Origin of the sequence: Burkholderia ubonensis (genome assembly GCF_902833085.1) — a bacterium.
GTDB classification, from domain to species: domain Bacteria; phylum Pseudomonadota; class Gammaproteobacteria; order Burkholderiales; family Burkholderiaceae; genus Burkholderia; species Burkholderia ubonensis.
This window is the reverse complement of sequence record NZ_CADFEB010000013.1, coordinates 173,014-257,155: the sequence shown is the minus strand read 5'-3', so window position 1 is coordinate 257,155 and position 84,142 is coordinate 173,014. Positions and strand designations below refer to the sequence as shown.

Sequence of the window (84,142 nt, the reverse complement as noted above, 5' to 3'; positions counted from 1 at the left end):
CGCCCGCGAGCGTGCGCAGCACGACGTAGAACACCGGCGTCAGCATCAGGCCGAACAGCGTCACGCCCAGCATCCCGAAGAACACCGCGACGCCCATCGCGTGGCGCATCTCCGCGCCCGCGCCGGTCGACGTGACGAGCGGCACGACGCCCATGATGAACGCGATCGACGTCATCAGGATCGGCCGCAGCCGCAGCCGGCTCGCCTCGATCGCCGCCTCGAGCGGCGTCCTGCCGTCGTGCTCCAGCTCGCGTGCGAACTCGACGATCAGGATCGCGTTCTTCGCCGACAGCCCGACCAGCACCATCAGGCCGATCTGCGTGAAGATGTTGTTGTCGCCCTGCGTGAGCCACACGCCGGTAAGCGCCGACAGGATGCTCATCGGCACGATCAGGATCACCGCGAGCGGCAGCGTCAGGCTTTCATACAGCGCGGCGAGCACGAGGAACACGAGCAGCACGCTGATCGGGAACACCCAGATCGCCGAATCGCCCGCGAGGATCTGCTGGTACGTGAGGTCGGTCCACTCGAAGCGCACGCCGCGCGGCAGCGTCTCGTGCGCGATCCGCTCGATCGCCGCCTGCGCCTGCCCCGACGAGAAGCCCGGGGCCGGGCCGCCGTTGATGTCTGCCGCCGTGTAGCCGTTGTAGCGCACCACCATCTCGGGGCCGAACGTCGGCGTCACGTTGACGAGCGACGACAGCGGCACCATCTCGCCCGCGGCGTTGCGCGTCTTCAGCTGCCCGATATCCTCGGCATAGGCCCGGAACGGCGCATCCGCCTGTACGCGCACCTGGTATACGCGGCCGAAGCGGTTGAAGTCGTTCACGTACAGCGAGCCGAGATAGATCTGCATCGTGTCGAATACGTCGGTGACCGACACGCCGAGCTGCTTCGCCTTCACGCGGTCGAGATCGACGTTGAGCTGCGGCACGTTGATCTGGTAGCTCGTAAACAGTGGGCCCAGCTCCGGCGCCTGCTGCGCGCGCTTGATGAAGTCGTTGGTCGCATCGGCGAGCTTCGCGTAGCCGACCGCGCCGCGATCCTCGATCTGCAGCTTGAAGCCGCCGAGCGTGCCGAACCCGAGAATGGGCGGCGGCGGAAAGATCGCCACGAAGGACTCCTTGATGCCCGCGTACTGGCGATTCAACGCTTCGGCAATCGCCTGCGCGGACAGCGCCTTGTCGCCGCGCTTGTCGAACGGCTTCAGCGTGATGAACACCGTGCCCGCGCTCGACGAGTTCATCAGGCCGTTCACCGACATGCCGGGAAACTCGAGGATGCTCTCCACCCCGGGCTGCTTCATCGCAATGTCGGCCATCGTATTGACCACCTTTTCGGTGCGGTCGAGCGACGCGCCGTTCGGCAGTTGCGCGAAACCCACCAGATACTCCTTGTCCTGCGCGGGCACGAAGCCGGTCGGAACGATCTTGCCCACGAGGATGGTGATGCCGATCAGCACGGCATAAAGGCCCATGACCAGCGCCTTGTGGCCGATCAGTCCGTCGAGCCCCGTTCCGTACGCCGTCGAGCCGCGCTTGAAGAACCGGTTGAACGCGTCGAAGAATCCGCCCAGGTAACGCCGGATGAAACGGGTCGCGCCGTCCTCCGGATCGCCGTGACCCTTCAACAGCAGCGCGGACAGCGCGGGCGACAGCGTGAGGGAATTGAACGCGGAGATGATCGTCGAGATCGCGATGGTCAGCGCGAATTGCCGGTAGAACTCGCCGGACAGGCCCGGCATGAACGCGAGCGGGATGAACACGCTGGAAAGCGTCAGCGCGATCGCGATGATCGGCGTGCTCACTTCCTTCATCGCGAGATAGGTCGCATCCTTCGGCGACAGCCCCCTGGCGATATTGCGCTCGACGTTTTCCACCACCACGATCGCGTCGTCGACGACGATCCCGATCGCCAGCACCATCCCGAACAACGACAGCGCGTTGATCGAGAATCCGAACATGAGCAGCAGCGTGAAGGTGCCGACAATCGAAACGGGCACCGCCAGCAACGGAATGATGGAGGCGCGCCAGGTCTGCAGAAACAGGATGACGACGACCACGACCAGCGCGATCGCTTCGAGCAGCGTGGAAACCACGGCGGCGATGCTGGAGCGCACGAACTTGGTCGGATCGAAAACGATCCGGTAATCGACGCCGGCGGGCATGTCCGCCTTGATTTCCGCCATCGCCTCCCGGACCTTGTCCGAAATCGTCAACGCGTTTCCGCCGGGCGCCTGAAAGATGCCGAACCCCACTGCGGGTTTGCCGTCGACCATCGATCTCAGGCCGTAGTCCGATGCGCCGAGCTCGATGTGCGCGACGTCGCGCAGATAGGTCACGCCTCCGGCTTGTGCCGTCTTGATCACGATGGCGCCGAATTCATCTTCCGATTGCAGTCGTCCTCGCGTATTGACGGACAGCTGCAACGGCACGTTGCCGCGCATCGGTTGCGAACCGATCACCCCGGCCGCGACCTGCACGTTCTGCTCGCGAATCGCGTTGACCACATCGGTCGCGGTCAGCCCGCGTGCCGCGATCTTCTGCGGATCGAGCCAGATCCGCATCGAATAGTCTCCTCCGCCCCAGATTCTGACTTCGCCGACGCCGGGAATACGCTCGAGCCGGCTCTTTATGTTCAGTATCCCGTAGTTGCGAAGATAGTTGACGTCGTAGCGATTGTTCGGCGAAACCAGATGCACGGCGATGGTCTGCGTGGTGGACGATTTGACGGTCGTCACGCCGAGCCTCTGCACATCGGCGGGAAGCTTCGGGAATGCCTGCGAGACCCGGTTTTGCACCAGTTGCTGCGCCTTGTCCGGATCGGTGCCGACCTTGAAGGTGACCGTGAGCGTCAAATTGCCGTCGCCGTTCGCCTGCGACTGCATATAGAGCATGCCCTCGACGCCGTTGATCTGCTCTTCGAGCGGCGAAGCGACGGTCTCGGCGATCACCTTCGGGTTCGCGCCCGGGTATTGCGCATTGACGGCAATCACCGGCGGCACCACCTCGGGGTACTCCGCGATCGGCAGGAAATACAGCGATATGACGCCTGCCAGCAGGATCAGTGTCGACAGGACGCCGGCGAAAATCGGCCGGTCCACGAAAAACCGCGAAACGTTCATGATCAGGTTTCCATCATTCTGGATTGGCTCCCGCGACGACGCGCCGCCGGAGTCGAAGCATGCCGGCGGGACGACCGGCTTTCCTCACCTCGCCTCGATGCAGCGCGCCGTCGTTCGAAGGCTGGCTAGACTTCGGCGCCCATCAGCGCGGACTTCCGGGGCGCGGCCTTCCCCCACCGGCGCATCACCGGGCGCTCGATGCAGACGAAGAGCAGCCAGCCGCCGAGCACCGACGCGCCGAAGGCCGCCAGCACGAGGACCGTTGCCGCCGGCGTACCCAGCAGGCGGCCGTTCAGCCAGTTCGTCACCAGCGTCAGAATCACCAGATGGATCATGTACATCCCGAACGAGATGTCGCCCAGCCAGTTCATCGTCCGCCCGGCGAATCCGGTTCTGCGCCCGGCCACGTCGGCTGCCGCCACCGACGTAATCAGGAATGCGATCGGAACGACCGTTGCCACGTTGAAGCTGAACTGGAACGGCACGAACATCGCAAAGATGTAGCCGGCGGCCAGCAGTCCGAATGCGGGTACGAGCCCCAGGCCGATCCAGCGGCCCGTCATCAGGATGCGCGCCATCAGCATGCCCAGCACGAACTCGAACAGCCGAAACGGCGGGAAGAAATAGGACAACCACCAGCGCTCCACCGAAATCGGCCAGGCAGTCACCCAGGGCGTGCCTCGCACCAGCAGGTTGATGGCCGATTGGCATGCGAACAGCCCAATCACCGTGGCCGCCGCCCACATCCACAATCTATTCTCAGGAATCCTCTTTATATAGATCAAAAGAAAAGGGAAAAGTACGTAGAAGAACAGTTCGCAGCAGAGCGACCATGATGGACCGTTTACGCCGAGATAGACCTCGTCTTTCGGAATCCATGCGTGGACCAGCAGCAGGTTCGGCAGCCAGATGGAAGCCGGCGTGACGGCGGCGCCGAACAGAATCATCGTCAACGCCCAGGTCGCGAAGTGATTCGGATAGATTTTCAGCACGCGCCTGAAGATGAAGCTGCCGACCGTGTCGTCCGGCCTGGCCGACCACGTGATCACGAACCCGCTGAGCACGAAGAAAAACGACACGCCCATCCACCCGCCTTCGCTGAACAGCACCTTGAATGCATGCGAAGCCTGGTGGTCCGCGTACGGGTTGAATCCGATGATCTTTGTCAACGATGCATGAAAGCCGAAGACGAGCGCGGCCGCAACGAAACGCAACCCGGTCAGCGACGGCAATTTCCTCGGATGGTAATGCGGTAGCGCGGACGAGGTCCTGATTGCGTCATTCATGAAGCACTCCTTATGGAAAATGGCTTAACCACGACAGATCGATGCAATATTCGGTGGCGCATGTTTTCGGCGAATGGACGATCTCGGCCGGGGCAGTCGTTGCCGCGATCCAGGGCGACACGGCGCCGCCCTCTTGCCTGACTTGCCGAGGGACGATCTCGTCGCGCGACGATCACCGCGATGTCGCGATCCGCGCGCCGGATCCTGCGGTGGTTGCGATTGGTGCTTCGCTAGCCGCTGACGCTGTCGGCGGCCATCGGAATCAGGTTCGGCTTCACGCTGGCGCCGGGACGAATGCGCTGCAAGCCGTTGACGACGATGCGTTCGCCGGGCTGCAAGCCGCGGGAGACGATGCGCAGCCCATCCTGCAGGTGCCCCGGCAGGATCTCGCGATACTGCACGCGGTTCTGTGCATCGACCACCAGGACGAACTTCTTTTCCTGGTCGGTGCCGATCGCACCGTCGCTGATCAGCACCGCGGGATGCGGCTCGCTGCCGCTGATTTTCACGCGGGCGTACAACCCCGGCAGCAGCATGCCGTCAGGGTTGTTGAAGATCGCCCGCACACGAACCGTGCCCGACCCGCTGTCGATGCGGTTGTCGATGGACGACACCGAACCCGGATGGGAATAACCGCTTTCGTCGGCCAGGCCCAGCATGACGGGCATGGCGCCTTTGCCGTTTCGGCTCAGGTAGGTCAGGTAGGTCTGCTCGTCGACATCGAACGACGCGTAGATCGGCGAAAGCGACACCAATGTAGTCAACGGCGGCGAGGACGCGCCGGGAAACACGATATTGCCCACGGTCATTTCGGCGCGGGACACCCGTCCCCCGACGGGGGCAACGATCCGCGTGTAGCCCAGATTGAGCTTGGCCGCCTCCAGCGCGGCCTGCGCGGCCTTCAGATCCGCATCCGCCTCTCGCGACGCATTCTGCTTTTCGTCGAAATCCCGTTTGGCGATCGCATTGTCGACGATCAGGCGTCGCGCGCGCGCCAGATCCGCGTCCGTGAAACTGCGCCGGGCCTGCGCCGACGCCAGTCGCGCTTCGGCGCGATCGACCTCGACGGCATACGGCCGCGGGTCGATGGTAAAGAGCGGATCGCCCTTTTTGACCAGCGCGCCGTCCTTGAAATGGACCGCGACGATCGTCCCCGACACCAGCGGCCGCACCTCGACCTTGTCGATGGCTTCCAGCCGGCCGGAATAGCTTTGCCAATCCACGATATGCTTTTCCACCGCAGCCGCGACATCGACCTCGGCCGCGGCGGGCTGCGCTTGCGCATGGACCGGGGTGATCGCGCCGCCGCGGCCGAGCACGGCGGTCACCGCGCCGGCAGCCGCGACGATCAGCAAGACGGCAATCGCAATCGGATATTTTCGTTTGGGCGGCATGTCCGTCCCTTCTTTGAGTACGGCAGATCATGTCGAACCGCTCGGCGCTGGTGCGCGATCGAACGCGCACGCTGCTGTTGCGGTGCTGGACGCAGCACACGCTCGCTCCCCATCGCGAACGAACGGCCCCCCGGCCCTCGGGGTGCCGCTTCGGCGATGCGATCGATGCGTCGCGCGAGCCGCTTCATTCGACCGCGCTGAACTCCGGCACGTAGACGGCTTCGCACAGTTCGCCGACGAAGGCGCCGGACATCCCTTCCAGGGCGGTGTTCGTGAACGCGACCACGCTCAGCTGCCGTACCGGGTCGACGAACCACGAATGGCCGTAGGTGCCGCCCATGCGCCAGGTTCCGGCGGATTCGGGCGTCTGCGCCGCGACGGGATCCTTCAGCACCGTGATGCCGAGGCCGAAGCCGCGGCCCGGCCAGAACGCCATCGGCAAATCGCCGATCTGGTTGGTGGTGAACTGCCGGACCACGGATTCGGGCAGCAGCGGCGCACCGCCGGTGCGCAGCGTTTCCAGCAGACGCAGGAAGTCCCCCGCGGAGCCGACCATGCCGGCACCGCCGGACGGAAAGGCGCCGGCATTCAACGCGCGATTCGGCGACAACACGAACCCGGCCGTGCCTTCGATGAACGGCACGAAATCAGGTTCGCCCAAGCGCCGGGGTGCCGAAGGACAATCGGCGTATGCGACGGCAAGCCGGTGTTCGTCCACCGCCGCGAAGGCCGTATCGCGCATGCCCAGCGGCCCGGTCACCAGTTCGGCGACGGCCTTGTCGAGGGGCAATTGCGTGATCTGCTCGATGACGGCACCCAGGACATCGGTCGCGATCGAGTACTTCCACTCGCTTCCCGGCCGATACAGCAACGGCGCGGAGGCGATGCGGCGCACGTTCTCCTGCAGGCTCACGTCGCTGTCGTCCATCCCGTCGGATACGCCGGCAAGCGCGTACGAACCGTTCTCCTCCTGGAAGAACTTGTAGGACAGGCCCGCGGTGTGCGTCATGAGGTGACGAATCGTGATGCGGGGCTGCGTGCCGTCGGGCAGCCGCGGCGTGAATTCCGGCAACCACCGCGTCACGTCCTCGTCGAGTTGCAGCCGCCCCTGGGCGATCAATACCAGCGCCGCGACCGACACGATCGGCTTCGATACGGAAGCCAGCCTGAAGAGCGCGTCTTCCTGCATCGGCTTGCCGGCTTCACGATCCGCCATGCCGGCGGCCCGCCGATAAATCACTTGCCCGGCCTGCGCAATCAGAATGACGGCGCCGACGAGGCGCTGCTCCGACAACGTGCGCTCGAGCACGCTGTCGACGCGCTGCGTTAATGCCGATGCAAACGAATGACCAGCCGGTTGATTCGGCGAAGTATTTTGAAAGGCCATAGCAGTTACCTTTAAGTGAAAATTATTTTTGCAGTCATGGTAAGTCAATGGCCAAACAAATTAAAAGCCGTCCAGCCGTAATTTCATAGCGGACGAAAATGTCTCGAATCGAGCCGCACGCGCCAAGCGGCGCCCCGCCTCGGTGCCGCGGTGCCACGGCCCGAGCGCGCTATCGGCGGGTCAATTGATTGAAGTGCTCCGCGCGCAGAAACGCAAGTGCTTCACGGTGATGCGAATTAGCATCGCGTGAAATGCGCGTAAGCGGATATGCCGGCTACGGAACAGATTCTCCGTTTTGGATATCGAAGCAATTTCGCTTTCTCCGGAAGATGGCGTATGCGGAATTGCAGATAGATCCGGTCCGACGGACCGGGCGGCTTCGCGGAGCAAATGCGCAATTGGAAAGGATGATCGCAAGCCGATGCTGAACGAGGTCATGCTGACGGATGGCGCTGCTGCTTACGCCACCGCTACCGCAAGATTCCCGCGCCGCTGGAGCGCGAGGGACAGCGCGTCGGACTATCGAACGCCGACTGACAAAGCTTGAGCTGTGGAGCGCCGACCGTTAGACGCGGCGGGCTGCAGAAATGGCACGCCGCCGGCGTGCGTCATGAACAAGGGACAGCGCCATCGGCGCCACGGCAACCGTACCGCGCACATCGGTTCGCCCATGCGGGCCAGCCGGAAAAAGAAAAGCCCCGCAAGTCCGAGAACTTGCGGGGCTTGTTCCGCCACTTCTGGCGGAGACGGAGGGATTCGAACCCTCGATCCAGGTTTTGGCCCAGATGCTCCCTTAGCAGGGGAGTGCCTTCGACCTCTCGGCCACGTCTCCCAAACTTTCGCTCGCACCAGGGAGGCAGTGCGACGAGAAGAAGATAATATAGGGTTTCGAGCCGCAGGTCAATTTCTTTGATGCATTTTCTTCAATGCATCACGAAAATTTCATTACGCCTGTTCGAGTTCGAATGCTTTGTGCAGCGCGCGGACGGCCAGCTCCATGTACTTCTCGTCGATCAGCACCGAAATCTTGATCTCGGACGTCGAGATCATCTGGATGTTGATGCCCTCTTCCGACAGCGTGCGGAACATCTTGCTCGCGACGCCCACGTGCGAACGCATGCCGACGCCGACGACCGACACCTTCGACACCTTCGGGTCGCCCTGCACCTGTTCGGCGCTCACGTGGCCCTTCACCTGGTTGGTCAGGATGTCCATCGCCTTCTGGTAGTCGCCGCGGCCGACCGTGAACGTGAAGTCCGTCTTGCCCTCGACGCTCTGGTTCTGGATGATCATGTCGACGTCGATGTTCGCGTCCGCGACCGGGCCGAGGATCTGATACGCGATGCCCGGCTTGTCGGGCACGCCCATCACCGCAATGCGTGCTTCGTCGCGCTGGAACGCGATGCCGGAAATGACTGCCTTTTCCATGGTCTCGTCTTCTTCAAAAGTAATCAGGGTGCCCGAGCGCATTTCCACGTCGAGCGCAATCAGCGGATCGGTCAGGCTCGACAGCACACGCGTCTTCACCTGGTATTTGCCGGCGAATTCGACCGAGCGGATCTGCAGGACCTTCGAGCCGAGGCTCGCCATTTCCAGCATTTCCTCGAACGTCACGCGATCGAGGCGGCGCGCCTCTTCGACGACGCGCGGATCGGTCGTGTAGACGCCGTCGACGTCCGTATAGATCAGGCACTCCTCGGCATCGAGCGCGGCCGCGACCGCCACCGCCGACGTATCCGAGCCGCCGCGGCCGAGCGTCGTGATGTGGCCGTCCGGATCGACGCCCTGGAAGCCCGTGATGATCACGACCTTGCCGGCGTTCAGGTCGGCCTTCACGCGCTCGTCGTCGATCGAGTGGATGCGCGCCTTCGTGTATGCGCTGTCGGTCTTGATCGGCACTTGCCAGCCGGCATAGCTCACGGCCTCGACGCCGATCTCCTGCAGCGCGATCGACAGCAGGCCGACGCTGACCTGCTCGCCGGTCGACGCGATCATGTCGAGCTCACGCGGGCTCGGCTGACTCGAAATCTCTTTCGCGAGACCGAGCAGACGGTTGGTTTCGCCGGACATCGCCGACGGCACGACCACCATCTGGTGCCCGGCCTGATGCCATTTTGCGACGCGTTTCGCGACGTTCTTGATGCGCTCGACCGAGCCCATCGAAGTGCCGCCGTATTTGTGTACGATGAGTGCCATTGTCGTTCTGAACTGGAAGAGAAGCCGCACGGGCGCGCTGGACAGACCGCGTTGCCGTTCGGTCACGCGGCTTGTGGCTGTGGACGGACGACGAGGAAGACGGCTGGGACGCAACACGCAAGCGTGACGGATTTTGCCCGGAAGGCCGATCAGGCCGCGCAAACCGGGTACGTCACGCGGAAAACCTGCACAAAACGCTCAAAAATCGAGCCGAGCAAACAACCGAGCGTACCCGATCGATGTCCGCTTGACAAGCCGGACGCCGTACCGGCGGCCGCTCCGGCGCTGTTTACCAAATAGTGAAAATCGGCGCGGCATCGCCCCGCGCTCCGGCGCCCGTCACGCGATCAGCAGGTCGGGCCGCCATTCGATCCGGCGCCATGCGCCGCCGTCGTCGACGTCCCCGCCATCGCGGTTCACGCCGAGCCGCGGCACGAAGAGCAGCCGGTCGCCCGCGAACAGCAGCGGCACGTCGCGCTGCCACGAAGGCACGCCGCGCTCCTGGAACAGGTTCTTCAGCGTGCGGCCCGGCCCGCCGGGCGCCGCGCGCATCCGCTCGCCGCCCGCACGGGCGCGCGCGGCGAGCGGTGCGGCGCGCAGCAGCGCGTCGGGCACCGCGTCCGCGTCGCCGGCCGCGGCCGGCGCGAACACGAACGTGCCGCGCCACGCCGGCAGATGCCAGGCCTCCTGCCCGCTCCACGTGCACGTGCATTCGGGGCGCGGCGCGGCACTGCCGTCGTCGGCCGGGTCGCCGCTGTCGCCCGCTTCCCAGGAGACGGCATCGCGATACAGCCGCAGGCACTGCCCCGCGTGATCGACGCGCAGCGCGTGCGCGTCGTGCGCGTCGCGCAACTGCCGCATCATGTCGGCGAGTCGCGCAGCTGACGCGCCCGGCAGGCCGAGCCTGCGCATCCAGAAACGCAGCAGGTTCGCGCCGCGCGCATCGTCGAGCGCGACCAGCGCGCTGCGCGACAGCGCGCGTCCGTCGTCGCGCACGGCGCCGGCGAAATCCAGTTCCGCCAGATCGTCGAGCAGGCGCTGCGCCGACGCCGCATGTTGTGCGGCCCGGCCGAGCGCATCACGAAAGCCCGGAAAGTGCACGGCGAGCGCCGGCAGTACGTCGATCCGCAGCGCATTGCGCGCAAAGCGCGTGTCCAGGTTCGATTCGTCGTCGATCCACGCGAGCTCGCGCTGCGCCGCATAGCGCTCGAGCTGCGCGCGCAGCAGCCGCAGCAGCGGACGCACGCGCTCGACGCGTGCCGCCGCCGGACGGTAGCGCGGCGCCATCGCGGCGATCCCGGCGATACCCGCGCCGCGCAGCAGCTGCAGCAGCACCGTCTCGGCCTGATCGTCGGCGTGCTGCGCCAGCCACAGCACGGCCGCGCCATGCCGCTCGCACATCGCGTCGAGCGCCGCGTAGCGGCTCTCCCGCGCACTCGCCTCGATCCCGGCGCCGCTGTTGCGCGGCACGTCGACGCGCATCGAATCGAATGCGACGCCGAACTTCGCGGCGCTCGCCTTCGCGTGCGCGGCCCACGCGTCGGCGTTCGCGCTCAGCCCGTGGTGGACATGCAGCGCGATGCAGCGCGACGCGCCCGCGACGCGTACGGCCGCGTCGAGCAGCACCGACGAGTCGAGCCCGCCGCTGTACGCGATCGCGATGCGTGCGCCGGACGGCGCGTCGGCAAGCGCAACGCCGACCGCATCGAGGACGACGCGGTCGGCGGAAAATTCGCTCGGTGGGATCACGATGGAAAAGCGCGCACGCGGGCGCGCTGCGATGGACGCACGCGGCGGGTCATGCGCCCGGCGTGGTTTCCTTGAACTTGCCGTAGGCCATCAGGCGTTCGAAGCGGCGCTCGCGCAGCGCATCGATGCTCATGCCCTGGAACTGGCGCAGCGAATCGGCGAGCGCACGGCGCAGCAGCGCGGCCATGCCCTTCGGATCGCGATGCGCGCCGCCGAGCGGCTCGTTGATGATCTTGTCGATCAGGCCGAGCGCCTTCAGGCGGTGCGCGGTCAGGCCAAGCGCTTCGGCCGCCTCGGGCGCCTTCGCGGCGCTCTTCCACAGGATCGACGCGCAGCCCTCCGGCGAGATCACCGAATAGGTCGAGAACTGCAGCATCATCACGGTGTCGGCCACGGCGATCGCGAGCGCGCCGCCCGAGCCGCCCTCGCCGATCACGGTCGTGATGATCGGCGTCTTCAGCTCGGCCATCACGTACAGGTTGCGGCCGATCGCTTCCGACTGGCCGCGCTCTTCCGCGCCGATGCCCGGATACGCGCCCGGCGTATCGACGAACGTGAAGATCGGCAGCCCGAATTTCTCGGCGAGCCGCATCAGGCGCTCGGCCTTGCGATAGCCTTCCGGACGCGGCATCCCGAAGTTGCGCGCCGCGCGCTCCTTCGTGTCGCGCCCCTTCTGGTGGCCGATCACCATGCACGGATGGCCGCCGAAGCGCGCGAGGCCGCCGACGATCGACAGGTCGTCCGCGAACGCGCGGTCGCCGTGCAGCTCGTGAAAATCGGTAAACAGCTCCGCGACGTAGTCGAGCGTGTACGGGCGCTGCGGATGCCGCGCGATCTGCGACACCTGCCACGGCGACAGGTTCGCGTACAGGTCCTTCGTCAGTTGCTGGCTCTTCTTCGACAGCCGCTCGATTTCTTCCGAAATATCGACAGCCGAATCGTCCTGCACAAAGCGCAGCTCTTCGATCTTGGCCTCGAGTTCGGCGATCGGCTGTTCGAAATCCAGAAACGTGGTTTTCATGTGTTCGAATCCTTGGGTCTTGCGGCAGCGCGTATTCTACCCGCGCGCGCGACGCTCAAAACCGGTTCTCAACTATTGATGTTTAAAACCCGATAGCCCTGATCAGGCCCCGGTGTCCAGCGAGTCCAGGCTGCGCCACATGTACCAGGTCGCGACGGTGCGCCACGGCTCCCAGTTGGCCGCCACTTCCCGCGCCTCGCTGCGCGTGACCGGCTCCCCGCTGAAATAATTGACGCTGATCGCGCGGATCAGGCCGGGATCGTCGAGCGGCAGCACGTCCGGACGCGACAGGTTGAAGATCAGGAACATCTCCGCCGTCCAGCGGCTGATGCCGCGGATCTGCGTGAGTTCCGCGATCACGTCCTCGTCTTCCATCGACGTCCACTTGTCGACGTGCAGCGCGCCCGACACGAAGTGCTGCGCGACGTCGAGAATGTATTCCGTCTTGCGCTTCGACAACCCGCACGCGATCAGCTTGTCCGGACCGAGCTTGATCACCTGCTGCGGCGCGAGCTTCGGGCTGGCCGCCTCGATGCTCGCCCACACCGACTGCGCGGACGCCACCGAGATCTGCTGGCCGACCACCGAGCGCGCGAGCGTGACGAACGGGTCGCCGCGCTTGACGAGATGCGCGGGGCCGAACTTCGGGATCAGCTTCTTCATGATGCGGTCGCGCTTGACGAGATCCGCGCATGCCTTGTCCCAGTATGCGGGACGCACGACGACGTCGACGCCGTCGACCTCCGCCGGCGCGACTGCGTCGGATGCGCGCGCCGGCTTCGCCGCCGGCGGCTGCGCGTGACCGTTGAGCGCGGCGCCGTTCGGCGCGACGCGCTTCGCGTCCGCCTTCGCCGCCGGCGCACGCTTGGCTGCCGGACGCGCAGCGACAGGCGTCGCGCGCTTGACCGGCGCTTTTCTGGCCGTTGCCATCTTGCCTCCTACCTGACGAATCGGTCAGTGGAACGCTGCGCGCTCATACGCGGCGCCATTCGGTCGACCCGCCCGGTTTGTCTTCAAGCGCGACACCGGCTTCGAGCAGTTCCGCCCGGATCCGGTCCGCTTCGGCATAGTCCTTCGCACGTTTCGCCGCGCCGCGCGCGGCGATCCTCGCTTCGATCTCGTCGGCCGCCAGCGCGCCTTCCTGCGCGGCGCCAGCCGCCTGCTGCAGGAACGCGCGCGGCTCGCGGCCGAGCAATCCCAATAGTCCCGCCAGCTGCTTCAGCTGGCGCGCCAGCGCCGCATCGCGCGCGCGGTTCACTTCGCCCGCCAGCTCGAACAGCACGGACACCGCGAGCGACGTGTTGAAATCGTCGTTCATCGCGGCCGCGAAGCGCTGCGCGTGCGGCTCGTTCCAGTCGAGCGCGGCCGCATCCGGCGCGATGTCCTTCAAGGCGGTGTAGAGCCGCGTCAGCGCCGCGCGCGCATCGTCGAGATGCACGTCGCTGTAGTTGAGCGGCGAACGGTAATGCGTGCGCACGATGAAGAAGCGCACGACCTCGGCATCGTACTGCTCCAGCACGTCGCGAATCGTGAAGAAGTTGCCGAGCGACTTCGACATCTTCTCGTTGTCGACCTGCACGAAGCCGTTGTGAATCCAGTAATTGACGAACGTCTGGCCGGTCGCGCCCTCGCTCTGCGCAATCTCGTTCTCGTGGTGCGGGAACTGCAGGTCCTGCCCGCCGCCGTGGATGTCGAAATGGTCGCCGAGCAGCGTGCAGCCCATCGCCGAGCACTCGATGTGCCAGCCGGGCCGGCCCGCGCCGTACTTCGAATCCCACGACGCGCCTTCCGGATCCTCCGCCTTCGCGCGCTTCCACAGCACGAAATCGAGCGGATCTTCCTTCGCATCGTTCGCGGCGACGCGCTCGCCCGCGCGCAGGTCGTCGAGCGACTTGCCCGACAGCTTCCCGTAGTTCGCGAACTTGCGCACCGAATAGTTGACGTCGCCGTCATTCGCCTGGTACGCGTAGCCGTTCGCCTCGAGCGTCTCGATCATCCCGAGCATCTGCGGAATGAAGTGCGTCGCGCGCGGCTCGATGTCCGGGCGCTGGATGCCGAGCGCATCCTCGTCCTCGTGCATCGCGGCGATGAAACGGTCGGTCAGCGACTTGATCGTCTCGCCGTTCTCGACCGCGCGGCGGATGATCTTGTCGTCGATGTCGGTGATGTTGCGCACGTACGTGACCCGGTAGCCGATCGCACGCAGCCAGCGCTGCACGAGGTCGAACACGACCAGCATGCGCGCGTGGCCCACGTGACAATAGTCGTAGACGGTGATTCCGCATACGTACATCCGCACCTCGCCGGGCTGGCGCGGCACGAAAACTTGCTTGTCACGCGCGAGCGTGTTGTAGATGCGCAGTGATTCCATAGAGATGAACCGTGAGCCGAAGAAAACCGCCATGGCGATACTCGCCCTGCATGCGAAACGATCGAGCCGCCGCCGCGGCATCGTGCCGCGCGTCCTCGATATCACATGGAGCGGTCAGGCTGCAAGCACAGCGGTGACGGCCACGAGAGGCAAAAGAAAGACTGCCTGCGGCTCGCCGGAACGCGCAGACGTTTTGTTAGAATGGCTCGGAGTATAACATTCCGATTTACGCCTATGAAATCTCCCCGCGGCCGCGCGCAGAGCGCTGCGACCCTCGTTGCGACCGCCGTCATGGGCGTCGCGCTGACGTTCCTGCCTGCCGCCGCGGCCCACGCGCAGAAGGGCCAGCCCACGGCCGACGGCACCCCCGAGATCGACTCGTCGATCGCCGGCAAGCAGTGGAAACAGGCGCTCGCGCAGCTCGACGCGCGCATCGCCGCGAACCCGCACGACGTGCAGGCCCAGTTCAAGCGCGGCACCGTGCTCGCGCGCCTGAACCGCGACGACGACGCGATCCAGCAATTCGTCGCGATCACCCAGGCCTATCCCGAACTGCCCGAGCCGTACAACAATCTCGCGGCGCTCTATGCGAAGCACGGCCGCTATGACGAAGCGCGCTCGGCGCTCGTCACCGCGACCCAGACCAACCCGAGCTACACGCTCGCGTACGAGAATCTCGGCGACCTGTACCTGCGCCTCGCGGCCGAATCGTACAAGCGCGCGCAATCGCTCGGCCGCACGAGCGGCCCGACCGCGCAGCGCCTCGCCGACCTGCAGAAGATCATCACGCCGCCGAAGGCCGCCGCGGGCGCGCGCGCCGCCGCACCGTCGACGCGCGCGTACTCGGACCGCGCGGCCGCGAACGTGACCACCACCACGTTGCCGCTGTCGCCGACGTTCCAGTTCGGCGGCCCGTCCGGCGCAATGACGGCACCGTACGTCGCGCCGTCGCAGTAAGCGGCGCGCGACACTCCACCCACCCTGGCACTCCACCCATCCAACCAGAGGATCGCAATGAAACGTCTGTTGCTGGCGCTTGGCGGCGCCGCCCTCCTCGCGACCGCACCCGCGTTCGCGCAAACGGCCACTGCGCACCCCGTCGTGCAGTTGAAGACCTCGCAGGGCGACATCCGCGTCGAGCTGTACCCGGAGAAGGCGCCGAAAACGGTCGCCAACTTCCTCGATTACGTGAAGGCCGGCCAGTACAACGGCACGATCTTCCATCGCGTGATCAAGGGCTTCATGATCCAGGGCGGCGGCTACAAGGCCAACTTCGACGAGAAGCCGACGCGCGCGCCGATTCCGCTCGAGAGCCGCAATGGTCTGAAGAACACGCTGGGCACGATCGCGATGGCGCGCACGAGCGACCCGAATTCGGCGACTGCGCAGTTCTTCATCAATACGGTGGACAACGGCGGCCTCGACTACCCGAACCCGGACGGCAACGGCTACGCGGTGTTCGGCAAGGTCGTGTCGGGCCTCGACGTCGTGAAGAAGATCGAAGCGGTGCCGACGACGGTGCGCGGCCCGATGCGCGACGTGCCGGATCAGGCCGTCCTGATCGAATCGGCGAGCGTCGTCTCGAAGTAAATCCGGCCGGACCCCGTTCCGGCGACTCACGCGGCCGCGTCGCACGACCGGCCGCGTGCCATTTAAACCGCCCTATCGAAGGAATTCATCATGGTTGAACTGCACACGAACCACGGCGTGATCAAGCTCGAACTCGACGCCGAAAAAGCGCCGAAGACGGTCGAGAACTTCCTGAACTACGTGAAGAAGGGCCACTATGACGGCACGGTGTTCCATCGCGTGATCAACGGCTTCATGATCCAGGGCGGCGGCTTCGAGCCGGGCCTGAAGCAGAAGCCGACGGACGCGCCGATCGACAACGAGGCGAACAACGGCCTGAAGAACGACACGTACACGGTCGCGATGGCGCGCACCAACGATCCGCACTCGGCAACCGCCCAGTTCTTCATCAACGTGAACGACAACGATTTCCTGAACCACTCGTCGCCGACGCCGCAAGGCTGGGGCTACGCGGTGTTCGGCAAGGTCGTCGAAGGCCAGGACGTGGTCGACAAGATCAAGGCCGTGAAGACGGGCAACGCAGGCTTCCATCAGGACGTCCCGACCGACGACGTCGTGATCGAGAAGGCCGTCGTCGTCTGACGAGCCGATACGGAGGCACTTCGATGTTGCAGGAGACTCCGCCGCGAAGCGTCTCCGCGGGCGTGCCGGGCGAGCGCGAATACGCGCAGGCCGCACGCCCGTTTCTGTTCCTGTCCGATCTGCATCTGAGCGATGCGATCCCGAAGACGGTCGCCGCGTTCGAGCATTTCGTGACATACACCGCGGACAGCGCCGACTCGGTCTTCATTCTCGGCGACCTGTTCGAATACTGGATCGGCGACGACATGCTCGACGACGATCCGTTCGTCAAGCACATGGCCGCGCTGCTGCATACGCTCTCCGAGCGCGGCATCGCGCTCTACGTGATGCACGGCAACCGCGACTTCCTGCTCGGCAAGCGCTTCATGAAGGCGGCCGGCGCGATGCTGCTGCCCGATCCGGCGCTGATCATGGCGTTCGGCCAGCGCATCGTGCTCGCGCACGGCGACGCGCAGTGCACCGCCGACGTCGGCTATCAGGTGTTCCGGCGCTTCGCGCGCAACCGCCTCGCGCAGTGGCTGTTTCTCGTGTGGCCGTTTCGCTGGCGCCACGCGCTCGCGGAACGCATGCGCGCAAAGAGCGAAGCCGGCCGGATGCGCCCCGCCTCGCCGATCTACGACGTCACGCGCGAAGGTGTGGCCGCGCTGTTCAGGCAGAGCCGCGCGAGCGTCATGATCCACGGCCATACGCATCGCCCCGCGCGCCATCTCGAACCCAACGGCGTGCGCTGGGTGCTGCCGGACTGGGATCTCGATCACGGAATGCCGCGCGGCGGCTATCTGCGCGTCGACGCCGAAGGCATCCACGCGATGCCGCTCGACTGACGGCCGCAGGCCCGGCAGGCCACGGCCGAACGGCTGCCGCCCGCGGCAACGCCCCGCCGCTCAGGACTCGCGCTCGACCGCCTTGCCTTCCAGCACCGCCGACAGGCGGCGCAGGTCGAGGCGCGCCGCATCGGCGCCCTGCAGCGTTTCCAGATGCGTGCCGAGCCGCTCGAGCGCCGCGACGATTTCGTCGACGCGCCGGCTTTCCTTCGCCGCGTGATCGATCAGCCCGTGTATCGCGAGCGACATCGGATCGTCCGCATTCGGCGTGATGCCGTACGCACAGAACGCCGCGCGCTCGGGTTGCGGCTTCGGCTGCGCCGGCATCACGACGCGCGCCGGGTTGCCGACCGCCGTGCCGCCCGCCGGCACCGGCTTCACGACCACCGCATTCGAGCCGATCTTCGCGCCCGCGCCGATCGTGAAACCGCCGAGCACTTTCGCGCCCGCGCCGACGATCACGCCGGCCTCGAGCGTCGGGTGACGCTTCGCGCCGCGCGTGAGCGACGTGCCGCCCAGTGTCACGCCCTGGTAGATCGTGCAGTCGTCGCCGACGATCGCCGTCTCGCCGATCACGACGCCCATCCCGTGATCGATGAACACGCGCCGGCCGATCGTCGCGCCGGGGTGGATCTCGATGCCGGTCAGGAACCGGCCGACCTGCGACGCGAAACGCGCGAGCCAGTAGCGCCTCGCGCGCCAGCACGCGTGCGCGAAGCGGTGCAGCATCAGCGCATGCAGCCCCGGATAACAGGTCAGCACTTCCCAGGCACTGCGAGCGGCGGGATCCCGCTCGCGAATCGTCGCAACGTCTTCGCGCAGTCTCGTGAACATGGTCTGATCTGGGGAAAAGGCCGGCGCGCACCGCCGGCAATGGCCGGCTTTATCGCGCCGGCTGCTTTGTATATGACGTTCGGCGATTTTAGGGCGAGTCGCGCACGCTCGCACGACGTCGCGCATTTCTCCCCGGCGCCGGCGCGGGTATTCGCGCGGCGGCCCCGCGGTGCGTCAGGCGTCGCGGTCCGGCGTGCGAGATTTCAGCAGGATGTGCTTCGCGATGCCGCGCAGGATGTTCAGCTCCTCCCGCTCCAGCCCGGTGCGCGCGAACAGGCGCCGCAGCCTCGGCATCAGCTTCTTCGGATTGCGCGGGTCGAGAAAATCGAGCGCGATCAGCGCGTTCTCGAGGTGCACGTACATCCGCTCGATCTCGTCGCTCTGCGCGAGCGTGCCGGCTTCCGGCCGCGGCAACGACGCGTTCGCGCGTTCGAGGAACGCGATCCGCAGCTCATAGGCCAGCACCTGCACCGCCTGCGCGAGGTTGAGCGAGCTGTACGCCGGGTTCGCCGGAATATGCGCGAGCGCGCTGCACTGGTCGACGTGCTCGTTCGCGAGGCCGGTGCGCTCGTTGCCGAACACGATCGCGATGTCGCCCGTGCCGACCTGCGCGCAGGCCTGCTCGGCGGCCGCGCGCGGCGCGAGCCGCGGCGGGCCGTACTCGCGCGTGCGCGCGGTCAGCGCGATCGACCAGTGGACGCCGGACAGCGCGTCGCCGAGCGTCGGCACGACGTGCGCGGACGCGAGCACGTCGTCCGCACCGCTCGCCATCGCGATCGCCTCGGGGTCGCTCTGCACGTGCGGCACCCGCGGCGCGACCAGCACGAGCCGCGAGAAGCCCATTGTCTTCAGCGCGCGCGCGGCGGCGCCGACGTTGCCGGGATGGCTCGGCTCGACGAGCACGAAGCGGGTTGACGTAAAGCCGCCGCGCAGCGGCTCCGACGGCTGTGCCGCGCCCGATGCGGACGGCGCGGTGTTCTCCATGGTTTCCAACACGGTACGACTCGATAATCAGAATGGCCGTATGGTATCGCCAACGCGGGGCCAAACCCACCTGTCCGGACGGCCAGTGGGGTTTCCCCGCACTCCCGTCGCCTAAACGGGCCGAAAGTCGGGTAAAATCATGCCTTTACGCGCCGCCCAGGCGGCGCGGGTCGTGCCCGCTCTTTGTCAATTCGCGTCTCACCTCGCCCACGCGCGCCTGCGCCGTTGCGGGCGAGTTGTTCCACTTTCGTGGCGGCCACCTGCCGCCGGCTACAGGATCCAGGCTCATGCATCCCATGCTCAACATCGCTGTCAAGGCTGCGCGCCGCGCCGGACAGATCATCAATCGCGCCTCCCTCGATCTCGACCTGATCGAGATCCGCAAGAAGCAGCATAACGACTTCGTCACCGAAGTGGACAAGGCCGCCGAAGACGCGATCATCGAGACGCTGAAGACCGCCTACCCCGATCACGCGATCCTCGCGGAAGAATCGGGCGAATCCGACAACGAATCCGAATTCCAGTGGATCATCGATCCGCTCGACGGCACGACCAACTTCATCCACGGCTTCCCGTACTACTGCGTGTCGATCGCGCTCGCGCACAAGGGCGTCGTCACGCAGGCCGTCGTCTACGACCCCAATAAAAACGACCTGTTCACCGCCACGCGCGGCCGCGGCGCGTACCTGAACGACCGCCGCATCCGCGTCGGCCGCCGCGACCGTCTGTCGGAATCGCTGATCGGCACCGGCTTCCCGTTCCGCGAGAAGGACGGCCTCGACGCGTACGCGCGCCTGTTCACCGAGATGACGCAGGCCTGCACGGGCCTGCGCCGCCCGGGCGCAGCTGCGCTCGACCTCGCGAACGTCGCCGCCGGCCGCCTCGACGGCTTCTTCGAGCAGGGCATCAACGTGTGGGACATGGCGGCCGGCAGCCTGCTGATCACCGAAGCCGGCGGTCTCGTCGGCAACTACATGGGTGAAGCCGACTTCCTGCATCGTCACGAGATCGTCGCGGCGAACCCGAAGGTCTACGCGCAGATGATCCCGATCCTGAACCGCTACAGCCGCCTGCAGCCGGCCGCGGAATAACGGCGCCCATGCGCCGCAGACGGCCCGGGTCCGCCTTGCGCGGACCCGGGCCGTTTTCCTTTCCGGGCCGCCCGAAACGCTACGCGAGCGAGCGAATGAAGCCCGCCGCGAGCACGCAGTAGAACAGTCCGCAGAACAAGCCGAACGGCTTGCGCGTGCGCGCGAAGAACGGCCCCGCCGAATGCGACGAGAACGCGAGCGCATACGTCGTGAACACGATGAAGCCGAGCGTCGCACAGCCGGCGACGAGCACGAAGCTCGTCCACGCCGACGCGTTCGCCGACAGCCCCAGCGTCGTCACGGTCAGCCACGACAGGATCGCCTTCGGGTTGGTCAGGTGGATGCCGAGCCCCTGCAGATAGAACCTCGCCAGGCTGCCGCGCCGCACCGGCGCATCGGCCTTCAGCGGATCGCGCGTCGAGTACGCGGCGCGCACCGCCTTGTACGCGAGCCACAGCAGGTAGCCCGCGCCGAGAATCTTGAGCCACATGAGCAGCGCCCCGGACGACAGCAGCATCGCGGACACGCCGGCCGCCGCCGTCACGCCCCAGCACAGCGAGCCGGACATCACGCCGGCGGCCATCGCGAGGCCGGGCGTGCGCCCGTGGTTGAGCGACGCGTTCGCGATCGACAGGTTGGCGGGCCCCGGCGTTGCCGTGCCGATCAGGTAGACGGCGAACGCGACGCCGAAGCCGGAGAAGTGGGCGAGGCTCATATCAGCGAGAACCCGCATCTGGACGGCGCCGATGCTCCGATCGTGTTTGCCGAACAGTCGATCGAGACGGATGAAACATCGCCGCGAAGATTCCCGTCGTCATGTCGACGCCCTGATCAGGAACATCGTCCGATCGCGGCCGGCAATCCACCGAGGTTCCCGTCCACGCCCGCTCCAGACGGCGCCGGATGCCGGGTCGCGATACTTTGCAATCACAGGGGCACGACGCCTGATTCGACGTGACCGACGCTGAATGCCGTCGAACAGGTCCTCGGGCTTCAGGTCGAACTCGGCGATCGCTTTCTGAATTTCCTCGAGGGCATGCCCCACTTCCCTCTCGCGGGCAAGCGCCGCCTGGGCCTGTAGCGTTTGAATCCTGGCTTTCAGATCGTCATAGGTCGGCATGTGGTTTCCTCCGGATCAAAGTGCCTTCGCTACCGTCCTGCGTCATTCAATGCACTTGCCGCTCGCCTCGACCATCGCATTTCCGAAAGACGGTGGCCCCGATTATTCGACTAGAATGCGTGCGAGGGAATGAACAGAACCGAACAATCACCTCCAAAGTGTTCAGCCGTTTTTACTGAACACTTTGGCCGAAGTCCTTGACGGTGGCGTCCGATGAAACTCGCGCTCGACACGACGACCGGCGTTCCGCTGACCGAACAGCTGGTCGACCAGATCGAACGGATGATCCGTTCGCAGCAATTGCGCGGCGGCGTGAAACTGCCGTCGATCCGCAAGATGGCGGCCGATCAGCAGATCAGCCGCTTCCCGGTCATCGAGGCATACGATCTGCTCGCTGCCCGCGGCCTGATCCGGCCGCGCCACGGCTCCGGCTTCTACGTGACCGACCGGCTCGACGCCGGCGCGCTCCCGGGCGGCACGGACCCGCGCGTCGCCGAGGAGGAAACGAGCCACATCCTCAGGCAGTTCGCGTCGCTGGACGATCGCGTGAAACTGTCGAGCGGCTTCGTGCCGGCCGCGTGGCGCGACGTCGACGGCATCGCGCAGGCGGTGCGGCACGTCGTGCGCGGCGACACGGCGAACCTCGTCGACTACGCGCAGCCGCAGGGCGATCCGCTGTTGCGCCAGCAGCTGTGCCGGCACCTCGCGCCGCTCGGCATCGACACCCAGCCGCAGCAGATCCTCGTCACGCACAGTGCGAGCCAGGCGCTCGATCTTGTCGTGCGCCTGATGCTGAAGCCGGGCGACACGGTGTTCGTCGAGGATCCCAGCTACTTCAACCTGTTCGGTTTGCTGAAGCTGCACGGCGTGAAGCCCGTCGGCGTGCCGCGCCGCGCGACGGGGCCGGACATCGAGGCGGCCGAGGCGCTGCTGCGCGAACACCGCCCGAAGCTGTTCTTCGTCTCGACCGTGCTCCATAACCCGACTGCAACGAACATTGCCCCGCCGATCATGTTCCGGCTGCTGCAGCTCGCGCATCAGCATGGCTTCACGATCGTCGAGGACGATGTCTACGGCGATTTCGAGGCGACGCCGTCGCAGCGGCTCGCGACGCTCGACCAGCTCGAACGCGTGATCTATGTCGGCGGGTTCTCGAAGACGCTGTCGTCGTCGCTGCGGGTCGGCTACCTGGCCGCGCGCTCCGACCTGATCAAGCATCTCATCGACCTGAAGGCCCTCACCAGCATGGGCGGCGCGCGGATCGTGGAAAGCATCGTCGCGCTGCTGCTCGAGCGCGGCACGCACCGCAAGCACCTGGAGCGGCTGCGCCGGCTCCTTGCGCAGGCGTCGGCGCACACGGTCGCGCGATTGCGGCAGGCGGGCTGGCAGGTGTACGCGCAACCGAACGGCGGGATGTTCGTGTGGGCATGCGTGCCGGGCGTCGACGATTCCGCGCGGCTCGTCGAACTCGCGCGCACGCTCGGGCTCGATCTCGCGCCGGGGCGCGACTACCGGCCGAACGGCGACGCGACGCCGTGGGTCCGGCTCAACGTGGCGGCGGCGAGCGATCCGCAGGCGGCGCCGTTCATCGACGCGGCGGGGCAGTTCGGGCGGGGGAGCTGACGGACACGAACCCTGCTGCCCCGACTGGTGCTCGCCGCGCTCGATCGGGCGAACGCACTGGATACCCGCGATCGATGTCGACGTCGCACTGCTGACGCTGCGCCTGAGGCGAACGGGCCCTCGGCAACCCGGCCGTGTCATGGCCACCTCGATAACCCGGATGAACCCTGGACATGCGCGGGACGCACATTAACCCGCCCAAGACCAACCGATTACGCTCATTTTTGACGGAATGCACGTCCGTCAGTACCGAAACCTCAACGGACGCGAAATTGCTCAAAGGCACGCCCGCCGCGGCCTCGAGCGACACGCAGTCGGCGGCGGCCCGAACCGTCGCCGGCCGTCAATCGGGTCCCGTCATCGAGCAAGACAAAACCTGTCTTTCTGGCCGGGATGAGTTGCGCCAATCGGGCAGCGCCCTTTTTTCGAATGCCTCGAATGATGGATATCCGCTCACGTTCCAGTTGTACCGGCTCGCCTGCTCGACCTCTACGACTTCAAACCGGCATCGGCTGCTGCGCTGCTTGAGCCGGTAGACGATACGCCGGCGATCACCGTCCACACCGCGCTCGAGCACGTCGTAGCGCGACGGCCCGCAGATGCTGTACGTCGAATTCCATTCGATTGTCCGACTGCGTATGAATAGCCCGCCCGAGCACGCGCGCCCGGTCCCGGCGAACTCGCCGACAAGTGGTCTGTCCGCAGCGACGGCAAAACCCGAAAGGATGGCCACGGTGAGCGCGACGTATCTTATTGCGGACATATGGCGACCTCCCCCTTTCCGATGACCGTCAGCGCATAGTCGAGCTTCTTTGCATACATCGGATCACCGACGTTGTAATACGCCGCAATGCTCGACGTCGTCACCGCCCTCCATCCCACGATGGCCTTTTTCATCGCAGCCTTCCTGTATTTCACGACCTGGCCAGGCCGCAGCACACCCACGGTCGGATTGAGAAGCCTGATCGACTCAATCGTGCTGCCATTGTCCCGCGCTATCTTATAAATACTGTCTCCCGCCTGTACCGTCACCTCATACACTGTCGCATCCGTATCCGGAACACTCTTGATTGAATAATTTGCCATCCGCATCAGCAAATAGCCGATGCCGGCGCGGATATTGTGAGACGGCATGGTGATGGCTGCCCCGATCGTCAGCTTTTCCTTCCAGGCCGGCGGCACAATCAATTCCCCTCCTTCCCGACCGTTCAGCAATGCATTCAGGCCAGGGTCGCCGGGGTTTCCGATTTGTATCGGATTCGATACCCATTTGTCGCTTTCCGCCCCGGTTTCCACCCATATCATCGCTTTGACGAGATGCCAGTCCAAGGGCTTGTATCCTGCGGTCCCAGACAAATGCCGGTTGTATTCGCTCACCGCGATCTGAATCTCGCAGTCCCAAGCATTCCATTTGGCGTCGCTCTCGGCCCGATCGATGCCAACCTGCCATTTCTCGAATTTAGTTTTGTGCGGCGTCTGCGTTGCCATACCCCTCCTGTCGGGAAATTGCGACGATTCGATGAACATGACCCATGCAAGGAATGCACTTCGATCACTGTTCCAACGCCAGAAAACTACCCCAACTCCCACAAAACAGGAGCGCCACATCGAACGTCAGCGCAATGCACGCGCGCCATTTCGGATGTACCGTCCCATCGAACGTGCATGCGCTCGCTCGCGCAGCACCACATAGAATATTCAACGAACGTCAAAAAAGGGATCAGCCGTTCCGCCGAGCCGCCCGGGAATCGGGATGCAGTGCCATAGCGGTCACAACACTATTGCTTGGCCGTTCGGCCAGTATCGAGTTGCCGCCGACTTTGCGATCATTGATTGCCGTCGCGCGAGCCGGCGATAGCGCGGTACCCGCTTCCGTCCAGGCGCTCGTCGGAAACTGTGCTGGAACGCCGCGTCGGATCATCGCCCGCCGAGTCGGCTGGCGTTGCCAACAGGACAACGGCACGCAGCGATTCGACGCATGCCAGCACCGTCGCGCGGATTTCCGAACGCACCACCGCCCCGCCCGCGTAAATGGCATCGCGAACGAAGCAACGAGCCGTGCTCCGCAACGACGCGAGTACCCACTCAAGGACCTGAGACGCAATTCGGTTCTTTCTGCCGTACAACCGTAAACTGAGAACAAGATCGACATCAGCCTCCAGTTCAGGGACGAGTCATTGGCCCCTACGGACTTCGAGAAGATCCTGTCACGCATTCACGTCGACGATGGGCGCAATCGACGCCGACATCATCGGTTAGAACAGTCCCACGGGCTGCGCCGCGTCATCCCGGCTGAAGATGATCAGCTCGTTCCGCTCGACGCCCCTCCCACCTCCGACCGTCTACTGAATCGGCGCGGTCTCGATGTGAAACCCGTCGAATACACGCCGAACGTCCGGGTGATCGTTCAAGCTCACGATTGCCCGACCCTTTAGCGAGCGCAGTGGCACGGCTATCTTCTCGTATTCATCGAACGGGAACGCCGCCCTGATCATCGTCCTGAACATCCGGGCAACCTCGGCCGCGCCCTTCGACTTGCGGTTATGCTCGGCGCCCCCTCCAGGTATGCCAAACGGACATCACCCACTGTCAGCGAATCCCCTTGCTGTACCATTACGCCGTCAGAGCCGTGGCTTGCCGCTTTGATCAGCGCCGGGTCGTTGCCCGCGTTGCGCTCGTCTCTCAGGCGCGCCCATTCAACGGCCGCCACTGCGACGAAAAGCGCAGGCCATTCGCCGATTTTGATTGGTCGCATGCGCCCGTCGACGGGTGACTTGCAACGGGAAATCCAGTTGCGACGCGACGTTGTCGCCTGCAGCCGAACGCCGGGACAACCGTCGATATTCCGATGTGCACCGGGCAAAAGTTGCTTTGCCGTCGCGGCATGCCGACGGCGTAGGCGTAGATTACGGGAAGTCCGAAAAGCTACGTTCGCCGCAAAAATTTAGCAAGATGTCATGACACGGGGAAACTCGATACCGAGCCCCAAAAGGAACGGAAAGCCTTGATGGATAAGGACGCGCAGGAAATTTCAGAATCAAGACAGCAGCTTACGGAAGCCGCTCTCAGCAACCACACGCCGATGATGCAGCAGTACCTGCGCATCAAGGCCGACCACCCCGACACGCTCGTCTTCTACCGGATGGGCGACTTCTACGAGCTGTTCTTCGAGGATGCGGAAAAGGCCGCGCGCCTGCTCGACCTGACCCTGACGCAGCGCGGCGCATCGGGCGGCAATCCGATCCGCATGGCCGGCGTGCCGCACCACGCGGTCGAGCAGTACCTCGCGAAGCTCGTCAAGATGGGCGAATCGGTCGCGATCTGCGAACAGATCGGCGACCCGGCCACGTCGAAGGGCCCCGTCGAACGCAAGGTCGTGCGCGTCGTCACGCCGGGCACGCTGACCGACGCCGCGCTGCTGTCCGACAAGACCGACGTCTACCTGCTCGCGATGTGCACGGGCCACAACAAGCGCGGCGTCGCGGTCAACATCGGCCTCGCGTGGCTCAACCTCGCCAGCGGCGCGCTGCGCCTCGCGGAGATCGAACCGGAGCAGCTCGGCGCCGCGCTGGAGCGCATCCGTCCGGCCGAGATTCTCGCGGCCGACGCATCGGCTGACGCGATGCCCGCCGGCGCAGGCGCGCTCAAGCGCGTGCCGGCCTGGCATTTCGACATCGCGGCGGGCACGCAGCGCCTGTGCGACCAGCTCGACGTCGCGAGCCTCGACGGCTTCAGCGCGCACTCGCTGACGAGCGCCTGCGGCGCCGCGGGCGCACTGCTCCTGTATGCGGCGGCCACGCAAGGCCAGCAGTTGCGGCACGTGCGCAGCCTGAAGGTCGAGAACGAAACCGAATACATCGGGCTCGATCCGTCCACGCGCCGCAACCTCGAGCTGACCGAAACGCTGCGCGGCACCGAGTCGCCGACGCTGTATTCGCTGCTCGATACCTGCTGCACGACGATGGGCAGCCGCCTGCTGCGCCACTGGCTGCACCATCCGCCGCGCGCGTCCGTCGCCGCGCAGTCGCGCCAGCAGGCGATCGGCGCGCTGCTCGACGCGCCCGCGAACGCGAGCCTCGATGCACTGCGCAGCGCGCTGCGCCAGATCGCCGACGTCGAACGGATCACCGGCCGCCTCGCGCTGCTCTCCGCTCGGCCGCGCGACCTGTCGAGCCTGCGCGACACGTTCGCCGCGCTGCCGGCGCTGCGCGAGCGCATCAGCCCGATTGCCGGCAACGCGGACGCGCTCGTCCGCCTCGACGCCGCGCTGGCGCCGCCCGCCGAATGCCTGGACCTGCTGACGAACGCGATCGCCCCCGAGCCGGCGGCGATGGTGCGCGACGGCGGCGTGATCGCGCGCGGCTACGATGCGGAGCTCGACGAGCTGCGCGACATCTCGGAAAACTGCGGCCAGTTCCTGATCGACCTCGAAGCACGCGAACGCGCCCGCACCGGCATCGCGAACCTGCGGGTCGAGTACAACAAGGTGCACGGCTTCTACATCGAAGTCACGCGCGGGCAGACCGACAAGGTGCCGGACGACTACCGCCGCCGCCAGACGCTGAAGAACGCCGAGCGCTACATCACGCCCGAGCTGAAGACCTTCGAGGACAAGGCGCTGTCCGCGCAGGAACGGGCGCTCGCGCGCGAGCGCGCGCTGTACGACGCGGTGCTGCAGGCGCTGCTGCCGTTCATTCCCGAATGCCAGCGCGTCGCATCCGCCCTCGCGGAACTCGACTTGCTCGCCGCGTTCGCCGAGCGCGCCCGCGCGCTCGACTGGGTCGCCCCCACGTTCACCGACGAGATCGGCATCGACATCGAGCAAGGCCGGCATCCGGTCGTCGAGGCGCAGGTCGAGCAGTTCATCGCAAACGACTGCAAGCTCGGCACGGAACGCAAGCTACTGCTGATCACCGGCCCGAACATGGGCGGTAAATCGACGTTCATGCGGCAGACCGCGCTGATCGCGCTGATGGCCTATGTCGGCAGCTACGTGCCGGCGAAGTCGGCGTGCTTCGGCCCGATCGACCGGATCTTCACGCGCATCGGCGCAGCGGACGATCTCGCCGGCGGCCGCTCGACGTTCATGGTCGAGATGACCGAAGCCGCGGCGATCCTCAACGACGCGACGCCGCAAAGCCTCGTGCTGATGGACGAAATCGGTCGCGGCACGTCGACGTTCGACGGCCTCGCGCTCGCGTGGGCGATCGCGCGGCACCTGCTCGCGCACAATGGCTGCTACACGCTGTTCGCGACGCACTACTTCGAACTGACGCAGTTGCCGGCCGAATTTCCGCATGCGGCCAACGTCCACCTGTCGGCAGTCGAACACGGTCACGGCATCGTGTTCCTGCACGCGGTCAACGAAGGTCCCGCCAACCAGAGCTACGGGCTGCAGGTCGCGCAGCTTGCAGGCGTACCGGCGCCGGTGATCCGCGCGGCGCGCAAGCATCTCGCGTACCTCGAGCAGCAGTCGGCCGCTCAGCACACGCCGCAGCTCGACCTGTTCAGCATGCAGCCGGCTGCCGACGATCTCGAATGCGCGGACGCGCCGGCCACGCCGAGCGCGCCCCACCCTGCGCTCGAAAAACTGCGCGACATCGACCCCGACGACCTGAAACCGCGCGAAGCGCTCGACCTGCTGTACGAGCTGCGCGCGCTCGCCCAGTCGCACGATGCCGACGGGCACGCGTAAGCGCGCGGTGGCCGGCCGGCTCGTGCACGCAGCCGTCGCGCTCGCCGCGGCGGCTGCGCTCGCGCTTTCCGGCGCGCTCGCCCAGGCGGCGCCCGCGAAGCGCGCCGGCGCGCCCTATTCGTTCGCGGTCGTCTCCGGCGTGATCGCGTCGCCTGCGGACGAGGTCGCCGCGCAGCGGATGCTCGAGGCGATGGCGCGCGAGCGCAACCTCGCGTTCGTCGTGTATGCGGGGGATCTCAAGGGGCCCAGGGAAGCATGCCGCGATGCGCTGTACACGCAGCGCGGCGCGATTCTAGACGCATCGCGCGTGCCGCTCGTGTTCGTGCCCGGCCACGACGACTGGGTTACCTGCAACACGGCGGCGGGAGGCGGCTACGACCCGGTCGAACGGCTCGACTTCGTGCGGCAGACGCTGCTCGCCGGTGCGGCGCAGCCCGATCCGGGCGCGCTGCAGATCACGCGCGAGAGCGAAGTCGCGCGTTTCCGGCCGTATCGCGAGAACGCGCGATGGGTGCGCGACGACATCGTGTTCGTCGCGCTCAACGCCCCCGCGCCGAACAATTACTTCCTGACGGCCGGCGGCCGCAACGGCGAGTTCGAGGATCGCATCGTCGCGAACGGCTTCTGGATCGACCACGCGGCCGAATACGCGAAGCGGCGCGACGCGCGCGCGCTGGTCGTGATCTTCGAAGGCGACCCGAAGTTCGACCGCTACGAGCGCGCCGAACGCTTCGCGTGGCTGCGCTTCAACCGCCCGCGCGTGCGCGACGGTTTCCGCGAACTGAAGCGTACGCTGGTCAAGGCGGCCGCCACGTTCCGCGGCCCGATACTCGTGATGCACGCGAGCGGCGAACCGCTGGCGAACGGCTTCGCCATCGATCGCCCGCTGCGTACCGACAATGGGGAACTCGTAGGCAACCTGACGCGCGTCGCGATCGGACCGCGCCGGACTGCCAGTCAATGGGTGAAGGTCGGCGTATCGCCGGCGCGGCAGACGCTGTTCAACGTCAGCCTGCAGGACGTGCCGAAGAACCTGCCGGTGCCGCCGGCTTTGCCGGCCGCACCGCACGACGATGTCCCGCTCCCGCAGATGCCGGAGATTCCGGCCCTGCCGGCGCTGCCGGACGCCTCGTCGGTCGCGCCGCCGCTGCCGGGCGACAGCAGGGCGCCGAATGACGCATCAGGCCCCGCGCCGGCGCCCTACTTCACGGCTCCGACGCAAGGCGCGCCCGCCAGCTCAGTGCAGCGTGCGCCCTGACGGCTCGCCGTCCTCGTCGTCCTCATCCTCGTCGACGATTTCGAGCCCTTCCGCGCCGTGCGCGTGCTCATGCTCGATTTCGTCTTCGGTGGCTTCGCGCACGTCCTTCACGGTCAGCGAGAAACGCAGCGCCATGCCGGCGAGCGGATGGTTGCCGTCGAGCACGACCTTGTCTTCCGCGATGTCGGTCACCGTGTAGATCAGCGAGTCGATCTCTTCGTCGCCGTCCTCAGGCGTGCCTTCGAACTGCATGCCAACTTCGATCGGCTCGGGAAAACGGTCGCGCGGCTCGATCTTCACGAGCTCGGGGTCGTAGTCGCCGAACGCATCCTGCGGCTCCAGCTGGACCTGCGCCTGGTAACCCGGCTCCTGGCCGTCGAGTTGTTCCTCGATCTTGGGGAACGTGCCATCATAGCCGCCGTGCAGATAGACCATCGGCTCGTCGCTTTCCTCGATCAGATTGCCTTGCGCATCCGACAGCTTGTAAGCGACCGATACGACGGTGTTTTTTGCGATTTTCATCCAATTCTCCCAAATACAACTCTCATTATACGATGCGCAAACGGTCTCAAGCCGAACCGCTGGACGGCGCAGCCGCCGCGTTCGGCGCGCCGCCACCCGATCTTCCCACGCCGCTGCTCGGCGGCCTCACCCCGGCGCAATTCATGCGCCGCTACTGGCAGAAGAAACCGCTGCTGATCCGCCAGGCGATCCCCGGCGTGACGCCCCCCGTCTCGCGCGACGCGCTGTTCGAGCTGGCGGGCGACTACGACGCCGAATCGCGCCTGATCACGCACTTTCGTAACAAGTGGCAACTGGCGCACGGCCCGTTCGACGACGACGCGCTGCCGCCCGTCACGCGCAAGGCCTGGACCCTGCTGGTGCAGGGGCTCGACCTCCACGTGGACGCAGCGCGTGCGCTGCTCGACCGCTTCCGCTTCATCCCGGACGCGCGCCTCGACGACCTGATGATCTCGTATGCGACCGACGGCGGCGGCGTCGGCCCCCATTTCGATTCGTATGACGTATTCCTGCTGCAGGTCGAAGGCAAGCGCCGCTGGCGCATCGGCGCGCAGCGGGACCTGTCGCTGCAGCCCGGCGTGCCGCTCAAGATCCTCGAGCATTTCGAACCGAGCGACGAATGGGTGCTCGAGCCCGGCGACATGCTCTACCTGCCGCCGCACATCGCACACGACGGCGTCGCCGAAGGCGAATGCATGACCTGCTCGATCGGCTTCCGGGCCCCGTCCGCCGGCGAACTGGGCGCCCAGTTCCTGTACTACCTCGCGGAGCGCGGCGGCCTGCGCAGCGGCGCCCGCAGCGACGACCTCTACCGCGATCCGAAGCAGCCCGCCGTCGAGACGCCGGCACACCTGCCGCCTGCGATGGTCGAACGGGTCGCCGCGATCGTCAACGGCATCCGCTGGCGCGAACAGGACGTCGCCGAGTTCCTCGGCTGCTACCTGAGCGAGCCCAAATCGAACGTCGTGTTCGACCCGCCCGCACTCGCGCTTTCCGAGGCGGCATTCGCCGCGCAGGCCGCGCGGCGCGGCGTATGTCTCGACAGACGCGCCGCATTGATGTATAACGCGCGCTCGTACTTCATCAACGGCGAGGAAGGACCACTCGATCAGGCCGCCAAATGGCTGCCCGAGCTGGCCAATCAGCGTCGGATGGAGGCGAAACGGTTTGTAACACTATCCCGGGATCCCTCCATGACAGCATTACTGCACGAGTGGTATTGTGCGGGCTGGATACGGGTCGGAAGCCGGGATTAGTGTGAGTTGACCCGTAGCCCACGCAAATCAAAATTTGTATGGGAAAGACAACGTATTGACCCCGCATTTGTCGACGGTCGATAGGAAAGTGCATATAATTTCCGCCCAAGCCGTAGGGAAGATTCACGCTCTAGAAGTGCGTCTCCACCAGCGGCCCAGGTCGGTGTTGGAGCACATTACCGGTATTGTTTCGCGCTGTTGCTTACCCTTTAACCATAAAAGGACGTGATCATGAAGAAATCCCTCCTCGTAGCTTCCCTGCTGGCTGCTGTTGCACTGGCTGCTTGCAACAAGAGCGCAGACCAAGCTGCTGCGCCGGCTGCTAGCGACGCTGCTGCTGCAGCTTCGTCGGCTGCTTCGGCAGTGACTGGCGCTGCTGCGAGCGACGCGACGGCTGCCGCTTCGTCGGCAACGGCTGCTGCGAGCGACGCAGCTGCTGCTGTGGCGTCGGCTGCTTCGGCAGCGACGGCTGCTCCGGCTTCGGGCGCAAGCCAGTAAGCCTCAGCATCAGCTGAAAAAAAACCGGCCTTCGGGCCGGTTTTTTTACGTCTGCGCGTTTTGACATGCGCAGGCATCCGCGCCGGGCCGCAGGCCCGCCCTCCTACGTCAACGCAAGCCAGTCGAAGCCCGTTTCCTGCGTGGCGACGACCACGTCGCTCCCGTCCGTGCCCAGCACGCCCGCAAACCCCTGGCGGGCCAGTTCCGGCCTGTTGTTCTGCTGGCTCAGGTGAGCCGCCACGAGATGCTGCAGGCGGCTGCGTTCGAGCGACGCAAGGATGTCCGCCGCCGCGTCGTTGCTCAAGTGCCCGTGACTGCCGCCGATCCGCGCCTTCAGCGACTGCGGATAGCGGCTCGAGGCCAGCATCGCGGTATCGTGGTTCGACTCCAGCACCAGTGCGTCGCAGCCGCTCAGGACGGCCGTGATGTGCGGCGTGGCCCCGCCCACGTCGGTCAGCACGCCGAGGCGGTGGCAGCCGTCCGTGAACACGAACTGGAGCGGCTCCCGCGCGTCGTGCGGGACCGTGTACGGCAAGACCGCCAGATCGCGTATCCGGGCCGTCTCGTCGCCCCACAGGACGTGGAGCTCGACGTCCGCTTCGTCCGCGCCGACCGCGCGCGCGGTGCCCCAGCTCATGTAAAGCGGCAGCGACGCGCGCCGGGCGAGCGTCAATGCGCTGCCGACATGGTCGCTGTGTTCGTGGGTGATGAGGATCGCATCGAGATCGTCGATGCCGAGATGCAGACGGCCGAGCCGGCGCTCGACCTCCTTGGCGGAAAAGCCGCAGTCGAGCAGCACGCGGGTGGTGGTCGCGCCGCTCGCGGCTTCGACCACCAGTGCGTTGCCTTCGCTGCCGCTTCCGAGGCTGGCGAATCGCACGCGCTTAGTTCCTTAGTTCAATTGCGCGTGAAGCAGCGAGATGATCCGCTGGGCGTCCGACGAGTTGTCGACCTGGCCGTTCGCGTCGACCACCGCGACCTGCGTGCCGCCATTGCCCTGCGCACGCACGTTGACGACGAATTCCCTGCCCGGCTTCGCCGCCGACGGGCCGCCGTAGAACAGCTTGCCGAACAGGCCGTCGCGCTTCAGCTCTTCCATCGAATTCGCGTAGCGCACGTAGTACATGCCCTTCTCGCGGTCGCGGTTGTCGACCGTGAAGTTGGTGCGATCGAGCGCGAGGCCGACGCGCAGCCACGCGCGATCGAACGATTCGGCAAGCTGCAGCGTCGCCGTGCCGGCGCTCGCGGCGCTGACCTGCGCGGGCGCCGTCGCCGGCCGCGCGTCGGTCAGCAGTTGCTTCGCCTGCGTTTCGGACAGGCCGAACTTCTGCATCAGCTTCGCCAGGAACACCGCCTCCAGCACCGGATTGCGCGGACGCTCCTCCCAGCGCGACGACGTGCCGCCCTGCGGTCCGACCATCATTTCCTCCATCGCGCTGTGCGTGATCGAGATGTCGGTGTTGCCGTCCGCCGTGCGGTTCACGAGCGTGCGGAAGCGGTCGCGCGTGCCGGACGAATACACGAAATCGACGACCCGGCCGATCGTGCGGCGGAACCAGTCGTCAGGAATGTTCGCGCGGTTCTCCGCCCAGTCGGTGGCCATGATCCCCGTCGACGGCGCGTCGGTCTTCAGCGAGAAGCCGTTGTCCTGCCAGAAATCCTTCAGGAGCGGCCAGAGCTGCTCCGGCGTGCGGCCGTCGACGACGAGCCAGCGGCGGTCGCCGTCGCGCTCGACGTGCATGCCGAGCGGATCCTGCGCGGTCGGCACGCCGTCCGTCGCGGTGCCGGCTGCCGTCGTCGCGCGCGGCGGCAGCGTGCCGAGGCCGGCGTTGGCCGGCGGCGCGACGAACTGCTGGCTCGTCGGCACCGGCTTCAGGTCGCTCGGCACCGCGAGCGGCGGCGCCGAACCGGTGTTCTTGTAGTTGACCTTGTCGGGGGCCAGATAGTCGTTCAGCGTATCGCAGCCGGCGAGCGCGCCCAGCGCAAGCGCCACCACCGAAACCTGGATGGCGCGAGAGGAAAAGGCGAAACGTTTCATGAAATCCTTCGTCTTGCTAGAACGCTCGTCAGGAGCGGCGCCGGACGGAGCCGGCCGGTGCGGGTTGATCGGGGAATGAACCGGCGGACGATGCCCGTCCGCCGCGACATCAGGCCAGGACGCCGGCTTCGACGAGCGCCGAGCGCACCGCGTCGTGGCAACGTTCGTCGAGCGGCGTGAGCGGCAGGCGGATGCCGCCCTGCATCTTGCCCATCGCCTGCAGCGCCCACTTCACCGGAATCGGGTTCGCCTCGATGAACAGGTTCTTGTGCAGCGACAGCAGCTGCATGTGCAGCTCGCGCGCCGTCTTCACGTCGCCGGCAAGCGCCGCGCGGCACAGCGCGCTCATCGCGCGCGGCGCGACGTTCGCCGTCACCGAGATGTTGCCGTGACCGCCCAGCAGCATCAGCGCGATCGCAGTCGGATCGTCACCGCTGTAGATCGCGAAATGCGCCGGCGCAGCCTTGATCAGCTGCGCGGCACGGTCGATGTTGCCGGTCGCTTCCTTCACGCCCACGATGCCCGGCACCTGCGCGAGACGCAGCATCGTCTCGTTCGACATGTCCGCGACCGTGCGGCCCGGCACGTTGTACAGGATCACCGGCAGGTCGACCGCCTCGGCAATCGCCTTGAAATGCCGATACATCCCTTCCTGCGTCGGCTTGTTGTAGTACGGCACGACCTGCAGCGTCGCGTCCGCGCCGACCGCCCTCGCATGCTTCGTCAGCTCGATCGCCTCGGCGGTCGAGTTGCCGCCCGCGCCGGCGATGATCGGAATGCGCTTCGCCGCGTGCTCGACCGCGGTGCGAATCATCAGGATGTGTTCTTCGACGTTGAGCGTCGCCGACTCGCCACTCGTCCCGACCACGACCAGCGCGTCGGTGCCTTCTTCGATGTGCCAGTCGATCAGCTTGCGAAACGCCGGCAGATCGAGACTGCCGTCTTCGAGCATCGGGGTGACGATCGCGGGGATGCTGCCGCGGATTTGAATGCCGTCTTGGGTGCCGTTAGCCATGAAACGCGATTGAATATGAATCGGTAAACGTTGAGATTGTAGCGGATTAGCCGGCCAGTTCGTAACGCGGAATACCCGCCTCCGACCCCGTCGTCGCGTCCTCGCGCACCGCGCAGATACGCTGGACGAAAGCCGCGCGCGGCGCAGCGACGAAGCCGTCTTCGTACCCCACCACGCGCAGGCGGCCGCGCACCGCCTCGAGCAGTTCGCCCGGCGCGAGCAGGAACGCGGGGTTCGACGGTTTGCCGACCGTTTCGTTTCCTCGCGCGAAGGTTTCGTAGACGAGCACGCCGCCCGGCGCGAGCGCATCGAGCAGATGGGGCCAGAGCGGCCGGTGCAGGTAATTCGTGACGACCACGGCCGCGAACCGCTCGCCGGCCGGCAGCGGCCATGGTGCGCCTTCCAGGTCGGCGTCGCGGGCGTCCACGCCGGGAATCGCGCGCAGCGCGGCGAGCGCGGCCGGATCGCGTTCGAGCGCGACGACCGGATGCCCGCGCGCCGCAAACCAGCGCGCGTGCCGCCCGCCGCCCGCGGCGACGTCCAGCACCGCGCCGCCGGCCGCAATCAGCGGCGTCCAGCCGGCGACCCAGCGCGACGGCTCGGTCGACACACCGTGCCCGCCGACGGCGGACACGGCCGGTTCATGCCTGTCGCTCACGTGTACGACAGGCCCATCGCGTCGCGCACGTCGCGCATCGTCTCCGTCGCGTACTTGCGCGCCTTGTCGCAGCCGTCGGCGACGATCGCGCGCAGCAGCGACGGGTCGTCCATGTACTTCTGCGCGCGCTCGAGCATCGGCTGCTGTTCGCGCAGGATGCCTTCGACCACCGGCTGCTTGCAGTCGAGACAGCCGATGCCCGCCGAGCGGCAGCCCTTCTGCACCCACTCGTGGGTCGCCTCGTCCGTATAGACCTGGTGCAGCTGCCACACCGGGCACTTGTCCGGGTCGCCCGGATCGGTGCGGCGCACGCGCGCAGGGTCGGTCGGCATCGTGCGGACCTTCTTCGTGATCGTCTCCGCGTCTTCGCGCAGGCCGATCGTGTTGCCGTACGACTTCGACATCTTCTGGCCGTCGAGGCCCGGCATGCGGGACGCCTCGGTCAGCAGCGCCTGCGGCTCGACGAGGATGATCTTGCGCGCGCCTTCGAGATAGCCGAACAGGCGCTCGCGGTCGCTCATCGACAGGCTCTGCGATTCCTGCAGCATCGCGCGCGCCTGCTCGAGCGCCTCGTCGTCGCCTTCCTGCTGGTACGCATTGCGCAGCTCGTGATACAGCTTCGCGCGCTTGCCGCCCAGCTTCTTCGCGGCTTCGAGCGCCTTCTCCTCGAAACCCGGCTCGCGGCCGTACAGGTAGTTGAAGCGGCGCGCGATCTCGCGCGTCATCTCGACGTGCGGCACCTGGTCCTCGCCGACCGGCACGAGCGAGCCGCGGTACAGCAGGATGTCCGCCGCCATCAGCACCGGATAGCCGAGGAAACCGTAGGTCGACAGGTCCTTGTCCTTCAGCTTCTCCATCTGCTCCTTGTAGGTCGGCACGCGCTCGAGCCAGCCGAGCGGCGTGCTCATGCCGAGCAGCAGCGCGAGTTCCGCATGCTCGGGCACCTTGCTCTGGATGAACAGCGTCGCCTGCGCCGGGTCGATGCCGGCCGCGAGCCAGTCGATCAGCACGTCCCACACAGCCTTCTCGATGACCTCGGGCGTCTCGTAGTGCGTCGTCAGCGCATGCCAGTCGACGACGCAGAAGAAGCACGGGTACTCGGACTGCAGCTTCACCCAGTTTTTCAGCACGCCGTGGTAGTGGCCGAGGTGCAGCGACCCGGTGGGCCGCATGCCGGAGAAAATACGATCTGGGAACATGATTGTCGTTAGAAAAGCGAGGCGAAAGGAGTCAGGATGGCCGCCACGATGCGATAACCCACGTTGACGAGCGGACGCAGCCAGAAATTCGTCAGCACGCCCGTCGCGACCAGCAACAGGACGATGATGAAACCGTACGGCTCGATGCGCGACAGCGCGATCGATTGCTTCGGCGGCAGCAGCGCCGCCAGGATGCGGCCGCCGTCGAGCGGCGGCAGCGGGAACAGGTTCAGCACGCCGAGTACGAGGTTCACGCTGACGCCGGCAAGCGCCATGCGCGCGAAGAACGGCTCGTCGACGTGCGCGGCGGCGAGCACGATGGTCAGCACGCCCCACAGCAGCGCCTGCGCGAAATTGCACGCGGGGCCGGCCAGCGACACCCACAGGCTGCCCCAGCGCGGATCGCGCAGGTTGCGGAACGCCACCGGCACCGGCTTCGCATAGCCGAACAGGAACGCGCCGCCGGTCAGGAAATACATCACGAGCGGAATCGCGATCGTGCCGATCGGGTCGATGTGGCGCATCGGATTGAACGACACGCGCCCCATCATGTAGGCGGTGTTGTCGCCCAGAAGGCGTGCGGCATAGCCGTGCGCGGCCTCGTGCAGCGTGATCGCGAAGATCACGGGCAGCGCGTAGACGGCGATGGTCTGTATCAGGTTAGCGTCCATATCGCGTTATTGTAACAAGCGCAATCGCCCGGACACGGAAGGAACGGCGCGGGTTCACGCGGCCGTCAGCCCGAACGGCTCGAGCGGCCCGCGGCCCGCGCGCACGAGCTGCGGCTCGTCGGCCGTCAGGTCGATCACCGTCGACGGCTCGCGCGGGCACGCGCCGCCGTCGATCACGAGATCGACCTGCTTCTCGAGCCGCGCGCGGATATCCTCCGGATCGTTGAGCGGCTCCTCCTCGGGCGGCAGGATCAGTGTCGTGCCGAGCAGCGGCTGGCCGAGCGATTCGAGCAGCGCAAGCGTGATCGCATGCTCCGGCACCCGCAGCCCGATCGTCTTGCGCGATGGATGCGACAGCCGCCGCGGCACCTCCTTCGTCGCCTGCAGGATGAACACGTACGGGCCGGGCGTCACCGACTTGATCAGCCGGTATTGCCGGTTGTCCACCATCGCGAAGTTCGCGAGTTCCGACAGGTCGCGCACCAGCAGCGACAGATGCTGCTTCTCGTCGAGGCCGCGGATGCGGCGCACGCGCTCGACTGCATCCTTGTCGTCGAGGTGGCACGCGAGCGCATAGCTGGAGTCGGTCGGCATCGCAACCACGCCCCCCTTGTTGACGATCTCCACTGCCTGCTTGATCAGGCGCGGCTGCGGATTATCCGGATGAATCCTGAAGAACTGGGACATGGGGATGGATAAAGAGGGAATGAACAGGGGCGCGCCGCAGCGGCGACGCGCGCGGCCGGCCCCCGCGGGGCGTCAGAGCCAGCGTTCCCAGACCGGCTTCAGGTCGGACGGCAACGGCGGCAGGCCGCCCAGCTCGACGCGGCCTTCTCCGGGCGCGTGGAAATCCGAGCCGCACGATACTTCGAAGCCGAAGCGGCGCGCGACGTCCGCATATTCGCGATACTGGTCAGGCGTATGGCTGCCGGTCACGACCTCGATCGCGCGGCCGCCGAGATCGATGAATTCGCCGAAGAACGCGTCGAACTCGACCGGTGTGTAGCGATAGCGGCCCGGATGCGCGACGACCGCCTCGCCGCCCGCGCCGCGGATCCACTGCACGGCATCGGACAGCTTCGCCCAGCGATGCGGTACGAAGCCGGGCTTGCCGTCGCCGAGCAAGCGGTCGAAGACGTCCGACGTCGACTCCGCATGCCCGTTCTCGACGAGGAAGCGCGCGAAATGCGTGCGCGAGATCAGGTCGGGGTTCGACACGTATTTCAGCGCGCCGTCGTAGGCGCCCGGAATGCCGAGCGTCTCGAGCTGCGCGCCGATCGCCTGCGCGCGGGCCGCGCGGCCGTGGCGCGTGCGGTACAGACCGTCGACGAGCGCCGGGTTCGCCGGATCGATGTTCAGACCGACGATGTGCACCGTGCGCGACGCCCAGGTCACGGAAATCTCGACGCCGCTCAGGTAGCGCATGCCGAGCGCCTCCGCTTCGCTGCGCGCCGCCGCCTGGCCACCCACCTCGTCGTGATCGGTGAGCGCCCAGAGCGTCACGCCGCCGGCATGGGCGCGGCGCGCGACATCGACAGGCGGCAGCAATCCGTCGGAGACATTCGAATGGCAGTGGAGATCGGCGTTCATCGTAGGCATCGGAGGTGAAGCTTCATTCTACTGCAATGCGGCATTCCGCCGCCGCCCCTCCCCCTTCCCGTCCCGCTGCGCGCCGCGCCGCGAACGCTACGCGCAGAACGCCTCGATCAACGCCGCGATCTGCTCCGGCTGGTCGTGGTGAACCATGTGGCCGGCGTCGTCGACGAGCTTTTCGCGCCAGTCCGGGAACGCTTGGAAGCGCGCCTTGAACTCCGGCAGCGGGATGCCGCCGGCCAGATAGGCGAGCGTCGGCGAATCGACCGCCTCGACGTGCAGCACCTTCGCGCGCACCTGCGCCCAGGTCGCCATCACCTCGTCGAGCCGGTACAGCAGCGGCCCGACCATCTTGTGCGCGGGATCGGCCAGCAGATGAAAGCGTCCGTCGTCGCCCCGCTTCGACCAGTGCGCGGCCAGAAACGCCGCGCGGCGCGGCTCGAGCCGGGGATTGGTCTTGATCAGGCGGGCGGCCACCTCGTCGAGCGACGCGTAGGGCTTCAGCGCCGACGGCTCGCGCAGGCCGTCGAGCCAGCCGCGCAGCCGGCCCGGCGCCTGCTCGGCCCGCGCCGGGGCCAGGCCGAAACCCTCGAGGTCGACGACGCGCCGCACGCGCTCCGGCCGCGCGCCGGCATACAGGCACACGACGTTCGCGCCCATGCTGTGTCCGACCAGGTTGACCTGGCCGGCCGGCGCATAGTGGTCCAGCAGCGCATCGAGATCGCCGAGGTATTCATGGAACCAGTAGTGACCGCCGCCCTGCCGCGCCACCGGCCAGTCGGACAGCCCGAAACCGCGCGCGTCCGGCGCGATCACCTGCCAGTCGCCCGCCAGCGCGTCGACGACGAACTGGAACGACGCGGCGACGTCCATCCAGCCATGCAGCATGAACAGCGTCGGCGCATCCGGCCGGCCCCAGCGCCGGACATGCAGCCGGACGCCGCGAACCGTGACGAAATCGGAAACAGAACTCGTGGCAGTCATTGCAGCGGTCAAAAAAAGAATGATCGTTCGATTATAACGATGCCGCTGCGCGGGCGCGTACGTCGATCGTCACGCGTGTCGAGGCACTCCTCTAGGCGATCAGGCCCCTTCCCGCGTCGCGGACTCGTCCTGCGCCGCAAGCTCGTCCAGCTCGGCAGTCTCGAAGCCGGCGCTGCGGCGCGCATCGAAATTGAACGGGCCGCGCAGGCGCGGCGCCTGGTACTGCTCGGCCAGTTGCCGGTAGGTCGGCAGCGGGTCGCGGCCGGCCTCGTCGCACAAATGGCGGAACCAGCGGTTGCCGATCGCGACGTGGCCGATTTCGTCGCGCAGGATCACATCGAGGATCGCGGCCGACGGATGGTCGCCCGCCTGCGCGAGCCGCGCACGGATCGGCGGCGACGCGTCGAGGCCACGCGCCTCGAGCGTGCGCGGCACGAGCGCCATGCGGGCAAGCACGTCGCCCGCCGTGCGCTCGCACATTTCCCACAGCCCGTTGTGCGCGGGGAAATCGCCGTACGCATGACCGAATTCGGCAAGCCGGCCGGCCAGCAACGAAAAGTGATACGCCTCTTCAGCGGCGACCTTCAGCCAGTCCGCGTAGAACGCGTCCGGCTGGCCGCCAAAGCGCCACACCGCATCGAGCGCCAGATTGATTGCGTTGAATTCGATATGCGCGAGCGCGTGCAGCAGCACCGCCCGGCCCTCCGGCGAGCGCATGCTGCGCCGCTCCAGCTGGCGCGGCTCGACCAGCGCGGGACGCACCGGACGCCCGGGCAGCCCGGCCTGCTCCGGCAGGACGAGCGACGGATCGATCGTCACCTGCCCGGCCAGCAGCGCGTCGTACAGCGCGCGCACCCGGGCAGCCTTCGCGGCCGGCTCGGGCGTGCGCAGGGCGTCGAGCGCGGCGCGGCGCACGCAGGTCGACGCGTCGGAATCGACGGATGAAGATGGCACCATGTTCATGAACGGGGGCACCGTTGAATGCGCGTCGGAAGCTGCCGCGCGCAACCGTTTACAATACGCGCTTGTACTGCTGCGACAGGCGCGGCGCGAAACGCGTCATTTTACCGACGCCTGCCGAACGATATCGCTTTGCATGAAACCGGAGTCGGCGCTCAAGCGCCGGAGCCGATCGACAAAGGAGACAATGTGACGATCTACAAGCTGGGCGACACGGCCCCGACCATCCACGAAAGCGTGTTCGTCGCCGATACGGCGGCCATCATCGGCAAGGTCGTGCTCGAGGAGAACGCGAGCGTGTGGTTCGGCGCGACGCTGCGCGGCGACAACGAACCGATCACGGTCGGCGCGGGCAGCAACGTGCAGGAAGGTGCGGTGCTGCACACCGACCCCGGCTATCCGCTGACGATCGCCGCGAACGTGACGATCGGGCACCAGGCGATGCTGCACGGCTGCACGGTCGGCGAGGGCTCGCTGATCGGAATTCAGGCGGTGGTCTTGAATGGTGCGGTGATCGGCCGCAACTGTCTGGTCGGCGCCGGCGCGGTCGTGACGGAGGGCAAGACGTTTCCGGACAACTCGCTGATTCTCGGCGCCCCCGCGAAAGTGGTGCGCGAGCTGTCGGCCGAAGACGTCGCGCGGCTGCAGGCGAATGCGAAGACGTACGTCGAGCGGCGTGCGCACTTCAAGGAGCAACTCGTACGGATCGGTTGATCCGCACGGAATTCAAGGAACAAGAGTGAGCGACCAGTTACAGAAATTCATGTTCAACGCGGCGCCCGTGCGCGGCGAAATCGTTTCGCTGCGCAATACGTGGCAGGAGGTGCTGACCCGCCGCGACTACCCGGCCCCCGTGCGCACGGTGCTCGGCGAGATGATGGCCGCGTGCGCGCTGCTGTCGGCGAACCTGAAATTTCACGGCACCCTCGTCATGCAGATCCTCGGCGACGGGCCGGTGAAGATGCTGGTCGTGCAGTGCAGCTCGGATCTGTCGATGCGCGCGACCGCGAAGTTCTCCGGCGACGTCGCCCGGACGATCGGAGACGACACCCGCTTCGCGGAGCTCGTCAACGCGAGCGGCCATGGGCGCTGCGTGATCACGCTCGACCCGGCCGACAAGCAGCCGGGCCAGCAGCCGTACCAGGGCATCGTGCCGCTGAACGGCGAACACGGGCCGCTGGAGTCGGTCGCACAGGTGCTCGAGCATTACATGCATCACTCGGAGCAGCTCGATACGCGCCTGTGGCTCGCCGCCGATAGCGACCGCGCGGTCGGCATGCTGCTGCAGAAGCTGCCGGGCGACGGCGGCATCGTGCCGCGCGCCGCGGAAACCGATGCCGATACGTGGGAGCGCGTGTGCACGCTCGGCGGCACGCTGTCCGCCAAGGAACTGCTCGAGGTCGAGCCGGACGTCGTGTTCCGCCGGCTGTTCTGGCAGGAGAACGTCCAGCATTTCGACCCGACCGGCACGCGCTTCGCGTGCACGTGCTCGCGCGAAAAGGTCGGCGCGATGCTGAAGATGCTCGGCCACGAGGAAGTCGACAGCGTGATCGTCGAGCGCGGCCACGTCGAAATCCATTGCGAGTTCTGCAACCAGCGCTACGAATTCGATCCCGTCGACGTCGCGCAGCTGTTTGCCGCGCCCGAACTCGCGAGCGGCGTGACGCCCGCCGCCGAGCAACGTCACTGAGCCGCGCGAGCGCGCACCCGCCGGTGCGCGGGCGCATAATGAGCGACGTACGAGCGTCGAGCGCGCCACCCCGCCGCCGGTCGCGGGCGCGCCGCTGGAGAAGGACATGAAACGCCTGTTTCGCCCCCTGTTGCTGACGAGCGCCGCAGCCGCCCTGCTCGTCCTCGCCGGTTGCGCGGTGCAGCCGGCCTCCACGATCCTGAGCCGTCTGCCCGAACAACGCGCGTCCGGCCAGCCGGTGACGCTGACGCCCGCCGAGCGCAAGCGCTACGATGAAATCGACCGGCAGGCGCTGCGCGAACAGAACGATGCCATTGCCGCCGAAGCCGCAATTCGCGCGTGGTCGTACTACACACCGCCGCCCGTCACGATGTACGGCAGCTACTACGGCGGCGGGTGGGGGCACGGCTGGGGCACGGGCCTGAGCTACGGCTATCCGGGCTGGTGGTGGTAAGCCGTTCATCGGCTCGATTGCCGACCGGCAGGAAATAAAAAAGCGCGGAATTTCCCGCGCTTTTTCAATGGGCTCGCATCACCGCGATCAGTGATGAGGCTGCTTCCCCTTCTCGCCGCCGTGATGCCGCGACGGCTTGGCCATCGACTGCGGATTCGGCACGACGCGCACCGGCGCCGCGGACACTTCGCCACGCGTCGACGTGCTCGACAGCGTGTTGGCGGCGGGCGCCGCCTGCACGGCCTGCGCGTTCGGCGACACGAACTGCACGAACACCTCGCCGTCCTTCACCATGCCCATCTCGTAGCGCGCGCGCTCCTCGATGGCCGCCGTGCCGCCCTGCAGATCCTGCACTTCGCCCGCGGTCCGCTCGTTGCGCAGCTTTTCGTCGGCGTTCTTCTGCAACTGGCTGTCGAGCTGCTGACGCAGCTCGTGCACACGCAGCCAGCCGCCATGCCCCCACCATAGGGGGTACTGAATAAGCGCCAGCAAGGCAATCAGGACGACAGTGACAAGCCGCATGTGTGAGACGCAGATATAAGAAGCGCCGCTCCACGCATCACGCAGAGCGGCGTCGAAGCAAACCAGCCCGATAGTAGCGCGTTAGCGCAGGTTATAGAACGCCGACTTGCCCGGGTAGCTCGCGATATCGCCGAGATCTTCCTCGATGCGCAGCAGCTGGTTGTACTTCGAGATGCGGTCGCTGCGCGACAGCGAACCCGTCTTGATCTGGCCGGCGTTCAGGCCGACCGCGATGTCCGCGATCGTCGAATCTTCCGTTTCGCCCGAGCGGTGCGAGATCACGGCCGTATAGCCTGCGCGCTTCGCCATCTCGATCGCCGCGAACGTTTCGGTCAGCGTGCCGATCTGGTTGATCTTGATGAGGATCGAGTTCGCGATGCCCTTCTCGATGCCTTCCTTCAGGATGCGCGTGTTGGTGACGAACAGGTCGTCGCCGACCAGCTGCACCTTCTTGCCGAGACGGTCGGTCAGCAGCTTCCAGCCGTCCCAGTCGCTTTCGTGCATGCCGTCCTCGATCGACACGATCGGGAACTTGTCGGCGAGCGTCGCGAGGTAGTCGGTGAACTCGGCCGACGACAGCTGCAGGCCTTCGCCCGCGAGCTGGTACTTGCCGTCGTGGTAGAACTCGGATGCCGCGCAGTCGAGCGCGAGCAGCACGTCTTCGCCCGCACGATAGCCGGCCTTCTCGATTGCCTGCAGGATCGTCGACAGGCACTCGTCGTTGCTGCCGAAGTTCGGCGCGAAGCCGCCTTCGTCGCCCACCGCCGTGCTCATGCCGCGGTCGCTCAGGATCTTCTTCAGCGCGTGGAACACTTCCGCGCCGCAACGCAGTGCTTCACGGAACGTCGGCTGGCTGACCGGGACGATCATGAATTCCTGGATGTCGAGGCTGTTGTTCGCGTGCGCGCCGCCGTTGACGATGTTCATCATCGGCACCGGCAGCTGCATCGCGCCCGAGCCGCCGAAGTAGCGATACAGCGGCAGGCCGGCTTCTTCGGCCGCGGCCTTCGCGACGGCCATCGACACGGCCAGCATCGCGTTCGCGCCGAGGCGCGACTTGTTGTCGGTGCCGTCGAGCTCGAGCAGCGTCTTGTCGAGGAACGCCTGTTCCGACGCGTCGAGGCCCATGATGGCTTCGGAGATCTCGGTGTTGATGTGCTCGACCGCCTTCAGCACGCCCTTGCCGTTGTAGCGGCCGGCTTCGCCGTCGCGCAGTTCGATCGCTTCACGCGAGCCGGTGGACGCGCCCGACGGCACCGCCGCGCGGCCCATCGTGCCCGATTCGAGCAGCACGTCGCATTCGACGGTGGGGTTGCCGCGCGAATCCAGAATCTCGCGGCCGATGATATCTACGATTGCACTCATGGGTTTCCTCTGAGAATGACGATGGATTCTTCACCCTGCGACGGCGCGTGCGCGAAAGCCGCTTTCGCTACAGACGCGCGAAGCCGCCGCAGGTTCATACGTTCTTAGTTGAAATCGTTTTCCAGGAACGGGGTGCGCTTCACCGCCTGGTCCAGCGTGACGAGCGTCTCCAGCAGCGCGCCCATCCGGTTGAGCGGCACCGCGTTCGGGCCGTCCGACTTCGCTTCGGCCGGCTTCGGGTGCGTTTCCATGAACAGGCCCGCGACGCCCGTGGCGACCGCCGCGCGCGCGAGCACCGGCACGAATTCGCGCTGGCCGCCCGAGCTCGTGCCCTGCCCGCCCGGCAGCTGCACCGAGTGAGTCGCGTCGAACACGACGGGTGCGCCCGTCTCGCGCATGATCGCGAGCGAACGCATGTCCGACACGAGGTTGTTGTAGCCGAACGAGACGCCGCGCTCGCACGCCATGAAGCGGTCTTCCGACAGCCCCGCTTCGCGGGCCGCTTCACGCGCCTTGTCGATCACGTTCTTCATGTCGTGCGGCGCGAGGAACTGGCCCTTCTTGATGTTGACGGGCTTGCCCGAGCGCGCGCACGCGTGGATGAAGTCGGTCTGGCGGCACAGGAACGCGGGCGTCTGCAGCACGTCGACGACCGACGCGACCGGCTCGATCTCCTCGATCGAATGCACGTCGGTCAGCACCGGCAGGCCGAGCTGGCGCTTCACCTCGGACAGGATGCGCAGCCCCTCGTCCATTCCGAGGCCGCGGAACGACTTGCCCGAGCTGCGGTTCGCCTTGTCATAGGACGACTTGTAGATGAACGGGACGTTCAGCTTCTCGCAGATTTCCTTCAGGCGGCCTGCCGTATCGATCGTCATCTGTTCGGATTCGACGACACAGGTGCCCGCAATCAGGAAGAACGGCTTGTCGAGACCGACCTCGAAATCGCACAGCTTCATGCTTTCACTCCGGCGCGCGACTGCTGGCCGGCCAGCGCGGCTTCGACGAACGACTTGAACAGAGGATGACCGTCACGCGGCGTGGACGTGAATTCCGGGTGGAACTGCACGCCGACGAACCACGGGTGCATCGAGCGCGGCAGCTCCATCATTTCCGGCAGGTCCTCGCTCGGGGTACGCGCGCTGATGATAAGGCCGCCGCTTTCGAGCTGGGGCACGAAGCGGTTATTGACTTCATAACGGTGGCGGTGACGTTCGTTCACGTCCTTGCCGTAAATCTCTTCCGCGAGCGTGCCGGGCTTGATCGGGCAGCGCTGCGAGCCGAGACGCATCGTGCCGCCGAGATCGGACTCCTCGGTGCGCTTCTCGACCTTGCCTTCGCGGTCATGCCATTCGGTGATCAGCGCGACGACGCGTTCCGGCGTCTCCTGATCGAATTCGGTGCTGTTCGCCTGCTTCAGGCCGACGACGTCGCGCGCGAACTCGATCACCGCGAGCTGCATGCCGAGGCAGATGCCGAGGTACGGCACCTTCGCCTCGCGCGCATAGCGGATCGCCGCGATCTTGCCTTCCGTGCCGCGACGGCCGAAGCCGCCCGGCACCAGCACCGCATCCAGGTGCTTCAGGCTGTCGACGCCGTTCGCCTCGATCTCTTCCGAGTCGATGTACTCGATGTTGACCTTCGTCGACGTGTGGATCGACGCATGACGCAGCGCTTCGATCAGCGACTTGTACGACTCGGTCAGGTCGACGTACTTGCCGACCATGCCGATCGTCACTTCGTGCTTCGGGTGCTCCAGCTTCTCGACGAGCTCGGACCACATCGCGAGGTCGGCGTCGTGCGGCGACAGCTTCAGCTCGTCGCAGATGATCTTGTCGAGGCCCTGATCGTGCAGCATCTGCGGAATCTTGTAGATGCTGTCGGCGTCCCACACCGAGATCACGGCGTCTTCCGGCACGTTCGAGAACATCGAGATCTTCTTCGATTCGTCGTCGGGGATGCGGCGATCCGCGCGGCACAGCAGCACGTGCGGCAGGATGCCGATCTCGCGCAGCTTCTGCACGCTGTGCTGGGTCGGCTTCGTCTTCAGCTCGCCGGCTGTCGCGACGTACGGCACGAGCGTCAGGTGCACGAAGCATGCGCTGTTGCGGCCGAGACGCAGGCTCATCTGGCGCGCCGCCTCGAGGAACGGCAGCGATTCGATGTCGCCGACCGTGCCGCCGATCTCGACGATCGCGACGTCCGGCTCGCCGCAGGTGGCCGACGCGGCCCCGCGCTCGATGAACGCCTGGATCTCGTTCGTGATGTGCGGAATCACCTGCACGGTCTTGCCGAGATAGTCGCCGCGGCGTTCCTTGCGGATCACCGATTCGTAGATCTGGCCGGTCGTGAAGTTGTTGGCCTTGCGCATCTTCGTGCTGATGAAGCGCTCATAGTGGCCGAGGTCGAGATCCGTCTCCGCGCCGTCTTCCGTCACGAACACTTCGCCGTGCTGGAACGGGCTCATCGTGCCGGGGTCGACGTTGATGTAGGGATCGAGTTTGAGGAGGGTGACTTTCAGACCGCGCGATTCGAGGATCGCGGCGAGAGAGGCGGCGGCAATACCCTTGCCAAGGGAAGAAACTACGCCGCCGGTGACGAAAACATATTTGGTCATCGCTGGATGCTCGCGGGAAAAACGGATTATACCGTAAAGCCCGCGCTTCTCTCAGCAATTGACGTGATGATTGCGCCCTTTCGCGCTGTGCCGCGCCAGCCGAGCCCGACGCGTCGGATGCGCGGCGGCCGGCCCGCGTTTCAGGCGTCGTGCGCGGACGCGGCGCCCCCCTCTTCCGTGCGCAGCGTATTCAGCATCCGCTGCAATGCGCGCGCCGTCTCCAGTGGCCGCTCCATCGGGAACAGGTGACTGCCCTCGAGCCATTCGATGCGCCCGTGAGCCGCGCGGCGCGTGGCGTCGAGCCCGACCTGGCGCACCTCGCGCGAGTGCGTGCCGGCGAGAAAGCCGAGCGGCACCGGCGTGCCGTGCGAGAGCCGCGGGCCGAGCGTATGCGGCAAGGTCCGGTAGATCAGGTATTCGACCTGCCGGTCGAACGCGAGCGCGCGCTCGCCGTCGACGGCCGCCGGCGGAATGCCGTAATCGATGTAGTCGGCCAGCATCCGCTCGTCCCAGCGCGCGAACGCCGGTTTCTCGCGGAAATGCCGCCAGGCTTCGTCGCGGCTCGCCCAGCGCGTGCGCCGGTTGCGCGTCGCCGCGGCAGGCGACAGCCGCTCGTCGAGCCCCGCCCACTGGCTGGCGCGCAATGCGCCGCTGCGCCAGCCGGCGATGATCGGCGAATCGAGCATCACCACGCCGCGCACCCACTGCGGCTTCTTCAGCGCGGCCATCAGCGACAGATAGCCGCCGAGCGAATGGCCGACGAGCCACACCGGCCGCTCGTAGCGTTCGCCGATGTCGTCGAGCAGCTGCTCGACGAGATGCGGCCAGTCGCGCGTGACCGGGTAGCGCCGATCGTGCCCGATCCGCTCGATGTAGCGCAGTTCGTAGTCGTCGGCCAGTTCGGCGAAGATCGTCCGGTACGTCGACGCCGGAAAGCCGTTCGCGTGCGAAAAATGGATGATGTCCTTCAAACGCCGGTGTCTCCGTTGTGGACCGGAGCCGGCGCTTCGGCGCCGACTCGGTTCCCATGCAAAGCCGTCATCCCGCCTGGCGCGTCACCGGTCCATCCAGTAGCGGCGCTGCGCATCGCGGTGAAGTTCGAGCGCGAACCTTTCGTTCGCCGGCGCGACGTCGAACCGCACGGCGCCGTCGCGATCGGTGCGCGGCAACGGGATCCCGCGCGCCGCGAAGCGCGCGAGGACGGTCCGGTGCGGATGCCCGAAACGATTGCGATAGCCTACAGGAAATACCGCGACGCGCGGCCCGACCGAATCGAGGAAAGGCTCGACCGACGACGTGCGGCTGCCGTGATGCGCGACGATCAGGATCTGCGCGGCGAGCGCGTCGCGATCCGTGTCGACGAGCCGGCGCTCGACGCGCGCTTCGATGTCCCCCGTCAGCAGCGCGGACGTGCCGCCCGCGTCGACGCGCAGCACGCACGACTGCGCGTTCGTCGCGCCGCCGTCGGGGCCGCCCTGCGGCCAGAGCATCGTGAACGTCACGCCGTCCCAGCGCCAGCGCTGCCCCGCCGCGCACGGCACGCGGCTCGCGACGCCGGCCGCCTGCGCGTCGCGCCACAGCCGGTTGCCGGCCGGCATCCCGCCCAGCAGCTGACGCACCTCGACCGCCGCATAGACGGCGGGGGCGCCGCCGGCGTGATCCGCATCCGCGTGGCTCAATACGAGCGTGTCGAGATCCCGGATGCCGCGGGCGCGCAGGAACGGCGCGACGATCCGTTCGCCCGCATGGGTCGACTCCGCGCCCGGCCCGGCGTCGAACAGCAGCGTCCGGCGCGCGGTCTCGACCAGAATCGCCGCGCCCTGCCCGACGTCGATCACGGTCAGCCGGAACCCGCCTTCCGGCGGCCGGTCCGGCGCCGGCGCGACGAGCGGCAGCCAGGTGAGCGGCGCGGCCCAGCGCAGCGGCCAGCCGCGCGGCAGCAGCACCCAAACGATGCCCACGCAGGCGAGCGTCAGCACCGGCCAGTCCGGCATCGGCAGCCAGAACACGCTGCGCGGCCAGTCCGCGAGCCGTTCGAGCGCTGCCATCATCGGATCGAGCGACGTGCGCGCCAGCCGGAAAGCGGCGGCGTCGAGCGGCGCGGGCAGCGCGATGCCCGCGAGCACGATCGGCGTGACGACGCTGCTGACCCACGGAATCGCGAATGCGTTCGCGAGCGGCCCCGATACGGAGATCTGCGCGAACCATGCTGCCGTCAGCGGCGCGAGCCCGATCGTGACCGCGTATTGCACCCGCGATGCTTCGGCCACGCGGCGGACGATCCGCCGGCGCCATGCGCGCAGCCGCTCGCCGAATCCGGAGCCGTCTGGCTCGGCACCGGGCTCCTGCACGGCGCGCCAGCCCGACACGGCCAGCAAGATGACGGCGACCGCGCCGAACGACAGCCAGAAACCGGCCGACAGCACCGCCCACGGATCGGCCAGCAGCACGGCGCCCAGCGCCGCGCACAGCACCGACGATGCCGGCACGCTGCGCCCCGCCAGATACGCGACGCCGCCCGCCGCGATCATCCACCACGACCGCTGCGCCGGCACGTTGAAACCGGCCAGCGCCGCGTAGCCGAGCGCCCCCGTCAACGCCGCGAGCGCGGCGACCCAGGGGGCCGGCACGACGAGCACGGCGGCGCGGCCCCGCCAGCGAAGCCGGCGCCAGACGGCCGACGCGAGCCAGCCGGCGATTCCGCCGACCAGGCCGACGTGCAGGCCCGAGATCGCCACCAGATGGCTGGTGCCGGTGTTGCGCAGCACACGCCAGTCGTCGTCGCCGATGCCGGATTGATCGCCGATCGCGAGTGCGGCGACGATGCCGCGATGATCCGCGTGCTGCCCGAGCGTCGCGACGATGCGCGTCCGCAACCGGTCGCGCAGGCGATCGATCGACGCCTGGATGCCGCGCACCCGCGCATCGAGCAGCACCGCCCGCTGCGGCGCACTCACGTAGCCGAGCGCACGAATCCCCGCGCCGAGCCACGCCGCCTCGCTGTCGCGCACGCCGGGATTCGCTTCGCCATGCGGCCGCTTCAGCCGCACCGTCAGCCGCCAGCGCTGCGCGGCGCGCAGGTCCGGTGCCGCCGCCGGTTCCGCGCGCGCCCCGTAGGTGCGCCATGACAGCCGGAGCAGCGGCGGGAAACGGGTCAGGCCGGCATCGTTCGACTCGACGGCGAACAGGAACCGGGCGCCTGTGTCGTCGACGACAGGCAGCCCGTTGATCACACCCGTGACCGTGATGTCGCGCCCTTCCCATTCGGCGGGCAACGCGTCGCGCAGCCGCCACTCCGCCCGCCCGGCCGCGTACCCGAACCCCACGACACAGGCCGCCGCGGCCCACAACGTCCAGCCGAGCGCGGCAGTCGCCCGCGTGCGCGGCCGGCGTCGCGCGCACCCGATGCCGGCCGCCGCGAGCACCGCCAGCACGGCCGCGCCGCCCAGCCAATGCGCCACGCCCGGCAGCGCCGCCTGCCGCTGCAGCACGGCGACGCCGAACGCGAACGCCACCCACCACACGCGCATGCCGCCTCCTCGCCGACCCGGCGACGCCGCCGAGAATCGGGCGCCTTCGGGAAACGATTATGCGGACGAAAGCGCGAGCCGGGGCAACGCGGCACGCGCGTTAGCCGAAGTGCATAGGGCAAGCTCGGCCGCGTCGATGCCGCGCAGTTCGGCGAGCACGTCGCCGATGCGCGGCACCTGGTCCGGCGTGTTGCGGGATCGGTACGCCCACTCGGGCGCGATATCGGGCGCATCCGTTTCGACGACGAGCGCATCGACCGGCAACTGCGTCGCGAGCCGCCGGATCTGCAACGCGCGCGTGAACGTGACGTTGCCGCCGAAGCCGAGATGCAGGCCCTGCGCGAGATACGCGTCGGCCTGCTGGAAACTGCCGTTGAACGCGTGCGCGATGCCGCGCCGCACGCCGAAGCGGCGCAGCCCGGCGAGCACGCGATCCTGCGACTTGCGCACGTGGCAGAGCACCGGCAGGTCGAACTCGCGTGCGAGCTTCAGCTGGCCTTGATAGAAGAACTGCTGCCGGTCTTCGTCGAGCCCGGGCACGAAGTAGTCGAGACCGATCTCGCCGATCGCGACGAAGCGCGGATCGTCGAGACTCGCTTCGATTTCCATGCGCAGCCGGTCGAGATCGCCGTCGCGCGCATGCGGCGTATACATCGGATGGATGCCGAGCGCATAGACCGCGCCCGGCGTGCGATGCGCGAGCTCGCGCACCGTCGCGAAGTTGTCGCGCCCGATGCTCGGGATCACGATGCGCGCCACGCCCGCGTCGCGCGCCGCCTGCGCGACCGCGTCGCGGTCGGCATCGAATTCGGCGGCATCGAGATGGCAGTGCGTATCGATCCACATGTCAGCGTTCGCCAGACCGCTCCCGGCACCCGCGCCGCCCGTCGGGCAGCCGCGTGCGGGGAGCACGGTTCATGTCAGACCGGCAGGGCCGGCTCTTCGTGCAGCACGCCGTCGCGCAGCCGCATGATGCGGTCGCAGCGCGCGGCGAGATCGGGATCGTGCGTGACGATCACGAAGCTCGTGTTCAACGTCTGCGACAGTTCGAGCATCAGGTTGAACACCGTATCGGCGGTCCCGCCGTCGAGGTTGCCGGTCGGCTCGTCGGCGAGCACGCAGGCGGGCTTCGTCACCAGCGCGCGCGCGATCGCGACGCGCTGCCGCTCGCCGCCCGACAGCTCGCCCGGGCGATGCTTCGCGCGCGCGCCGAGGCCGACGCGCTCGAGCATCGCCTGCGCGTCGCGGCGCGCGTCCTCGGCCGTCATCCGGCGGATGCGCAGCGGCATCGCGACGTTGTCGAGCGCGCTGAATTCGGGCAGCAGATGATGGAACTGGTAGACGAACCCGAGCGCGCGGTTGCGCAGGTCGTTGCGCTCGCGCTCGCCGAGCTGCGTGAACGGCTTGCCGAGCAGCGACACCTCGCCCGCGCTCGGCTCGTCGAGGCCGCCGAGCACGTGCAGCAGCGTACTTTTGCCGGAGCCCGACGCGCCGACGACCGCGAGCTTCTCGCCGCGCCGCACCGACAGCTCGGTATTGTTGAGCACCGGCACGTTGAAGCCGCCCTGCACGAACGCCTTCGTGATGCCGCGCGCCTGAAGCACGTAGTCCTGCATACCTGCCGAATCCTGGTTGTTGTAATGGGGTCGGGAAGCCGCGACAGCGGCGGCGCGGTCATTCATAGCGCAGCGCCTCCGCCGGCTTGACCTTCGCGCCGCGCCAGCTCGGGTAGAGCGTCGCGACCGCCGACAGCGCGAACGCGATCACGCCGATCCGGATCACGTCGCTTGCGACTAGCTCGGACGGCAGCTCGCTGATGAAGTACACCGACGACGGCAGGAACTGCACGCCGAGCGCATGCTCGATCATCGGGATCAGCCACGGGATGCTCCACGCGATCAGGCAGCCGAGCGCGATGCCGAGCGCGGTGCCGGAGAAGCCGATCGTCACGCCCTGCACGACGAAGATCTTCATGATCGAGCCCGGCTGCGCGCCGAGCGTGCGCAGGATCGCGATGTCGGCCTGCTTGTTGGTCACCGTCATCACGAGCGACGACACGAGGTTGAACGCGGCCACCGCGATGATCAGCGTCAGGATGATGAACATCATCCGCTTTTCGATCTTCACCGCCGAGAACCAGGTCTTGTTCTGCTGGGTCCAGTCGCGGATGTACAGGCTGCCGGACAGCGAATGCGACAGCTCGACCGCCACGTCCGGCGCCTTCTGCATGTCCTTCACCCGCAGCCGCACGCCGGTCGGCGCGCTCAGGCGGAACAGCGCCTCGGCGTCGCGGATGTCGATCATCGCGAGCGTGCTGTCGTATTCGTAGTGCCCCGACTCGAACACGCCGACGACCGTGAACTGCTTCAGCCGCGGCAGCATTCCGGCCGGCGTGATCGTGCCTTCGGGCGCGACCAGCGTGACCTTGTCGCCGACCGTCACGCCGAGATTGCCGGCGAGCGCATCGCCGAGCACGATGCCGAACTGGCCGGGCACGAGCGCGGTGAGCTGGCCCGCCTTCATGTCCTTGCCGATTTCCGACACCTGCGGCTCGAGCGACGGCTCGATGCCGCGCAGCATCACGCCGCTCACCGCGTCCTGGCGCGTGAGCAGCGCCTGCGCCTCGACGTACGGCGCCGCGCCGGTCACCGACGGGTTGCGGCGCGCCTCCTGCGCGGTCAGCTGCCAGTCGGGCATCTGGCCCGTCGGCGAGAACACCTCGACGTGCGCGAGCACCGACAGCATCCGGTCGCGCACCTCCTTCTGGAAGCCGTTCATCACCGACAGCACGACGATCAGCGCCGCGACGCCGAGCGCGATGCCGAGCATCGACACGAGCGCGATGAAGGAAATGAAGCCGTTGCCGGTCGTGCGTTTGCCGGCGCGCGTATAGCGCCAGCCGATCTGCCATTCGTACGGAAGTTTCAAGCGAATCCTTTCTGCTGGTTGCGGCATGGGGGCGGCCCGAGCGTCCGGTCGCCGCCCGCCCGGGCGGGGATGAAACCGGCCCTCGGACGCGAGCCGGCCGTCGGCCCGCCCGAACACGCGCGCAGTTTGCCATACAATGCGCACCATCATGCACGACCGACGCCTCCATTTTCTCGTACCGTTCGCGCTGCCGTCGGCGGCCGATGCGGCCTCGTCCCTGCACACGCTGGACAGTCCCGCGCTCGAAAAGTTGCTGTCGCGCGCGAGCCTCGTCGAGCGCGTGGCCGGCGAGGACTTCCAGCGCACGCTGCCGCACGAGCGCTGGCTCGCCCGCCAGTTCGGCGCGGCCCAGGGCAATGCCGCCGACGAGGCACCGCTCGCGCCCTACATGCTGCTCGCCGACGGCGGCGACCCGGGCGACCAGGCATGGGCCTGCGTGGAACCCGTGCACGTCGAGATCGCGCACGACCATCTCGTGCTCGTCGATCCGGCCGCGCTCGAGCTGGAAGACGGCGAGGCGGCCGCGCTGCTCGCGGTCGCACGCCCGCTGATCGAGGAGCTCGGGGTCCGGCTCGAAGCACCCAGCCCGCACCGCTGGTACCTGTCGAGCGAACAGCTCCGTCACCTGGCCGGCGCCGCGCCGCTGCGCGCGAGCGGCCGCAACATCGAGATCTGGCTGCCGCACGAGGCGCATACCGGCGAACGCTCGCGGATCTGGATGAAACTGCAGAACGAAGTGCAGATGGCCTGGTTCCAGCATCCGGTCAACGAAGCGCGCGAGGCGCGCGGCCTGCTCGCCGTGAATTCGATCTGGTTCCATGCGCAGGGTGCGCTGAAGCCCGTCGGCCGGCCGTTCGCGCGCGTGCTGTCCACTGCGCCCGCGGCGCTCGGCCTCGCGCGCGCGGCCCGGGCCGACGCCGGCGCGCCGCCCGCCGCGTTCGACCAGCTCGCCGCCGCCGACGGCGCGACGCTCGTCGAGCTGTCGGCGCTCACGACCCCATTCATCGAACAGGACTGGGCGAGCTGGCACGACGCGCTCGGCGCGATGGAGCGCGACTGGTTCGCGCCCGCCCTTGCCGCGCTGCAGCGCGGCGAACTGGCGCGCGTCGACGTCACGCTGTGCGGCGACACCGGCTCGGCGACCCTGCGCGCGACGCGCGGCGACCTGCGCAAGTTCTGGCGCCGCCGCGCGCTCGCGTCCCTGTTCGAATAAGACCACCTCATGACCCGCATCGTTACCCGCCCCGTCGCGCCCGCCGACGCCGAAGCGCTCGCGCGCCACGGCCTGCACCCGGTGCTCGCGCGCCTGTATGCCGCGCGCGGCGTGCAATCCCCGTCCGACATCGAGACCGCGCTCGCGCGCCTCGTGCCGCCTACCGAACTGAAAGGCTGCGCCGACGCGGCCGCGCTGCTCGCCGACGCGATCGCCGACAAGCGGCGCCTGCTCGTCGTCGCCGACTACGACTGCGACGGCGCGACCGCCTGCGCGGTCGCAGTGCGCGGGCTGCGGATGTTCGGCGCGCAGATCGACTATCTGGTGCCGAACCGCTTCGAGTACGGCTACGGCCTCACGCCCGAGATCGTCGAGCTGGCGGCCGCGCGCAAGCCGGACCTGCTGATCACCGTCGACAACGGCATCGCGAGCGTCGCGGGCGTCGAAGCCGCGAACGCGCGCGGGATCGACGTGCTGGTCACCGACCACCACCTGCCCGGCGACGCGCTGCCCGCCGCGCGCGCGATCGTCAACCCGAACCAGCCGGGCTGCGCGTTCCCGAGCAAGCACATCGCCGGCGTCGGCGTGATGTTCTACGTGCTGCTCGCGCTGCGCGCCGAGCTGCGCCGCCGCGGCGCATTCGCCAGCAAGGAGGCCGAACCGCGCCTCGACGGCCTGCTCGACCTCGTCGCGCTCGGCACCGTCGCCGACGTCGTGCGGCTCGACGGCAACAACCGCGTGCTGGTCGCGCAGGGGCTGCAGCGCATCCGCAACGGCCGGATGCAGCCGGGCATCGCCGCGCTGTTCCGCGCGGCCGCCCGCGAAGCCCGCACCGCGTCGGGCTTCGACCTCGGCTTCGGCCTCGGCCCGCGGCTGAACGCCGCCGGCCGGCTGTCGGACATGTCGCTCGGGATCGAGTGCCTGATCACCGACGACGTCGGCCGCGCGTGGGAACTCGCGCAGCAGCTCGACACGATGAACCGCGAACGCCGTGAAATCGAGGCCGGGATGCAGCAGCAGGCGCTCGCCGATCTCGCGCACGTCGATCCGGCCGACGCGTGCACGATCACCCTCTTCAATCCCGAATGGCACCAGGGCGTGATCGGCATCGTCGCCGGACGCCTGAAGGAAAAATTCCACCGGCCGTCGTTCACGTTCGCGCACGCGGACGAGCACGGCGCGCGCGTCAAGGGTTCCGGGCGGTCGATCCCCGGCTTCCACCTGCGCGACGCGCTCGACCTCGTGTCGAAGCGCGAGCCGGACCTGCTCGCCGCGTTCGGCGGCCACGCGATGGCGGCCGGCGTCACGCTCGACACCGCCAACGTGCCGCGCTTCGCGGCCGCGTTCGAGGCGGTCGCGCGCGAATGGCTGTCGGACGACGCGCTCGCCCGCGTGATCGAGACCGACGGCGAGCTCGAGGACGCCTACTTCACGCCGCAGTTCGTCGGGCTGCTCGACGAGGCCGTCTGGGGCCAGGGCTTTCCGGCCCCGCTGTTCTCGGGCGAATTCGACGTCGTGTCGCAGTCCCTCGTGAAGGACAAGCACCTGAAGCTGCAGCTCGCGCGCGGCCGCCAGCGCTTCAACGCGATCTGGTTCAACCGCACGGAGCCGCTGCCGGCGAGCGCGCTCATCGCGTACCGCCTCGTCGCCGACACGTGGAACGGCGTCACGCGCGTACAGCTGATCGTCGAGCACGCCGGCGCCTGAGTGGGTGCCTGACTGCGCCCCGGACCGCGCGCCGCCTCGTCCGGCGGGGCGCGGACGAGCGTGCGCCCCCTGCCGGCGTCACCGGGAGGCCCTCCCGATCGGCTATAATTCCGCTTTTTTACGAAGCACGAAAAGCGAAACGATCATGGAAGCGGAACGTCTCAACGCGATCGAAAGCTCCCTGCTCGACCTGCGCAACCGCGCGGGCGAGCTTCGGGGGTATCTTTGACTACGACGCCAAAGCTGCGCGTCTGACCGAAGTCAACAAGGAACTCGAGGACCCGAACGTCTGGAACGACTCGAAGAACGCCCAGGCGCTCGGCCGCGAAAAGAAGCTGCTCGAAGGCGTCGTCATGACGCTGACGGCGCTCGATAGCGACCTGCGCGATGCGCTCGACCTGTTCGAGATGGCCCGCGAGGAAAACGACGAAGACACCCTCGTCGCATCGGAAGAAGACGCCGCTAAGCTCGAGGCGCGCGTCGGCGACATCGAGTTCCGCCGGATGTTCTCGAACCCGGCCGACCCGAACAACTGCTTCATCGACATCCAGGCCGGCGCCGGCGGCACCGAGGCGTGCGACTGGGCGTCGATGCTGCTGCGCCAGTACCTGCGCTACTGCGAGCGCAAGGGCTTCAAGGCCGAAGTGCTCGAAGAGTCCGACGGCGACGTCGCGGGCATCAAGAACGCGACGATCAAGGTGTCGGGCGAATACGCGTACGGCTTCCTGCGCACCGAAACCGGCATCCACCGCCTCGTGCGCAAGTCGCCGTTCGACTCGTCGGGCGGCCGCCACACGTCGTTCTCGTCGGTGTTCGTCTATCCGGAAATCGACGACTCGATCGAAGTCGAGGTCAACCCGGCCGACCTGCGCATCGACACGTACCGCGCATCGGGCGCGGGCGGCCAGCACATCAACAAGACCGACTCGGCGGTGCGGATCACGCACATGCCGACCGGCATCGTCGTGCAGTGCCAGAACGACCGCTCGCAGCACCGCAACCGCGCCGAAGCGATGGCGATGCTGAAGTCGCGCCTGTACGAAGCCGAGATGCGCAAGCGCCAGGCCGAGCAGGACAAGCTCGAATCGAGCAAGACCGACGTGGGCTGGGGCCACCAGATCCGCTCGTACGTGCTCGACCAGAGCCGCGTGAAGGACCTGCGCACGAACGTCGAAATGAGCAACACGAAAGCGGTGCTCGACGGCGATCTCGACGACTTCATCAGCGCGAGCCTCAAACAGGGCGTGTAAGCGCCGCGGCGCGGCCTGCCCGGGTCGCGCCGCCCTTGTCCTCCCCTGTTTGCGTTGCCGCACCCACCCCGAATTCCGACCATCATGACCGAATCGACCCAAACGCAGCCCGCCGTCGCGGCGGACGAAAACCAGATCATCGCCGAGCGCCGCGAGAAGCTGCGCGCATTGCGCGAGCAAGGCGTCGCCTATCCGAACGATTTCCAGCCGACGCACCACGCGGCCGACCTGCAGGCGAAATTCGCCGACTCGGACAAGGCCGCGCTCGAAGCGAACCCGGTCGAGGTGGCGGTCGCCGGCCGCATGATGCTCAAGCGCGTGATGGGCAAGGCGAGCTTCGCGACGGTGCAGGACGGTTCGGGCCAGATCCAGTTCTTCGTGACGCCGAACGACGTCGGCGCGGAAACCTACGACGCGTTCAAGAAGTGGGATCTCGGCGACATCGTCGCCGCACGCGGCGTGCTGTTCCGTACCAACAAGGGCGAGCTGTCGGTCCAGTGCAAGGAGCTGCGCCTGCTGTCGAAGGCGCTGCGCCCGCTGCCGGACAAGTTCCACGGTCTCGCCGACCAGGAAATGCGCTACCGCCAGCGCTACGTCGACCTGATCGTCACGCCGGAAACGCGCGACACGTTCCGTGCGCGCACCAAGACGATCGCATCGATCCGCAAGTTCATGGACACGGCCGACTTCATGGAAGTCGAGACGCCGATGCTGCACCCGATCCCGGGCGGCGCGGCCGCGAAGCCGTTCGTCACGCACCACAACGCGCTCGACATGCAGATGTTCCTGCGCATCGCGCCGGAGCTGTACCTGAAGCGGCTGATCGTCGGCGGCTTCGAGCGCGTGTTCGAAATCAACCGCAATTTCCGGAACGAAGGCGTGTCGCCGCGCCACAACCCGGAATTCACGATGATGGAGTTCTACGCCGCGTACACCGACTACCGCTGGCTGATGGACTTCACCGAGCAACTGATCCGCCAGGCGGCGATCGATGCGCTCGGCACCGCGACGATCCAGTACCAGGGCCGTGAGCTCGACCTCGCGAAGCCGTTCCACCGCCTGACGATCACGCAGGCGATCCAGAAGTACGCGCCGCAGTACACCGACGGCCAGCTGTCGGACGACGCGTTCCTGCGCAGCGAACTGAAGCGCCTCGGCGTCGACGTCACGCAGCCGGCGTTCCTGAACGCGGGCATCGGCGCGCTGCAGCTCGCGCTGTTCGAGGAAACCGCCGAAGCGCAGCTGTGGGAGCCGACGTACATCATCGACTACCCGGTCGAAGTGTCGCCGCTCGCACGCGCGTCGGACACGGTGCCGGGCATCACCGAGCGCTTCGAGCTGTTCATGACCGGCCGCGAAATCGCGAACGGCTTCTCCGAGCTGAACGATCCGGAAGACCAGGCCGCGCGCTTCAAGAAGCAGGTCGAGCAGAAGGACGCCGGCGACGAGGAAGCGATGTTCTTCGACGCCGACTACATCCGCGCGCTCGAACACGGGATGCCTCCGACGGGCGGCTGCGGGATCGGCATCGACCGTCTCGTGATGCTGCTGACCGACAGCCCGACGATCCGCGACGTGCTGCTGTTCCCCCACCTGCGCCGCGAAGACTGACCCGCTTCGCCTGCGCGCCCTGCGGCGCGCAGGCGACAGCTTTGTAACCGCGCGTAAATCCCGCCTGCCGGCGTCCGCCGGCAATCGACCCTTCCCCCTTTTATCTCGGCGTCACGCCGGCTTTTGCCCGGTCTGGTGCACGCCCGTTCGCAAACTCCGGCAGCGAATCGTTACAACTTGATACGGCGGCCGTCCTGTGCCTGGACGACACTCCTTTTGCAAAACAACGCACGATTGCGTGCGAGGAGAGCAAAATGGACAACCAGAATCAAACCACGCCGCAAAAGCAACGCCTCCACCCGCTCGTCGCGACTGCGGCGGGCGCCGTCATCATCGCGAGCCTCGCGGCGACGGCGGCCGTCACCGGCCTGTTCCCGAAGGCCACCAGCAGCGACGCGCAGAACGGCCAGACGCAGGCAGCATTGATTGCCTCGCAACCGGCCGTCGACACGGCGGCGGCAGCCAGCGCGGCACGCGCCGCGCAAGCGCAGCAGATCGCAGCCGAGCAAGCCGCGCAACAACAGCAGGCGCAGGTCGCCCAGGCCCAGCCTCAACCGGCTCCGCGCCCGGCGCCGACGCACCATCGCCGCCATACGTCGACGGCGCCGCGTCCGCCTGAGTACGCGCAGCAGGGCGGCGGCTACTCGCAGCCTTCTTCGTCCTATTGCCAGACCTGCGGCACGGTCGTCGCGATCAACCAGATGCGCACGCCGGGCCAGAGTAGCGGCATCGGCGCAGTCGGCGGCGCGGCGGCGGGCGGCCTGCTCGGCAACCAGTTCGGGCGCGGCAACGGCCGCACCGCGATGACGCTGCTCGGCGCACTCGGCGGCGGCCTCGCGGGCAACCAGGTCGAGAAGCAGGTGCGCGCTGAAACCGACTACCAGGTGCAAGTGCAGATGGAAAACGGCACCACGCGCACGTTCACGTACCACAACCCGCCGCCGTTCGGCCAGGGCCAGCGCGTGCGGATCGAGAACGGTACGCTGGTCGGCGCGTAACCGGCCGATCGGTCCCCTGCCCGCGTCACGCGCGGGCAGCGTGAACCGCAAACAAAAACGGCTCATGATCGCTCACGAGCCGTTTTTTTCATCCCGAACCGCTTGCGCCATCAGGCGTCCGCCGTGCTCAGTCTTCTTCGTCGAAGTCGGATTCGTCGATCCAGTGCGCCTGAATCGCTTCGAGAATCTTCTCGCCGGAATGCTTCGGGTCATCGTCGAAGCCGTCGAGTTCGAGCACCCACTGGCGCAGGTCGACGAAATTGATCCGCTGCGGATCGATGTCCGGATGCTTGTCCGCCAGCGCGATCGCGATCTCGCGCGAATCGGTCCACTTCATCGCCTGCCTCCTGTTCCTGTCAGTGATTTTCCTTCGCGTGGTTGATCGAGTACTTCGGAATCTCGACCACCAGGTCCGAATCTTCCTGCACGATCGCCTGGCACGACAGGCGCGACGTCGGCTCGAGGCCCCACGCCTTGTCGAGCAGGTCGTCCTCGTCCTCCTCGGACGGCTCCAGATCGTTGAAGCCTTCGCGGATCACCACGTGGCACGTCGTGCATGCGCACGACTTCTCGCATGCGTGCTCGATCTCGATGCCGTTGTCGAGCAGGTTGTCGCAGATACTCTTGCCGGGCGTCGCGTCGATCACCGCGCCTTCCGGGCACAGTTCGACGTGAGGCAGCACCACCAGTTGAGGCATGTCCGTTCCGTCATTCAAGTGCGGCAGGCTGCGCCGCACGATTCATCATAACGCCGGCCGTCGACGGCCGGCATGCAAGTCCTGCGTTCAGATCTCGTCGAGCCGGCGGCCCGCCAGTGCACGCTTGATGCTCTTGTCCATCCGGCGCGCCGCGAATTCGTCGGTGCCTTCGGCCAGCGCCTTGGTCGCCGCTTCGATCGCGTCGGTATCGTCGCCCTGCGCAACCGTGCGCAGCGCCGCCATGCGCGCATCGACTTCCGCGCGCTCCGCGGCGTCGAGCAGCTCGCCGTCGGCGGCGAGCGCGGCTTCCGTCGCCTCGATCATCCGCTCGGCCTCGACCTGCGCCTCGCGCAACGCGCGCGCGCGCATGTCGATCTCGGCGGTCTTGAAGCTCTCCTCGAGCATCTTCGCGATGTCGTCGTCGGCGAGACCGTACGACGGCTTCACGACGACCGACGCCTCGACGCCCGAATGCTGTTCGCGCGCGAACACCGACAGCAGGCCGTCCGCGTCGACCTGATAGGTCACGCGAATCCGCGCCGCGCCGGCCGTCATCGGCGGGATGCCGCGCAGCTCGAAACGCGCGAGCGACCGGCAGTCGGCGACGAGCTCGCGCTCGCCCTGCACGACGTGGATCGCCATCGCGGTCTGGCCGTCCTTGAAGGTCGTGAATTCCTGCGCGCGCGCGATCGGGATCGTCGAATTGCGCGGGATGATCTTCTCGACGAGGCCGCCCATCGTCTCGACGCCGAGCGACAGCGGAATCACGTCGAGCAGCAGCCAGTCGTCGCCGCCGCCGCGATTGCCGGCGAGCAGGTCGGCCTGGATCGCCGCGCCGAGCGCGACGACCTGATCCGGATCGAGATTCACGAGCGGCGGCTGGCCGAAATGCTTCGCGACCGCGTCGCGGATCACCGGCATGCGCGTCGCGCCGCCGACGAGCACCACGCCCTTGATGTCGGCCGGCGTGACCTGCGCGTCGCGCAGCGCCTTGCGGGTCGGCGTCAGCGTGCGCTGCACGAGCGGCTCGACGAGCGAGGCGAACGCATCGTGCGTAATCGTCTGCACGAGATGCACACCGGTCGACAGCGTCACGTCGAGCGACGCCTGCGGCGCCGCGGACAACGCTTCCTTGAGCAGCCGCACGCGGTCGAGCAGCAGGCGCACGTCCTCGGGCGCGAGCGTGTTCGCGTCGATCCCGGCCTGCGCGAGCACATGGCCGAACAGCGCATGATCGAAATCGTCGCCGCCGAGCGCCGAATCGCCGCCCGCTGCGAGCACTTCGAACACGCCCTTCGTCAGCTTCAGGATCGACAGGTCGAACGTGCCGCCGCCGAGGTCGTAGACCGCGTACAGGCCTTCGGCGGCATTATCGAGGCCGTAGGCGATCGCCGCCGCGGTCGGTTCGTTCAGCAGGCGCAGCACGTTCAGGCCCGCGAGACGCGCGGCGTCCTTGGTCGCCTGGCGCTGCGCATCGTCGAAGTACGCGGGCACCGTGATCACCGCGCCGACCAGCTCGTCGCCGAGCGTATCTTCCGCGCGATAGCGCAGCGTCGCGAGAATCTCGGCCGACACCTCGACCGGGCTCTTCACGCCGTCGACGGTGCGGATCTGCACCATGCCCGGCGCGTCGACGAATTCGTACGGCGCATTCGCCGCGCCTTCGACTTCGGCCTTGCCGCGGCCCATGAAGCGCTTGACCGACACGATCGTGTTGCGCGGGTCGGTCGCGGCCTGCTCCTTCGCGTCGTGGCCGATGCGGCGGCCGCCCTTTTCGAGGTAACGCACCACCGACGGCAGCAGCGCGCGGCCCGCTTCGTCCGGCAGCACTTCGGGCACGCTGTTGCGCACGGCCGCGACGAGCGAATTCGTCGTGCCGAGATCGATCCCGACGGCGAGCCGCCGCTGGTGCGGCGCCGGCGCCATGCCCGGTTCGGAAATTTGCAGTAAAGCCATCTTGGTTCGTTCGGGCGCTCGGCCCGTTTGCTGCGCGTGCCGCGAGGCACGCGGTTAAGTTTCGAGACGCTCGATCTGCGCGCCCACTTCCGACGCGACCCGCTCGATGAACATCAGCTGGCGCACCGCCTCGGCGGCGGCCTGGTCGGCGCCGCTGTCGAGCAGCGTGCCGAGGCGCTCGACGCGCGCGCGCTTCTCGTCGCGCAGCTCGGCGAGCAGCGCATCGAGCGCGCCGACGTTGCGCGCGGCCGCGGCATCCTCGATGCCTTCGCGCCACTCCATCTGCTGCATCAGGAACGCCGGTTCCATCGCGGTGTTGTTTTCCGCGCCGATATCCACGCCGCGCAGCGACAGCAGGTAGGTGGCGCGTTTCAGCGGGTCGCGCAGCGTCCGGTATGCCTCGTTCGCCCGCGTCGCCCACTGCATCGCGATGCGCTTTTGCGCGTCACCGGCCGCCGCGAAGCGGTCGGGATGCACCTGCGTCTGCACGGTCCGGTAAGCGGCGTCGAGCGCCGCGTCATCGAGCGCGAACTGCGCCGGCAGGTGAAACAGGTCGAAGTGGCTGTCTTTCAGCGAGACCATCGTCGCGTTCAATTCCGATTCGTCGCGCGGGCATTCGCCGCGCATTAAAAAGGCGGCACGCGCCGCCTGTTGCCCGCTTCGCGCGGCATCCCGCGTCACACGCGGAACGATTCGCCGCAGCCGCACTCGTCCTTCACGTTCGGGTTGTTGAACTTGAACCCTTCGTTCAGGCCCTCGCGTGCGAAATCGAGCTCGGTGCCGTCGATGTACGCAAGGCTCTTCGGATCGACGACGACCTTCACGCCATGGCTTTCGAACACCTGATCCTCGGGCGCGAGTTCATCGACATACTCGAGCTTGTACGCGAGGCCCGAGCACCCGGTCGTGCGAACGCCGAGCCGCAGGCCCAGCCCCTTGCCGCGCCGGACCAGATACTTCTGGACGTGCTGCGCTGCTTTTTCGGTCAGTGTAATTGCCATGATGTCCTTGCCGCCGCGCGCCGATCGCGGTGCGCGGCGTTCCAGCTGGTCGCTCGATTCCGCTCAGGCGGCTGCCTGATCGCCTTCCTTGACGTCGTGACGCTTCTTGTAGTCGGCCACGGCCGCCTTGATCGCGTCTTCCGCGAGGATCGAACAGTGAATCTTCACCGGCGGCAGCGCCAGTTCCTCGGCGATCTGCGTGTTCTTGATCGAAAGCGCCTCGTCGAGCGTCTTGCCCTTCACCCATTCGGTCACGAGCGAGCTCGACGCGATCGCCGAGCCGCAACCGTAGGTCTTGAACTTCGCGTCTTCGATCACGCCGTCCGCGCCGACGCGAATCTGCAGCTTCATCACGTCGCCGCAAGCCGGCGCGCCCACCATGCCGGTGCCGACCGCGTCGTCGTCCTTCGCGAACGAGCCGACGTTACGCGGGTTTTCGTAGTGATCCAGAACCTTGTTGCTGTAAGACATGACTCAGACTCCTTGACTCGTTACGTCTGCGTGCGCCAATCCGCCCGCGTGTGTATTCAATGCGGTGTTCAGTGCGCGGCCCATTCGATCGTCGACAGATCGATGCCTTCCTGGTGCATTTCCCAAAGCGGCGACAGTTCGCGCAGCTTCGCGATCTTGCTGTTCAGCAGATTGACCACGTAGTCCACCTCCTGCTCCGTCGTGAAGCGGCCGACCGTGAAGCGGATCGAGCTGTGCGCGAGCTCGTCGTTGCGGCCGAGCGCGCGCAGCACGTACGACGGCTCCAGCGACGCCGACGTGCAAGCGGAGCCCGACGACACCGCGACGTCCTTGATCGCCATGATCAGCGACTCGCCTTCGACGAAGTTGAAACTGATGTTCAGGTTGTGCGGGATACGGTGCTCCATGTCACCGTTCACATACGTTTCCTCGATCTGCGACAGGCCGCGCAGCAGCTTGTCGCGCAGCATGCGCACGCGCTCGTTCTCGGTCGCCATTTCTTCGCGGGCGATGCGGAACGCCTCGCCCATGCCGACGATCTGGTGCGTCGGCAGCGTGCCCGAGCGCATCCCGCGCTCATGACCGCCGCCGTGCATCTGCGCCTCGATGCGCACGCGCGGCTTGCGGCGCACGTACAGCGCGCCGATGCCCTTCGGGCCGTAGGTCTTGTGCGCCGAGAACGACATCAGATCGACCTTCAGCTTCGCGAGGTCGATCCCGACCTTGCCGGTCGCCTGCGCGGCATCGACGTGGAAGACGATGCCCTTCTCGCGGCAGATCTCGCCGATCGTCTCGATGTCCTGGATCACGCCGATCTCGTTGTTCACGTGCATCACCGACACGAGGATCGTGTCCGGGCGCAGCGCGGCCTTGAACACGTCGAGGTCGAGCAGGCCGTCTTCCTTCACGTCCAGATAGGTGACTTCGAAGCCGTCGCGCTCGAGCTCGCGGCAGGTGTCGAGCACGGCCTTGTGCTCGGTCTTCACCGTGATGATGTGCTTGCCCTTGCCCTTGTAGAAATTCGCGGCGCCCTTGATCGCGAGGTTGTCCGATTCGGTCGCGCCGGACGTCCAGATGATCTCGCGAGGATCGGCGTTCACGAGTGCGGCCACCTGCTCGCGCGCCTCTTCGACTGCGCGCTCCGCGTCCCAGCCGTATGCGTGGCTGCGCGACGCCGGGTTGCCGAACTGCTCGCGCAGGTACGGCACCATCTTGTCGACCACGCGCGGATCGACCGGCGTCGTCGCGCTGTAATCCATGTAGATGGGCAGGTGGAGAGTCTCTTGGGTCATCTGTCGCTCCGGGTATTCTGTGCAGGGACTATGCGTTATAGGGTGTCAGCGGGCTGGCTTCTCGCTCACGAGCTTGCGATGTTGAACACCGAATTCGGACCGAGCGGCATCGTGCGCACCGGCTCGGCGGGCGCGGCGACGGGCTCCGGCGCGCGCCGGTCGCGCAGCACCGCGGGCGCGCCCTCGCGCGTGCGCTGCTGATCGACGAGATCCTGCAGCGATACCGAATCGAGGTATTCGACCATTTTCTGGTTGAGCGTCGCCCACAGCTCGTGCGTCATGCAGTGGCCGTCGGGCTGCTTCGAGCCGTCGCACGTGCCCTTGCCGCCGCACTGCGTGGCATCGAGCGGCTCGTCGACCGCGATGATGATGTCGGCGACGGTGACGTCCTGTGCGCGGCGCGCGAGGTTGTAGCCGCCGCCCGGCCCGCGCACGGACTCGACGATTTCGTGTCTGCGCAGCTTGCCGAACAGCTGTTCGAGGTACGAGAGCGAAATCCGCTGGCGCTGGCTGATGCCTGCAAGCGTCACCGGGCCCTGCTCCTGGCGCAGTGCCAAGTCAATCATCGCCGTGACGGCGAAACGGCCTTTGGTGGTGAGTCTCATGGGTGTTAGGGGACTGCAATCTTGACGATTTTGGTCAAGTATAAATATTTGACGTTTTTAGTCAAGTATCCATGTCTTCGACAGGGTATTCGCGGAACGGTTAATGAAAACCGGCCGAAGTCAGCGCGGCACGCGCTGGCGCAGCGTGCCCAGCAGGCCGCTGCACGCGGCTTCGCACTGGTCGAGCACCTGCTCGAAGCCTTGCGCGCCGCCGAAATAAGGGTCGGCGACCTCGGACGCCGCCGCCCCGGGCGCGAATTCCATCAGCAGCCGAACCTTGTCGCGATGCTGCGCGGGGCAGCGCCGGCGCAATTCCGCGAGATTGGCCTCGTCCATCGCCAGCAGCAGGTCGAAGCGCTCGAAATCGGCTGCGCTCACCTGGCGCGCGCGCAGCGCCGACAGGTCATAGCCGCGCGTGCGCGCCGCCGTCTGGGCGCGGGCGTCGGGCGGCTCGCCCACGTGCCAGTCGCCGGTGCCGGCCGAATCGACGTCGATCCGGTCCGCCAGCCCGGCGGCTTGCACCTGATGGCGCATCACGCCCTCGGCGGTCGGGGAGCGGCAGATGTTGCCGAGACAGACGAAACAGATCGCAACGCGGGTCATCGCACTACCGGAAGGCCGCGGCGGACCGCGTAAACGAAGAACACGTCATTATACAAAGGCGCCCGGAATCGCGCCGTCGCGCCACGCGACGGCGACCTGCGTCAAAGCGCCTTGGGAGCGGCGAGCACGACACCGCCGGCTGCGGCAGGCAACGGCTTCGCCACGTCGTCGACGAGCCCGAACGACACGGCGCGCGCCAGCTCGGCGGATGCCTGGTGCACCGCGAGCGGCCCCCGCGACGGCGCGTCGCCGACGGCGTGCAGATAAGCGGCAGCCGCGAGCGGCACGACGATCGCCAACGGCCAGTACATCGATATTGTCTTTTTCATGATGCGACCTCCTTGACCTGACGTCCCCGGAACCCTCTCCCGGGGACTACAGACCAGATTCTATAGACCGCATCTATCAGGATAAATACGTAAATAGTGAACTCAGTGTTGCCGCCGGATGAACAGTCGCGCGGCGTTCAGCCGAGATGGCTGCGCGACGCGGCGTACAGCTCGCGGAACGTGCGCCCGGTCGGCACCGGCAGGTCGCGCGTCTCCATCCAGCCGCCCATCATCGGCAGGCGCCGCAGCATGCCGCCCCCGCCGCCGAGCCGCTCGAGGATGCGCACCGCGAGTTTCGTCGTCAGCGCATAAAGCGTCGGACGGCGCGCGACGAAGCCCCACGCGGCCAGCGCCGCGCGTTCGCGCCACGGCCGCAGGCGGCGCTCGACCTGCTTCTCGCGCAGCGTGCGCAGCAGGTGCGACAGCGGGATCCCGACCGGGCAGACGCTGTCGCACTCGCCGCACAGCGTCGCCGCCTGCGGCAGGTCGAGCGTACGATCGAGGCCGACGTAGCTCGGCGTCAGCACCGACCCCATCGGCCCCGGATAGACCCAGCCGTAGGTGTGGCCGCCGACTTTCTGATACACGGGGCAATGGTTCATGCAGGCGCCGCAGCGGATGCAGCGCAGCATCTCCTGGAATTCGCCGCCGATGAGGCCGGTGCGGCCGCCGTCGACGAGCACCACGTACATGTGCTCCGGACCGTCCTCGTCGCCCGGCCCGCGCGGCCCGGTCAGCAGCGAGAAGTAGTTCGACGTCTTCTGGCCGGTCGCCGAGCGCGGCAGCAGGCGCATCGCGGTCGCGAGATCCTCGAGCGTCGGCAGCACCTTCTCGATGCCGGTCACCGCGACGTGCACGCGCGGCATCACCGTGCACATCCCCTCGTTGCCCTCGTTCGTGACGAGCGCGACCGAGCCCGTCTCGGCGATCACGAAGTTGCCGCCCGTCACGCCCATGTCAGCCGACAGGAAGTGCGGACGCAGCACCTCGCGCGCCTCGCGCGTCATGTCGGGAATCTCGGTGAGGCGCTCGCGGTGATGGGTGCGCGCGAACAGGTCGGCGATCTCGTCCTTGTCCTTGTGGACGACAGGCGCGATGATGTGGCTCGGCGGCTCGTTGTCGTTGATCTGCAGGATGTATTCGCCGAGATCGGTCTCGATCGACTGCACGCCCATCTGGCCGAGCACCTCGTTCAGGCGCATTTCCTCCGACACCATCGACTTGGTCTTGATGACCTTCTTCACGTCGTGACGGCGCGCGATGTCGGCGACGAGGCGCGCGGCGTCGGCCGTCGTTTCCGCAAACAGCACCGTCGTGCCGCGCCGGGTCGCCTCGCGCTCGAATGCCTCGAGCCACGCGTCGAGGTTCTCGAGCGCGCGATTGCGGCGCGCCTTGAGCGCCGCACGCGTCGCCGGGAAGTCGATCTGCGTCATCGCGTCGGCCCGGGCGGACACGAACTTCGTCGACAGCTTCTTCAGGTTCTGCTGCAGGCGCTGGTCGGCCAGCTTCTGGCCGGCGCGCGCCTTGAAATGCATCGATTGGACTTGCATCGCGGTATCGGGGGAAAAGTGAGCGGACCCGGGCGTCAGACGTCGCCCGCCAGCACCTGCGCGATGTGCAGCACGCGCGTGTCGCGGTCGCCCGTGCGGCGCAACCGCCCTTCGATGTTCAGCATGCAGCCGAGATCGCCGAGCACGACGGCGCCCGCGCCCGATGCGCGCACGTTCGCGCATTTCTCGTCCGCGATCGCCGCCGAGATGTCGCCGTACTTGACCGCGAACGTGCCGCCGAAGCCGCAGCAGTGCTCGCAGTCCTTCATCTCGGTGACCGCGACGCCGCGCTGCGCGAGCAGCGCGCGCGGCTGCGCCTTGACCCCGAGCTCGCGCAGCCCCGAGCACGAATCGTGGTACGTGACCGGCCCCGCGAATTCGCCGCGCTCGAGCGTGACCTTCGCGACGTTCGCGAGGAAGTCGGTCAGTTCATAGACCTTCTGCTGGAATCGGGAATAGCGTCCCATCAATTCGGGATCGTCGCGGAACAGGTCGCCGTAGTGCGTGCGGATCATCCCGCCGCACGAGCCCGACGGCGCGACGACGTAGTCGAACTGCTCGAACTCGCGCAGCGTCTTCTCGGCGAGATCGCGCGCGAGCGCGCGGTCGCCGGAGTTGTAGGCCGGCTGGCCGCAGCAGGTTTGCGCGGGCGGCACGATTACCTCGAAGCCCGCGTCGCGAATCAGCTTGAGCGTGGAAAAACCGATTTCGGGACGCATCAGATCGACCAGACAGGTCACGAACAAACCGACTCGCATAGGCGCTCCTTCGAGAAAACGGCTCTCATTATCCGCCGTTTGCCCGGCAGGACCAACGCCGCCGCGCGCAGCCCGGCCGCCAGGAACCGATGCGAGGACTTCCTCGAACGCCGTTCGCTTTTTTCACGATACGAGATACAATCGGCGCAACAGCGCATGACGCAGCAACCGATTCCCCGACATGACCAACCCGACCCCGGATTCCAAAACGTCGATCCAGGTGATCGAACGCATGATGCGGCTGCTGGACGCGCTCGCCGCGCACAGCGACCCCGTCAGCCTGAAAGAACTGGCGCAGCGCACCGAGCTGCATCCGTCGACCGCGCACCGTATCCTCAACGACATGGTGACCTGCCGCCTGGTCGACCGCTCCGATCCGGGCACGTACCGTCTCGGGATGCGGCTGCTCGAGCTCGGCAATCTCGTGAAGGCGCGCCTGTCGGTGCGCGACGCGGCGCTGATGCCGATGCGCGAGCTGCACCGCCTCACCGGGCAGACGGTCAACCTGTCGGTGCGGCAAGGCGACGAGATCGTCTACATCGAGCGGGCCTATTCGGAGCGCTCCGGGATGCAGGTCGTGCGCGCGATCGGCGGACGCGCGCCGCTGCACCTCACCTCGGTCGGCAAGCTGTTCCTCGCGGCCGACGAAACGTCGCGGGTGCGCGCGTATGCGACGCGCACGGGGCTCGCCGGCCACACGCAGAACAGCATCACCGACATCGCAAAGCTCGAGCGTGAACTGACGATCGTCCGCCAGCAATCATGTGCGCGCGACAACGAGGAACTGGAGCTGGGCGTGCGCTGCATCGCGGCGGGCATCTACGACGATTCGGGCAAGCTGGTCGCGGGCCTGTCGCTGTCGGCGCCGGCCGATCGCCTGCAGGACGCATGGCTCGGCCAGCTGAGCCGCACCGCGCTGACCATCTCGGAATCGCTCGGCTACCGGCCGGAAAACGCGAAGGAGCTGGACGGCCTGCAGCGGCAAGCCTGAACCGCCACCGCGGGATTCATCGGACGAAAAAAGCCCCGCGATGCGGGGCTTTTTGCTGGCTGCGGCTTTGGCGTCGAACCGCCGCGCCGGATCAGGTGCCGCCGTTCGACGCATTGGCCGCGGTCAGGCGCTCGCCGCCGCCGGCGTCGAGCCAGTTGCGCAGGCGCGCCGCATCGGCGAAGCGCGAATACTTGCCGTATGAATCCAGCAGCACGATCACCATCGGTCGGTCGTGAATCGTCGCCTGCATCACGAGGCACTCGCCCGCCTCGTTGATGAAGCCGGTCTTCTGCAAGCCGATGTCCCACGAGTTGTTGCCGCGAATCAGCGCGTTCGTGCTGTTGTAGGCCAGGTTCCGCTTGCCCGTATTCACCTCGTAGCTGCGATCGGTCGAGAACTTGCGGATCAGCGGATACTGATACGCCGCGTTAACCATCTTCACGAGGTCGCGCGCGCTGGACACGTTCTGGCTCGACAGCCCGGTCGAATTCTCGAAGTGCGTATCGGCCATGCCGAGCGTCTTCGCCTTTGCGTTCATCGCGGCGACGAACGCCGGACGGCCGCCAGGGTAGTAGCGCGACATCGACGCCGCAGCGCGGTTCTCGGACGCCATCAGCGCGATATGCAGCATGTCTTCGCGCGACAGCACCGAGCCGACCGACAGGCGCGAGCCGGTGCCCTTCTCGTAGTCGCGATCCTCGTCGGTGACTTCGATCTGGTCGGTCAGCGGCAGCTTCGAGTCGAGCACGACCATCGCCGTCATCAGCTTCGTGATCGACGCGATCGGCACGACCGCATGCGAATTCTTGTCGAACAGCGGCTCGCCGCTGTTCTGGTCGACGACGTATGCGACGCTCGAGCGCAGCGCGAGCGCATCGGGCGTGTCGTGCAGCCCGAACGCCTGGCCGACGGACGGCTGGCGCGGCTGGAACGCCACCCGGCGCACCGCGCCGTGGTGGCGCACGTTCGCGGCAAGCGTCGCGCGCTTGCGTGCCGATTTCGCTCGCGGCGCGTCGTCGGCGGACGCCGATTTCACCGACTTCTTCGCGGACGAAGCAGTCGCTTTCTTCTTGGCGGCTTGGTGGGTCTTCGCAGTGGCGGCAAAGGCGTCAGCAGGCGTCATGGTGGCAGTGGCCGCCAGCAAGGCGACGGCAACCGACACCGCCGTGCCGAGCGCCATGCTCTGCAACATTCTGCGCGGTGAAAACGATTCGGCTTTCATTGGGGTCTGGACAAAGCGGCGGAGGGGTTCCGCAAGTGTAGTTAAGGCTGAAAAAATAAGCAATATTAGGCACTTACCGATCGTCTTTAAACCGGATTGTAAGCGTCGTCGAAGCTTCGATCGATCGACGCCCCCGCACCCATCAAAAAAAATCATCACGGGTGCGCCGCCCCACAGTGCTCGTCTCCCGATTACCCCTCGGTTAATTGAGATAACGTCACTTTCAGGCCAATTTAAAGCGGGGAAACTACGTATCCGGCGTTCGGAGCGCCAAACTGCGCGCGTATCGGGCCGCGGACGAAGGCACTTCGCCCCGGCCGCACGAAACGGCGCGCTTTTCGACAAGAACAAAAGCACAACGTTCCACCCCCCTGTCAGGTTTACCTGCGCGCGATCCTGGTGCGGCCGCCGTGCGCGCGGTGCGCGCGCACCATGTGGGAAAACGCGTGGAACCGATTCCTTAGACGCGACGATAACTCGTTGTTTTGTCGATAAATTGTCACCATTGTGCAACGCACAAAAAGTGCTTGACATTGGCTTCTTCTGCCCTAAAATAGGTTCCATTGCTGCGTTGCACAAAGCACGCGCATCCGTGGTTCCCCATCGTAGTGCCCTCTATCCTTGCGATCGTCGCGATCGCCTTTCAGGAGCTTGACATGTCTTTGCTGACCCCCGAGCAAATCGCCGCCGCACAGAAAGCCAACCTCGAAAGCCTGTTCGGTCTGACCACGACGGCGTTCGAAGGCATCGAGAAGCTGATCGAACTGAACGTGCAAGTCGTGAAGTCGACGCTCGCCGAGACGCAGGAAAACGCGCAGCGCCTGCTGTCGGTGAAGGATGCACAGGAACTGATCGCGCTGCAGGCGAGCCTCACGCAGCCGGTCGCGGAAAAGGTGCTGGCATACGGCCGTCACGTGTATGAAATCGCGTCGGCCACGCAGGCTGAATTCGCGAAGGTCGCGGAAGCGCAGTACGAAGAGCAGAACAAGAAGGTCCAGGCACTCGTCGACAACGTCGCGAAGAACGCGCCGGCCGGTTCGGAAACGGCCGTCGCCGCGCTGAAGTCGGCGCTGAACGCCGCGAGCACGACGTACGAAACCGTGCAGAAGGCTGCGAAGCAAGCGGTCGAGATCGCCGAAACGAACTTCAACGCCGCTGCTGCCGTTGCAACGAAGGCTGCCAGCGCCGCTGCATCGCGCCGCGCTACCAAGCCGGCTGCGTAAGCCAGCGCTTGCGTCGCTCCGGAAAGGCCGCGCCCAGCGCGGCTTTTCTTTTTTGGGGCGCGACCGATGCGGCTGCGAGCGTTCCACGGTCCTGTCGGCTCCGCTGCATCCGGTCCTGGCGCGATCATCCGGACAGCGCCGCCCCGCCCGCGGCTGAACAACACGCAAAAAAAAACGGCGCTTCCCCGATTGGCGGGAAGCGCCGTTTTTGCCAGGCCGGCGCGCGGCGGCGCCGGCGGCATTGCAGCAATGCGTTACTTCTTGCGCTGCGGCGGCAGGTCCGTGCAGACGCCTTCGTACAGCTCGGCGGCCATGCCGATCGATTCGCCGAGCGTCGGGTGCGGGTGGATCGTCTTGCCGATGTCTTCCGCGTCCGCGCCCATCTCGACGGCCAGGCACACTTCGCTGATCAGGTCGCCCGCGTTCAGGCCGACGATGCCGCCGCCGATCACGCGATGGGTTTCCTCGTCGAAGATCAGCTTCGTGAAGCCTTCGTCGCGGCCGTTCGCGATCGCGCGACCCGACGCGGCCCACGGGAACACCGCCTTGCCGTACTTGATGCCTTCGGCCTTGCACTGCTCTTCCGTCTTGCCGGCCCATGCCACTTCCGGATCGGTGTACGCGACCGACGGGATCTGCAGCGCATCGAAGTAGGCCTTCTCGCCGTGCGCCGCTTCCGCCGCGACGTGGCCTTCGTGCACGGCCTTGTGCGCGAGCATCGGCTGACCGACGACGTCGCCGATCGCGAAGATGTGCGGCACGTTGGTGCGCATCTGCTTGTCGACGTCGATGAAGCCGCGATCCGTGACGGCGATGCCCGCCTTGTCGGCGCCGATCTTGTTGCCGTTCGGGCTGCGGCCGACCGCGACCAGCACGAGGTCGTAGCGCTGCGGCTCGGCCGGCGCCTTCTCGCCCTCGAACTTCACGTAGATGCCGTCTTCCTTCGCCTCCGCGCCCACCGTCTTGGTCTTCAGCATCACGTTGCCGAAGCGCTTCGCGTTGTACTTTTCCCAGACCTTGACGAGGTCGCGGTCCGCGCCGTTCATCAGGTTGTCGAGCATTTCGACGACGTCGATCTCGGCACCGAGCGTCGCGTAAACCGTCGCCATTTCGAGACCGATGATGCCGCCGCCGATCACGAGCATGCGCTTCGGCTGCTGGCGCAGTTCCAACGCGCCGGTCGAATCGACGATGCGCGGATCATCCGGCAGGAACGGCAGCTTCACCGACTGCGAGCCGGCCGCGATGATCGCCTGCTTGAACTTCACGACCTTCTTGCCGCCGTCGCCCTGCACTTCCATGTGATACGGATCGACGAACGCGCCGACGCCCGTCACGACCTCGACCTTGCGCGCCTTCGCCATGCCGGCCAGGCCCGTCGTCAGTTTCTTCACGACGCCGGACTTGAAGTCGCGCAGCTTGTCGAGGTTGATTTCCGGCTTGCCGAACGAGATGCCGTGCGACGCGAGCGCTTCCGCTTCGTCGATGACGAGCGCGGTGTGCAGCAGTGCTTTCGACGGGATGCAGCCGACGTTCAGGCACACGCCGCCGAGCGTCGAATAGCGCTCGACGAGCACGGTCTTCATGCCGAGATCGGCCGCGCGGAACGCGGCCGAGTAGCCGCCGGGGCCGGCGCCGAGCACGAGCATGTCGCACTCGATGTCGGCGGCGCCGGCATAGCTGCCTGCCTGCGGCGCGGCCGCCGGAGCGGCTGCGGGCGCGGCCGGCGCCGCAGGCTTGGCCGGCTGGGCCGCCTTCGCGGGCGCTGCGGCAGCGGCCGCCGCTTCGACCAGCGCGATCACGGTGCCTTGCGAGACCTTGTCGCCGGCCTTGACCTTGATTTCCTTGACGGTGCCGGCGACGTCGCTCGGCACTTCCATGGAGGCCTTGTCGGATTCGAGCGTGAGGAGCGTCTGCTCCTTTTCGATCACGTCGCCCGGCTTGATGTTGACTTCGATGACATCGACGCCGCTGAAATCGCCGATATCCGGAACCTTGACTTCGATGAGACTCATTACTGTCCCCTTCTTGATTAACTGCAGACAGAGGTAGGGAGAAACTCGCGAGTGAACTGCGGCCTGACTGGAGAACGGGGACCTGGGCAGCACCACCTTTGCCGTCCGCCCAAGGACGCGCCTTTCTTTTGGTTACTTTTCTTTGGCAAGACAAAGAAAAGTGACCGCCGCCCCGCGCAGGGGCGACGCATGCAGACCGTCATGAAAGCAAGTTCAACGACGAGGCGCGGACAACCGACATCCATGCGCCCCCGCGAGCAACTCCCACGCTCATCAAAGAATCACTCGACGGAAGTCGCCCAGGAGCGCGCCGAGATACGCATTGAACCGCGCGGCTTCCGCGCCGTCGATCACGCGATGGTCGTACGACAGCGACAGCGGCAGCGTAAGCCGCGGCACGAACTGCTTGCCGTCCCACACCGGCTTCATCTGGCCGCGCGACAGGCCGAGGATCGCCACTTCCGGCGCGTTGATGATCGGCGTGAAGTGGGTGCCGCCGATTCCGCCGAGCGACGAGATCGAGAAGCAGCCGCCCTGCATCTGGTCCGGCTTCAGCTTGCCTTCGCGCGCGGCCTTCGACAGCTCGGCCATTTCCTTCGCGATCTCGACGAGGCCCTTCTTGTCCGCATCGCGGATCACCGGCACGACGAGGCCGTTCGGCGTGTCCGCGGCAAAACCGACGTGGTAGTACTGCTTGAACACGAGGTTGTCGCCGTCGAGGCTCGCGTTGAAGGTCGGGAACTTCTTCAGCGCGGCGACGACCGCCTTGATCACGAACGCGAGCATCGTGAACTTCACGCCCGCCTTCTCGTGCTCCTTGTTCAGCTGCACACGCAGCGCTTCGAGGTCGGTGATGTCCGCTTCGTCGTTGTTCGTGACGTGCGGGATCATCACCCAGTTGCGATGCAGGTTCGCGCCCGAGATCTTCTTGATGCGCGACAGCGGCTTCGCCTCGAACGGGCCGAACTTCGCGAAGTCGACCTTCGGCCACGGCAGCAGGTTCAGCTCGCCGCCGCCTGCCGGCGCGGCCGCTGCGACCGGCGCCGCGCGCTGGCCGGTCATCACGCCCTTCACGAAGTTCGTGACGTCTTCCTTCGTGATGCGGGCCTTCGGACCGCTGCCCTGCACGCGCGCCACGTCGACGCCGAGCTCGCGCGCGAACTTGCGCACCGACGGCGACGCGTGGCTGGCACGGTATTCGCCGGCCGGCGCAGCCGCCGGAGCCGCTGCAGCAGCCGGAGCCGGCGCAGCCTTCGGTGCGGGCGCCGCGGCGGCCGGGGCCGGAGCGGCTGCGGCCGCCGGCGCGCTCGCCTGCGGCGCCGCTGCGGCGGCCGGCGCACCGGCGGCCTCGAGCAGCACGATCAGCGTGCCTTCCGACACCGCATCGCCGACCTTCACCTTGATGTCCTTCACCACGCCGGCGGCCGGGCTCGGCACGTCCATCGTCGCCTTGTCGGACTCGAGCGTGACGAGCGACTGTTCCTTCTCGACCGTGTCGCCGACCTTCACGCCGATCTCGATCACCGGCACGTCCTTGTAGTCGCCGATGTCCGGCACCTTCACTTCGAGCACGCCGCCGGCTGCGGCCGGCGCGGCTGCCGGCGCCGGAGCGGGCGCCGCGGGCGCTGCCGCCGCCGGGGCCGCGGCGGGCGCGGCCGCGCCGTTCGGCTGTGCGGCTGCGCCGCCTTCGAGCAGGATGATCAGCGAGCCTTCCGACACCGCATCACCCACCTTCACCTTCACTTCCTTGACCGTGCCGGCCGACGGGCTCGGCACGTCCATCGTCGCCTTGTCCGATTCGAGCGTGACGAGCGACTGCTCGGGCTCGACCGTATCGCCCGCCTTCACGAGCACCTCGATGACGGGCACATCCTTGTAATCGCCGATATCCGGCACCTTCACTTCGATCGCTTGACTCATCTTTTTGTGTCTCCAGAGCCGCGCGCGCCCCTCCCGGAAGCGGCGCGCGGCATCACACGGCGCGTGTGCGTTAAACGGTCATCGGGTTGGGCTTCGACGGATCGAGGTTGTACTTCGCGATCGCATCGGCGACGACCTTGCGGTCGATCGTGCCTTCGTCCGCGAGCGCGTTGAGCGCCGCGACCGTCACCCAGTAGCGGTCGACTTCGAAGAAGTGACGCAGGTTCGCGCGGGTGTCCGAGCGGCCGTAGCCGTCGGTGCCCAGCACGACGAAGCGGCGATCGATCTGGCCGCGGATCTGGTCGACCAGCGCGCGCACGTAGTCGGTCGATGCGATGACCGGACCCTGCGTGTCCTTCAGGCACTGCTGCACGTGCGACAGGCGGCGCTCGTCGGTCGGATGCAGCAGGTTCCAGCGCTCGACTTCATGACCCTCGCGCGCGAGCTCGGTGAAGCTCGGCACGCTCCACAGGTCGGCGGCGACGCCCCAGTCCTTCTCCAGCAGGTCGGCGGCGGCGATCACTTCGTTGAAGATCGTGCCCGCGCCGAGCAGCTGCACGCGCGGCGCCTTCTTGCTGGCGTCGGCCTTCCTGAACGCGTACATGCCCTTGATGATGTCGGCCGCCACGTGCTCGCCCTGCGGAATCGCCGGGTGCTCGTAGTTCTCGTTCATCACCGTGACGTAGTAGTACACGTCTTCCTGGTCCTGCACCATGCGGCGCAGGCCGTCCTGGATGATCACCGCTAGTTCGTAGCCGAAGGTCGGGTCGTAGCTCACGCAGTTCGGCACCGATGCCGCCCACAGGAGCGAGTGGCCGTCCTCGTGCTGCAGGCCTTCGCCGTTCAGCGTCGTGCGGCCCGCGGTGCCGCCCAGCAGGAAGCCGCGCGAGCGCATGTCGCCCGCGGCCCATGCCAGGTCGCCGATCCGCTGGAAGCCGAACATCGAATAGAAGATGTAGAACGGCACCATGATCTCGCCGTGCGTCGAGTACGACGTCGCCGCCGCGATCCAGTCGCACATGCCGCCCGCTTCGTTGATGCCTTCCTGCAGGATCTGGCCGGTTTCCGATTCCTTGTAGAACATCAGCTGGTCGGAATCTTCCGGCACGTACTTCTGGCCCTGCTGGTTCCAGATGCCGATCTGGCGGAACAGGCCTTCCATGCCGAACGTGCGCGACTCGTCCGGGACGATCGGCACGACGCGCTTGCCGAGCGCCTTGTCCTTCAGCAGGATGTTCAGGATCCGCACGAACGCCATCGTCGTCGAGATCTCGCGGCCTTCGCCCGTGCCCTTCAGGAGCGGCTCGAACGCGTCGAGCGCCGGCACCGGCAGCGACGTCGCCTTCTCGCGGCGCTGCGGCAGGTAGCCGCCGAGGTCCATGCGCTGCTTGCGCATGTACTCGAGCTCCTTCGAGCCTTCCTCGAACTTGATGTACGGCACGTCGGCGATCTGCTCGTCGGTGATCGGCAGGCGGAACTGGTCGCGGAACTTCTTCAGTTGCTCGACCGGCAGCTTCTTCTGCTGGTGCGTGATGTTCATCGCCTGGCCCGACTCGCCCATCCCGTAGCCCTTGATGGTCTTCGCGAGAATGACGGTCGGCGCGCCCTGCGAGTTGCTGGCCTCGTGGAATGCCGCGTAGATCTTGTGCGGATCGTGGCCGCCGCGGTTCAGCGCCCAGATGTCGTCGTCGGACCAGTCGGCGACCAGCGCCTTCAGTTCCGGCGTGTTGAAGAAGTGCTCACGGACGAACGCGCCCGATTCCGACTTGTACGTCTGGTACTCGCCGTCGACGACTTCCATCATGCGGCGCATCAGCACGCCCGTCTTGTCGCGCGCGAACAGCGCATCCCAGCGGCTGCCCCAGATCACCTTGATCACGTTCCAGCCGGCGCCGCGGAACTCCGATTCCAGTTCCTGGATGATCTTGCCGTTGCCGCGCACCGGGCCGTCGAGACGCTGCAGGTTGCAGTTGATCACGAACACGAGGTTGTCGAGCTTCTCGCGGCTCGCCATGCCGATCGCGCCGAGCGATTCCGGCTCGTCCGTCTCGCCGTCGCCGAGGAACGCCCACACCTTGCGGCCATCCGTCTTCGCGATGCCGCGCGCCTGCAGGTACTTCATGAAGCGCGCCTGGTAGATCGCCATGATCGGGCCGAGGCCCATCGACACGGTCGGGAACTGCCAGAAGTCCGGCATCAGCCACGGGTGCGGATACGACGAGATGCCGTTGCCGCCGACTTCCTGACGGAAGTTGTCGAGCTGCTCTTCCTTCAGGCGGCCGAGCAGGAACGCGCGCGAGTACACGCCCGGCGACGAGTGGCCCTGCACGAACACGAGGTCGCCGCCGTGCTGATCGGAAGGCGCGTGCCAGAAGTGGTTGTAGCCGACGTCATAGAGCGTCGCGGCCGATGCGAACGACGCGATGTGGCCGCCGACGTTGGTGTCCTTGCCCGCGCGCAGCACCATCGCGAGCGCGTTCCAGCGGGTGTACGAGCGGATCTTGTGCTCGATTTCCTGGTCGCCGGGGATCTTCGCCTGCGCGCCGACCGGAATCGTATTGATGTAGGGGGTGGTAGCCGAGAACGGCAGGTGCTCGCCGCGCACGCGCGCGAATTCGATCTGCTTCTCGATCAGGTAGTGCGCACGACCAGTGCCGACGGAGGAGATCACACCGTCGAGCGCCTCGAGCCATTCAACGGTTTCCTGCGGATCGTCGTCACGCTCGGCGGCGACATACTTCATCACTTCGTTAGGTACAGCGGACATTCTCGTCTCCTGGTCCGGAAATGTGAGGATCGCTCTTCGTGCAGACGACGCGGCGCGACCGGCTGCGGGCAAGCTCCAGCGGATTGTAATGAGCACGTACGGCCGCGCGCAACAAAATTTTCGAATTGTGAGATCATTTCCCGCCATACGAAATATTGCTGCGGCGCACCCATGCCTCGGGGCTCCGCGGCACGTCGCCGTGCAACAAATCCGTTTCCGTTCAACATATCCGGTATAGGTTTTCCATATATAGCGCTGCGCTACAATCCTGCCATGTTGACCGATCGGCTTTTCGCACGCTCGGCGCGACCGTCGGGCCCGCCGGCGGAGTCGCAGCCGTCCCGTTGGCACCACGGACCGTGGTGGTCCAACTCCTATTTGCTGACGCCCCTCCTGTCGATCCTCGTGTTCCTGGTGGTGATGAGTCTCATTCTATGGAGCCTCAACCGCCGCGAGCAGCAGCAGCAGGAAGACACGCTGTTCCGCAACGTCGCGTGGGCGCAGCAGCAGATCCGCCTGTCGATGACGGGCGCGCAGGAGCAGCTCCAGGCGCTGTCGCGCGACCTCGCGTCCGGCCGGCTCGACCAGAACGGGTTCCAGATGGCGGTCGCGGACGTGATGCAGACGCATCCGGAAATCCTCTACCTGAACTGGTACACGGCGCCGGGCACGCAGCGCTGGCCGGCCGTGCATCCGCCCGTGCTCGGCCAGCGGCTCGCGCGGCCGGGCGACGCGCAGATGCAGGATGCGGTGCGCGGCGCGTACGACGAGGCGCGCAGCTCGCGCCGCCAGGCCTATTCGCCGCTCGTCTACGACGACTTCGGCAACGGCTACATCACGCTGCAGACGCCCGTGATGCGCGGCGACCGCGAGTACCTCGGTGCGATCGCCGCCGTGTTCTCGGTCGAAGGGATCCTGAAGCACGACATCCCGCAGGAGCTGTCGTCGAAATACAAGATCTCGATCACCGACGCGAACAACCGCGAGCTGTCGTCGACGTCGTCGCGCCCGCGCCTGCCGCGCGACTCGCACTACGACCTGCCGCTCGATCCGCCCGGCCAGGGCCTGACGGTGCGCGTCTACGCGTTCCCGCAGCTCACCAACCTGACCAACAATACGCTCGTCTGGCTCGTCGCGGGGCTGTCGTGCTTCGTGCTGTGGAGCCTCTGGAGCCTGTGGAAGCACACCCGCCAGCGCTTCGAGGCGCAGCAGGCGCTGTACGCCGAGGCGTTCTTCCGCCGCGCGATGGAGAACTCGGTGCTGATCGGCATGCGCGTGCTCGACATGCACGGCCGCATCACGCACGTGAACCCGGCGTTCTGCCGGATGACCGGCTGGGACGAGAGCGACCTCGTCGGCAAGGTCGCGCCGTTCCCGTACTGGCCGCGCGATTCCTACCCCGAGATGCAGCGCCAGCTCGACATGACGCTGCGCGGCAAGGCGCCGAGCTCCGGCTTCGAGCTGCGCGTGCGGCGCAAGAACGGCACGCTGTTCCATGCGCGCCTGTACGTGTCGCCGCTGATCGACAGCGCCGGCCGCCAGACCGGCTGGATGTCGTCGATGACCGACATCACCGAGCCGAAGCGCGCACGCGAGGAACTCGCCGCCGCGCACGAGCGCTTCACGACGGTGCTCGAGAGCCTCGACGCCGCGGTGTCGGTGCTCGCCGCCGACGAAGCCGAGCTGCTGTTCGCGAACCGCTATTACCGGCACCTGTTCGGCATCCGCCCGGACGGCCACCTCGAGCTGTCCGGCGGCGGCTTCGACCGCGCGCAGGCGTCGTCCGACTCGATCGACATGGTCGACACCTTCGCCGGCCTGCCGGCCGCCGCGCTGACGGGCAGCACCGCGGACGCGCAGGAGGTCTACGTCGAGAGCATCCAGAAGTGGTTCGAGGTGCGCCGCCAGTACATCCAGTGGGTCGACGGCCACCTCGCGCAGATGCAGATCGCGACCGACATCACGACCCGCAAGAAGGCGCAGGAGCTCGCGCACCAGCAGGAAGAGAAGCTGCAGTTCACGAGCCGATTGATGACGATGGGTGAAATGGCGTCGTCGATTGCTCACGAATTGAACCAGCCGCTCGCGGCGATCAACAACTACTGCTCGGGCACGCTCGCGATGGTCAAGAGCGGCCGCGCGACCACCGAAACGCTGGCGCCCGCGCTCGAGAAGACCGCGCAGCAGGCGCTGCGCGCGGGGATGATCGTCAAGCGGATCCGCGAATTCGTGAAGCGCAGCGAGCCGAAGCGCCAGCCGGCGCGGGTCGCGGACATCGTCGCGGACGCGGTCGGGCTCGCCGAAATCGAGGCCAGGAAGCGCAGGATCCGGATCGTCACGGAAATCCTCGCAAGAATGCCTATTATTTATGTCGACCCCGTGCTGATCGAGCAGGTGCTCGTGAACCTGATGAAGAACGCGGCCGAAGCGATGGCCGACGTGAAGCCGGCATCGGCCGACGGCGTGATCCGCGTCGTCGCCGATCTGGAGGCGGGCTTCGTCGACATCCGCGTGATCGACCAGGGTCCGGGCGTCGACGAAGCGACCGCCGAGCGCCTGTTCGAGCCGTTCTACAGCACCAAGTCCGACGGCATGGGCATGGGGCTGAACATCTGCCGCTCGATCATCGAATCGCATCGCGGGCGTCTGTGGGTGGTCAACAACGTCGAGGCGGATGGCCGCATCTCCGGCGCGACGTTCCACTGCAGCCTGCCCATTGGGGAACCCGCTGATCTCGGCCGAGGGGGGTCCGAGGCATCGGCATCACATACCGTTACGGGAGAATTATGAATAGCCCAGTCACCACCACTCAGGAAACCGTCTTTGTCGTCGACGATGACGAGGCCGTGCGCGACTCGCTGCGCTGGCTGCTGGAGGCGAACGGCTATCGCGTGCAATGCTTCTCGAGCGCCGAGCAGTTTCTCGATGCATACCAGCCCGCGCAGCAGGCCGGCCAGATCGCGTGCCTGATCCTCGACGTGCGGATGTCCGGCATGAGCGGCCTCGAGCTGCAGGAACGCCTGATCGCCGACAACGCCGCGCTGCCGATCATCTTCGTCACCGGTCACGGCGACGTGCCGATGGCCGTGTCGACGATGAAAAAGGGAGCGATGGACTTTATCGAGAAGCCGTTCGACGAGGCGGAGTTGCGCAAGCTCGTCGAGCGGATGCTCGACAAGGCCCGAAGCGAAAGCAAGAGCGTCCAGGAACAGCGCGCCGCGAGCGAGCGCCTGTCGAAGCTGACCGCCCGCGAGCAGCAGGTGCTCGAGCGGATCATCGCCGGCCGCCTGAACAAGCAGATCGCCGACGACCTCGGCATCAGCATCAAGACGG

At 66.8% G+C, this 84,142-nt stretch carries 73 protein-coding genes, 1 tRNA gene and 2 pseudogenes (1 of these 76 cut by a window edge); 22 read left to right on the top strand and 54 right to left on the bottom strand.

Annotated features, from left to right (window positions below; all coding sequences use genetic code 11):
* The 6 genes from HWX31_RS32390 to HWX31_RS32365 form a co-directional block, all read right to left on the bottom strand.
* Nucleotides 1-3,124: efflux RND transporter permease subunit (locus tag HWX31_RS32390; RefSeq protein WP_175934011.1), on the bottom strand; the 3,124-nt coding region annotated here is incomplete at its 3' end.
* Between the two features lie 125 nt (nucleotides 3,125-3,249).
* Nucleotides 3,250-4,410: an acyltransferase family protein gene (locus tag HWX31_RS32385; RefSeq protein WP_244143900.1), complete on the bottom strand. Its 1,161-nt coding sequence runs from the start codon at nucleotides 4,408-4,410 to the stop codon at nucleotides 3,250-3,252.
* A 230-nt stretch (nucleotides 4,411-4,640) separates the two neighbouring features.
* Entirely contained in the window at nucleotides 4,641-5,804 is a 1,164-nt protein-coding gene (locus tag HWX31_RS32380; protein WP_174966117.1) for an efflux RND transporter periplasmic adaptor subunit, read from the bottom strand.
* Nucleotides 5,805-5,988: 184 nt separating this feature from the next.
* Nucleotides 5,989-7,191, bottom strand: coding sequence for a serine hydrolase domain-containing protein (locus tag HWX31_RS32375; RefSeq protein WP_174966116.1), 1,203 nt, complete (start codon nucleotides 7,189-7,191; stop codon nucleotides 5,989-5,991).
* A 738-nt stretch (nucleotides 7,192-7,929) separates the two neighbouring features.
* A tRNA-Ser gene (locus HWX31_RS32370) sits at nucleotides 7,930-8,023 on the bottom strand.
* A 113-nt stretch (nucleotides 8,024-8,136) separates the two neighbouring features.
* Nucleotides 8,137-9,387 (bottom strand): aspartate kinase, encoded by a 1,251-nt coding sequence (locus HWX31_RS32365; RefSeq protein ID WP_010099099.1) that lies wholly within the window; start codon nucleotides 9,385-9,387, stop codon nucleotides 8,137-8,139.
* Between HWX31_RS32365 and HWX31_RS35440 the strand changes: the two are divergent.
* A pseudogene (locus tag HWX31_RS35440) lies at nucleotides 9,370-9,607 on the top strand (hypothetical protein); the annotation flags it as partial. The gene HWX31_RS32365 and the pseudogene HWX31_RS35440 sit on opposite strands and share 18 nt — an antisense overlap.
* A gap of 119 nt (nucleotides 9,608-9,726) precedes the next feature.
* Here the strand turns inward: HWX31_RS35440 and tilS are convergent.
* From tilS to cysS, 4 genes are all read right to left on the bottom strand, one after another.
* On the bottom strand, nucleotides 9,727-11,136 hold the full coding sequence (tilS, locus tag HWX31_RS32360) for a tRNA lysidine(34) synthetase TilS (protein WP_175934010.1): 1,410 nt from the start codon (nucleotides 11,134-11,136) through the stop codon (nucleotides 9,727-9,729).
* A 49-nt stretch (nucleotides 11,137-11,185) separates the two neighbouring features.
* Entirely contained in the window at nucleotides 11,186-12,157 is a 972-nt protein-coding gene (locus HWX31_RS32355) for an acetyl-CoA carboxylase carboxyltransferase subunit alpha (RefSeq protein WP_006478433.1), read from the bottom strand.
* Between the two features lie 102 nt (nucleotides 12,158-12,259).
* Nucleotides 12,260-13,087 (bottom strand): DNA-3-methyladenine glycosylase family protein, encoded by an 828-nt coding sequence (locus HWX31_RS32350; RefSeq protein ID WP_174965345.1) that lies wholly within the window; start codon nucleotides 13,085-13,087, stop codon nucleotides 12,260-12,262.
* 43 nt (nucleotides 13,088-13,130) lie between these two features.
* Nucleotides 13,131-14,528, bottom strand: a complete 1,398-nt coding sequence (gene cysS / locus HWX31_RS32345) for a cysteine--tRNA ligase (protein WP_174965346.1) — start codon at nucleotides 14,526-14,528, stop codon at nucleotides 13,131-13,133.
* 234 nt (nucleotides 14,529-14,762) lie between these two features.
* Here cysS and HWX31_RS32340 point away from each other — a divergent pair, with 234 nt between their 5' ends.
* The 4 genes from HWX31_RS32340 (at nucleotide 14,763) to HWX31_RS32325 (ending at nucleotide 17,524) form a co-directional block, all read left to right on the top strand.
* Nucleotides 14,763-15,485, top strand: coding sequence for a tetratricopeptide repeat protein (locus tag HWX31_RS32340; protein ID WP_174965347.1), 723 nt, complete (start codon nucleotides 14,763-14,765; stop codon nucleotides 15,483-15,485).
* Nucleotides 15,486-15,542: 57 nt separating this feature from the next.
* On the top strand, nucleotides 15,543-16,118 hold the full coding sequence (locus tag HWX31_RS32335; protein WP_174965348.1) for a peptidylprolyl isomerase: 576 nt from the start codon (nucleotides 15,543-15,545) through the stop codon (nucleotides 16,116-16,118).
* A gap of 90 nt (nucleotides 16,119-16,208) precedes the next feature.
* Nucleotides 16,209-16,700: a peptidylprolyl isomerase gene (locus HWX31_RS32330; protein ID WP_174965349.1), complete on the top strand. Its 492-nt coding sequence runs from the start codon at nucleotides 16,209-16,211 to the stop codon at nucleotides 16,698-16,700.
* Between the two features lie 23 nt (nucleotides 16,701-16,723).
* Nucleotides 16,724-17,524 carry a UDP-2,3-diacylglucosamine diphosphatase gene (locus HWX31_RS32325; RefSeq protein WP_174965350.1) on the top strand — a complete coding sequence of 267 codons (801 nt, stop codon included), beginning with the start codon at nucleotides 16,724-16,726 and terminating at the stop codon, nucleotides 17,522-17,524.
* Nucleotides 17,525-17,584: 60 nt separating this feature from the next.
* On the opposite strand, the gene cysE is transcribed toward HWX31_RS32325, so the two are convergent.
* Both cysE and HWX31_RS32315 read right to left on the bottom strand, forming a co-directional pair.
* Nucleotides 17,585-18,358 (bottom strand): serine O-acetyltransferase, encoded by a 774-nt coding sequence (cysE, locus tag HWX31_RS35220; RefSeq protein ID WP_010092003.1) that lies wholly within the window; start codon nucleotides 18,356-18,358, stop codon nucleotides 17,585-17,587.
* Between the two features lie 174 nt (nucleotides 18,359-18,532).
* Nucleotides 18,533-19,351, bottom strand: a complete 819-nt coding sequence (locus HWX31_RS32315; protein WP_174965370.1) for an RNA methyltransferase — start codon at nucleotides 19,349-19,351, stop codon at nucleotides 18,533-18,535.
* A 278-nt stretch (nucleotides 19,352-19,629) separates the two neighbouring features.
* Between HWX31_RS32315 and HWX31_RS32310 the strand changes: the two genes are divergently transcribed.
* Nucleotides 19,630-20,433: an inositol monophosphatase family protein gene (locus HWX31_RS32310; protein WP_059616132.1), complete on the top strand. Its 804-nt coding sequence runs from the start codon at nucleotides 19,630-19,632 to the stop codon at nucleotides 20,431-20,433.
* Nucleotides 20,434-20,512: 79 nt separating this feature from the next.
* On the opposite strand, the gene HWX31_RS32305 is transcribed toward HWX31_RS32310, so the two are convergent.
* Entirely contained in the window at nucleotides 20,513-21,148 is a 636-nt protein-coding gene (locus tag HWX31_RS32305) for a LysE family translocator (protein ID WP_174965351.1), read from the bottom strand.
* A gap of 99 nt (nucleotides 21,149-21,247) precedes the next feature.
* Entirely contained in the window at nucleotides 21,248-21,553 is a 306-nt protein-coding gene (locus HWX31_RS32300; protein WP_174965352.1) for an H-NS histone family protein, read from the bottom strand.
* A 213-nt stretch (nucleotides 21,554-21,766) separates the two neighbouring features.
* Between HWX31_RS32300 and HWX31_RS32295 the strand changes: the two genes are divergently transcribed.
* Nucleotides 21,767-23,176 carry an aminotransferase-like domain-containing protein gene (locus HWX31_RS32295; protein WP_174965353.1) on the top strand — a complete coding sequence of 470 codons (1,410 nt, stop codon included), beginning with the start codon at nucleotides 21,767-21,769 and terminating at the stop codon, nucleotides 23,174-23,176.
* Nucleotides 23,177-23,519: 343 nt separating this feature from the next.
* On the opposite strand, the gene HWX31_RS32290 is transcribed toward HWX31_RS32295, so the two are convergent.
* From HWX31_RS32290 to HWX31_RS32280, 3 genes and pseudogenes are all read right to left on the bottom strand, one after another.
* Nucleotides 23,520-23,939 (bottom strand): hypothetical protein, encoded by a 420-nt coding sequence (locus HWX31_RS32290; RefSeq protein ID WP_174965354.1) that lies wholly within the window; start codon nucleotides 23,937-23,939, stop codon nucleotides 23,520-23,522.
* On the bottom strand, nucleotides 23,927-24,664 hold the full coding sequence (locus tag HWX31_RS32285) for a LysM peptidoglycan-binding domain-containing protein (RefSeq protein WP_174965355.1): 738 nt from the start codon (nucleotides 24,662-24,664) through the stop codon (nucleotides 23,927-23,929). The genes HWX31_RS32290 and HWX31_RS32285 overlap by 13 nt, the downstream gene beginning before the upstream one ends.
* 767 nt (nucleotides 24,665-25,431) lie before the next feature.
* Nucleotides 25,432-25,659, bottom strand: a pseudogene (locus HWX31_RS32280) (DNA methyltransferase); the annotation flags it as partial.
* Nucleotides 25,660-26,183: 524 nt separating this feature from the next.
* Here HWX31_RS32280 and mutS point away from each other — a divergent pair.
* Nucleotides 26,184-28,871 carry a DNA mismatch repair protein MutS gene (gene mutS / locus HWX31_RS32275; protein ID WP_415493193.1) on the top strand — a complete coding sequence of 896 codons (2,688 nt, stop codon included), beginning with the start codon at nucleotides 26,184-26,186 and terminating at the stop codon, nucleotides 28,869-28,871.
* Nucleotides 28,852-30,129: a metallophosphoesterase family protein gene (locus HWX31_RS32270; RefSeq protein ID WP_174965356.1), complete on the top strand. Its 1,278-nt coding sequence runs from the start codon at nucleotides 28,852-28,854 to the stop codon at nucleotides 30,127-30,129. Before mutS ends, HWX31_RS32270 begins: the two co-directional genes overlap by 20 nt.
* Here HWX31_RS32270 and HWX31_RS32265 read toward each other — a convergent pair.
* Entirely contained in the window at nucleotides 30,109-30,651 is a 543-nt protein-coding gene (locus HWX31_RS32265) for an FKBP-type peptidyl-prolyl cis-trans isomerase (RefSeq protein ID WP_059616123.1), read from the bottom strand. The two genes, HWX31_RS32270 and HWX31_RS32265, sit on opposite strands and share 21 nt — an antisense overlap.
* A 32-nt stretch (nucleotides 30,652-30,683) precedes the next feature.
* Between HWX31_RS32265 and HWX31_RS32260 the strand changes: the two genes are divergently transcribed.
* Nucleotides 30,684-31,907 carry a cupin domain-containing protein gene (locus HWX31_RS32260; RefSeq protein ID WP_174965357.1) on the top strand — a complete coding sequence of 408 codons (1,224 nt, stop codon included), beginning with the start codon at nucleotides 30,684-30,686 and terminating at the stop codon, nucleotides 31,905-31,907.
* Nucleotides 31,908-32,229: 322 nt separating this feature from the next.
* Here HWX31_RS32260 and HWX31_RS32255 read toward each other — a convergent pair whose 3' ends face one another.
* The 11 genes from HWX31_RS32255 to HWX31_RS32205 all read right to left on the bottom strand — a co-directional run bounded on the left by HWX31_RS32255 (nucleotide 32,230) and on the right by HWX31_RS32205 (nucleotide 41,526).
* Nucleotides 32,230-32,415, bottom strand: a complete 186-nt coding sequence (locus HWX31_RS32255) for a hypothetical protein (RefSeq protein WP_174965343.1) — start codon at nucleotides 32,413-32,415, stop codon at nucleotides 32,230-32,232.
* A gap of 93 nt (nucleotides 32,416-32,508) precedes the next feature.
* A complete protein-coding gene (locus HWX31_RS32250; protein WP_174965358.1) occupies nucleotides 32,509-33,285 on the bottom strand; it encodes an MBL fold metallo-hydrolase in 777 nt (258 codons plus the stop codon).
* Nucleotides 33,286-33,297: 12 nt separating this feature from the next.
* Nucleotides 33,298-34,443 (bottom strand): outer membrane protein assembly factor BamC, encoded by a 1,146-nt coding sequence (gene bamC / locus HWX31_RS32245; RefSeq protein ID WP_059636229.1) that lies wholly within the window; start codon nucleotides 34,441-34,443, stop codon nucleotides 33,298-33,300.
* A gap of 109 nt (nucleotides 34,444-34,552) precedes the next feature.
* A complete protein-coding gene (dapA, locus tag HWX31_RS32240; RefSeq protein ID WP_174965359.1) occupies nucleotides 34,553-35,458 on the bottom strand; it encodes a 4-hydroxy-tetrahydrodipicolinate synthase in 906 nt (301 codons plus the stop codon).
* A gap of 46 nt (nucleotides 35,459-35,504) precedes the next feature.
* Nucleotides 35,505-36,116: a class I SAM-dependent methyltransferase gene (locus HWX31_RS32235; protein WP_174965360.1), complete on the bottom strand. Its 612-nt coding sequence runs from the start codon at nucleotides 36,114-36,116 to the stop codon at nucleotides 35,505-35,507.
* Nucleotides 36,113-37,315: a tryptophan--tRNA ligase gene (locus HWX31_RS32230; protein ID WP_076474961.1), complete on the bottom strand. Its 1,203-nt coding sequence runs from the start codon at nucleotides 37,313-37,315 to the stop codon at nucleotides 36,113-36,115. Before HWX31_RS32230 ends, HWX31_RS32235 begins: the two co-directional genes overlap by 4 nt.
* A gap of 8 nt (nucleotides 37,316-37,323) precedes the next feature.
* Nucleotides 37,324-37,986, bottom strand: coding sequence for a site-2 protease family protein (locus tag HWX31_RS32225; RefSeq protein WP_174965361.1), 663 nt, complete (start codon nucleotides 37,984-37,986; stop codon nucleotides 37,324-37,326).
* 54 nt (nucleotides 37,987-38,040) lie between these two features.
* Nucleotides 38,041-38,673 carry an L-threonylcarbamoyladenylate synthase gene (locus HWX31_RS32220; RefSeq protein WP_059749960.1) on the bottom strand — a complete coding sequence of 211 codons (633 nt, stop codon included), beginning with the start codon at nucleotides 38,671-38,673 and terminating at the stop codon, nucleotides 38,041-38,043.
* A 72-nt stretch (nucleotides 38,674-38,745) separates the two neighbouring features.
* Nucleotides 38,746-39,576, bottom strand: a complete 831-nt coding sequence (locus tag HWX31_RS32215) for a 3',5'-nucleoside bisphosphate phosphatase (RefSeq protein WP_174965362.1) — start codon at nucleotides 39,574-39,576, stop codon at nucleotides 38,746-38,748.
* A 96-nt stretch (nucleotides 39,577-39,672) separates the two neighbouring features.
* Nucleotides 39,673-40,563, bottom strand: coding sequence for an alpha/beta fold hydrolase (locus HWX31_RS32210; protein WP_059616101.1), 891 nt, complete (start codon nucleotides 40,561-40,563; stop codon nucleotides 39,673-39,675).
* Between the two features lie 99 nt (nucleotides 40,564-40,662).
* Nucleotides 40,663-41,526, bottom strand: a complete 864-nt coding sequence (locus tag HWX31_RS32205) for a ferritin-like domain-containing protein (protein WP_174965363.1) — start codon at nucleotides 41,524-41,526, stop codon at nucleotides 40,663-40,665.
* 186 nt (nucleotides 41,527-41,712) lie between these two features.
* Here HWX31_RS32205 and HWX31_RS32200 point away from each other — a divergent pair, with 186 nt between their 5' ends.
* From HWX31_RS32200 to HWX31_RS32190, 3 genes are all read left to right on the top strand, one after another.
* Nucleotides 41,713-42,237, top strand: coding sequence for a gamma carbonic anhydrase family protein (locus HWX31_RS32200; RefSeq protein ID WP_059772758.1), 525 nt, complete (start codon nucleotides 41,713-41,715; stop codon nucleotides 42,235-42,237).
* Between the two features lie 25 nt (nucleotides 42,238-42,262).
* A complete protein-coding gene (hslO, locus tag HWX31_RS32195; RefSeq protein WP_174965364.1) occupies nucleotides 42,263-43,213 on the top strand; it encodes an Hsp33 family molecular chaperone HslO in 951 nt (316 codons plus the stop codon).
* A gap of 106 nt (nucleotides 43,214-43,319) precedes the next feature.
* Entirely contained in the window at nucleotides 43,320-43,667 is a 348-nt protein-coding gene (locus HWX31_RS32190) for a hypothetical protein (protein WP_059616098.1), read from the top strand.
* Nucleotides 43,668-43,754: 87 nt separating this feature from the next.
* Here the strand turns inward: HWX31_RS32190 and ftsB are convergent, their stop codons facing one another.
* The 9 genes from ftsB to HWX31_RS32145 all read right to left on the bottom strand — a co-directional run bounded on the left by ftsB (nucleotide 43,755) and on the right by HWX31_RS32145 (nucleotide 54,629).
* A complete protein-coding gene (ftsB, locus tag HWX31_RS32185) occupies nucleotides 43,755-44,189 on the bottom strand; it encodes a cell division protein FtsB (protein WP_174965365.1) in 435 nt (144 codons plus the stop codon).
* Nucleotides 44,190-44,270: 81 nt separating this feature from the next.
* A complete protein-coding gene (eno, locus tag HWX31_RS32180; protein WP_006478406.1) occupies nucleotides 44,271-45,554 on the bottom strand; it encodes a phosphopyruvate hydratase in 1,284 nt (427 codons plus the stop codon).
* A gap of 104 nt (nucleotides 45,555-45,658) precedes the next feature.
* Complete coding sequence (gene kdsA, locus HWX31_RS32175) at nucleotides 45,659-46,513, bottom strand: 3-deoxy-8-phosphooctulonate synthase (protein ID WP_059616095.1); 855 nt, start codon at nucleotides 46,511-46,513, stop codon at nucleotides 45,659-45,661.
* Entirely contained in the window at nucleotides 46,510-48,171 is a 1,662-nt protein-coding gene (locus HWX31_RS32170) for a CTP synthase (RefSeq protein WP_059616094.1), read from the bottom strand. Before HWX31_RS32170 ends, kdsA begins: the two co-directional genes overlap by 4 nt.
* Nucleotides 48,172-48,311: 140 nt before the next feature.
* Nucleotides 48,312-49,142 carry an alpha/beta fold hydrolase gene (locus HWX31_RS32165; RefSeq protein ID WP_174965366.1) on the bottom strand — a complete coding sequence of 277 codons (831 nt, stop codon included), beginning with the start codon at nucleotides 49,140-49,142 and terminating at the stop codon, nucleotides 48,312-48,314.
* An 84-nt stretch (nucleotides 49,143-49,226) separates the two neighbouring features.
* Entirely contained in the window at nucleotides 49,227-51,701 is a 2,475-nt protein-coding gene (locus HWX31_RS32160; protein WP_174965367.1) for a DNA internalization-related competence protein ComEC/Rec2, read from the bottom strand.
* 57 nt (nucleotides 51,702-51,758) lie between these two features.
* Nucleotides 51,759-52,547 (bottom strand): TatD family hydrolase, encoded by a 789-nt coding sequence (locus HWX31_RS32155; protein ID WP_174965368.1) that lies wholly within the window; start codon nucleotides 52,545-52,547, stop codon nucleotides 51,759-51,761.
* A 74-nt stretch (nucleotides 52,548-52,621) separates the two neighbouring features.
* A complete protein-coding gene (gene lolD / locus HWX31_RS32150; protein ID WP_415493194.1) occupies nucleotides 52,622-53,383 on the bottom strand; it encodes a lipoprotein-releasing ABC transporter ATP-binding protein LolD in 762 nt (253 codons plus the stop codon).
* Complete coding sequence (locus tag HWX31_RS32145; RefSeq protein WP_010091965.1) at nucleotides 53,376-54,629, bottom strand: lipoprotein-releasing ABC transporter permease subunit; 1,254 nt, start codon at nucleotides 54,627-54,629, stop codon at nucleotides 53,376-53,378. Before HWX31_RS32145 ends, lolD begins: the two co-directional genes overlap by 8 nt.
* A 136-nt stretch (nucleotides 54,630-54,765) precedes the next feature.
* On the opposite strand from HWX31_RS32145, the gene HWX31_RS32140 reads away from it, so the two are divergent.
* The 5 genes from HWX31_RS32140 to HWX31_RS32120 all read left to right on the top strand — a co-directional run bounded on the left by HWX31_RS32140 (nucleotide 54,766) and on the right by HWX31_RS32120 (nucleotide 61,408).
* Nucleotides 54,766-55,842 (top strand): regulator, encoded by a 1,077-nt coding sequence (locus HWX31_RS32140; protein ID WP_175934009.1) that lies wholly within the window; start codon nucleotides 54,766-54,768, stop codon nucleotides 55,840-55,842.
* Nucleotides 55,843-55,851: 9 nt separating this feature from the next.
* Complete coding sequence (gene recJ, locus HWX31_RS32135) at nucleotides 55,852-57,549, top strand: single-stranded-DNA-specific exonuclease RecJ (protein WP_174965905.1); 1,698 nt, start codon at nucleotides 55,852-55,854, stop codon at nucleotides 57,547-57,549.
* Between the two features lie 145 nt (nucleotides 57,550-57,694).
* Nucleotides 57,695-58,799 (top strand): peptide chain release factor 2 gene (gene prfB, locus HWX31_RS32130; RefSeq protein WP_155122883.1). Its coding sequence is split into 2 segments (ribosomal slippage): nucleotides 57,695-57,775 and nucleotides 57,777-58,799, totalling 1,104 coding nucleotides; the frame shifts between segments, so codons are not numbered across the junction.
* Between the two features lie 84 nt (nucleotides 58,800-58,883).
* On the top strand, nucleotides 58,884-60,410 hold the full coding sequence (gene lysS / locus HWX31_RS32125) for a lysine--tRNA ligase (protein WP_059726020.1): 1,527 nt from the start codon (nucleotides 58,884-58,886) through the stop codon (nucleotides 60,408-60,410).
* 254 nt (nucleotides 60,411-60,664) lie between these two features.
* Nucleotides 60,665-61,408 carry a glycine zipper 2TM domain-containing protein gene (locus tag HWX31_RS32120; RefSeq protein ID WP_174965906.1) on the top strand — a complete coding sequence of 248 codons (744 nt, stop codon included), beginning with the start codon at nucleotides 60,665-60,667 and terminating at the stop codon, nucleotides 61,406-61,408.
* A gap of 127 nt (nucleotides 61,409-61,535) precedes the next feature.
* Here the strand turns inward: HWX31_RS32120 and iscX are convergent, their stop codons facing one another.
* The 12 genes from iscX to HWX31_RS32060 form a co-directional block, all read right to left on the bottom strand.
* Nucleotides 61,536-61,745: a Fe-S cluster assembly protein IscX gene (gene iscX, locus HWX31_RS32115; RefSeq protein ID WP_010091957.1), complete on the bottom strand. Its 210-nt coding sequence runs from the start codon at nucleotides 61,743-61,745 to the stop codon at nucleotides 61,536-61,538.
* A 19-nt stretch (nucleotides 61,746-61,764) separates the two neighbouring features.
* Nucleotides 61,765-62,106, bottom strand: coding sequence for an ISC system 2Fe-2S type ferredoxin (gene fdx / locus HWX31_RS32110; RefSeq protein WP_010091956.1), 342 nt, complete (start codon nucleotides 62,104-62,106; stop codon nucleotides 61,765-61,767).
* Nucleotides 62,107-62,193: 87 nt separating this feature from the next.
* Entirely contained in the window at nucleotides 62,194-64,062 is a 1,869-nt protein-coding gene (hscA, locus tag HWX31_RS32105) for a Fe-S protein assembly chaperone HscA (RefSeq protein WP_174965907.1), read from the bottom strand.
* Between the two features lie 54 nt (nucleotides 64,063-64,116).
* On the bottom strand, nucleotides 64,117-64,644 hold the full coding sequence (hscB, locus tag HWX31_RS32100; RefSeq protein ID WP_059616162.1) for a Fe-S protein assembly co-chaperone HscB: 528 nt from the start codon (nucleotides 64,642-64,644) through the stop codon (nucleotides 64,117-64,119).
* A 95-nt stretch (nucleotides 64,645-64,739) separates the two neighbouring features.
* On the bottom strand, nucleotides 64,740-65,063 hold the full coding sequence (gene iscA, locus HWX31_RS32095) for an iron-sulfur cluster assembly protein IscA (RefSeq protein WP_012213076.1): 324 nt from the start codon (nucleotides 65,061-65,063) through the stop codon (nucleotides 64,740-64,742).
* A gap of 63 nt (nucleotides 65,064-65,126) precedes the next feature.
* Nucleotides 65,127-65,534 carry a Fe-S cluster assembly scaffold IscU gene (gene iscU / locus HWX31_RS32090; RefSeq protein WP_010091952.1) on the bottom strand — a complete coding sequence of 136 codons (408 nt, stop codon included), beginning with the start codon at nucleotides 65,532-65,534 and terminating at the stop codon, nucleotides 65,127-65,129.
* A gap of 68 nt (nucleotides 65,535-65,602) precedes the next feature.
* Nucleotides 65,603-66,826 (bottom strand): IscS subfamily cysteine desulfurase, encoded by a 1,224-nt coding sequence (locus HWX31_RS32085; protein ID WP_174965908.1) that lies wholly within the window; start codon nucleotides 66,824-66,826, stop codon nucleotides 65,603-65,605.
* Between the two features lie 65 nt (nucleotides 66,827-66,891).
* The gene (iscR, locus tag HWX31_RS32080) at nucleotides 66,892-67,431 is read right to left on the bottom strand and encodes a Fe-S cluster assembly transcriptional regulator IscR (RefSeq protein ID WP_042584372.1); all 540 of its coding nucleotides are present in this window, start codon (nucleotides 67,429-67,431) and stop codon (nucleotides 66,892-66,894) included.
* A gap of 120 nt (nucleotides 67,432-67,551) precedes the next feature.
* Nucleotides 67,552-68,034, bottom strand: a complete 483-nt coding sequence (locus tag HWX31_RS32075) for a low molecular weight protein-tyrosine-phosphatase (RefSeq protein WP_174965909.1) — start codon at nucleotides 68,032-68,034, stop codon at nucleotides 67,552-67,554.
* A 101-nt stretch (nucleotides 68,035-68,135) separates the two neighbouring features.
* Nucleotides 68,136-68,363, bottom strand: a complete 228-nt coding sequence (locus tag HWX31_RS32070) for a hypothetical protein (RefSeq protein WP_042584374.1) — start codon at nucleotides 68,361-68,363, stop codon at nucleotides 68,136-68,138.
* A 137-nt stretch (nucleotides 68,364-68,500) separates the two neighbouring features.
* Nucleotides 68,501-69,913 (bottom strand): lactate utilization protein B, encoded by a 1,413-nt coding sequence (locus HWX31_RS32065; RefSeq protein ID WP_059660745.1) that lies wholly within the window; start codon nucleotides 69,911-69,913, stop codon nucleotides 68,501-68,503.
* Between the two features lie 35 nt (nucleotides 69,914-69,948).
* A complete protein-coding gene (locus HWX31_RS32060) occupies nucleotides 69,949-70,671 on the bottom strand; it encodes a (Fe-S)-binding protein (RefSeq protein ID WP_010091945.1) in 723 nt (240 codons plus the stop codon).
* 181 nt (nucleotides 70,672-70,852) lie between these two features.
* On the opposite strand from HWX31_RS32060, the gene HWX31_RS32055 reads away from it, so the two are divergent.
* A complete protein-coding gene (locus tag HWX31_RS32055; protein ID WP_010091944.1) occupies nucleotides 70,853-71,662 on the top strand; it encodes an IclR family transcriptional regulator in 810 nt (269 codons plus the stop codon).
* A 91-nt stretch (nucleotides 71,663-71,753) separates the two neighbouring features.
* Here HWX31_RS32055 and pbpG read toward each other — a convergent pair whose 3' ends face one another.
* Nucleotides 71,754-72,884: a D-alanyl-D-alanine endopeptidase gene (gene pbpG, locus HWX31_RS32050; RefSeq protein WP_076474939.1), complete on the bottom strand. Its 1,131-nt coding sequence runs from the start codon at nucleotides 72,882-72,884 to the stop codon at nucleotides 71,754-71,756.
* Nucleotides 72,885-73,540: 656 nt separating this feature from the next.
* Between pbpG and HWX31_RS32045 the strand changes: the two genes are divergently transcribed.
* Nucleotides 73,541-74,107 (top strand): phasin family protein, encoded by a 567-nt coding sequence (locus tag HWX31_RS32045; protein WP_042584655.1) that lies wholly within the window; start codon nucleotides 73,541-73,543, stop codon nucleotides 74,105-74,107.
* A gap of 254 nt (nucleotides 74,108-74,361) precedes the next feature.
* Here HWX31_RS32045 and lpdA read toward each other — a convergent pair whose 3' ends face one another.
* The 3 genes from lpdA to aceE form a co-directional block, all read right to left on the bottom strand.
* A complete protein-coding gene (lpdA, locus tag HWX31_RS32040; protein ID WP_174965910.1) occupies nucleotides 74,362-76,122 on the bottom strand; it encodes a dihydrolipoyl dehydrogenase in 1,761 nt (586 codons plus the stop codon).
* A 273-nt stretch (nucleotides 76,123-76,395) separates the two neighbouring features.
* Nucleotides 76,396-78,042, bottom strand: a complete 1,647-nt coding sequence (gene aceF, locus HWX31_RS32035) for a dihydrolipoyllysine-residue acetyltransferase (protein WP_175934008.1) — start codon at nucleotides 78,040-78,042, stop codon at nucleotides 76,396-76,398.
* Between the two features lie 70 nt (nucleotides 78,043-78,112).
* Complete coding sequence (gene aceE / locus HWX31_RS32030) at nucleotides 78,113-80,809, bottom strand: pyruvate dehydrogenase (acetyl-transferring), homodimeric type (RefSeq protein ID WP_174963479.1); 2,697 nt, start codon at nucleotides 80,807-80,809, stop codon at nucleotides 78,113-78,115.
* A 273-nt stretch (nucleotides 80,810-81,082) separates the two neighbouring features.
* Here aceE and fixL point away from each other — a divergent pair, with 273 nt between their 5' ends.
* Nucleotides 81,083-83,599 carry an oxygen sensor histidine kinase FixL gene (fixL, locus tag HWX31_RS32025; protein ID WP_059616062.1) on the top strand — a complete coding sequence of 839 codons (2,517 nt, stop codon included), beginning with the start codon at nucleotides 81,083-81,085 and terminating at the stop codon, nucleotides 83,597-83,599.
* On the top strand, nucleotides 83,596-84,142 hold the 5' portion of the coding sequence (gene fixJ / locus HWX31_RS32020; protein WP_006493245.1) for an oxygen response regulator transcription factor FixJ. It continues 92 nt past the right edge of the window; only the first 547 of its 639 coding nucleotides appear in the window; its start codon is at nucleotides 83,596-83,598; its stop codon lies beyond the right edge, outside the window. Before fixL ends, fixJ begins: the two co-directional genes overlap by 4 nt.

Excerpts from the sequence above, each read along its gene's own strand:
- HWX31_RS32085 (WP_174965908.1), bottom strand. The coding sequence starts at position 66,826 with ATGACCCAAGAGACTCTCCACCTGCCCATCTACATGGATTACAGCGCG.
- HWX31_RS32385 (WP_244143900.1), bottom strand. The coding sequence starts at position 4,410 with ATGAATGACGCAATCAGGACCTCGTCCGCGCTACCGCATTACCATCCG.
- HWX31_RS32330 (WP_174965349.1), top strand. The coding sequence starts at position 16,209 with ATGGTTGAACTGCACACGAACCACGGCGTGATCAAGCTCGAACTCGAC.
- HWX31_RS32140 (WP_175934009.1), top strand. The coding sequence starts at position 54,766 with ATGCGCACCATCATGCACGACCGACGCCTCCATTTTCTCGTACCGTTC.
- iscA (WP_012213076.1), bottom strand. The coding sequence starts at position 65,063 with ATGGCAATTACACTGACCGAAAAAGCAGCGCAGCACGTCCAGAAGTAT.
- hscA (WP_174965907.1), bottom strand. The coding sequence starts at position 64,062 with ATGGCTTTACTGCAAATTTCCGAACCGGGCATGGCGCCGGCGCCGCAC.
- HWX31_RS32355 (WP_006478433.1), bottom strand. The coding sequence starts at position 12,157 with ATGAAAACCACGTTTCTGGATTTCGAACAGCCGATCGCCGAACTCGAG.
- HWX31_RS32305 (WP_174965351.1), bottom strand. The coding sequence starts at position 21,148 with ATGAGCCTCGCCCACTTCTCCGGCTTCGGCGTCGCGTTCGCCGTCTAC.
- HWX31_RS32230 (WP_076474961.1), bottom strand. The coding sequence starts at position 37,315 with ATGTTCCCAGATCGTATTTTCTCCGGCATGCGGCCCACCGGGTCGCTG.
- iscU (WP_010091952.1), bottom strand. The coding sequence starts at position 65,534 with ATGTCTTACAGCAACAAGGTTCTGGATCACTACGAAAACCCGCGTAAC.
- HWX31_RS32290 (WP_174965354.1), bottom strand. The coding sequence starts at position 23,939 with ATGTCCGCAATAAGATACGTCGCGCTCACCGTGGCCATCCTTTCGGGT.
- HWX31_RS32160 (WP_174965367.1), bottom strand. The coding sequence starts at position 51,701 with ATGCGCGTGTGGTGGGTGGCGTTCGCGTTCGGCGTCGCCGTGCTGCAG.
- HWX31_RS32220 (WP_059749960.1), bottom strand. The coding sequence starts at position 38,673 with ATGTCCCAGTTCTTCAGGATTCATCCGGATAATCCGCAGCCGCGCCTG.
- mutS (WP_415493193.1), top strand. The coding sequence starts at position 26,184 with ATGGATAAGGACGCGCAGGAAATTTCAGAATCAAGACAGCAGCTTACG.
- HWX31_RS32295 (WP_174965353.1), top strand. The coding sequence starts at position 21,767 with ATGAAACTCGCGCTCGACACGACGACCGGCGTTCCGCTGACCGAACAG.
- HWX31_RS32155 (WP_174965368.1), bottom strand. The coding sequence starts at position 52,547 with ATGTGGATCGATACGCACTGCCATCTCGATGCCGCCGAATTCGATGCC.
- fdx (WP_010091956.1), bottom strand. The coding sequence starts at position 62,106 with ATGCCTCAACTGGTGGTGCTGCCTCACGTCGAACTGTGCCCGGAAGGC.
- pbpG (WP_076474939.1), bottom strand. The coding sequence starts at position 72,884 with ATGAAAGCCGAATCGTTTTCACCGCGCAGAATGTTGCAGAGCATGGCG.
- HWX31_RS32335 (WP_174965348.1), top strand. The coding sequence starts at position 15,543 with ATGAAACGTCTGTTGCTGGCGCTTGGCGGCGCCGCCCTCCTCGCGACC.
- HWX31_RS32300 (WP_174965352.1), bottom strand. The coding sequence starts at position 21,553 with ATGCCGACCTATGACGATCTGAAAGCCAGGATTCAAACGCTACAGGCC.
- HWX31_RS32205 (WP_174965363.1), bottom strand. The coding sequence starts at position 41,526 with ATGAACATGGTGCCATCTTCATCCGTCGATTCCGACGCGTCGACCTGC.
- ftsB (WP_174965365.1), bottom strand. The coding sequence starts at position 44,189 with ATGCGGCTTGTCACTGTCGTCCTGATTGCCTTGCTGGCGCTTATTCAG.
- HWX31_RS32255 (WP_174965343.1), bottom strand. The coding sequence starts at position 32,415 with ATGCTGAGGCTTACTGGCTTGCGCCCGAAGCCGGAGCAGCCGTCGCTG.
- aceF (WP_175934008.1), bottom strand. The coding sequence starts at position 78,042 with ATGAGTCAAGCGATCGAAGTGAAGGTGCCGGATATCGGCGATTACAAG.
- lolD (WP_415493194.1), bottom strand. The coding sequence starts at position 53,383 with ATGAATGACCGCGCCGCCGCTGTCGCGGCTTCCCGACCCCATTACAAC.
- HWX31_RS32170 (WP_059616094.1), bottom strand. The coding sequence starts at position 48,171 with ATGACCAAATATGTTTTCGTCACCGGCGGCGTAGTTTCTTCCCTTGGC.
- recJ (WP_174965905.1), top strand. The coding sequence starts at position 55,852 with ATGACCCGCATCGTTACCCGCCCCGTCGCGCCCGCCGACGCCGAAGCG.
- HWX31_RS32215 (WP_174965362.1), bottom strand. The coding sequence starts at position 39,576 with ATGAACGCCGATCTCCACTGCCATTCGAATGTCTCCGACGGATTGCTG.
- HWX31_RS32340 (WP_174965347.1), top strand. The coding sequence starts at position 14,763 with ATGAAATCTCCCCGCGGCCGCGCGCAGAGCGCTGCGACCCTCGTTGCG.
- bamC (WP_059636229.1), bottom strand. The coding sequence starts at position 34,443 with ATGAAACGTTTCGCCTTTTCCTCTCGCGCCATCCAGGTTTCGGTGGTG.
- HWX31_RS32060 (WP_010091945.1), bottom strand. The coding sequence starts at position 70,671 with ATGCGAGTCGGTTTGTTCGTGACCTGTCTGGTCGATCTGATGCGTCCC.
- HWX31_RS32310 (WP_059616132.1), top strand. The coding sequence starts at position 19,630 with ATGCATCCCATGCTCAACATCGCTGTCAAGGCTGCGCGCCGCGCCGGA.
- HWX31_RS32350 (WP_174965345.1), bottom strand. The coding sequence starts at position 13,087 with ATGGCAACGGCCAGAAAAGCGCCGGTCAAGCGCGCGACGCCTGTCGCT.
- HWX31_RS32070 (WP_042584374.1), bottom strand. The coding sequence starts at position 68,363 with ATGAAAAAGACAATATCGATGTACTGGCCGTTGGCGATCGTCGTGCCG.
- HWX31_RS32210 (WP_059616101.1), bottom strand. The coding sequence starts at position 40,563 with ATGACTGCCACGAGTTCTGTTTCCGATTTCGTCACGGTTCGCGGCGTC.
- HWX31_RS32120 (WP_174965906.1), top strand. The coding sequence starts at position 60,665 with ATGGACAACCAGAATCAAACCACGCCGCAAAAGCAACGCCTCCACCCG.
- dapA (WP_174965359.1), bottom strand. The coding sequence starts at position 35,458 with ATGGCTAACGGCACCCAAGACGGCATTCAAATCCGCGGCAGCATCCCC.
- cysS (WP_174965346.1), bottom strand. The coding sequence starts at position 14,528 with ATGGAATCACTGCGCATCTACAACACGCTCGCGCGTGACAAGCAAGTT.
- eno (WP_006478406.1), bottom strand. The coding sequence starts at position 45,554 with ATGAGTGCAATCGTAGATATCATCGGCCGCGAGATTCTGGATTCGCGC.
- HWX31_RS32265 (WP_059616123.1), bottom strand. The coding sequence starts at position 30,651 with ATGAAAATCGCAAAAAACACCGTCGTATCGGTCGCTTACAAGCTGTCG.
- HWX31_RS32045 (WP_042584655.1), top strand. The coding sequence starts at position 73,541 with ATGTCTTTGCTGACCCCCGAGCAAATCGCCGCCGCACAGAAAGCCAAC.
- aceE (WP_174963479.1), bottom strand. The coding sequence starts at position 80,809 with ATGTCCGCTGTACCTAACGAAGTGATGAAGTATGTCGCCGCCGAGCGT.
- HWX31_RS32075 (WP_174965909.1), bottom strand. The coding sequence starts at position 68,034 with ATGACCCGCGTTGCGATCTGTTTCGTCTGTCTCGGCAACATCTGCCGC.
- HWX31_RS32380 (WP_174966117.1), bottom strand. The coding sequence starts at position 5,804 with ATGCCGCCCAAACGAAAATATCCGATTGCGATTGCCGTCTTGCTGATC.
- HWX31_RS32375 (WP_174966116.1), bottom strand. The coding sequence starts at position 7,191 with ATGGCCTTTCAAAATACTTCGCCGAATCAACCGGCTGGTCATTCGTTT.
- HWX31_RS32055 (WP_010091944.1), top strand. The coding sequence starts at position 70,853 with ATGACCAACCCGACCCCGGATTCCAAAACGTCGATCCAGGTGATCGAA.
- HWX31_RS32065 (WP_059660745.1), bottom strand. The coding sequence starts at position 69,913 with ATGCAAGTCCAATCGATGCATTTCAAGGCGCGCGCCGGCCAGAAGCTG.
- HWX31_RS32270 (WP_174965356.1), top strand. The coding sequence starts at position 28,852 with ATGCCGACGGGCACGCGTAAGCGCGCGGTGGCCGGCCGGCTCGTGCAC.
- HWX31_RS32285 (WP_174965355.1), bottom strand. The coding sequence starts at position 24,664 with ATGGCAACGCAGACGCCGCACAAAACTAAATTCGAGAAATGGCAGGTT.
- fixL (WP_059616062.1), top strand. The coding sequence starts at position 81,083 with ATGTTGACCGATCGGCTTTTCGCACGCTCGGCGCGACCGTCGGGCCCG.
- HWX31_RS32365 (WP_010099099.1), bottom strand. The coding sequence starts at position 9,387 with ATGGCACTCATCGTACACAAATACGGCGGCACTTCGATGGGCTCGGTC.
- iscR (WP_042584372.1), bottom strand. The coding sequence starts at position 67,431 with ATGAGACTCACCACCAAAGGCCGTTTCGCCGTCACGGCGATGATTGAC.
- iscX (WP_010091957.1), bottom strand. The coding sequence starts at position 61,745 with ATGAAGTGGACCGATTCGCGCGAGATCGCGATCGCGCTGGCGGACAAG.
- HWX31_RS32325 (WP_174965350.1), top strand. The coding sequence starts at position 16,724 with ATGTTGCAGGAGACTCCGCCGCGAAGCGTCTCCGCGGGCGTGCCGGGC.
- kdsA (WP_059616095.1), bottom strand. The coding sequence starts at position 46,513 with ATGAAGCTGTGCGATTTCGAGGTCGGTCTCGACAAGCCGTTCTTCCTG.
- HWX31_RS32260 (WP_174965357.1), top strand. The coding sequence starts at position 30,684 with ATGCGCAAACGGTCTCAAGCCGAACCGCTGGACGGCGCAGCCGCCGCG.
- hscB (WP_059616162.1), bottom strand. The coding sequence starts at position 64,644 with ATGGTCTCGCTGAAAGACAGCCACTTCGACCTGTTTCACCTGCCGGCG.
- lpdA (WP_174965910.1), bottom strand. The coding sequence starts at position 76,122 with ATGAGTCTCATCGAAGTCAAGGTTCCGGATATCGGCGATTTCAGCGGC.
- cysE (WP_010092003.1), bottom strand. The coding sequence starts at position 18,358 with ATGTTCACGAGACTGCGCGAAGACGTTGCGACGATTCGCGAGCGGGAT.
- lysS (WP_059726020.1), top strand. The coding sequence starts at position 58,884 with ATGACCGAATCGACCCAAACGCAGCCCGCCGTCGCGGCGGACGAAAAC.
- HWX31_RS32190 (WP_059616098.1), top strand. The coding sequence starts at position 43,320 with ATGAAACGCCTGTTTCGCCCCCTGTTGCTGACGAGCGCCGCAGCCGCC.
- HWX31_RS32225 (WP_174965361.1), bottom strand. The coding sequence starts at position 37,986 with ATGGACGCTAACCTGATACAGACCATCGCCGTCTACGCGCTGCCCGTG.